Origin of the sequence: Biostraticola tofi, assembly GCF_004343195.1 — a bacterium.
In the GTDB taxonomy this organism is placed as follows: Bacteria; Pseudomonadota; Gammaproteobacteria; order Enterobacterales; family Enterobacteriaceae; genus Biostraticola; species Biostraticola tofi.
The window spans coordinates 1-89,090 of record NZ_SMCR01000012.1; the positions used below are offsets into that span (position 1 = coordinate 1).

At 53.7% G+C, this 89,090-nt stretch carries 71 protein-coding genes, 1 tRNA gene and 1 riboswitch; of the genes, 34 read left to right on the forward strand and 38 right to left on the reverse strand.

What is annotated here, in order from left to right; all coding sequences use genetic code 11:
• Positions 1 to 778: 778 nt before the first annotated feature.
• Together EDC52_RS17480 and nei are read right to left on the reverse strand one after the other, a co-directional pair.
• Positions 779 to 863 (reverse strand) — tRNA-Leu (locus EDC52_RS17480).
• Between the two features lie 108 nt (positions 864 to 971).
• Positions 972 to 1,766 (reverse strand): endonuclease VIII, encoded by a 795-nt coding sequence (nei, locus tag EDC52_RS17485; RefSeq protein WP_131867255.1) that lies wholly within the window; start codon positions 1,764 to 1,766, stop codon positions 972 to 974.
• 237 nt (positions 1,767 to 2,003) lie between these two features.
• Here nei and EDC52_RS17490 point away from each other — a divergent pair, with 237 nt between their 5' ends.
• From EDC52_RS17490 to EDC52_RS17500, 3 genes are all read left to right on the forward strand, one after another.
• Entirely contained in the window at positions 2,004 to 2,399 is a 396-nt protein-coding gene (locus tag EDC52_RS17490) for a bleomycin resistance protein (protein WP_196237778.1), read from the forward strand.
• A gap of 208 nt (positions 2,400 to 2,607) precedes the next feature.
• Positions 2,608 to 3,126: a DUF2501 domain-containing protein gene (locus tag EDC52_RS17495; RefSeq protein WP_131867259.1), complete on the forward strand. Its 519-nt coding sequence runs from the start codon at positions 2,608 to 2,610 to the stop codon at positions 3,124 to 3,126.
• 705 nt (positions 3,127 to 3,831) lie between these two features.
• Complete coding sequence (locus EDC52_RS17500) at positions 3,832 to 4,731, forward strand: LysR family transcriptional regulator (protein WP_131867261.1); 900 nt, start codon at positions 3,832 to 3,834, stop codon at positions 4,729 to 4,731.
• A 110-nt stretch (positions 4,732 to 4,841) separates the two neighbouring features.
• On the opposite strand, the gene lptG is transcribed toward EDC52_RS17500, so the two are convergent.
• Together lptG and lptF are read right to left on the reverse strand one after the other, a co-directional pair.
• On the reverse strand, positions 4,842 to 5,912 hold the full coding sequence (lptG, locus tag EDC52_RS17505) for an LPS export ABC transporter permease LptG (protein ID WP_131867263.1): 1,071 nt from the start codon (positions 5,910 to 5,912) through the stop codon (positions 4,842 to 4,844).
• On the reverse strand, positions 5,912 to 7,012 hold the full coding sequence (gene lptF / locus EDC52_RS17510) for an LPS export ABC transporter permease LptF (protein ID WP_131867265.1): 1,101 nt from the start codon (positions 7,010 to 7,012) through the stop codon (positions 5,912 to 5,914). The genes lptG and lptF overlap by 1 nt, the downstream gene beginning before the upstream one ends.
• Before the next feature lie 281 nt (positions 7,013 to 7,293).
• On the opposite strand from lptF, the gene pepA reads away from it, so the two are divergent.
• The 4 genes from pepA (at position 7,294) to EDC52_RS17530 (ending at position 12,780) form a co-directional block, all read left to right on the forward strand.
• Complete coding sequence (gene pepA, locus EDC52_RS17515) at positions 7,294 to 8,805, forward strand: leucyl aminopeptidase (RefSeq protein WP_131867267.1); 1,512 nt, start codon at positions 7,294 to 7,296, stop codon at positions 8,803 to 8,805.
• Between the two features lie 33 nt (positions 8,806 to 8,838).
• Positions 8,839 to 9,288, forward strand: a complete 450-nt coding sequence (locus tag EDC52_RS17520) for a DNA polymerase III subunit chi (RefSeq protein ID WP_131867269.1) — start codon at positions 8,839 to 8,841, stop codon at positions 9,286 to 9,288.
• Positions 9,289 to 9,301: 13 nt separating this feature from the next.
• Complete coding sequence (locus tag EDC52_RS17525; RefSeq protein WP_131867271.1) at positions 9,302 to 12,157, forward strand: valine--tRNA ligase; 2,856 nt, start codon at positions 9,302 to 9,304, stop codon at positions 12,155 to 12,157.
• 119 nt (positions 12,158 to 12,276) lie between these two features.
• Positions 12,277 to 12,780 carry a GNAT family N-acetyltransferase gene (locus EDC52_RS17530; protein WP_131867273.1) on the forward strand — a complete coding sequence of 168 codons (504 nt, stop codon included), beginning with the start codon at positions 12,277 to 12,279 and terminating at the stop codon, positions 12,778 to 12,780.
• Between the two features lie 156 nt (positions 12,781 to 12,936).
• On the opposite strand, the gene rraB is transcribed toward EDC52_RS17530, so the two are convergent.
• Complete coding sequence (gene rraB / locus EDC52_RS17535) at positions 12,937 to 13,368, reverse strand: ribonuclease E inhibitor RraB (RefSeq protein ID WP_131867275.1); 432 nt, start codon at positions 13,366 to 13,368, stop codon at positions 12,937 to 12,939.
• Between the two features lie 173 nt (positions 13,369 to 13,541).
• Between rraB and argF the strand changes: the two genes are divergently transcribed.
• The gene (gene argF, locus EDC52_RS17540) at positions 13,542 to 14,552 is read left to right on the forward strand and encodes an ornithine carbamoyltransferase (protein WP_131867277.1); all 1,011 of its coding nucleotides are present in this window, start codon (positions 13,542 to 13,544) and stop codon (positions 14,550 to 14,552) included.
• 135 nt (positions 14,553 to 14,687) lie between these two features.
• Here argF and EDC52_RS17545 read toward each other — a convergent pair whose 3' ends face one another.
• Entirely contained in the window at positions 14,688 to 15,155 is a 468-nt protein-coding gene (locus tag EDC52_RS17545) for a YhcH/YjgK/YiaL family protein (protein ID WP_131867279.1), read from the reverse strand.
• A gap of 382 nt (positions 15,156 to 15,537) precedes the next feature.
• On the opposite strand from EDC52_RS17545, the gene pyrB reads away from it, so the two are divergent.
• From pyrB to EDC52_RS17585, 9 genes are all read left to right on the forward strand, one after another.
• Complete coding sequence (pyrB, locus tag EDC52_RS17550) at positions 15,538 to 16,473, forward strand: aspartate carbamoyltransferase (RefSeq protein ID WP_131867281.1); 936 nt, start codon at positions 15,538 to 15,540, stop codon at positions 16,471 to 16,473.
• 10 nt (positions 16,474 to 16,483) lie between these two features.
• Positions 16,484 to 16,948, forward strand: a complete 465-nt coding sequence (pyrI, locus tag EDC52_RS17555; protein WP_131867283.1) for an aspartate carbamoyltransferase regulatory subunit — start codon at positions 16,484 to 16,486, stop codon at positions 16,946 to 16,948.
• Between the two features lie 76 nt (positions 16,949 to 17,024).
• Positions 17,025 to 17,411 (forward strand): 2-iminobutanoate/2-iminopropanoate deaminase, encoded by a 387-nt coding sequence (gene ridA, locus EDC52_RS17560; RefSeq protein ID WP_131867285.1) that lies wholly within the window; start codon positions 17,025 to 17,027, stop codon positions 17,409 to 17,411.
• 235 nt (positions 17,412 to 17,646) lie between these two features.
• On the forward strand, positions 17,647 to 19,083 hold the full coding sequence (locus EDC52_RS17565) for a circularly permuted type 2 ATP-grasp protein (protein ID WP_131867386.1): 1,437 nt from the start codon (positions 17,647 to 17,649) through the stop codon (positions 19,081 to 19,083).
• On the forward strand, positions 19,077 to 20,006 hold the full coding sequence (locus EDC52_RS17570) for an alpha-E domain-containing protein (RefSeq protein WP_131867287.1): 930 nt from the start codon (positions 19,077 to 19,079) through the stop codon (positions 20,004 to 20,006). The genes EDC52_RS17565 and EDC52_RS17570 overlap by 7 nt, the downstream gene beginning before the upstream one ends.
• Positions 20,003 to 20,821, forward strand: a complete 819-nt coding sequence (locus EDC52_RS17575) for a transglutaminase family protein (protein ID WP_131867289.1) — start codon at positions 20,003 to 20,005, stop codon at positions 20,819 to 20,821. Before EDC52_RS17570 ends, EDC52_RS17575 begins: the two co-directional genes overlap by 4 nt.
• A 23-nt stretch (positions 20,822 to 20,844) precedes the next feature.
• Positions 20,845 to 21,585: a proteasome-type protease gene (locus EDC52_RS17580; protein WP_131867291.1), complete on the forward strand. Its 741-nt coding sequence runs from the start codon at positions 20,845 to 20,847 to the stop codon at positions 21,583 to 21,585.
• Positions 21,586 to 21,726: 141 nt separating this feature from the next.
• Positions 21,727 to 21,861: a hypothetical protein gene (locus tag EDC52_RS20295; RefSeq protein ID WP_268990504.1), complete on the forward strand. Its 135-nt coding sequence runs from the start codon at positions 21,727 to 21,729 to the stop codon at positions 21,859 to 21,861.
• Positions 21,862 to 21,901: 40 nt separating this feature from the next.
• A complete protein-coding gene (locus EDC52_RS17585) occupies positions 21,902 to 23,578 on the forward strand; it encodes an alpha,alpha-phosphotrehalase (RefSeq protein WP_131867293.1) in 1,677 nt (558 codons plus the stop codon).
• Positions 23,579 to 23,581: 3 nt separating this feature from the next.
• Here EDC52_RS17585 and EDC52_RS17590 read toward each other — a convergent pair whose 3' ends face one another.
• Positions 23,582 to 24,298, reverse strand: a complete 717-nt coding sequence (locus EDC52_RS17590; protein WP_131867295.1) for an oligogalacturonate-specific porin KdgM family protein — start codon at positions 24,296 to 24,298, stop codon at positions 23,582 to 23,584.
• A gap of 516 nt (positions 24,299 to 24,814) precedes the next feature.
• Here EDC52_RS17590 and nrdD point away from each other — a divergent pair.
• Both nrdD and nrdG read left to right on the forward strand, forming a co-directional pair.
• Positions 24,815 to 26,953, forward strand: coding sequence for an anaerobic ribonucleoside-triphosphate reductase (gene nrdD / locus EDC52_RS17595; protein ID WP_131867297.1), 2,139 nt, complete (start codon positions 24,815 to 24,817; stop codon positions 26,951 to 26,953).
• A gap of 5 nt (positions 26,954 to 26,958) precedes the next feature.
• Positions 26,959 to 27,444: an anaerobic ribonucleoside-triphosphate reductase-activating protein gene (nrdG, locus tag EDC52_RS17600; RefSeq protein ID WP_131867299.1), complete on the forward strand. Its 486-nt coding sequence runs from the start codon at positions 26,959 to 26,961 to the stop codon at positions 27,442 to 27,444.
• A 36-nt stretch (positions 27,445 to 27,480) separates the two neighbouring features.
• Here the strand turns inward: nrdG and gltP are convergent, their stop codons facing one another.
• Positions 27,481 to 28,800, reverse strand: coding sequence for a glutamate/aspartate:proton symporter GltP (gene gltP, locus EDC52_RS17605; protein WP_131867301.1), 1,320 nt, complete (start codon positions 28,798 to 28,800; stop codon positions 27,481 to 27,483).
• 532 nt (positions 28,801 to 29,332) lie between these two features.
• Between gltP and acs the strand changes: the two genes are divergently transcribed.
• The 3 genes from acs to actP all read left to right on the forward strand — a co-directional run bounded on the left by acs (position 29,333) and on the right by actP (position 33,327).
• Positions 29,333 to 31,291, forward strand: a complete 1,959-nt coding sequence (gene acs, locus EDC52_RS17610) for an acetate--CoA ligase (protein WP_131867303.1) — start codon at positions 29,333 to 29,335, stop codon at positions 31,289 to 31,291.
• Between the two features lie 67 nt (positions 31,292 to 31,358).
• Positions 31,359 to 31,676: a DUF485 domain-containing protein gene (locus tag EDC52_RS17615; RefSeq protein ID WP_131867305.1), complete on the forward strand. Its 318-nt coding sequence runs from the start codon at positions 31,359 to 31,361 to the stop codon at positions 31,674 to 31,676.
• Positions 31,669 to 33,327 carry a cation/acetate symporter ActP gene (gene actP / locus EDC52_RS17620; RefSeq protein ID WP_131867307.1) on the forward strand — a complete coding sequence of 553 codons (1,659 nt, stop codon included), beginning with the start codon at positions 31,669 to 31,671 and terminating at the stop codon, positions 33,325 to 33,327. The genes EDC52_RS17615 and actP overlap by 8 nt, the downstream gene beginning before the upstream one ends.
• Positions 33,328 to 33,376: 49 nt before the next feature.
• Here actP and EDC52_RS17625 read toward each other — a convergent pair whose 3' ends face one another.
• From EDC52_RS17625 to EDC52_RS17635, 3 genes are all read right to left on the reverse strand, one after another.
• Positions 33,377 to 35,023: a Na+/H+ antiporter gene (locus EDC52_RS17625; RefSeq protein WP_131867309.1), complete on the reverse strand. Its 1,647-nt coding sequence runs from the start codon at positions 35,021 to 35,023 to the stop codon at positions 33,377 to 33,379.
• A 301-nt stretch (positions 35,024 to 35,324) separates the two neighbouring features.
• Positions 35,325 to 36,692, reverse strand: a complete 1,368-nt coding sequence (locus EDC52_RS17630) for an NCS2 family permease (RefSeq protein ID WP_131867311.1) — start codon at positions 36,690 to 36,692, stop codon at positions 35,325 to 35,327.
• Between the two features lie 247 nt (positions 36,693 to 36,939).
• A complete protein-coding gene (locus EDC52_RS17635) occupies positions 36,940 to 37,596 on the reverse strand; it encodes a glutathione S-transferase (RefSeq protein WP_131867313.1) in 657 nt (218 codons plus the stop codon).
• Between the two features lie 317 nt (positions 37,597 to 37,913).
• On the opposite strand from EDC52_RS17635, the gene crcB reads away from it, so the two are divergent.
• A complete protein-coding gene (crcB, locus tag EDC52_RS17640; protein WP_131867315.1) occupies positions 37,914 to 38,291 on the forward strand; it encodes a fluoride efflux transporter CrcB in 378 nt (125 codons plus the stop codon).
• A gap of 38 nt (positions 38,292 to 38,329) precedes the next feature.
• Here crcB and EDC52_RS17645 read toward each other — a convergent pair whose 3' ends face one another.
• The 3 genes from EDC52_RS17645 to EDC52_RS17655 all read right to left on the reverse strand — a co-directional run bounded on the left by EDC52_RS17645 (position 38,330) and on the right by EDC52_RS17655 (position 44,895).
• Positions 38,330 to 40,036, reverse strand: coding sequence for a carbamoyltransferase family protein (locus EDC52_RS17645; protein ID WP_131867317.1), 1,707 nt, complete (start codon positions 40,034 to 40,036; stop codon positions 38,330 to 38,332).
• Between the two features lie 682 nt (positions 40,037 to 40,718).
• Positions 40,719 to 44,003 (reverse strand): autotransporter domain-containing protein, encoded by a 3,285-nt coding sequence (locus EDC52_RS17650; RefSeq protein ID WP_131867319.1) that lies wholly within the window; start codon positions 44,001 to 44,003, stop codon positions 40,719 to 40,721.
• A gap of 325 nt (positions 44,004 to 44,328) precedes the next feature.
• Complete coding sequence (locus EDC52_RS17655) at positions 44,329 to 44,895, reverse strand: single-stranded DNA-binding protein (protein ID WP_131867321.1); 567 nt, start codon at positions 44,893 to 44,895, stop codon at positions 44,329 to 44,331.
• Between the two features lie 246 nt (positions 44,896 to 45,141).
• Here EDC52_RS17655 and uvrA point away from each other — a divergent pair, with 246 nt between their 5' ends.
• On the forward strand, positions 45,142 to 47,988 hold the full coding sequence (gene uvrA, locus EDC52_RS17660; RefSeq protein ID WP_131867323.1) for an excinuclease ABC subunit UvrA: 2,847 nt from the start codon (positions 45,142 to 45,144) through the stop codon (positions 47,986 to 47,988).
• A gap of 77 nt (positions 47,989 to 48,065) precedes the next feature.
• Here the strand turns inward: uvrA and EDC52_RS17665 are convergent, their stop codons facing one another.
• The 4 genes from EDC52_RS17665 to dnaB form a co-directional block, all read right to left on the reverse strand.
• Positions 48,066 to 48,419: an MmcQ/YjbR family DNA-binding protein gene (locus EDC52_RS17665; RefSeq protein ID WP_131867325.1), complete on the reverse strand. Its 354-nt coding sequence runs from the start codon at positions 48,417 to 48,419 to the stop codon at positions 48,066 to 48,068.
• A gap of 3 nt (positions 48,420 to 48,422) precedes the next feature.
• The gene (locus EDC52_RS17670; RefSeq protein WP_131867327.1) at positions 48,423 to 48,842 is read right to left on the reverse strand and encodes a secondary thiamine-phosphate synthase enzyme YjbQ; all 420 of its coding nucleotides are present in this window, start codon (positions 48,840 to 48,842) and stop codon (positions 48,423 to 48,425) included.
• Between the two features lie 214 nt (positions 48,843 to 49,056).
• Positions 49,057 to 50,256, reverse strand: coding sequence for an amino acid aminotransferase (locus EDC52_RS17675; RefSeq protein ID WP_131867329.1), 1,200 nt, complete (start codon positions 50,254 to 50,256; stop codon positions 49,057 to 49,059).
• Positions 50,257 to 50,341: 85 nt separating this feature from the next.
• Positions 50,342 to 51,748 carry a replicative DNA helicase gene (dnaB, locus tag EDC52_RS17680; protein WP_131867331.1) on the reverse strand — a complete coding sequence of 469 codons (1,407 nt, stop codon included), beginning with the start codon at positions 51,746 to 51,748 and terminating at the stop codon, positions 50,342 to 50,344.
• A gap of 139 nt (positions 51,749 to 51,887) precedes the next feature.
• Between dnaB and EDC52_RS17685 the strand changes: the two genes are divergently transcribed.
• Positions 51,888 to 52,871: a quinone oxidoreductase gene (locus tag EDC52_RS17685; RefSeq protein ID WP_131867333.1), complete on the forward strand. Its 984-nt coding sequence runs from the start codon at positions 51,888 to 51,890 to the stop codon at positions 52,869 to 52,871.
• 298 nt (positions 52,872 to 53,169) lie between these two features.
• On the opposite strand, the gene pspG is transcribed toward EDC52_RS17685, so the two are convergent.
• The gene (pspG, locus tag EDC52_RS17690) at positions 53,170 to 53,388 is read right to left on the reverse strand and encodes an envelope stress response protein PspG (protein WP_131867335.1); all 219 of its coding nucleotides are present in this window, start codon (positions 53,386 to 53,388) and stop codon (positions 53,170 to 53,172) included.
• Positions 53,389 to 53,557: 169 nt separating this feature from the next.
• Entirely contained in the window at positions 53,558 to 54,610 is a 1,053-nt protein-coding gene (gene dusA / locus EDC52_RS17695) for a tRNA dihydrouridine(20/20a) synthase DusA (RefSeq protein ID WP_131867337.1), read from the reverse strand.
• Between the two features lie 476 nt (positions 54,611 to 55,086).
• Here dusA and EDC52_RS19985 point away from each other — a divergent pair, with 476 nt between their 5' ends.
• The 3 genes from EDC52_RS19985 to zur all read left to right on the forward strand — a co-directional run bounded on the left by EDC52_RS19985 (position 55,087) and on the right by zur (position 58,708).
• Positions 55,087 to 57,072, forward strand: a complete 1,986-nt coding sequence (locus EDC52_RS19985) for a leucine-rich repeat domain-containing protein (protein ID WP_196237776.1) — start codon at positions 55,087 to 55,089, stop codon at positions 57,070 to 57,072.
• 349 nt (positions 57,073 to 57,421) lie between these two features.
• Positions 57,422 to 58,060: a transcriptional regulator RcsA gene (rcsA, locus tag EDC52_RS17705; protein WP_131867339.1), complete on the forward strand. Its 639-nt coding sequence runs from the start codon at positions 57,422 to 57,424 to the stop codon at positions 58,058 to 58,060.
• Positions 58,061 to 58,198: 138 nt separating this feature from the next.
• On the forward strand, positions 58,199 to 58,708 hold the full coding sequence (gene zur / locus EDC52_RS17710) for a zinc uptake transcriptional repressor Zur (RefSeq protein ID WP_131867341.1): 510 nt from the start codon (positions 58,199 to 58,201) through the stop codon (positions 58,706 to 58,708).
• Between the two features lie 516 nt (positions 58,709 to 59,224).
• Here the strand turns inward: zur and EDC52_RS17715 are convergent.
• The 3 genes from EDC52_RS17715 to EDC52_RS17725 all read right to left on the reverse strand — a co-directional run bounded on the left by EDC52_RS17715 (position 59,225) and on the right by EDC52_RS17725 (position 61,014).
• Positions 59,225 to 59,434, reverse strand: a complete 210-nt coding sequence (locus tag EDC52_RS17715; protein ID WP_131867343.1) for a CsbD family protein — start codon at positions 59,432 to 59,434, stop codon at positions 59,225 to 59,227.
• 485 nt (positions 59,435 to 59,919) lie between these two features.
• A complete protein-coding gene (gene lexA / locus EDC52_RS17720) occupies positions 59,920 to 60,528 on the reverse strand; it encodes a transcriptional repressor LexA (protein WP_131867345.1) in 609 nt (202 codons plus the stop codon).
• Positions 60,529 to 60,633: 105 nt separating this feature from the next.
• Entirely contained in the window at positions 60,634 to 61,014 is a 381-nt protein-coding gene (locus tag EDC52_RS17725) for a diacylglycerol kinase (RefSeq protein WP_131867347.1), read from the reverse strand.
• 126 nt (positions 61,015 to 61,140) lie between these two features.
• Here EDC52_RS17725 and plsB point away from each other — a divergent pair, with 126 nt between their 5' ends.
• Complete coding sequence (plsB, locus tag EDC52_RS17730) at positions 61,141 to 63,600, forward strand: glycerol-3-phosphate 1-O-acyltransferase PlsB (RefSeq protein ID WP_131867349.1); 2,460 nt, start codon at positions 61,141 to 61,143, stop codon at positions 63,598 to 63,600.
• 46 nt (positions 63,601 to 63,646) lie between these two features.
• Here plsB and ubiA read toward each other — a convergent pair whose 3' ends face one another.
• The 7 genes from ubiA to pgi form a co-directional block, all read right to left on the reverse strand.
• Complete coding sequence (gene ubiA / locus EDC52_RS17735; RefSeq protein ID WP_131867351.1) at positions 63,647 to 64,555, reverse strand: 4-hydroxybenzoate octaprenyltransferase; 909 nt, start codon at positions 64,553 to 64,555, stop codon at positions 63,647 to 63,649.
• On the reverse strand, positions 64,555 to 65,070 hold the full coding sequence (gene ubiC / locus EDC52_RS17740) for a chorismate lyase (protein WP_131867388.1): 516 nt from the start codon (positions 65,068 to 65,070) through the stop codon (positions 64,555 to 64,557). The genes ubiA and ubiC overlap by 1 nt, the downstream gene beginning before the upstream one ends.
• A gap of 199 nt (positions 65,071 to 65,269) precedes the next feature.
• Positions 65,270 to 67,357 carry a YjbH domain-containing protein gene (locus tag EDC52_RS17745; protein WP_131867353.1) on the reverse strand — a complete coding sequence of 696 codons (2,088 nt, stop codon included), beginning with the start codon at positions 67,355 to 67,357 and terminating at the stop codon, positions 65,270 to 65,272.
• The gene (locus tag EDC52_RS17750) at positions 67,357 to 68,112 is read right to left on the reverse strand and encodes a capsule biosynthesis GfcC family protein (RefSeq protein ID WP_131867355.1); all 756 of its coding nucleotides are present in this window, start codon (positions 68,110 to 68,112) and stop codon (positions 67,357 to 67,359) included. Before EDC52_RS17750 ends, EDC52_RS17745 begins: the two co-directional genes overlap by 1 nt.
• Positions 68,109 to 68,765: a YjbF family lipoprotein gene (locus EDC52_RS17755; RefSeq protein ID WP_230468090.1), complete on the reverse strand. Its 657-nt coding sequence runs from the start codon at positions 68,763 to 68,765 to the stop codon at positions 68,109 to 68,111. Before EDC52_RS17755 ends, EDC52_RS17750 begins: the two co-directional genes overlap by 4 nt.
• 60 nt (positions 68,766 to 68,825) lie before the next feature.
• A complete protein-coding gene (yjbE, locus tag EDC52_RS17760; RefSeq protein ID WP_165911749.1) occupies positions 68,826 to 69,074 on the reverse strand; it encodes an exopolysaccharide production protein YjbE in 249 nt (82 codons plus the stop codon).
• A 538-nt stretch (positions 69,075 to 69,612) separates the two neighbouring features.
• On the reverse strand, positions 69,613 to 71,262 hold the full coding sequence (gene pgi / locus EDC52_RS17765; protein ID WP_131867359.1) for a glucose-6-phosphate isomerase: 1,650 nt from the start codon (positions 71,260 to 71,262) through the stop codon (positions 69,613 to 69,615).
• Positions 71,263 to 71,504: 242 nt separating this feature from the next.
• Positions 71,505 to 71,702: riboswitch (Lysine riboswitch) on the forward strand.
• A gap of 109 nt (positions 71,703 to 71,811) precedes the next feature.
• On the opposite strand from pgi, the gene lysC reads away from it, so the two are divergent.
• A complete protein-coding gene (lysC, locus tag EDC52_RS17770; protein ID WP_131867361.1) occupies positions 71,812 to 73,176 on the forward strand; it encodes a lysine-sensitive aspartokinase 3 in 1,365 nt (454 codons plus the stop codon).
• Positions 73,177 to 73,246: 70 nt separating this feature from the next.
• Here the strand turns inward: lysC and EDC52_RS17775 are convergent, their stop codons facing one another.
• From EDC52_RS17775 to EDC52_RS17800, 6 genes are read right to left on the reverse strand one after another with little or no spacing between them, the layout of a single operon-like run.
• Complete coding sequence (locus EDC52_RS17775) at positions 73,247 to 74,911, reverse strand: Na/Pi cotransporter family protein (RefSeq protein ID WP_131867363.1); 1,665 nt, start codon at positions 74,909 to 74,911, stop codon at positions 73,247 to 73,249.
• A gap of 54 nt (positions 74,912 to 74,965) precedes the next feature.
• On the reverse strand, positions 74,966 to 75,958 hold the full coding sequence (locus EDC52_RS17780) for an ABC transporter ATP-binding protein (RefSeq protein ID WP_131867365.1): 993 nt from the start codon (positions 75,956 to 75,958) through the stop codon (positions 74,966 to 74,968).
• Positions 75,958 to 76,746 carry an ABC transporter permease gene (locus tag EDC52_RS17785; RefSeq protein ID WP_131867367.1) on the reverse strand — a complete coding sequence of 263 codons (789 nt, stop codon included), beginning with the start codon at positions 76,744 to 76,746 and terminating at the stop codon, positions 75,958 to 75,960. Before EDC52_RS17785 ends, EDC52_RS17780 begins: the two co-directional genes overlap by 1 nt.
• Positions 76,747 to 76,776: 30 nt before the next feature.
• Positions 76,777 to 77,616 carry an ABC transporter permease gene (locus EDC52_RS17790; protein ID WP_131867369.1) on the reverse strand — a complete coding sequence of 280 codons (840 nt, stop codon included), beginning with the start codon at positions 77,614 to 77,616 and terminating at the stop codon, positions 76,777 to 76,779.
• Positions 77,613 to 78,410: an alkaline phosphatase family protein gene (locus EDC52_RS17795; RefSeq protein WP_131867371.1), complete on the reverse strand. Its 798-nt coding sequence runs from the start codon at positions 78,408 to 78,410 to the stop codon at positions 77,613 to 77,615. Before EDC52_RS17795 ends, EDC52_RS17790 begins: the two co-directional genes overlap by 4 nt.
• 11 nt (positions 78,411 to 78,421) lie before the next feature.
• Entirely contained in the window at positions 78,422 to 79,483 is a 1,062-nt protein-coding gene (locus EDC52_RS17800) for an ABC transporter substrate-binding protein (RefSeq protein WP_131867373.1), read from the reverse strand.
• Between the two features lie 122 nt (positions 79,484 to 79,605).
• On the opposite strand from EDC52_RS17800, the gene EDC52_RS20135 reads away from it, so the two are divergent.
• Positions 79,606 to 79,773: a GntR family transcriptional regulator gene (locus EDC52_RS20135; RefSeq protein ID WP_407924232.1), complete on the forward strand. Its 168-nt coding sequence runs from the start codon at positions 79,606 to 79,608 to the stop codon at positions 79,771 to 79,773.
• Positions 79,774 to 79,788: 15 nt separating this feature from the next.
• Here the strand turns inward: EDC52_RS20135 and metH are convergent, their stop codons facing one another.
• On the reverse strand, positions 79,789 to 83,472 hold the full coding sequence (gene metH / locus EDC52_RS17810) for a methionine synthase (RefSeq protein WP_131867377.1): 3,684 nt from the start codon (positions 83,470 to 83,472) through the stop codon (positions 79,789 to 79,791).
• 289 nt (positions 83,473 to 83,761) lie between these two features.
• On the opposite strand from metH, the gene gntK reads away from it, so the two are divergent.
• The gene (gene gntK / locus EDC52_RS17815; RefSeq protein WP_196237777.1) at positions 83,762 to 84,298 is read left to right on the forward strand and encodes a gluconokinase; all 537 of its coding nucleotides are present in this window, start codon (positions 83,762 to 83,764) and stop codon (positions 84,296 to 84,298) included.
• Positions 84,299 to 84,636: 338 nt separating this feature from the next.
• The gene (gene edd / locus EDC52_RS17820) at positions 84,637 to 86,448 is read left to right on the forward strand and encodes a phosphogluconate dehydratase (RefSeq protein ID WP_131867381.1); all 1,812 of its coding nucleotides are present in this window, start codon (positions 84,637 to 84,639) and stop codon (positions 86,446 to 86,448) included.
• 283 nt (positions 86,449 to 86,731) lie between these two features.
• On the opposite strand, the gene metA is transcribed toward edd, so the two are convergent.
• Entirely contained in the window at positions 86,732 to 87,661 is a 930-nt protein-coding gene (gene metA, locus EDC52_RS17825) for a homoserine O-acetyltransferase MetA (protein ID WP_131867383.1), read from the reverse strand.
• Between the two features lie 366 nt (positions 87,662 to 88,027).
• On the opposite strand from metA, the gene EDC52_RS17830 reads away from it, so the two are divergent.
• A complete protein-coding gene (locus EDC52_RS17830; protein WP_131867385.1) occupies positions 88,028 to 88,966 on the forward strand; it encodes an Rpn family recombination-promoting nuclease/putative transposase in 939 nt (312 codons plus the stop codon).
• The last annotated feature ends 124 nt before the right edge of the window (positions 88,967 to 89,090 follow it).

Consider the following 89,090-nt stretch of genomic DNA (forward strand, 5'->3'; position numbering starts at 1 on the left):
CCACTGTTCGCTGTTTTTGTCTGCACCCGGCACCGGTTTCCCCTCTGCTTTAGCCTGACTACGCCAATTATACAAAGTAGCTTCCGATATCCCTTACATTTGTGCAACTGCGCTGACCGTCATGTTATACGGAGGAAGGAGTTTAGCCAGTGTGGCCGCCTTTCGCTCCGGAGAAATGCGCTTCATAAAATGTCCCCATCGCCCCATTAGGATTTATGATGGGGGGGACAAGTATCCTGACACTAGGGGGTATCAGGAAACTCAGGGTCCCTTATGTCGTGATAGCGACGCTGGATACGCCGGGGGTCGCGCTACCCATCTATGAGGAGGTCCGCACGGCATTGCAGATTGCGGCGCGGCAGAACGCGTGATTCTTGTAACACCGTCAGAATGTAGCCGGTATCACAAACTGGCCCAAGGGTCGGGGATAAGCTGTGCGCAAAGTTACAATGGTTTCTTTGCGTCACCTCCCGGCATGAAAACTTTGGGTCTGAACTGTTCACTTAAAAGTGTAATTCTCAGGATATGTGTGACTATATCTGGCGCGTACCTGACGCCTCCACCTTCCAGGCTCTAACCTCTTTTAACGACTCACATTACTCTAAACCGTATACTGCTTTAAATCGAACTTCCGATATACGGATCAGTATCCCGCATCATGCGATATACCAACAGATACCATCAGACATTAAGAGAACAAAAAAAGAACAGATACTAAGATATCCAGTTGATTTAAGGCAAAAAAAAAGCCACCTTCAGGTGACTTAGTTTTTGCATATGGTGCCGAAGGCCGGACTCGAACCGGCACACCCGAAGGCGGTTGATTTTGAATCAACTGCGTCTACCGATTTCGCCACTTCGGCACTGAAGTTTATCTACGGAAAACGAGGTGCATTATACCGTTAACGCAGTCCGGCGCAATACTAATACGCGTAACACCCTGCTGAGTGGTGAAAAAACGCGCTCAACCCTCACCGCTGGCACCCCGGGCACCAGTAGAACGGCCTGCCCGACATCACCGTTTTCTCAATCACTCCCCCACACCGTTCACACGCCTTCCCCGCCCGATGAAACACCCTGAACCTGAACATCGCCCCATGATGTTTCCCGGTCACCCCCTTCTGCCCTCGTGTCGCATAAGACAACCGCGGCACCGCCAGTATCGCCTCGGACAGCCGCGCTAATTGCCCCTCGGGAAAGTCCTTCGCCCGATGGGTCGCCGCCAGTTGCGCCTGCCACAGAATCTCTACCCGCAGGTAATTGCCCAGGCCGGCAATAAACGACTGGTCCAGCAGCAGGGCCGCCAGTTGCCGGCCGCGGAAACGGGCCGACGTCAGCCGGGCCAGCACTTCCTCGACGGTCAGCGCCGGGTCCAGCGCATCCGGGCCGATACGCAGCAAAAATGGATGCTCAGCCAGTTCATCGGCCGTCAGGATGTTGATATCAGAAGCGCTATACAGCAGGATAGCGACGTTGGCATTCTCTAACCTGACCCGCAGGTCGCGTTTGGTGGTCGGCACCTCCCCCGCGTTGACCACTTTCCAGACGCCATACAGTTGGTTATGGCTGTAGAGCACCCGTCCATTGGAGAACCAGGTCAGCAGCGCTTTGCCGCGGGCCTCGATTTTAACGATACGCTGGCCGATAAGGCCTGCCTCAAACGGCTTAAGATGTGGAAAGGCAAACCAGGCATGCGTTATCTGCTGGTTGGTAAAAGCGGTCATCAGGGTATCGGCCACCCGGCGAATCTCCGGCCCCTCAGGCATCTCAATCTCCATTCAACAGAGTAGCAACATTAACAAGTCTTATAACCTTAGCAGCCCCAAGCTAAGTCAAGTAGGTCGCCCTGGCCGTGCTTTCTGGTGAAGATAGAAACATCATGGGGCCAGGGCTGAGAATATCGGTAGACGCAACAATGCCTGATACACTCTCATGATCCCATAACCAAAACTCAAACAGGAGAAACCTCGGTGACTGACTCAGCAAAACCCTATTGGAACCGCATGGTGCCGGAATTGACCGTCACTGATTTCTCAGCCTCGCTTCATTTTTACGTTGAGGTGTTGGGCTTTGCGTTAATGATAAGGCGCCATGAACCTGAATTTGCCTATATCAATCTGGGAGAAGCCCAGCTAATGCTTGAGGAATATCATAATCAAGGCTGGAACACTGCAGAACTTATCAGGCCATTAGGCCGCGGAATCAATTTTCAGATAGAAGTCGATGATGTGATGCCGATCATTAATCGCCTGCGGCAGAATAAGATTACGTTATATCGTCCCCTACGCGATAACCACTACCAGACCGGTAATAACGAATCCTGCCAGAGAGAATTTCTGGTACAGGACCCGGACGGTTATCTTTTGCGGTTCAGCCAGTATATTGAAACCGCTGCCTGATCGATCCGCCATCGATGAATATCACTTGCTCCTGCCAGACTATTCTTAATTCCCCCCACATCGGCGGTAATTCGTCCTATTCCGGCTGGCCGCCGCCGCTACATTTGTCATACTGGGCCGCATTGCGATTTCGATGGCCCGTCCAGGCAGGAGTAAACCGCCAGGCAGGTGATCGAGCTGATATCCCCAGACCCAGGAGTAGCAAGCCATGACCCAATCCACCTCCTCTTTACTGCTGGCCCTGTCGGTCGGTGCCCTTATGGGGACTGGCGCGGCGCAGGCGTCCGGCTGGATGGATGCCGCCAATAGCGTCGCCTCGGAGCTGAATAAGTCAAATACCGCCAATAATAGCGCGTCGAGCACCGCCACCAACGGCACCACCTCACTGGGTGCGCTGGCAGGATTGCTGAACGGCGGCGACCAGGCGCTGAGCGCCAATACCATGACCAATGCCGCCGGGGTGATGCAGTATTGCGTTAAGCACAATTTGCTGTCGGCCAGCGGCACATCGACCCTTAAAAACCAGCTATTAAGCAAATTGGGGATCAGTAGTACCGCTAATGCAAAAAGCCAGGACTATCAGGAAGGACTGGGCGGGCTGCTTAATACCGGGCAGGGCAATCAATTGAATCTGAACAGCCTGGGAACGTCCCAACTTACTGAAAGAGTTAAAACCAAAGCCTGTGATTTGGTGCTCAAGCAGGGCAAGTCTTTTATTACTGGTTAATCTACGCTGGTTTTTATTCTTTTCTCCTCCCGCACCCCGGCGGGAGGAAAAGTCTCTTTTCCATCAATCCTTAATGGCGCCTCTCAGCAAGTGATAACGCCTTGCCAGTCAATACAATTAAATATCTCGCTGCACGGCGGTCTTGTCCCACTCGGTAATATCTACTCATGCCTTTAACTGGTTCGGATTGCTACACTGCTTGACGATGCCTTTATTGTCTTCGTGGCAATATGTTTCAGCGCATCATAGTCGATAAAAAGATACCAGGGAGAAATATCCTTCTGCCATATCTATGGCGGCCTCCTGTTATAGGCGGATTTGGAGGGTTAATGAGTTAATGGCCTGAGTTTTGGGCCAGGTGATGGCAATGGCTCAGTCGCTGTCAATAAATCCGTTGCGAGCTATTTACAATAGGTTAATGACATAGTGCTAGTCTGAGGTAAACAGGTTGAATACCTCCGCAGATACTTGATGGCGCTGGCTTTATAGCAAATTCAGGCGAAGCGCGTAAGCGAGTCAGCTTTTTTTGAAGTTGCCATTATTAAAAAATCAAAGATAGAATCATTAATCAATGAAAGCTGTTAATTAAAGAGTTTTGATCTATTAATTAACTGTGGCAGTAAAAGCCAGCAAGCACCTTGGCTTACCAAATATTCGTTCCCTAACGAATATCCCTCCCACTCTGTATTAGACTATGCCGATTATATGAATAACTTTGATTTCAATTTACTCGTTGTACTCAATGCGCTGCTTGAAGATTGTAGTGTTAATCTGGCCGCCAGGAAGTTGAATGTCACCGCCCCGGCCATTAGTAAATCACTTAATAAAATCCGCGGATTATTTAATGATCCAATCCTCGTCCGCAGCGGCACCAAATTAATCCCGACGCCCAAGGCCGTGTCCCTCAAGGAAGATGTAAGGCAGCTAGTGAACCGGATTGAGTCTATGCTCAATACCAACATGGCGTTTGAACCTCATACCACCAATGTGTCTTTTACCATTGCCGCTAATGCGACAATTGTATTTTCCCTTAATGCCACGCTGTTCTGCGAAATACAGAAGAGTGCGCCGAATGTATTTATCAATCTGGTTCACGACTCCGATTACGACGATGATTTTCTGCGGTCCAATGATATTGATCTGTATATCGGCGAGATGAGAGACCTGAACCCCGAAATTACCATCCGTACCATCCACTCCGCCAAGTGCTATTTCATGTGTCGCTGTGGTCACCCGATCATCGCCCGTGATAAGAGCATGGATAACCTGTTGTCGTATCAGTTTGTGCAGACCAAGGAGAAATATCCCACCGGCACCGACGAGGCAATGAAGTATTTCTGGTCAGCCAGGCATGTCATGGGCGCCACTCCCGGCTATATGGCGACGATGAATGCCATTACTCACTCCGATGCCCTGGCTATCGTGCCGGACTTCGTGGTGAAGACCCTGCGCAAGCTGAATATCGCGGTGGAATACTTCAGTGCCGATTTTGATTTGGGAAAACGCAGCATCATCCAGGCCTGGCATTCCAAGCACAATCATTCCCCCTGCCATAAGTGGCTCAGGGATATGACTAAAGTGATGTTTACTGAAAGCGTGAAATAACTGGGGAACAGAACTGGCAGCGGGCAAAGTAAGGCCGGATTAATGAGATACACACCTATCTGACTGGCGCTAACCGGCGATTCCGATTAGCGCCCTTCTTATCGATAAAATCAGCGTCGTTTCAGCAGCAGACCGATGCTGATAAGCAGGAATGCCATACTGGGCAGCAACGCGCCAAACAGCGGCGGCATGTTATAGACCAGGCTCAATGGCCCGAAAATCTGATCCAGCACGTAGAACAGGAAGCCGAAACTGATACCGGTTACCATCCTGACGCCCATCGGCACGCTGCGCAGCGGGCCGAAAATAAACGACAGCGCCATCAGCATCATCACCGCGACCGAGAACGGGGAAAATATCTTGCTCCACATATTAAGCTGATAGCGGCTGGCTTCCTGCCCGCTCTGCTTGAGGTAGTTGACATAGTTATACAGCCCGGAGATCGACAGCGCATCGGGGCTGAGCGATACCACCCCCAGCTTGTCCGGCGTCAGGTTGGTTTTCCACTCACCGGTCAGGGTCTGTTTGCCGCTGATTTGCTGGCTGCTGGTCAGGTCCGATTCATCCACCTGCTCCAAGCGCCACAGGCCATTGTCATAGGTGGCATTGGCCGCGTAGCGCAGCGTCTGCAGCCGGTCATGCTGGTCGAAGTGATAGATATTCACCCCGGCCAGTTCATTGTCGCTCACCACCCGTTCGATAAAGATAAAGTCCTTACCGTCTTTGGCCCAGACGCCGTTCTGGGTTGACAACAGGGAGCCGCCATACAGCATCTGCGCCCGGTAGTTACGGGCCATCTGTTCGCCCTGCGGCGCTACCCACTCGCCGATGGCCATGGTCAGCAGCACCAGTGGAATAGCGGTCTTCATGACCGAGGCGGCCACCTGCAGCCGGCTGAAGCCGGACGCCTGCATGACCACCAGTTCACTGCGGGTCGCCAGCGAGCCCAGCCCGAGTAGCGCGCCGAGCAGGGCGGCCATCGGGAAGAAGATTTCGATATCCTTCGGCACGCTGAGCAGGGTATAGAGCCCGGCGCTGACCGCCGAATACTCGCCCTGGCCGACTTTGCGCAGCTGGTCGACAAACTTGATGATGCCGGAAAGAGAAACCAGCATGAACAGCGTCATCATGATGGTGTTGAATATCGTTTTGCCGATATAGCGGTCCAGTACGCCGAACATCAGTCCGCTCCTCTGAAACGTAGCTGCGCGCGCATCCGTCTGACCGGTACGCTCTCCCACAGGTTAAGCATGATGGCGATGGCGAAATAGACCAGGTTGGTCAGCCACATCCACAGCGTCGGATCAAGCTTGCCCTTGGCGCCGTTGGAGCGCAGCGAGCTTTGCAGCAGGAAGAAGATCAAGTACAGCAGCATCGCCGGCAGCATGCTCAGCACCCGGCCCTGGCGCGGGTTAACCGCGCTGAGCGGCACCACCATGACCGCCATGATAAGCACCGACACCACCAGCGTCAGCCGCCAGTGCAGCTCGGCGCGCGCTTCATCGTCATCGGAACGCCACAGGTCGCCGATACTCATCTGCTCGGCATTGCTGCTGTCGACCGCCACTTCCTGATGGCCGATAATCGCCTGGTACTGGGTAAAGTCGGTGATGCGGAAATCGCGCAGCAGGGCGGTGCCTTCGTAACGGGTGCCTTTATCCAGCGTCACCACCTGGGTGCCGTCGCCGCGCTGGTTCATGTGGCCGCGATCGGCTACCACTACCGATGGGCGGGCGTTACCGCTCGGCCGCAGCTGGGCCAGGAACACATTCCTGAATTCCTGTCCTTTCACGCTGCCGACAAACAGCACCGAGTTGCCGTTCTGCGCCGACTGGAACTGGCCTTCCACCAGCGCCGCCATGCTCGGGTTAGCCTTGGCTTCGGCGGTCAGCACATCCTGCTGCTTGGAGGACCAGGGGGTCAGCCAGATAACATTGATGGCGGCGCAGACGGCCGTCACCAGGCTCAGCACCAGGGCCGCTTTGATAAGCACGCCCTTGCCCAGGCCGCAGGCATGCATCACCGTGATTTCGCTTTCGGTGTACAGCCGGCTGAGGGTCATCAGCAGCCCGAGGAACAGGCTGAGCGGAAGTATTAACTGAGCCATATCAGGCACGCCCAGCCCCAGAAGGGACAGGACTAAATTTGTCGGGATGTCGCCATCTACGGCCGCACCGAGGATCCGCACCAGTTTTTGACAAAAAAAGATCAAAAGCAGGATAAACAGTATGGCGAGCTGGCTTTTAAACGTTTCCCGAACCAGATATCTAATGATAATCACGCTAATTTCGCCTGTGAAAACTTGTATTTTTGCAGGAAAATCGATAATTTCTGAGCTAATCCACTATTAATACGTATCAATTAGCCACCTTTACCGTCAGATAGAGTATAACAACATTAAGCGTTCGGCTGTGCTATGAGAACGCACTGATTATTGTCAGAATAGCGTCCTTTGCGTCGTTCAGATTAACACAATGAGTTAATGCAAAGGCGGGATAGACGAATGGGAAATGCTATTTTAGCCCCGTTCTCCCCTTTTGTCTTTAAGATTCAGGAGAGTGCATGGAGTTCAGTGTAAAAAGCGGTAGCCCGGAAAAACAACGTAGTGCCTGTATCGTCGTCGGCGTGTTTGAACCACGCCGTTTGTCGCCGATTGCCGAGCAACTCGACAAGATAAGCGATGGCTACATCAGTGCCCTGCTGCGCCGTGGCGAACTGGAAGGAAAGGTGGGCCAGACCCTGTTGCTGCACCATGTCCCGAATGTGCTCTCTGAACGCATCCTGCTTATCGGTTGCGGTAAAGAGCGCGAACTGGATGAGCGCCAGTATAAGCAGGTGATCCAGAAAACCATCAATACGCTGAATGATACCGGCTCGATGGAAGCAGTCTGCTTTCTGACCGAGCTGCATGTCAAAGGTCGTAACACCTATTGGAAAGTGCGCCAGGCGGTAGAAACGGCAAAAGAGACGCTTTATACCTTCGATCAGCTTAAAAGCAACAAAACCGAGCCTCGCCGGCCGCTGCGCAAGATGGTGTTCAATGTGCCGACCCGTCGCGAGCTGACCAGCGGCGAGCGGGCGATTTCCCATGGCCTGGCGATAGCCGCCGGTATCAAGGCGGCCAAAGACCTGGGCAATATGCCGCCGAATATCTGTAATCCGGCTTACCTGGCGTCACAAGCGCGCCAGCTGGCCGATGGCTACGGTAAAACCACCACTACCCGCGTTATCGGCGAGCAGCAGATGAAAGAGCTGGGCATGAACGCCTATCTGGCGGTCGGCCAGGGCTCGCAGAATGAATCGCTGATGTCGGTGATTGAATACAAAGGCAGCCCGGATGCCGAGGCCCGGCCGATCGTGCTGGTTGGCAAAGGCCTGACATTTGATGCCGGTGGTATCTCCATCAAGCCGGCGGACAGCATGGATGAAATGAAATACGACATGTGCGGCGCCGCCACGGTGTATGGCGTGATGCGCATGGCGATGGAGCTTAATCTGCCGCTGAATATCGTCGGCGTGCTGGCCGGCTGTGAAAATATGGTCGACGGCCGTTCATTCCGTCCCGGCGATGTGCTGACCACCCTTTCCGGACAGACGGTAGAAGTGCTCAATACCGATGCCGAAGGCCGTCTGGTGCTGTGTGACGCCCTGACCTACGTCGAGCGTTTCGATCCGGATGTGGTTATCGATGTGGCGACCCTGACCGGCGCCTGCGTCATCGCGCTCGGCCATCACCTGACCGGGCTTATGTCCAACCACAATCCACTGGCCCATGAGCTTATTGGCGCGGCCGAGCAGGCTGGCGACCGCGCCTGGCGTCTGCCGTTGGGCGACGAGTACCAGGAACAGCTGGAGTCCAATTTCGCCGATATGGCCAATATCGGCGGTCGTCCGGGTGGGGCGATAACCGCCGGCTGCTTCCTGTCGCGTTTTGCCCGCAAGTACAACTGGGCTCATCTGGATATCGCCGGCACCGCCTGGCGTTCCGGTCGCGCCAAGGGGGCAACCGGTCGTCCGGTGGCAATGCTGGCGCAGTTCCTGCTTAATCGCTCAGGCCTGAGCGGTGACGAATAATACGGCGAAACTCAGGTTTAAAGAACAAGGCTCATGAAAAACGCAACCTTTTACCTCCTCGAACATCATGATATCCAGGATGGATTGACCGCCGTTGAAGCGCTGGCCTGCGCGCTGGCGGCTTGCCGATGGCGGGCGGGTAAACGGGTGCTTATTGCCTGTGTGGATGACGCCCAGGCATTGACACTGGATGAGGCCTTGTGGCAACGGGAGCCGGCATCGTTTGTGCCGCATAACCTGGCCGGTGAAGGCCCGCGTTATGGCGCGCCAGTCGAAATCTGCTGGCCGGGTCGTCGCGGCAATGCGCCGCGCGACTTGCTGATAAGCCTGCTGCCGCAGTGCGCGGATTTTGCCTCCGCTTTCCATGAAGTGATAGACTTCGTCCCGCACGAAGAAGAATTAAAGCAGCTGGCGCGCGATCGCTACAAAGGCTATCGCAGCGTCGGCTTCCAATTGACCACGGCCACGCCGCCAACGCAGTGAAATATGACGCATAATGGAAAAAACATATAACCCGCACGATATAGAGCAGCCGCTTTACGAGCATTGGGAAAAACAGGGCTATTTCAAGCCGAATAACGATGCGAGCAAAGAAAGCTTCTGCATCATGATCCCGCCGCCGAACGTAACCGGTAGCCTGCATATGGGCCATGCTTTCCAGCAGACCATTATGGACATCATCATTCGCTATCAGCGTATGCAGGGTAAAAACACCCTGTGGCAGGTGGGCACCGACCACGCCGGCATCGCCACCCAGATGGTGGTCGAGCGCAAGATAGCCGCCGAAGAAAACAAAACCCGTCACGACTACGGCCGCGATGCGTTTATTGAGAAAATCTGGCAGTGGAAGGCCGAGTCCGGCGGTACCATTACCCGCCAGATGCGCCGCCTGGGCAATTCGGTCGATTGGGAGCGGGAACGCTTTACCATGGACGAAGGCCTGTCCAATGCCGTTAAGGAAGTGTTCGTCCAGCTGTTTAAACAGGACTTGATTTATCGGGGCAAACGCTTGGTGAACTGGGATCCCAAGCTGCGCACCGCCATTTCCGATCTGGAAGTGGAAAACCGTGAATCCCAGGGGTCGATGTGGCATCTGCGCTATCCGCTGGCGGATGGCGCGACCACCGCCGACGGCAAACATTACCTGGTGGTCGCCACCACCCGGCCGGAAACCGTGCTGGGCGATACCGGCGTAGCGGTTAATCCGGCAGATCCGCGCTATAAAGACCTGATTGGCCAATCGCTGATTCTGCCGCTGGTCGGACGCCGTATCCCAATAGTCGGCGACGAACACGCCGATATGACCAAAGGCACCGGCTGCGTGAAAATCACCCCGGCCCATGATTTTAATGACTATGAAGTCGGCAAGCGCCATCAGTTGCCGATGGTCAATATCCTGACGCTGGACGGCAATATCCGCGAAGAGGCTGAAGTATTCGATACCCTTGGTGAAGCCAGTGACCTTTGCAGCGGCGCTATTCCGGCCGAATTCCAGCATCTGGAGCGCTTTGCCGCCCGTAAAGCGGTGGTTGCCGCCTTTGATGCCCTGGGCCTGCTGGAAGAGATCAAACCCCATGCGCTGACCGTGCCTTATGGCGACCGCGGCGGCGTGGTCATTGAGCCGATGCTGACCGACCAGTGGTATGTGCGTACCGCTCCGCTGGCCAAGGTCGCGATTGAAGCGGTCGAAAACGACCAAATCAAGTTTGTGCCCAAGCAGTATGAAAACATGTACTTCAGCTGGATGCGCGATATCCAGGACTGGTGTATCTCCCGCCAGCTGTGGTGGGGCCATCGGATCCCGGCCTGGTATGACAACAGCGGCCAGGTCTATGTCGGCCGCGACGAAGCGGAAGTGCGCCGGGAATATCACCTGGCGGCCGATGTTGCCCTGCGCCAGGACGAAGACGTGCTGGACACCTGGTTCTCCTCCGGTCTGTGGACCTTCTCCACCCTGGGATGGCCCGAGCAGACCGACGCCCTGAAAACCTTCCACCCGACCAGCGTGGTGGTCAGCGGCTTTGATATCATCTTCTTCTGGATTGCGCGCATGATCATGATGACCATGCACTTCGTCAAAGACGAAAACGGCAAACCCCAGGTGCCGTTTAATACCGTCTATATGACCGGTCTTATCCGTGACGATGAAGGCCAGAAGATGTCCAAGTCCAAGGGCAATGTGATAGATCCGCTGGATATGGTGGACGGTATTTCCCTGGCCGATCTGGTTGAAAAGCGTACCGGCAATATGATGCAGCCCCAGCTGGCTGAGAAAATCCGCAAGCGTACCGAAAAGCAGTTCCCGGACGGCATTGAGCCCCACGGTACCGATGCTTTGCGCTTTACGCTGGCGGCGCTTGCCTCTACCGGCCGCGATATCAACTGGGATATGAAACGCCTGGAAGGCTATCGTAACTTCTGTAACAAGCTGTGGAACGCCAGCCGTTTCGTGCTGATGAATACCGAAGACCAGGATTGCGGCCTGAACGGCGGCGACATGGAATACTCGCTGGCGGACCGCTGGATCCTGGCTGAATTCAACCGTACCGTGAAGGTCTATCGCGACGCGCTGGATAACTACCGTTTCGATCTGGCCGCCAACCTGCTGTACGATTTCACCTGGAACCAGTTCTGCGACTGGTATCTGGAGCTGACCAAGCCGGTGATGACTGACGGTAGCGATGCCCAGTTGCGCGCCACCCGCCATACGCTGGTCGCGGTGCTGGAAGGCCTGCTGCGCCTGGCTCATCCGGTAATGCCGTTTATTACCGAAACCATTTGGCAGCGGGTCAAGGTCCTCAAAGGCATCGATGCCGATACCCTGATGCTGCAGCCGTTCCCGATCCATGACCCGGCGGGGGATGACACCGACGCCGTGGCCGACGTGGAGTGGATTAAGCAACTGATTATCGCCATCCGTAACACCCGTTCAGAAATGAACATCTCGCCGGGCAAACCGCTGGACGTGCTGCTACGCGGCGCCAGCGGTAAGACCCGTCAGCGTGTAGATCAGAACCGCAGCTTTATCCGTTCGCTGGCGCGCCTCGACAGCCTGGACCTGCTGGCTGAGGGCGATAAAGGGCCGGTGTCGGTCACCAAGCTGCTGGAAGGCGGCGAGCTGATGATCCCGATGGCCGGCTTTATCGATAAAGCGGCTGAACTGGACCGGCTGGCCAAAGAAGTGGCGCGGGTCGAGGGTGAAATCGGCCGCATCGAAAGCAAGCTGGGCAATGAGGGTTTTGTCGCCCGGGCGCCGGAAGCGGTAGTCGCCAAAGAGCGTGAAAAGCTGCAGGGCTTTATCGACGCCAAGGCCAAACTGCTGGAACAGCAGGCGACTATTGCCGGGCTTTAGTCCGGACAGCAACTGCAAGTAGCTAGTGCCGGTTTTTAGGCCGTGCCGGAACAGGTACTGTTCGCCCGCAGCGCTGCGGGCGGGCGTCCCTTACCGTTTATATGATGAGTTTATTGACCATGCCAGTGAACAGTTCCACCGATATCCTGATAAGGGAAATACGGCCTGAGGATAACGCCGCCATAGCGGAGGTAATACGCGCTGTCTCGGCCGAATTCGGTCTGACCGCCGATAAAGGCTATACCGTGTCCGATCCTAACCTGGACAGCCTGTACCAGCTGTATGACGAGCCACGCAGCGCCTATTGGGTGATAGAACAGGATGGACGCATTGCCGGCGGCGGCGGCATCGCACCGCTTTGCGGCGCCGCTGCATCGGTCTGCGAACTGCAGAAGATGTATTTTATGAAGTCGCTGCGCGGCCAGGGCGTGGCCTATTCCCTGGCGTTACAGGCGCTGACAGTAGCTCGCAGCCGCGGCTTTACCCATTGTTACCTGGAGACCACCGCCTCGCTGACCAGGGCCGTTTCACTGTATGAGCGGCTGGGATTCGAACATATCGGCGGTCCGATGGGCAGCACTGGGCATGTGGACTGTGAAGTCACCATGCTGAAAACGCTATGAGCGTGCAGCTCGTCAGGCCAGCGTGTATTTGGAAAGCCTCTTAGCAGAAAGCCTGGTGGGAATGCCAGCGAGTAAAGGCGGGTTCGAAAACCGGCCTTTACCTGTTACGGTAATAAGGGATAGCGTCACGGTAGTACCGGATAGCCTGGTGCAGAATTAATGACGGGTGCCGTTATCGTCCTGATCGCGCTCAGATTCATCATCCTCGCCGTCTTCATCGTCACCCTCTTCGCCGTCCGGATCTTCGAAATAGGTGCCCCAGCCGTCATAATTGACGCCTAGACGCTCGGCCAGCGCAAACAGCTGCTCGACCTGCGCATCGATGAGATCGGCATTAAGCGCCACTTCACTGACCGCATCGCAGCACATCAGCACTGAACCGTCTTCGACTTCCAGTTCTTCAGCGTCAGTCATCTCATAACCCAGTTTGAAAGCTTCGACCGCCGCTTTCTCCAGGGTTTCGAAGTTATCAGCCGAAAAATGATGCTCAATGGTGTAAAGCGCTGCCGGATCGCTGCCATCTTCCAGCAGCTCTTCAATAATCAAACGGGTCTCGTCGCGCTGCTCTTCCAGAAATTGATGTGCCATGCCCCTGTCCTCAATGAGTCGGCCTGTAAGACCGCTATTTTCACACAGTGACCGCTACGGCTCCAGTGTAAACATCAAAGTTTTGATCTCAACACTTGAATTTGAATATTCATACAGCTAAAGTGAATTTTAATTCATAAAAAGCCGTATGCTTTTGCTGGGGACCCCGTGTTATGAGTCAATTCAATCAACGTCACTTTTTACGGTTAATGGATTTCACGCCTGAAGAAATCCATCAATTGCTTTCGCTTGCCGCCACCCTTAAGCAGGAAAAGCGCGCCGGTACGGAGCAGCCGCGTTTGGCGGGTAAAAACATTGCGCTCATCTTCGAAAAAGATTCGACCCGCACTCGCTGCTCTTTCGAAGTTGCCGCCTATGATCAGGGCGCCCGGGTGACCTATCTGGGCCCGAGCGGCAGTCAGATTGGCCATAAGGAATCGATCAAAGATACCGCCCGGGTGCTGGGGCGGATGTACCACGGCATCCAGTACCGCGGCTATGGCCAGGAGCTGGTTGAAACCCTGGCCCACTATGCCGGGGTGCCGGTGTGGAATGGCCTGACCACTGAGTTCCACCCTACCCAGCTGCTGGCCGACCTGCTTACCCTGCAGGAACACCTGCCCGATCGCCCGCTCAGCGGCATCAAGCTGGCCTACCTGGGCGATGCGCGCAACAACATGGGCAATACATTACTGGAAGCCGCTGCCCTCACCGGTCTGGACTTGCGCCTGGTGGCCCCCAGCGCCTGCTGGCCGGATAAAGCCTTGGTGACCCTTTGCCGGCAGCAGGCGGAGACCCAGGGCGGCAGCATTACCCTTACTGAAGAAATTGCCGAAGGCGTTAAGGGCGTCGATTTTATTTATACCGATGTCTGGGTGTCGATGGGTGAGCCGAAAGAGACCTGGCAGCAGCGCATCACCTTGCTTCGCGACTATCAGGTAAACAGGGCGATGCTGGACTTGACGGGCAACCCCCAGGTGAAGTTCCTGCATTGCCTGCCGGCATTTCATGATGACCAGACGGTGGTAGGAAAACAAATGGCCGCTCAATACGGACTAGCGGACGGGATGGAAGTCACCGATGAGGTATTTGAATCGTCCCACAGTATTGTGTTCGATCAGGCTGAGAACCGCCTGCATACCATCAAAGCGGTTATGGTGGCGACCCTGGCGCCATCATACTGAGGGGCAAGGCCGTGGCGAGGATGACTTCCCTGCGTGGATGCAGCTGAGGATGACTTTCCTGCGTGGGTGCAGTTAATAAGCTCGTCGCAGGAGCGCGCATCACGGGTGCGCGTAAGGCACCCGTTGCAGCCAATCTTAACGCGCCAGGGCGGCGTCAATCTTCACTACCGCTTTACGTACGGCGGCAGGTTGGCCGGCGGCACATAAGGGTTTGTGCACTTCGCCTGGGAAATAGACGATGAAATCGCCTTTATTCAGCACCAGTGACTTCTCCTGCTCGCCCGCCGCCAGGAAAGCGATATCTTTTTCCGCCAGCCAGTCGGTGTCCGGCTTACCGGCCGGCAGGCTGCTGAACAGCTGTACTTCCTGACCTTCCAGGATGATCTGGATATCCAGGTACTTGGCGTGGTATTCGGCCCTGCGGTCTTCACGAGGCTCTGTGGTGTCGTTAGATACCAGCACAAATACGCTGTTGCCTTCGATATCATGCTTACCGGCCGGGGTTTCGGCAGTGATATGGCTTTTGACATAGTCAATGGCGTCACGCAGTTTAGCCGGCAGGTAAGGCGTCAGTTCTAGATGATTAATATTTCCGGTGATCATAATGGTTCCCTGAAATGAAATGGGGTTTCATATTAAATCAGATAACGGCTGGAAAGTGAGATTTATTTAACATTTATACGCCTCGTCCAGGCAATCGTTTGCTGCGTCGCCTGAATGTTGAGTTATAGCCCTTGAAGTGTTTGATGAGCCGCGTATAATGCCGGGCAATTTGTCGGGAGGACGCCATGCACAGCCTAAGTCTAAACTCTGCCCCCAGTGGCGCCGCACGGTCGGTCGGCGGCGTATTGCCGCAATTGCTCCCGTTAGACTATCATTTGAAAGGCCCCTCATTGAGGGGCTTTTTTTTGCCCGCCCTTCAGCACGCTGTTCTACCATCGCGTCAGGCTCTGGCGTTTCCGGCACCCGTAAGGAGGAATAAAACATGACCAATCCCCTTTATCAAAAGCACATCATTTCAATAAATGACCTGAGTCGAGAGGAGCTGGAACTGGTGCTCAACACCGCAGCCAGCCTTAAATCCCAGCCTCGCCCGGAGCTGCTGAGGCCGAAAGTCATCGCCAGTTGTTTTTTTGAAGCATCGACCCGGACTCGGCTGTCGTTTGAAACCGCCATCCATCGCCTGGGCGCTTCGGTCGTCGGCTTCTCCGATGCCGGCAACACCTCGCTTGGCAAGAAAGGGGAAACCCTGGCCGATACCATTTCGGTCATCAGCACCTATGTGGATGCCATCGTCATGCGCCATCCGCAGGAAGGGGCCGCCCGTTTGGCGACCGAATTCTCCGGTGGCGTGCCGATTCTTAATGCCGGCGATGGCGCCAACCAGCATCCGACCCAGACTCTGCTGGACTTGTTCACCATCCAGGAAACCCAGGGACGGCTCTCCAACCTGCAGATCGCCATGGTCGGCGACCTTAAATATGGCCGCACCGTTCACTCCCTGACCCAGGCGCTGGCGAAATTCGACGGTAACCGGTTTTACTTTATCGCCCCTCAAGCGCTGGCGATGCCGGCCTACATCCTCAGAATGCTTGACGAAAAAGGCATCCCGTTCAGCGTGCACGACACCATCGAAGAGGTGGTGCCTGAACTGGACATCCTCTACATGACCCGCGTACAGAAAGAGCGGCTGGATCCTTCCGAATACGCCAACGTCAAAGCCCAGTTTGTGCTGCGGGCCGAGGATTTGGCCAGCGCCCGTGACAATCTGAAGGTGCTTCATCCCCTGCCCAGGGTAGATGAAATAGCCCATGATGTGGATGCCACGCCTTACGCTTATTACTTTCAGCAGGCGGGCAACGGTATTTTCGCGCGTCAGGCTTTACTGGCGCTGGTACTGAATCAATCACTGGCCGGCTAACGGGGGAATCATGACACAGGATAATAAATTACAGGTTGAAGCCATTAACCGCGGCACGGTGATAGACCACATCCCGGCCCAGGTCGGTTTTAAACTGCTGACGCTGTTTAAGCTGACTGCCACCAGCGAGCGGATTACCATTGGTCTGAACCTGCCATCCAATCAACTCGGCAAGAAAGACCTGATTAAAATCGAGAACGTCTTCCTGACCGAGCAGCAGGCCAACCAGCTGGCGATTTACGCCCCGCAGGCGACGGTTAACCGTATCGACAACTATGAAGTCGTACGTAAACTGACGCTTTCCCTGCCGGATCGCATCGATGGCGTACTGACCTGTCCTAATGGCAACTGCATCAGCCGCAGCGAACCGGTAGCTTCCGGTTTTACCGTGATTACCCGCGAGCAGCAGGTGCAGCTGAAATGCAAATACTGCGAGAAAGAATTTGAGCATCAGGCAGTTATCCAGAACGCCTGAGCTGGGCATTTGCCGGTTATCTCATTATAATGACCGGCGAATGTCTTAATTATCCTCAAAAAACTCTGGAGAAGCCATGTCCCGCACGATTAATACTGATAACGCACCGGCAGCTATCGGCCCTTATGTTCAGGCGGTTGATCTGGGCAACATGATCATCACCTCCGGTCAGATCCCGGTATGTCCGAAAACGGGCCAGGTAGCTGACGATATCGCCTCCCAGACGCGCCAATCGCTGGAAAACGTGCGGGCCATCGTCGAAGCCGCCGGCCTGAAAGTGGCGGATATCGTTAAGACCACGGTATTTGTGAAAGACCTGAACGATTTCATCACCGTTAACGCAACCTATGAAGCCTTTTTCAATGAGCACAGCGCCCCGTTCCCGGCACGTTCCTGTGTGGAAGTAGCGCGACTGCCCAAAGACGTGAAGATCGAAATCGAAGCCATCGCCGTACGCCGCTAAGCGCCCCTAGCGGGCTGCCGCTATTGCCGCCCGCCGCTTTGCTGCCCCCTATCAGGTCGTAAATTCCCCTCCGGCCGTGAATTGCACCTATTGAGTGCAGACCGGCCGATTTTCCAGGCAATATCTCTTATCGCATCACCCTGTGAGCTGGCGCGCTTTATGCATGGCTCTACTCTGTCAGTCATGGCACCGGGGTTCTAGCCCAGGCGTGTAGTCAGCCAGTGAAGGGGTGATGATGATTAATATGAATCTTTCCGGATCACCGTTTTTTGATGAGATGCTGCAATCCGACGGCAGTCACCGCGGCCACTATCAGGCCTACTGGCAATGGCTGCAGCAGGCCGACAGGCAGGCTATCGAGCAAAAGAAACAAGAAGCTGAACTGCTGTTCCACCGGGTGGGCATCACCTTTAATGTCTATGGCGAAGAAGGAGGCACCGAACGACTGATTCCTTTTGACAGCGTACCCAGGATAATCCCTGCCGGTGAATGGGCCTGGATGGATAAGGGCATCCGCCAGCGGGTGCAGGCGCTGAACGCTTTTTTACACGACATCTACCACGAGCAGCATATTCTTACCGCTGGCATCATTCCCGCCGAGCAAGTTCTGGCCAACCAGCAATACCAGCCCTGTATGCAGGGCATCGACTTGCACAACCGCACTTACGCCCATATCGTCGGCATCGATATGGTCCGCAACAGCGATGGCCACTATTACGTCCTGGAAGACAATCTCCGTACGCCCTCCGGGGTGTCCTATATGCTGGAAAACCGCAAAATGATGATGCGGCTGTTTCCGGACCTGTTTGCCAGCCAGCATATCGCCCCCATAGAACGCTACCCGTCCTATCTGCTGCAGACCTTGCGCGAGAGTTCGCCCCGGGAAGATCCGACGGTGGTGGTGATGACGCCGGGCCGTTTCAACAGCGCCTACTTCGAGCACAGTTTTCTGGCCCAACAGATGGGGGTTGAACTGGTTGAGGCAGCCGATTTATTCGTCAAACAGAATGCGGTGTATATGCGCACTACCGAAGGCCCCTGCAGGGTCGATGTTATCTATCGGCGTATTGATGACGCCTATATCGATCCGCTGGCCTTCAAGTCTGACTCGTCCCTGGGGGTGCCGGGCTTGCTGTCGGTCTATCGCGCCGGCGGCATAGTGCTGGCCAATGCGCTGGGCACCGGGGTGGCCGACGATAAGTCCATCTATCCGTATGTGCCGGAGATGATCCGCTTTTATCTGTCTGAGGAGCCGATCCTGGGCAATATCCCGACCTGGCAGTGCCGGGATCCCGCCGACCTGTCTTTTGTACTGGCCAATCTGGAACAGTTGGTGGTCAAGGAAGTCCACGGCGCCGGCGGCTACGGCATGCTGGTCGGCCCCAAAGCCTCGCGGAATGAGCTGGCAGAGTTTCGCCAGCGTCTGCTGTCGAATCCGAGCAACTATATCGCCCAGGAGACGCTGGCCCTGTCGACCTGTCCGACCTTTGTCGAACAAGGCCTGGCCCCGAGGCATATCGACCTTCGCCCCTTTGCCCTGACCGGGGCTGAAATCAGGCTGGTGCCCGGCGGGCTGACGCGAGTGGCGTTGACCGCCGGCTCGCTGGTGGTCAATTCATCCCAGGGCGGCGGTACCAAGGACACCTGGATCATGGAGGATGATGAATGCTGAGCAGAACCGCCAGTGAACTTTATTGGATGGCCCGTTACCTGGAACGGGCAGAAAGCATCGTCCGGGTGCTGGATGTGACCTATAAGCTGTCGCTGATGCCAATACGCAGCCAGCAGAATCAGGACTTGAATCTGCCGCTGAGCCTGACCGGCACCCATGCGCTGTTTGAGGAGCACTATACCCGCCTGACCATCACCAATCTGCTCAATTTCTTTGTGCTGGACCACCGTAATCCCAGCAGTATCTATAACTGTTTCCAGGCGGCCTGGAATAACGCCCACTCGGTGCGGGGCAGCCTTTCAGCCGAGGTCTGGGAGAGTATCAACGCCACCTGGATTGAAATGAAACTGATGCGCAGCAAAGGGGTGGCCAAAGTCGGTACCGACACCTTCTTTGACTGGGCCAAAGAGCGCGCTCACCTGTTTCGCGGCGCCATGTTCGGCACCCTGCTGCGTAACGATGCCCTGTGTTTTATCCGGCTGGGTACGCTTATCGAACGGGCTTATGCCACCGCCCAGCTGCTGGGGGTGAAAGATCAGCAATTGGACGTCGACCCGGATCCGGTACGTGAATACTATCGCCTGGATACGTTGCTGCGCGCGGTCAGTGCCAGGGAAGCCTATCATAGCCTGTATAAGCATCCGGTCAGTCGGGAAACGGTCGCCGAGCTGCTGGTACTGCGCAACGATATGCCTCGTTCACTTCGCGCCTGTGTAGGGGATATGGTACTGCAACTAGAGCGCATCGGCGGACAACGTGCCAATATCCCGCGCCGCCTGGCCCATACCCTGCATGTGGAGCTGCGCTTCAGTACTCTCGATGAGGTGTTAGCGCACGGTCTGCAGGCTTATATGGTGCATTTTCAGGGCAAGATAAATGGACTGGCTGACAGCATCCATCATACTTATCTGGAGGCGTTATGAAGTTGACCATCAACCATCTGACCCACTACCGATACGATCATGAGGTGAAATTCAGCACCCAGTATCTCAGGCTGACGCCGCAGAATACCCCGCGTCAGCAGATCCTGGAGTGGTCGCTGACCCTGCCTGAGCAGGCGACGCTCAGCACCGATGGTTTTGGCAATCTGCTGCATGTGCTGACGCTGGACCGCCCTCATGAGATGATCGCCATCCATGCCCGAGGGGTGGTGGCTATCGCGGACCAGCCCGCGGCGCTAGCGGAACAGTGTGGTCCGCTGTCGCCGCTGGTGTTCTTGCGTTCCAGCCCGCTGACCGAGGCGGATGAGGCGATACGGGCCTTTGCCGCCCGCTATTACCGTGACACAAACCCCGAAGCCAGCCTCAGGGAGTTAATGGCCGAGCTCAGGCTGCGCATGCCCTACACGCCGGGGGCCACCCAGGTCTGGGACAGCGCCGCCCAGGTGTTTGCCGCCGGCCACGGCGTCTGCCAGGACCATGCCCATGTTTTTCTGGCCTGTTGCCGCAGCCTGGCTATTCCCGCCCGCTATGTTAGCGGTTATATTTACACCGAAGACACAAAACACGTGGCGATGCATGCCTGGGTCGAAGTCTGGCTTGGCGCCAGCTGGCAAAGTTTCGATATCACCAATAATACCTGTAACCCTAACCAGCATCTGAAGCTGGCGGTCGGCTTTGACTATCTTGATGCCTGCCCGATCCGGGGCTCCCGCGTTGGTGGCGGCTATGAAGAGATGTTTTCCCAAGCTACGGTCGAACAGACCGAGGACGCGCAGGCCGGTGCCCAGCAACAATAAACAGCCCGAAAGGACCCGACTCCATGACCTATTGTGTGGCAATGCGCCTGGCCGACGGGGTGGTATTCGCCTCAGACTCCCGCACCAACGCCGGGGTGGACCATATTTCCACCTTCAGGAAACTGCACGTGCTCAATCAGCCCGGCGAGCGGACGCTGGTGCTGCAAAGCGCGGGCAATCTGGCCACTACCCAAAGCATCATCAATTTGCTGCGTAACCGCGCCCGGGAGGCTGAAAAACCGAACCTGATGAATGTGCCTTCACTGTTCGAAGCGGCCAATCTTATCGGCGAGACGGTACGTGAAGTGATCTTTCGCGACAGCCAGGCCCAGCAGGCTGGCTCCAGCACTGATTTCAGCTGCAGCATCCTGCTGGGCGGGCAAATAGCCGGCGAAGAGCCCAGGCTGTTTCATATCTACCCTGAAGGCAATTTCATTGAGGCCACCAGGGATACGCCCTATTTCCAGATAGGGGAAAGCAAGTACGGTAAGCCGATTATCGATCGGGTACTGACCTATGATACGCCGCTGGAACAGGCGCTGAGTTGTGCCCTGATTTCCATTGATTCCACCCTGCGCAGCAATTTGTCGGTGGGCCTGCCGCTGGACGCTATGATTTACCGAAAAGATAGCCTGGCTGCCGACGAGCAGTACCGCATCACTGAACAGAACCCCTATTTCGCCCAAATCCGCAAAGCCTGGGCCGAAGGATTGCTCAATACGTTCCTGCAGTTGCCGCCGCTGGACCTGACCCCCAACCCGTAGCCCGCTGCTATCAGAGGATAAAGCGATGCTAGCCGAGCGGCAATGGGCAGGTGGCCAATGCCAGGCGGCAATGAGCAGATGGCGAATGCCACGCGGCAATGAGCAGGTGGCCAATGCCAGGCGACAATGAGCAGGTGGCCAATGCCAAGCGACAATGAGCAGGTGGCCAATGCCAAGCGGCATGGGCAGGTGCCGAATGCGAGGCAGCAGGATATCAGCCTCAAAAGTGCCGGCCAGCGCGCGCTGCTGGCGGCAAAAAATACCTATACTGGATGACACGCGGCACCCGACGGGCCCCAGGTTAGGATATCCAGGTATGAACACCCCAGCGCCATGGTGGCAGAACGCTGTCATTTACCAAATTTATCCGAAGAGTTTTCAAGACAGCACCGGTAACGGAACCGGCGATCTGCCCGGCATTACCCAGCGGCTTGATTACCTGCAGCGGCTAGGGGTCGATGCCCTGTGGATGACGCCGGTGTTCGTCTCGCCGCAGATTGATAACGGCTACGACGTGGCCGATTACTGCGCTATCGATCCGGCCTACGGTACCCTGGAGGACTTCGACCGACTGGTAGCAGCAGCGCACCAGCGCGGCATCAGGGTAATTATCGATATGGTGTTTAATCATACCTCGACCCGGCATCCCTGGTTCCACGCCTCGCTGGATCCTGACAGCCATTGGCGGCAATGGTATATCTGGCGCAATGGCCGCGCCGGCGGGCCACCTAATAACTGGCTTTCCAAGTTCGGCGGCAGCGCCTGGAGCCAGGCGGGTATCGGCGGACACTATTATCTGCATCTTTTTGCCGCTGAACAGGCCGATCTCAACTGGGAACACCCGCCGGTACGGCAGGCCCTGGGGCGGATTTGTCATTTCTGGGCCGATCGCGGCATTGATGGCATGCGCCTCGATGTGCTGAACCTGGTGTCAAAGCCGTCGGATCTGCCTGATGCCCCGCAAGGGGATGGCCGCTGCTTTTATACCGACGGTCCACGGGTCAATGAATATATCCGGCAGATGAACCGGGAAGTGTTCCAACCCCGGGGCCTGATGACCATCGGCGAGATGTCCTCCACCACCATGGAAAAAAGCCTGGCTAACGCCAGTCTGGGGGGAGGCACCCTGTCGATGATCGCCCACTTCCATCACCTTAAAATCGACTATCCGGCCGGTGACAAATGGTCTTTGGGGAAACCGGACTTTATCAAGCTCAAGCAGATATTTGCCGGCTGGCAACAGGGGTTTCACGGCCGGGCCTGGCAGGCGCTGTTCTGGTGTAATCACGATCAGCCGCGCATCCTGTCCCGCTTCGGCGACCCGGGAACCTATCGGGTAGCGTCAGCCAAAATGCTGGCAATGGCGCTCCATGGCATGCAGGGAACGCCCATTATTTACCAGGGCGAGGAGCTGGGCATGACCGACCCCGGCTTTACCGATCTTGACCAGTACCGGGACGTTGAGAGCCTGAATATGTTTGGCGCTTTTCACGCGCATGGCGTTGACCCCGCGCAACTGCTGACGATACTGGCGCGCCGGTCGAGAGATAATGGCCGCACGCCAATGCAATGGGATGACAGCCCCCAGGCAGGCTTTACAACCGGCATCCCCTGGATTGGGCTTTGCGGCAACCACCAACGCATTAATGCCGCCGGCGCCATCGCCGATAAGGATTCCGTGTTTCACTGCTATCGTCAACTTATCCAGCTGCGCAAGACCCTGCCGGTGCTGGTAGATGGCGATTATCAGGATCTCTGCCCGGCCCATCCCTGGATCTGGTGCTACCAGCGTAGCTGGCGGGGTGAACGACTGCTGGTAGTGGTCAACCTGGGCAGTGAGACTCAATCATGGCATCCGACAGCGGCCGATAATGGTCGGTGGCGACGCGTCATCAGCAACTATGACGACGCGCCTGCTACGCCCGCCCCGCTGGTCCTGCGCCCATGGGAAGCCATCTGGTGGCACCTGGGGCAGACCGCCGCAGGATCCTGAGGGTCAGAAAAAATACCTGACGCCTAATTTTATCTTGACCTGCTCCTGCTGGTTAAGGGTGTGGCGGTCCAGCCAGCCGAGCTCAACGAACGGCATCCAGTTTTCGTCTATCCGGTATCGGGCGGCCGCGTTAACCTCCCAATGATATTTGCTGTTATTAGCGGCACGGAATTGGTTTAGATGGATAAAATAATTAGGCTCCAGCACCAAGGCTAATTTTTCCGACGCCTGCAGATTGAAATAGACAATAAACTGATGGCTGTCATTATAATTATATTCATCAACCGTATTAATGGTGCGTGAATTTCGATGGTTATAACGATAACGCGTTGATACATTAAATGTCGGGCTGAACATCATATTCATATTTATATAGCCTGCCAAACCGGACCCCAAATCATTGGCATTAATAAGCGCACCGGGCATAAAGCTCAAAAAACCCGTTGTCGAAGGCAAGGGGTACCAGCCTTCCAATTCATTATACCCTTGATGTATATTATCTCCCTTGCCAATATTATAGGCATTGGTCAACATGACGCCGGCACCATTAGTGAAACCGTAGCCGCCGACCATTTTTACATCGTGCTGATTAACGGCCGAATACCAGCTATCACTGGCTTCGATAAAAGCCCCATTATTAGCATAGGACCCGGCATTAACCTGAGTACAATTTAATGTAGCAGCACTTAATAGGCCAAATAACAATGCATGTTTTTTCATTGGATCACCTAATCATTCCTTTCCATGGAGACAGCTGAAATAGCGCCATTCGGACTATTACAGCGAGAGCGATACCAGCACCGGGGGTCATACGCGCAGCAGGCATCAGTGCCTCATCTGCACGGCGGTGTATGCAATGGGTTTACTATTTATCGGATGCAGTATTCGCACTGGATGCATTTACATTACGGTAAAATATTGGCCTGGGAAGTTCAATCGGTAACGCCCCCGTATTGACCCACCGTTCTGATTCAGTTTCCTTTTACGGCCTGACCGGCGATACGCTGACCGTCAGCAGGGAGAAAAACTGTACTGGTCACCTCTTCACCCACTCTGGATTTTTATTGCGCCGCATCAAGTTTTAGTGCGATAGCCCGCTCTATAGCCCACATCTTGTGCCATCATAACCACCACAAACCCACATATAGTAGTTATCCGCAGCCGCTCCCCCGGCTGCAGGCCTGCCACCGAGGCCGGATAACCGACAGAACGCGCCACGCGTACAGGAGTCGCAACGTGAAACCGGTAGTCATCAAACGAGACGGTTGTCAGGTACATTTTGACCATAGCAGGATTTATCAGGCCGTGCTTCACGCAGCCGAGGCCGCCGGTGTAGACGACGATGCCTATTGCATGGCCGTGGCGGTACAGGTGTCCGGGCAAGTGACGCAGCGATCCCATGTGGATATCCGCGATATTCAGGACGCAGTTGAGAATCAGCTGATGGCCGGACCGCATAAAAAAATGGCCCGTCTCTATATTGAATATCGCCACGACCGTGATGTGGCGCGTGAACAGCGCGGTCGGCTGAATCAGGAAATTCGCGGCCTGGTTGAGCAGAGCAACATGGCATTGCTTAATGAGAACGCCAATAAAGACAGCAAAGTGATACCGACCCAGCGCGATCTGCTGGCCGGCATTGTCGCCAAGCATTACGCCCGCCAGCATATTTTGCCGCGCGACGTGGTGCTGGCCCATGAGCGTGGCGAGCTGCATTACCACGATCTGGACTATGCCCCGTTCTTCCCGATGTTCAACTGCATGCTGATAGACCTTGGAGGCATGCTGACCCAGGGTTTTAAAATGGGTAACGCTGAAATAGAACCGCCGCGTTCCATTTCAACCGCCACCGCCGTCACCGCACAGATTATCGCCCAGGTCGCCAGCCATATCTATGGCGGCACCACCATCAACCGCATTGATGAAATCCTCGCCCCCTATGTGGCGGCAAGTTTTGATAAGCATCATACCGTCGCCATTGAGTGGAATATCCCGGATGCGGAAAACTATGCCCTCTCGCGCACCGAGAAAGAGTGCTATGACGCCTTTCAGTCGCTGGAGTATGAGGTCAATACCCTGCACACCGCCAATGGCCAGACGCCGTTTGTTACCTTCGGCTTCGGACTGGGTACCAGTCGCGAATCGCGGATGATACAGCAGTCAATCCTGCGTAACCGGATTGCCGGTCTGGGTAAAAACCGTAAAACGGCGGTATTTCCCAAGCTGGTGTTTGCCATTCGTGATGGACTGAACCTCAAGTTCAGCGATCCCAATTACGATATCAAGCAGTTAGCGCTGGAATGCGCCAGCAAGCGGATGTATCCGGATATTCTCAATTACGATCAGGTAGTCAACGTCACCGGCTCGTTTAAAACCCCGATGGGCTGCCGCAGTTTCCTCGGGGTGTATGAAGAAAATGGCCGCCAGATCCATGATGGTCGCAACAATCTGGGGGTGATAAGCCTTAACCTGCCGCGCATCGCTCTGGAGTCGGGCCACGATGAGAACCGTTTCTGGCAGTTGCTGGATGAACGTCTGATGCTGGCCAAGAAAGCGCTAATGACGCGCATAGCCCGACTTGAAGGGGTCAAAGCGCGCGTGGCGCCGATCCTTTATATGGAAGGGGCGTGCGGCGTGCGGCTCAAAGCAGATGATGATATCGCGCCGATATTCAAAAATGGCCGAGCGTCGATTTCCCTAGGCTATATTGGCCTGCATGAGACCATTAATGCACTGTATGGCGCTGAAACCCATGTGTTTGATAATGCCGCCCTGCGCGAAAAGGCGGTGGCGATCGTCGCCCGCCTGAAAGCAGCGACCGAGGCCTGGAAAGCGGAAACCGGCTATGGTTTCAGCCTCTACAGCACCCCCAGCGAAAATCTGTGCGACCGTTTCTGCCGGCTTGATACCGCTGAATTTGGTGTGGTGAATGGCGTTACCGATAAAGGCTACTACACCAACAGCTTCCACCTGGACGTGGAGAAAAAGGTCGATCCTTACGCCAAGCTGGATTTTGAAGCGCCCTATCCGCCCTTGGCTAACGGTGGCTTTATTTGCTACGGCGAGTATCCCAACCTGCAGCACAATCTGCGGGCGCTGGAAGATGTCTGGGACTACAGCTATAAAGTCGTCCCCTATTACGGCACCAATACGCCGATAGACGAATGCTATGAATGCGGCTATACCGGCGAATTCTCCTGTACCAGCAAAGGCTTCACTTGCCCAAAATGCGGTAACCATGAACCCTCGAAGGTGTCGGTCACCCGCCGGGTATGCGGTTATCTCGGTAGCCCGGATGCCAGGCCGTTCAATGCCGGCAAGCAGGAAGAGGTCAAACGGCGCATCAAGCACCTGTCGAGCGGCCAGTTGGGCTAAAGCAGATGAACTTCCACCAATATTATCCGATTGATGTAGTCAACGGCCCCGGTACCCGCTGCACGCTGTTTGTCGCCGGCTGCGTGCACCAGTGCCCGGGTTGCTATAACAAAAGCACCTGGCGAATTGATTCGGGTAAGCCTTTTACCGTTCTGCAGGAGGACCAGATCATTGCCGATCTGCAGGACACGCGCATCCGTCGTCAGGGGCTGTCGCTTTCCGGCGGCGATCCCCTGCATCCCCAAAACCTGGGCGCCATCGAGCAGTTGCTGGGCCGGGTGCGGGCAGAATGCGCCGGAAAAGACGTGTGGATCTGGACCGGTTACCAGCTTGCTGAGCTGTCTGGCGCCCAACAGCGGGTCATCGCATTGGCCGATGTGCTGGTCGACGGCAAGTTCGTGCAGGATCTGCGCGATCCGGCGCTTATCTGGCGCGGCAGTAGCAATCAAGTGATACATTACCTGCGCAGTCCAGTGGCGCAGCAGGCATAATCAGTCGATTTACCCACTGCCTGATACCGTGTCGCGTTAGCCGATATTCTGCACCGGGGTGTTTTTCGGCGACAGGGTACTGCGTTCATATTCAGCGGCTTTGACCGTGTCGAACTGGTTTTCCCATTTGGCAATCACCAGCACCGCCAGGGCATTCCCTACCACGTTAAGGGCGGTACGCGCCATATCGAGGATGCGGTCGACACCGGCGATAAACGCCAGCCCTTCAAGCGGGATCCCTACGCTGCCAAGGGTGGCCAGCAGCACCACGAAGGAAACCCCCGGGACGCCGGCGATACCTTTGGAGGTCACCATCAGCGTCAGTACCAGGATGATTTCCTGACTGATTGATAATTCGATACCGTACAGTTGGGCGATGAAAATCGCCGCGATACTCTGATACAGCGTGGAACCGTCCAGGTTAAAGGAATATCCGGTCGGCACGACAAAACCGGTGATGGCCTTCGGCGCGCCATAAGCTTCCATTTTTTCGATAATGCGCGGCAGGACACTCTCGGAGCTGGCGGTAGAATAGGCCAGGATAAGCTCTTCTTTCAGGATACGGATAAGCATCATGATACGCAGGTTACAAATACGGGCGACCAGACCCAGTACTACCAGGGCAAACACCACGATGGCGAAATAGACCAGCAGTACCAGCTTACCAAGTGGAATAAGCGACGCAAAGCCGAAGTTGGCGACGGTAACCGCAATCAGGGCAAATACCCCTACCGGTGCATAACGCATGATCATATGCGTTACTTTGAACATGGTATCAGCCACTGCTCGGAACACATTCAACAACGGTTCTCTGGTCTGGGCGGGTAAAGACGCCAGCCCCAGGCCGAAAAGTGCCGAGAAGAAAATAATCGGCAGCATGTCCCCTTTTACCATAGAGGCGAAAATATTGGACGGTATCAGTGAAAGTACGGTTCCTGCCAGGCTGTGTCCCTGGCTCTGGACGGCTTCGGTCGTTTTCTCATATTGAGATATATCCACTGCGCTAAGCTGAGACATATCGATGCCGCTGCCTGGCTGAAACACATTTGCCAGGGTGATGCCCAGCACAATAGCGACTGTCGTGATAATCTCGAAATAGAGAATGGTTTTAAAGCCTATCGAGCCCAGCTTTTTCGCATCACCAATACCCGCAATGCCTACGATCAATGTCGAGATAACGATGGGTACGACGATCATCTTGATCAGTCGAATAAATATATCCCCGGCCGGGGAAAGGATATTGCTGATTAGCCAATCCCGGGTTTCCACCTGATTATGCAGAATAGCCCCTACACCAATGCCAAGTATAAGCGCGATCAGGATTTGCCACGCGAGGCTAATTTTTAACGTTTTCATAACAATATTCCTTTCCTGGTTGGCCCCGCTTAAATACTCACCTCATTTCAGGCGCGTATTGTTCGCTAAATCACACGATAGTATTCATGGAGTACGGGGTCTCTTTTTTTCAAATATCATAAACCAAGTTCGTAATTCAATGCCCTTACGGTAATCACTGTAACAAAGCTTAATTTATACGCGGTTCGCTTATATTAACTGCTCACTCCTGTTATTTATAAATTGTTACAGGCTAATTCCCTGTTATTTACACAGTTTTTAAATCGTTTAATAACATCAAGCATTGCCCCTTTTTGCGGCAGCCTCTTTATATAAGTTTTTATAGGGGCAGATCAAGGGGGAAAAACAGTGTTGGTAGCATGAATGCAGCGCTTAATGACTAAATCGTTCTGCTTATTGGCGCAATTTTAAGCAAGTTTCTAAAACCCCCTGCAAGATGCGTGATCTATCGCGCAAAAAAGAAACAATTCTCCAGTCAATAGGTTTAATTAACTATCTAGTGACATATTATTAACAAAAAAGGAGGAACCCCATGAGTTATCCCCACATCTACCCTGTTCCCGCTTCTATCGCCGAGCGTACGCTGTTGTCGGCAGAGCATTATCGTCAGTTGTACAAGCAATCTGTCACCGAACCCGATTCTTTCTGGGGCGAGCATGGCAAGATCATTGACTGGATCGCGCCCTACAGATCCATCAAGAATACCTCCTTTGACCCGGGCCATGTTGATATCCGCTGGTTTGAAGATGGCACGCTCAACGTCTCTGCCAACTGTCTCGACCGGCATCTGGTTGAGCGAGGCAATCAGACCGCCATCATCTGGGAAGGTGATGACGGTCGCGAGAGCAAGACCGTCACCTACCGCGAACTGCACCAGGCGGTTTGCCGCTTTGCCAATGTGCTCAAGACACACGGCATCGGTAAAGGCGATGTGGTAGCGATTTATATGCCCATGGTGCCGGAAGCGGCAGTCGCCATGCTTGCCTGCGCCCGTATCGGCGCCATTCATTCGGTTATTTTCGGCGGTTTTTCTCCGGAGGCCATTGCCGGTCGCATTATCGATTCCAGCGCCAAACTGGTGGTTACCGCCGATGAAGGCGTGCGCGCCGGCCGCAAAATCCCACTGAAGAAAAACATTGACGATGCGCTGAAGAACCCGGGCGTCAGCACTATCACCGGCGTGATTGTTTTCAAGCGCACCGGCAAGGATATCGACTGGACCCCCGACCGCGATACCTGGTGGCATGATGCCATCGTGGGCGTGAGCGATAGCTGTCCGCCGGAGGAAATGCAGGCCGAGGACCCGCTGTTTATCCTCTACACCTCCGGTTCAACCGGCAAACCCAAGGGAGTACTGCATACCAGCGGCGGCTACCTGGTGTATGCCGCCTTAACCTTTAAATATGTGTTTGACTACCATCCCGGCGATATCTACTGGTGTACCGCCGATGTCGGCTGGGTAACCGGCCATAGCTACCTGCTATACGGACCGCTGGCCTGCGGCGCTATCACACTGATGTTCGAAGGGGTACCCAACTGGCCGGATGCACGCCGCATGGCCCAGGTAGTGGACAAGCATCAGGTCAATATTCTCTACACCGCCCCTACCGCCATTCGCGCCCTGATGGCCGAAGGCGACAAAGCCATTGAAGGTACCCACCGCCAGTCGCTGCGGATCCTGGGGTCGGTCGGCGAGCCAATCAACCCGGAAGCCTGGGAATGGTACTACCATAAAATCGGCAATTCAAACTGCCCGGTGATGGATACCTGGTGGCAAACCGAGACCGGCGGATTCATGATTACCCCGCTCCCCGGCGCGGTAGATCTTAAACCCGGCTCGGCCTCGTTGCCCTTCTTCGGCGTACAGCCGGCGCTGGTAGACAATACCGGCACGGTGCTGGAAGGTGCTACCGAAGGCAATCTGGTGATTACCGATTCATGGCCCGGTCAGGCACGTACCCTGTATGGCGATCATGAGCGCTTTGAGCAGACCTATTTTTCAACCTTCAAAGGGATGTATTTCAGTGGTGACGGTGCCCGACGGGATGAAGATGACTATTACTGGATAACGGGCCGGGTTGATGATGTGCTTAATGTGTCCGGCCACCGCCTGGGAACAGCTGAAATAGAATCAGCCCTGGTTTCTCATCCCAAAATCGCTGAGGCGGCGGTCGTCGGTATTCCACATAATATCAAAGGCCAGGCGATCTACGCCTATATCACCCTTAACCACGGAGAGATGCCAACCCCTGAGCTTTACAGCGAAGTACGCAGTTGGGTACGGAAGGAAATAGGCTCGATTGCCACGCCGGACATCCTGCACTGGACCGATTCCTTACCCAAGACACGCTCCGGCAAGATCATGCGGCGCATCCTGCGAAAAATCGCCGCTGGCGATACCAGTAACTTTGGCGATACTTCTACGCTGGCCGATCCCGGTGTGGTGGAAAAGCTACTGGAAGAGAAACAATCAATGAACGTACCCTCATAACAATAATCCCGCCACCTTCGGGTGGCGCATTCCAATCATTACCTCTCACCCTACTGGAGAATCCCTGATGAATGATCTCATTTATCAAAGGATAGCGAACAATCCTCTGTTCCATGAACTGGTGCGCAAGCGCCAGCGCTTCGCTCTGTTCCTATCGATGATTATGCTGGTGCTGTATTACGGATTCATTCTGCTTATCGCCTTCGCCCCCGGCTGGCTGGGTACGCCGATCCACGAGGGCACCAGCGTGACGCGCGGTATTCCCCTGGGTATTGGTTTGATAGTGGTGTCGTTTGTTCTGACCGGCGTTTATGTCATACGCGCCAACGGTGAATATGACCGCCTGACACAACAGCTCCTGCGCGAGGTGCAGCATAATGATTAAACGTCACGCTTTCGTTTCAGTTCCGCTGCTGGCGGCTCCTTTCATGGTGCAGGCCCAGGCGGTAAGCGGCGCAGTTGAACGCCAGCCGCTGAACGTCCAGGCCATCATTCTGTTTGTGCTGTTCGTGGCCGGCACTCTCTATATTACCTACTGGGCATCCAAGCGTACCCGTTCGCGCAGCGACTACTACACCGCCGGCGGCAACATTACCGGTTTTCAAAATGGACTGGCGATATCAGGCGATTTTATGTCGGCGGCCTCTTTCCTCGGCATCTCGGCGCTGGTCTATACCTCCGGTTATGACGGGCTGATTTATTCGTTGGGCTTTCTGGTCGGCTGGCCGATTATCCTGTTCCTTATCGCAGAACGGTTGCGGAACCTGGGCCGCTATACTTTTGCCGATGTCGCCTCCTATCGGCTCAAGCAAAAACCAATCCGCACCCTGTCGGCCTGCGGCTCGCTGGTCGTGGTAGCACTGTATCTGATTGCCCAGATGGTGGGGGCCGGCAAGCTGATCCAGCTGCTGTTCGGTTTGAATTATCATGTGGCGGTTATCCTGGTCGGCATACTGATGGTGCTGTATGTGCTGTTCGGCGGCATGCTGGCCACTACCTGGGTACAGATTATCAAGGCGGTGCTGCTGCTGGCGGGGGCGTCGTTCATGGCGCTGATGGTGATGAAAACCGTCAACTTCAGCTTCGACACCCTGTTTACTCAGGCGATGGCGGTGCACAGCAAGGGTCAGGCAATCATGCGCCCCGGAGGATTGGTATCAGACCCGATATCGGCCCTGTCGCTCGGTCTGGCACTGATGTTCGGCACCGCCGGCCTGCCGCACATCCTGATGCGTTTCTTTACCGTCAGCGATGCCAAGGAAGCGCGTAAAAGCGTGCTGTATGCTACCGGATTCATGGGTTATTTCTATTTCCTGACCTTTATCATCGGTTTTGGCGCCATTCTGCTGGTGGGGGCTAATCCGGCATTCAAAGACAGCGCTGGCGCACTGCTGGGCGGCAACAATATGGCGGCGGTACACCTGGCTAACGCCGTCGGCGGCAACTTCTTCCTAGGGTTTATCTCAGCGGTAGCTTTTGCCACTATCCTGGCGGTCGTTGCCGGCCTGACGCTGGCCGGCGCGTCCGCGGTATCCCATGACCTGTACGCCAGCGTTATCAAGGAAGGCAAAGCCACTGAGCGCGATGAACTCAAAGTATCGAAGATTACCGTGGTGATATTGGGATTTGTTGCTATCGGCCTGGGCATCCTGTTCGAGAAGCAGAATATCGCCTTTATGGTGGGGCTCGCCTTCTCCATCGCCGCCAGCTGTAATTTCCCGATAATTCTGCTGTCGATGTACTGGTCGAAGCTGACCACCCGCGGGGCGATGATCGGCGGCTGGCTGGGTCTGGTGACCGCCGTGTCGCTGATGATCCTGGGGCCGACTATCTGGGTCCAGGTGCTGGGACATGCCGCACCGATTTATCCGTATGAATATCCGGCCCTGTTCTCAATGCTGGTCGCCTTCATCGGCACCTGGTTATTCTCGATTACCGACCACTCGGTGCAGGGACAAGAAGAGCGGAAACTGTTCTTCAATCAGTTTATTCGTTCACAGACTGGGGTAGGCATTTCCAAAAGCGTCAATCACTGACCTCTGACAACCTTCAGCGGCGCCAAGGCGCCGCTGAAGCCCGGCCGATTTATTCGTGTTCGACCAATATCGCTTCCAGCAAGTCCAAATCCCGCAACAGCTTAACCAGCGTTTCATTGCTGATTTTCTGTTGGGCGCGCAGATGATAGTACTCACCTCTTTCGGCACGCAGCGCGTTCAGACGCATCCGCCGTTCCAGATCCTCGATAAGCCGCGCATTGCCCTGTTCATTGTTGCCGTCCGCCCGCCGTCGCAACGTGCCGATGACCCGGGAGCTGACTTCACTGAGCAGTTGGGTATCCAGGTTTTCATCTGCACTGCTGGCCAGTCGCTCTTCCATCTTCTGCAGACTGACGATGGCCACTTCGGCAGCAGCGGCCCGCGCCATGCGTTCCTCTTGGCGATGGTGAGCCTTGTCTGACACCTCAACGCCGCGCAGCAGCATCGGCAGGGCAATCACGCCGCAAATCAGCGAGAACAGTATGACGCCGGCGGCAATAAACACCAGCTGGTAGCGGGCCGGAAAAGCAGTGCCATTGCTGAGCAATAGCGGTATGGATAACACACCGGCCAAGGTGATAGCACCGCGGACGCCGGCAAACGACGCAATCAGAATTTCACGGGTCGAGTAATTGCCGAATACCAGCGGCCGTTTTTTCATAAAGCGCTGGCTGAATTTCTTCATCAGCCATAGCCAGCCAAAGCGCAGGATCATCAGCGCTGCGTAAATCACCACCACATCGGCAAACAGCATCCAGGTTTCGATGGTGGGATCCAGCTCCGCCTGGGTGATGGAGGTCTCCAGGATGTCCGGGAACTGCAGCCCCAGCATGATAAACACCATGCCGTTAAACACGAACTCCAGCATCGCCCAGACGCTGTTGGCACGCAGCCGCATTGCCAGCGGCGCATTGCGGATAATGCCCGACTGGCCGATGGTCATACCAGAGGCTACCGCCGCCAGGATGCCAGAAACGCCAAGATGTTCGGCAATCAGATAGGCGGCAAACGGCAGCAGCAACAACAACATGGTCTGGGTTGCCGGGTCATCGCCGCTCCAGCGACTGATAAGACGTAGCGATTTACTGTAGGTCCAGGTAACGGCGATCCCTGCCAACAGGCCGCCTACCGCAACCTTGATAAACTCGATAGATGCACCGCCGACGGTAAACACCATGGTGCCCATCGCCACCGCAATAGCGAATTTCAGCGACACCAGGCCGGAGGCATCATTCATCAACGCCTCGCCCTGCAGGATGTCCATCAGCTTTTTAGGTATCCGCCCTTCGCCGACGATACCGGAGAGCGCAACCGCATCGGTTGGCGACAGCACTGCCGCCAGCGCCAGGGCCGCAACCAGCGGAATGCCCGGCACCATCCAGTAAATCAGATAGCCGACGCCTACCACGGTAATCAATACCAGCACCAACGCCAGGGCCACAATCTCGCCGCCATTACGCAGGAACTCCCGCGCCGGCGTTTTCCAGCCATCGGCAAACAGCAGCGGCGGGATAAACAGCACCAGGAACAGCTCGGGGTTAAAATCCACATGCAGCCCGAATTGCGGCCAGGCCAGCAACGCCCCCAGGGCAATCTGCATTAATGGAAGAGGGATCTGAAACGGAAGAAGGCGCGTAACCACCCCTGACAAGGACACCATCAGAGTGAGGATAAGAATCGTAAAAAATATTTCCATGCTTTCCTTAGTCTCTATCTTTACTTGAGTCATGATAGTAGAACATTCATCCACGCAGTGAAACCGCTTATCGCTGGGGTGAAAGCGATCGCCGGACCCGGCGGTAAGGTACCAGGCCTCATGGACGGAATTTCAAGTACGCACAGGAAATGACTGAAAAAGAAGGGAAATAAAACTATCGAGTCGCTGACATAGATGTCGCATAAGTTGCCAAGACGGGGAGCATCACCGGTTCATTTGAGAACATTCCGCCCCACGCCTAACTGCGCATGGGGCCATAGGGCATAAAGCGGGGCCGAGATCAGAGCGCCCAGCCGCCAGCATAGAACACCACCAACGCAACGGCGATAATGACGGTACCCAGATTCAATTTACGCCATTCCCCAGCACATATCCGGCCGATGACCAGGGTGCCGAAGCCCAGCATGATACCGGTGACAATGTTGCAGGTCAGTACGATAAACGTGGCGCAGACCAGCCCCGACATGGCATCGACAAAGTCGCTGAAATCGAGCTTGGAAACATTGCTGAGCATCAGCAGGCCAACATACATCAGCGCCGGGGCGGTGGCGTAGCCCGGCACCAGGTAAGACAGCGGAGACAGAAATAGCATCAGTAGGAACAAAATGCCGACCACGGTAGCGGTCAGTCCGGTTTTACCACCTGCAGCGGTGCCGGCCGCGGACTCAATATACACCGCCGCAGGCGCAGCACCCACCAACGATGAAAATATACTGCTCAGCGAGTCAGCGGTGAGCGCCTTACCGCCATTGATGATCTGACCGTCTTTATCCAGCAGGTCGGCCTGGCCGGCAACGGCGCGAATGGTGCCAGTGGCATCAAAAACCGCCGTCATCACCAGGGCCAAAACGCTAGGCAAGACCATCGGCTGCAGCGCACCCATAATATCCAGATCGAACATCAGTGAATGGCCGTCGGCGTTGGTCAGTGACGGCATCGCAAACAGGCCGTGCCAGGCAACGGCAGGATCAAAAGCCAAGCCCACCAGGGAAATAACAATAATGACCAGCAGGATGCCGCCGGGAACCCGTCTTTTCTCCAGACCAAATATCGCCGCCAGGCCGACCAACGACATCATCACCCCAAAAGAGGTAAAATCACCCAGTGCAACCGGTAAGCCGTCCGCCGGATTCTTCACCACCAACCCAATACCGTTGGCCGCGACGATCAGCAGAAATAGCCCAATACCGATGCCGGCACCGTGAGCCACGCCCAGCGGCAGGTTGCGCAGGATCCAGGATCGTATTCCGGTGGCGGATATCAGGGTAAACAGCACCCCCATCAGAAATACCGCCCCCAAGGCCACCGGCACGCTTATCTGCTGGCCAATCACCAGGCTGAACGCGGTAAACGCGGTCAATGAGATAGCACAGCCGATTGCCAACGGCAGGTTGGCCCACAGCCCCATCAGCAGTGAACCGAAGGCAGCGACCAGGCAGGTGGCGACAAAAACGGTATCGGCAGGAAAACCGGCCTTGCCCAGCATCGAGGGCACCACGATGACTGAGTACACCATCGCCAGGAAGGTCGTCAGGCCAGCCAAGATTTCCTGGCGAACGCTGCTGCCGCGGGCGGAAATAGTGAAGAAAGCATCAAGCGAACCCGATTTCCTTACCGGCGGGTTAGATTGATGGGTGGAGCTAGACATAATAAATCCCCTGCAGATAACTTATAAATATTATCGGCGGCGCATCCCTGGCTCCGATGAAAAGTGGCAATCGTAGATGATTTTTAAAGCAGAAAGGCAGTCCCGCAACGCTGCATAAAAAGGCAAGCGATTATCGGGCCAACCGCCGTAGCAGTTCAACTGTTAAAAACATCGATTGTTTGATTTAGGCCGTCATAGAGGCAATTAAGAGGTTACAGCGGCCAGATTGACCGGCCGGGAACGAAAATCACTGCTGTTCACGCAGCCTGGCCCGCTGGTAGGCCGGCCGTTGCTGGATACGATGGATGAAGTCACCGATCGCCGGAAATCCCTCAATGCCGACCCGCGACGCCAGTGCTTCCAGCGGAAAGCTCATCTGGATATCAGCTGCGGTGAACTGGCCATCGGCAAACCAGTTATGCTGGCTTAAATGGTCTTCAATAAATTGCCTGTGCGTTTCCAATTGCTTATCCAGATACTCTTTCTGCACACCTTTACCGATGGCCGCGCCAATCGGACGCACCAGCAGCGGCACCGGTGGCTTGCCCAGCATACTGAATATCAGTTTCATCACCAGCGGCGGCATCAGTGATCCCTCGGCGTAATGCAACCAATAGCGGTAGACGACCCAATTTGGGCACTGGCTGTTTTCCGGACATAATAAATGTCCGACATCATAACGTTCTTCAAGGTAATCAATAATTGCCCCCGACTCCGCCAGTACCATATCGTTATCGCTGATAATCGGCGATTTTCCCAAAGGATGGACGCGCTTGAGCGATTCCGGCGCCAGCATCGATTTTTCCCGCTGGTAATACTTGACTTGGTAAGGCAATGAAAGCTCTTCCAATAGCCACAATATACGGTGTGAACGCGATTTATTAAGGTGATGGACGGTAATCATCGGCGGTTCCTTTTAATGAAGTCACTGTCCTTACTGTAGTCCAGGCAACGATACTTAGGAGCAATGTCTCACTGAAAGGCCGGCATTAGCTTAAGCGCTGTTACGACTCGCGATGAAAAACCGGTGAGCGCCATGGTGCTCGGCTGGTTAACTGATATCATCTCCGATAACGGCTGATAAAGTGGCTATCGTGGCGCGACTTATCCCGGTTGCCCGAGATTTTGCATTTAATCCGGGACATGATCGGGGCTGCAGCTTTTTCTTCAGCGCAGTTATCAAGGGGCAAATCGTCATAAGACCCATAGGCAGAGGAAATCATGACAAAATCATTATTGGCAGTCATTATTGGCGGCGCTGCAGGATGCGTAATCCGTTGGCTGCTGTCGATGCGGTTAAATGGATTATTTCCGAACTTGCCGCCGGGGACCCTGCTGGTCAATCTGCTGGGTGGCTTCATTATCGGCATGGCCATGGCCTTTTTTGTCCGTCAGCCTCAGTTGGACCCGGCGCTGAAGCTGCTGATTACTACCGGTTTGTGTGGCGGGATGACCACCTTTTCCACATTCTCAGCCGAAGTGGTGACGCTGCTGCAGGCGGGCAATTACCTCTGGGCCATCCTCTCGGTGATGGTGCACGTGGTCGGTTCACTGCTGATGACTATGGCGGGTTTCTTCGTCATGACGCTGCTGTTTTAGCCCCCCATTTTCGGCCCGTTACGCTATGACATCCGACATTAGCGCGTGACCAGTAAATCATTGATGACCAGGAAATCAAGATTGCTCTTTTCAAAGCAATACAGCGCATCCTGCGGTGACATGACTATCGGCTCCTGATATTTGTTGAATGAGGTATTCAGAATGATGGGGATACCGGTAAGCCTGTAAAATGAAAGGATCAAATCATGAAACAACCCGTCTTTGGCGGTTACCGTCTGCAGGCGGCAGCTGCCGTCAATATGGCAAATTGCGGGTATCTGGCCGACTTTGTCCTCGCGCAGGGTGAATACCATATTCATATACGGGTATGAATCGTTTTTCTCGACCGTGGTCCAGTCGGCCAGATACTCCTGCAATATCGAACCGGCAAAGGGCCGAAATAGCTCCCTGAGCTTAAGGGAGGAATTGATTTTGTCCCTGACATCAATATATCGCGGTGAGGCGATAATGCTTCTTGCTCCCAGCGCTCGCGGGCCAAATTCCATTCTGCCGTCAAACACTCCGCCAATCTGGCCCCGTTCCAGCAACATCGCCACTGCCTGCCCCAGATGATGAGGCTTGTGCCAACTGTAGCCGCGTGCCGTCAGCCGGGGAATGATGCCGGTGGTAGTGAACGCCGGACCCAAGCGGGCTGAACGGTTTTGTTCCAGATTACGCTGGCACTGGCGGTGGATGAACGGACTCAGTGCGGCACCGATCGCTGAGCCCTGATTACCCGGCGCAACCGGGATATAGATACTTTTACACGATCCCGAGACCAGCAGTTTTCCATTAAACACCGAATTCATGGCCCCGCCGCCGGTTAATATCACCGGCAATTGGGGAAAGTAGCTCCTGAAATGATCGATGATGCTTTTGAGACTTTTTTCGTAGCAATCCTGAAGGGCGTAGGCAATATTTTTATGTTTAGGCTCAAGGGGATCATTGTGTCGCCGCGCCATTCCCAAATATTGTAATGATTTATCGCTAAGCCAGGGTGAGTCAGTTGACTCACCGTTATGAAAATTGAAAAAACGGGTATCAAGTTTGAGCCTGCCCCGGTTCACTTTTACTCGCCGGCGGAAATACTCATCCAGTATCGGATCATGTTGCCCAAAGGGGGCAAGCCCCATAACGCGATGCTCATCAAATATCGGCTTGAATCCCAAATGCTGAGTGACTGCGCCATAAAGATAATTGAGCGAATCCGGCATATGGGACCGGTTGAGCTTTATGAAACTGCCGTGTTGATAAAGATAAACCGAAAGAGAGGAGGATTCGCCTCTGCCATCAACCACAAAAACCACCGCTTCATCGTAGCCACTGGTTTTTGCCGCGTACTGTGCATGAGATAAATGGTGGTCGATAAACCTAATGACCGGCGCCGGATATCCCTGCCATAACCGGGTAATGACCCTGGTCACTTTATCATTAGACCGGGCGGCCATGCAGCGCCTGAGGATACGGTGAGATGTCGCGATATTCGGGCGGAAACAATTTTTCATTTCACTGAAAATGCCCTCCCACAGGCCGCCCACATCATCCCAGTAATATATAATTTCATCGATATCTGATTTATCAATATTACAATACTTAAGTGAGTAATTAACTGAGCTTGTCGGGAATACCCGTTGCCCCTTAACTCTTGTCAACCGTTCATGCTCAAGGGCGAAAAGTACTTCACCATCCTTAACCAAGGCAACGGCCGAGTCATGGCTGAATCCTGAAATACCCAGACAGATCATTCTTTTTTACTCTATAGAAGGTTATGAATTGAAATATTGGCTGCGGTCGTCATATTGACCCGTCGCTAAGGCGGGTGGCGTTATGCCCTATAAGCAATTTATTTTATTATCATATATTCAATATAGTTTCAGGCTGACACATTCATAAACAACAGCTCGTTAATAATATTTTCAACCATGTTATGGTCTTATCTAATAGTGCCCGTAATTCTTACCATCGATTCTTAACGAGCACAATTCATATTTTAACAACCCTTATACACAACAACTATTTCTATTAACCCGATCTGTGCCTGTGGGTTTAATTTTAAGGGTTATGGATCAGCAGCGGAAATAAACTGCAGAATGTTTTCCAAAAGCTTTGCTAAAAATACTAACACCCTGAATATAAATAAAGTGAACAAAATGTATAAAAGGCTAGAAATGGTGTCTCATCGGGAGAATGCCAACCAGGCCTCTCCAGATAAAGCCGACAGCCTAGGTAGCGAAAATGGGGGCGTTGATCGACACAACGCTGCTGGAAACTGTCCGATATTGAGCCGTAGATCGGCGGTATCGGGGTTGATATCTACCAACATAGAATAAATCCAGGGCATTATTTTGCAAAAAGGGGGCGCCATGCCCCCTGGTAAATCACTGACTTTGAGCGCGACGTCAGGCCAGCATCGTGTCTCGCTGTGAACTAAAACGACCAGCTCAGTTCTGCGCCTGCGCTATTACTCTGCCGGGCACCTGACAACTGGCCGCCATAGTTGAGCGATATCAATAGATCCTCATTCGACTGAACGCCGATAGCCGCCTTCACCACGGCGCTATCGCGCGCGCTAGAGGGGCTGGCGATGGTGAAAGCATTACCGGCATTGAAACGCAGATTCATTTCGCGTTCGGTTGGGCTGATATGGTGCTGCCAGCCTGCGGCCACCCGCAGAATGACCGACAACTGTTTGTTCAGCTGCCATCCGGTTTCACCACGTAAGCCGGTTTCGGACGTGACGGCATGCATTTCATCCTGTGCGGAATTGAGCGCGGCCAAACCGCCTTTTTCACTGAAACCTTCGCGTGTCAACGTGGTGTAGTTCAACCCTGCATAAGGTTCAAGCTGGGTAAGTCCGCGATTGAAAAGCGTCCAGCCGGCTTCAGCAAAAAGTTGAGCTGAACGGGCGTTATAGCTGGCAGTAGCGGAATCCTGCTGCAGGTTGTAAGCTATGCGCCTGTTGGTATTAATATGGTGCCAATTGATTGCCGCACCGCCTCGTAAGGCTAATGCTCCTGCAGACCAACTGCCGTAACCGGCAAAATGGAAATTATCAGCATCGGCATTGCCGCTGCGGTTGCTATCTAGGGAGGTATGCGTGTAACCCCCCGCCAGTCCGACCCGAACACCGTACAGGCCTTCGGTGTCAGAACCAAAAAGCACGCCATAAGCTGAATCATCAAAACCTGACATGCCGTTGCCAGCTTCGGTCCGTCCCCAGTTGCCGATCATCCGTGCCCAGGTGCCGTCTGTGTCTGCACGGATATCCGCGGGGTTATATCGCCCGTCCGCCTGATAAAGCCGATCATAAAGCGTGTCACGTATCTGCCCGCTTTCACTGGTCAGCGCACTGACTACGTCCGCATGCACCTGCCCGGTCAGCGCGTTGAATGCTGCACGAGCCTGATTCGGCGAAGTAGACAATAAAATCGATTCCCGTACGGGTTGCCCGTCCGGCAGCGAATCAATGGCGGCGGCAACGGCTCGCTCGTTAGCCGTCATGGCAACCGAGGCAAATGGCCGGCTATTGCGCCCGGTAGTGAGCGTCACGCCGGATGCGTCATAAGTGAGTCCGGTACCAAGGAACAGATAATCCGGTACTACGCTTTCAAAGGTCCCGCTGATGCCCTGGGCGGCGTCAAGGATGCGAAAACGCTTACCATTGAAGCTTGCCACTTCATCCTGCGTCAGCAGGTTAGTGGTGTTCTCTGCCAGGACTGCGACGTTACCGCCATCAATCGTAATTTTACCGGCTGCCTGCAGCAGGTCACTGCGTCCGTCCGCTGAAACTTCTACCTGGTAGAGTGAGCCACCGGCCAGGTTGGCATCGCCCGACACTCTGAGCGTACCAATCGAGTTGCCTGGCGCTAAAATACCGCCGGATGCAATGGTCAGGGAGCCGGTGGTTCCATTTCCTCCGATGCTTGCACCATCAAACACAGTGGTATTGCCAGAGTGTATTGTGGAACCATTGACGCTTAACCTGCCGGAACGTACCAGTGTATCCCCGGTATAGGTATTATCAGCGAGCAGATCAAGCGTTCCAGTACCGCTTTTGGTCAGACTGCCTGGACCGGAAATCGCTCGCTCAACCGCCAGTATATTATCGCGGTCAGCGACATCAAGTGTGCCGCCTCCTGTTTCCAACTGCACCCGCCGGTCCAGCGTATTCATCTCGGTACCCACTACCCGCAGGGTGCCGCCGCTAAGTCTCAGCGTGGCTGCCGCCGAGCCAAGCGCGGCATCTTCATCTACGATGACGGTGCCCTTGTCCTTGATCAGGGTCTCACCGATAAAGCTGTGATCGTCGATACAGTAATCAATGATGGCCTGGCGCAGACGGGCATCAGTACTTTTGCAATTAAGTAAGGTCTTCTTTTCACTGTCGGTCAGATCAGTGAATATGGGAACCCCATCGGCGTCAGAGATCTGGCCGAGATAGACATCCGTACGCATATTATTGCGAGTGAGATAAAACTCACCGCCCCCGCTGGCAAAGGTGTTTGCTTTGTTATCCCAGACAAGTCGGCTTTTTTCGGTGCTGGCACCGCCATTCGTGGAGGAAATGAAGGTTTCCAGCCGCGGACCAATCCACCTGAATTGGTGGGCGACCGGATCATGGTCAGACAGAGGCGTCCTGGTGCCGTCATCCCGGTTGACATAGACATCGCTGATAACGCCCAGATTAGGATCATTGGGGTCATCGTCAATCACCAACCATTTGCCGAAAGGGCGAGCAGCGAGGAAATGATCGATCTTCACCCGATGCCAACTGCCCCAGGTATTAGTATCGTCTTCGCCTGCTGATGGCCAGGTAACACTGCCGTCGTTAAGCTGATGCGGGGAAAAACCTTCACGCTCCCCCGCATTCTGCAGCAAAATAAACTGCTTTTTTAAAATATTCATGGTTTGCGGGGTATTGCCGGATACCGGATAGGTTTCATCTGCAAACAAATCTGAAGGAATGGGAGCAGCATCGATATCATTGGCGGGCTGGCCTTTCCATTTGCTGATAAATTGGTCCAGCGCGGTCTGGTCTTTTGCGTATTGTTTAAGCAGGCTGTAGTAAAAATCATTTGGGCTGCGGGTATAGATTCGCAGCAGTAGCTCCTGCTGGCTTTTAGAATGCAGGCCTCGTTCCGAGACATCGCCAGCATTAAGGTCTCCCGCCAGAATGAATGGCTTAGCCTGTTGTTTCGTCCATTGGTTAATCGCTTTGGCCTCAGCAATACGCCCAGCGGCACTATCCTGATAATCCATATGCACCGTGCCGACCATTATTGCCGGTCGCCCGGCATCTGCATTAACCGACTGATAGTTGATGTAGCGACCTTGCGTATTGATGCCAGGGGCCGTGTAAGTATGCTGGCTGCCGGGCAAGCGGGAGAGGAGCCCAACATCGCCAATCAGTTGGCCGCTATAGTTACCCCGCCCCGCATTTTTCAGCATGTCTGGAATATCCGACACATATCTACTGTCATTGGCTTCTTGAAACAGCAGAATATCCCAGTCTCCACCGGTCATGAAACTTTCGGTCGCTTGTGGCGTTTGTTTGAATTTATTCCAGATATTTAATGAGAGAATACGGAACGAACTGTCGTCAGCCTGTGCCAGACTACTGGCAGACAGTACCAGAATGGCTCCCCAGCATAGCTTACTCGTCAGGCTTGTTCTTGTCGTACGCTTGCCTGCAACAGCATGATTGAAATACATGTAAAATCCCCATGAAGAACACGATAAATCATCAGCAGGCCGCCAAAATGAGTAACCAAGCGATCTGCCCGGCAAGCAAATTTACATATTTATAAGACAAAATAATGACATAGCCGTTTTTTGGCGATTGTGGCGTCTTGCAAAGGTGGTAACTCGATGAGCAATATCAAACGTGCTTACCTGAACCACCATGCAGGATGGAGCTGACTCGTCAGCGGGTGAAAAGCGGGGAAGAGTGCCGTGGCAAGGACTGCCGGATAAAAAAAGCCCCGCCGAGGCAGGGCTTTAAAGCATCATAGCTAACGATTCAGCGAAACGCGCTCACTTAAAACGGAATGTCGTCGTCAAAATCCATCGGCGGCTCATTGCCGGCGGCCGGCGCATTGTTAGTCTGCGCGGCGGGACGACTGGCAGGGGCATTGCTATTGCTGCCGCTGCCCGCATTACCACTGAACTGGGCATTGTTGCCCTGCGGTTGCTGAGGCTGACCCCATCCGCCGCCCTGGCCTGGCTGCGCGCCACCGGCGTTGGCACCGCCGCCCTGACGGCCACCGAGCATCTGCATGGTGCCGCCAACGTTAACCACTACTTCAGTGGTGTAGCGTTCCTGGCCACCCTGATCCTGCCATTTGCGCGTCTGCAGGGCGCCTTCGATATAAACCTGGGAGCCTTTACGCAGGTATTCACCCGCCACTTCGGCAAGTTTGCCGAACAGCACCACGCGGTGCCATTCGGTTTTTTCTTTGGTCTCGCCGGTTTGCTTGTCGCGCCAGCTCTCGGAAGTGGCCAGGGTGATGTTTGCCACCGCACCACCGTTCGGCATGTAGCGGACTTCCGGATCCTGGCCCAAGTTTCCGACAAGGATCACTTTGTTAACGCCTCTGCTGGCCATGTCGACTCTCCTGATAAAATAGGTTACTTAAGTATAATCGACCAAGTTTATCACGCTACCTGCGAAAACTCACAGGCAAAGATAACTGCGATATGTATTCCTTTGTGGGTAATGCAGATCTCAACGTTGCAAACAATACTGGATATTCATTCAGCTTTTTTTGTGTCATAATTGTCCGTTTCGCGCCGATGCAGTTGCTCCAGCAGAGTCGGCGACAATTATTCATCCGGTGTCGGGATAAGTTGAATGGATAAGATTGAAGTTCGTGGTGCTCGTACCCATAACCTGAAAAATATTAATCTGGTTATTCCCCGCGATAAGTTAATTGTCATTACCGGCCTGTCTGGCTCCGGCAAGTCTTCACTGGCCTTTGATACCCTTTATGCAGAGGGCCAACGCCGCTATGTCGAATCACTTTCCGCTTATGCCCGCCAGTTTCTGTCACTGATGGAAAAACCGGACGTTGACCACATCGAAGGTCTTTCGCCGGCCATCTCCATTGAACAGAAATCGACCTCGCACAATCCACGATCCACGGTTGGCACCATCACCGAGATCCATGACTACCTGCGTCTGCTGTTTGCCCGGGTGGGCGAACCGCGTTGCCCTGATCATGACGTACCGCTGGCTGCCCAGACCGTTAGTCAGATGGTGGATAATGTCCTGCTGCAGCCTGAAGGCAAGCGCCTGATGCTGCTGGCACCGATTGTGAAAGAGCGTAAAGGCGAGCACAGCAAGACGCTGGAAGGCCTGGCGGCCCAGGGATATATTCGCGCCCGCATTGATGGCGAAGTCTGCGACCTATCCGATCCGCCAAAGCTGGAGCTGCAGAAAAAACATACCATCGAAGTGGTCATCGACCGTTTTAAAGTGCGTGCAGACCTGGCTCAGCGTCTGGCCGAATCCTTCGAGACCGCCCTTGGCCTCTCTGGCGGCAGTGCGGTAGTGGCTGATATGGACGATGCCAATGCTGAGGAAATGTTGTTTTCCGCCAACTTTGCCTGCCCGATCTGCGGGTACAGCATGCCGGATTTGGAACCGCGGCTTTTCTCCTTCAACAATCCCGCCGGTGCCTGCCCGACCTGCGATGGCTTGGGCGTACAGCAGTATTTTGACCCGGAGCGGGTATTACAAAACCAGGAAATTTCCCTTGCCGGCGGCGCGATACGCGGCTGGGATCGCCGTAATTTCTACTACTTCCAGATGCTGCGCTCCCTGGCTGAGCATTATGACTTTGATGTTGAAGTGCCCTTTAATCAGCTCAGCCACACCATTCAGCAGAAGATCCTGTTAGGTTCCGGCAAGGAAAGCATTGAGTTCAAATATATCAACGACCGCGGCGATACCTCTATCAGGCGCCACCCGTTTGAAGGCGTGCTGCCCAATATGGAGCGCCGTTATAAAGAAACAGAATCTTCGGCAGTCCGTGAAGAGCTGGCCAAATACATCAGCAATCGTCCCTGCAACAGCTGTGGCGGCACCCGTTTGCGCCGCGAAGCCCGGCATGTGTTTGTCGAGAACACGACCCTGTCGACTATTTCAGATATGGGCATCGGCCATGCACTGGATTTTTTCACCGACATGAAACTCAGCGGTCAGCGGGCCAAGATCGCGGAAAAAGTGCTGAAAGAAATCCGTGACCGGCTTAAGTTCCTGGTCAATGTCGGCCTGAATTACCTGTCGCTGTCCCGTTCAGCTGAAACGCTGTCAGGAGGAGAAGCCCAGCGTATCCGCCTGGCCAGCCAGATTGGCGCCGGCCTGGTGGGCGTGATGTATGTGCTGGATGAGCCTTCTATCGGCCTGCATCAGCGCGATAACGAAAGATTGCTGGAGACGCTGGTGCATCTGCGTGATTTGGGTAATACGGTTATCGTCGTCGAGCATGATGAAGACGCTATTATGGCGGCGGATCATATTATTGATATCGGACCGGGTGCCGGGGTGCATGGCGGTGAAGTGGTTGCGGAAGGGACAGCCGAAGAAATCATGGCCAATCCGGCCTCGTTGACCGGCCAGTTCCTGAGCGGCAAGCAGGAAATCGCTATCCCCACGCAACGGGTGCCGGCGGATCCGACCAAGGTATTGAAACTTATTGGTGCCCGGGGCAATAACCTGAAGGATGTTACCCTGACTTTACCGGTAGGGCTGTTTACCTGTATTACCGGTGTGTCCGGCTCAGGGAAATCCACCCTGATAAACGATACCCTGTTCCCGGTGGCCCAGCGCCAGCTTAACGGCGCTACCACCACCGAAGTCGCCCCGCACCGGGATGTCCAGGGGCTGGAGCATTTCGATAAAGTCATCGACATCGACCAGAGCCCTATTGGCCGTACCCCCCGTTCAAACCCGGCAACCTACACCGGCGTTTTCACTCCGGTGCGCGAGCTTTTTGCCGGCGTGCCTGAGTCCCGTGCCAGAGGTTATAATCCGGGGCGGTTCAGCTTCAATGTGAAAGGCGGACGCTGCGAAGCCTGCCAGGGGGACGGGGTGATCAAGGTGGAAATGCACTTTCTGCCGGACATCTATGTGCCCTGCGATCAGTGCAAAGGCCAGCGCTACAACCGTGAAACCCTTGAAGTTAAATACAAGGGCAAGAATATTCATGAAGTGCTGGATATGACGATTGAAGATGCCCGCGCTTTCTTCGACGCCGTGCCGGCGCTAGCGCGTAAGCTGCAGACGCTGATTGATGTCGGCCTGTCTTATATCCGTCTTGGCCAGTCCGCTACTACGCTCTCTGGCGGTGAAGCTCAGCGAGTCAAACTGGCTCGCGAACTCTCCAAGCGCGGCACCGGGCAGACGTTATACATTCTGGACGAGCCCACCACCGGCCTGCATTTTGCCGATATCCAACAACTGTTGGCGGTACTGCATCAGCTTCGCGATCAGGGCAATACCATCGTGGTCATCGAGCACAACCTGGATGTGATTAAAACCGCAGACTGGATTGTAGATCTGGGCCCGGAAGGCGGCAACGGCGGCGGAGAGATCCTGGTATCGGGCACGCCCGAAACCGTGGCGGCCTGCGAGGCGTCACATACCGCCCGATTCCTGAAGCCGATACTGGAAAAGAAACGCGCCAAAGCTTCCTGATATCGAAAGGCTGCCTTGCGGCCAGGCGCAATACCCGCACTGCCGGCATGCTGTGGTGGTTGTGCGGCGGTACGGCTTCAGATGTCCAGTTCCTGCCTGACCGCGTCTGGCAGGGACTCCACCGCCAGCCGCCAGGCTGCATCAGCCAGATGATAAAACTGCGAGTCCGGGATATCCCCCGCCAAAAACAGCGTCGTCCAGTGGGTCTTGTTCAGTAAGCCGCAGGGAGCCGCCGACCGGTATTCATTCCTCAGCGCCACGGCCATTTCAGCACTGCTTTTCAATGTAAACGCCGGCTTACCCTCCACCTCGTGGGCCATGGCGAACATCACCTCGCCTACCGTAACCTGATTGGCTTGCCATTCCTGGTGAAGACGCTGGTCAGTGCCGGGTTTTTCCATGCAATAGGCCAGAAGTGTTGACTGATCCATCGGTTATTCCCCCTGTAGGGTAGCGATGATATGGCGATTTCCACCATGGATGCGATGCTCGCCCAACCAGATACCCTGCCAGGTACCCAGCATCAGTCTACCTTGGCTAATGGGCAACAATAGCGACGTACCCAGCAAAGATGACTTTATATGCGCAGGCATATCGTCCTTCCCTTCGTAGTCGTGCCGATAGGCGGCATCCTCCGGCACATGCTGCATAAAGTGTGTTTCCATATCCTGCCTGACCGTCGGATCGCAGTTTTCATTGAGTGTCAACGATGCCGAGGTGTGCTGGAGCAGCAGATGCAGCAGCCCGGTATCCAGGTCAGACAGCCTGTCCAGCTGGCCAATTATTTCGTCAGTTATCAGATGAAAGCCCCTTGGGCGGGCTTTAAGCGTCAGGGTTTGTTGAAACCACGGCATATGAGTCTCCTTACGTTAACCAATAAGTATAGCGATGCCTGGCGGAGCGTGTTGCGTATTGGACACTGACGAAAAAAGGAGCCAGAGGCTCCTTCATGATAACGATACAGAGTGACATCGTCCCCGGCCTGATACCGAGGTTTACGCTAGCGCCGATAAAACCCCGCAGGACGCTTGGTGATGTAACAAGCTCACCAGGTCCGGCCCCTGCGCTTTACTGAATAGCGGCAATAGCCTGGGCGACCCGGCTTAGGTTGGAGGCATTCAGACCGGCCAGGCACATGCGGCCACTGCTGATAAGATATACGCCGTGCTTGTCTCTGAGTGCGTCGACCTGGGCCGGACTTAAGCCGGTATAGCTGAACATCCCGCGCTGCTGCAGGAAGTAGTCGAAGTTGTGCGAAGGGAGCGCAATTTTAAGTTCATCCACCAGCCGTTGACGCATCTGCCGGATGCGCTGGCGCATGGCCGCGACTTCCTGACGCCAGAGCGCATTGAGCGCCGGATCGTTGAGCACGGTCGACACCAGCAGAGCGCCGTGGTGCGGCGGGCTGGAATAGTTGCGGCGCACGGTGGCTTTGAGCTGTCCCAATACCCGCTCGGCTTCGTCGGCGCTTTCACAGACAATAGACAACTCGCCGACCCGCTCACTGTAAAGAGAGAAGATCTTGGAAAAGGAGTGGCTCACCAGGCAGGGCAAGCCAAGACGCGCCATCTCGCGCACCGCGTACGCATCTTCTTCCAGCCCGTCACCAAACCCCTGATAGGCAATATCCATGAACGGAATCAGATTACGGCTGGCAATAAGGCTTATCACTCTATCCCACTCGGCATTGGTCAAGTCGGAGCCGGTCGGGTTATGACAGCATGGATGCAATAGTACGATACTTTGTTCCGGCAGTTGCTCCAGACAGCTGAGCATGCCGTCGATATCGACGCCCAGTTTATGGTCATCGAAGTAGGGATAACGATTCACCTCGAAGCCGGCACCAGCAAAAATCGCCACATGGTTTTCCCACGTCGGGTTACTGACCCATACTTGCGAGTTTGGAAAATAGTGTTTCAGAAAGTCGGCACCCACCTTGAGGGCCCCTGAACCGCCCACCGTTTGGATAGTTGCGATACGCTGGGCTCCCAGCATAGGGTGATTTTCACCAAACAGCAGTGCCTGCACCGCCTCACGATATGACCGCAGGCCTTCCATCGGCAGGTAGGAAATGGACGTGCCGTCGCCAGGCCTGGCATTGAGGTAATCCAGCGCCTGGGCCACTGACTGCAATTGGGGAATGATGGCCTGTTCGTTGTAGTAAAGACCGATGCTCAAGTTTACCTTTTCAGGCCGCGAGTCTTGTTTAAACGTTTCCATCAGCGAAAGGATCGGATCTCCCGCATAAGCATCTACATTCTGAAACACGTGCCATTCTCCTGGTCAAAGCGGCAAAGCGCTAAATTTCATTATTATGTTCTACCTAACTAATCACATGATGTAAATCTGCTACTCATTCATCGTCGTATTGTGGACCGGCGTAATTATCAAAACGCGACCATTGGCCATTGAACGTCAGCCTGACACTGCCGATAGGCCCGTTCCGCTGTTTACCCAGGATGATTTCAGCAATGCCTTTCAGATCGCTGTTTTCGTGATAAACCTCATCCCGGTAGATGAACATAATCAGGTCGGCGTCCTGTTCGATAGAACCGGATTCACGCAAGTCGGAGTTGATCGGGCGCTTATCAGCTCGCTGCTCCAGTCCGCGGTTAAGCTGGGACAGCGCAACCACGGGTACCTGCAGTTCTTTGGCCAGCGCTTTGAGCGAGCGTGAAATTTCAGCGATTTCCAGGGTACGGTTATCGGAAAGCGTCGGCACGCGCATCAATTGCAGATAGTCGATCATGATAAGGCTCAGGCCATCATGCTCGCGAAACACTCGCCTGGCCCGGGAGCGGACCTCGGTGGGCGTCAGGCCAGAGGAGTCATCGATATACATATTCCGTTTTTCCAGGAGGATCCCCATGGTGCTGGAAATACGCGCCCAGTCTTCATCGTCCAACTGCCCGGTACGGATACGCGTCTGGTCGACCCGTGACAGCGAAGCCAGCATACGCATCATGATTTGCTCTCCGGGCATTTCCAGGCTGAAAATCAGCACCGGCTTATCCTCGGTCATCGCGGCATTTTCACACAAATTCATGGCGAAAGTGGTTTTTCCCATTGAGGGACGAGCGGCGATGATGATCAAATCGGATTTCTGCAGGCCAGCAGTCTTCTTGTCCAGATCCTGATAGCCGCTGGAAACGCCTGTCACGCCATCGTGGGGTTTCTGATAGAGCTGTTCGATTCTGGCGACGGTATCTTCCAGGATACGATCTACGCTCTTCGGACCTTCATCTTTACTGGCGCGATTTTCAGCGATCTGAAACACCCGCGACTCCGCCAGGTCGAGTAGCTCTTCACTGCTGCGGCCCTGAGGATCGTAGCCGGCATCAGCGATTTCATGGGCAACCGCAATCATATCCCGCACCACGGCCCGCTCACGAACGATATCCGCATAGGCGGAAATGTTAGCCGCGCTGGGGGTATTCTTCGATAATTCGGCCAGATAGGCAAAACCGCCGACCTGATCCAGCTCGCCTTTCTGCTCCAGGGATTCCGAAAGGGTGATCAAATCGATGGGCTTGTTCAGCTCCAGCAACCGCTGCATTTCGGAAAAAATGGTCCGGTGAGGCCGGTTAAAGAAATCTTTGGGACTGACGCGCTCAGCCACGTTATCCCAGCGTTCATTATCCAGCATCAAACCGCCCAATACCGATTGTTCCGCTTCCAGCGAATGGGGAGGCAGTTTCAAACCTTCGACCTGGCGGTCACGAGCGAAGGACGTTTTGTTGGCGGTTTTTTTCTCTGACATGAAGTGAGTGCTTTGCCTGATAGTGGTTCATCGGATAATGGCGCATTGTAGCGTTGTTTGAAGCTTAATCCTATGCAGCTTTGCAATCGGCGGCCAACGGCTTATGGTTAATAGAGCACATCCAACCAGAGGCGTTATCATGGCAAAACGTATACAATTTTCTGCTCACGGAGGACCCGAAGTCCTCCAGTACCAGGACTTTACGCCGCAAGATCCGGCTGATGGCGAAGTTCAGGTAGAAAACCAGGCCATTGGCATCAATTTCATTGATACCTATGTGCGCAGCGGTTTATATGCGCCGCCCTCCCTACCATCAGGACTCGGTACCGAGGCTGCTGGCATTATTGTTAAAACGGGTTCCGGCGTCAAAGGCCTCAAAATGGGGGATCGGGTGGTCTATGCCCAATCCGCACTGGGTGCCTACAGCCAGATTCACAATGTATTACAGGACAAGGTCGCGCTACTGCCGGATGCCATTTCTTTTGAACAGGCCGCGGCATCCTTTCTTAAAGGCCTGACAGTTTATTATCTTCTGCGTCAGACCTATGAAATCAGGCCCAATGAGATTTTTTTGTTTCATGCCGCAGCGGGCGGCGTTGGCAGGATTGCCTGTCAATGGGCCAAGGCGCTGGGCGCCAAAATGATAGGGACGGTCGGCACCGCAGAGAAAGCTGAACTTGCCCGACAGGCCGGGGCCTGGGAAACCATTAATTACCGCGAGGAAAACGTCCCTGAGCGGGTCGCCGCTCTGACGGGGGGCAAAAAAGTCAGCGTGGTGTACGACTCCGTGGGCAAAAGCACGTGGGAAGCGTCCCTGGACAGTCTTCATCGCCGTGGACTGATGGTCAGCTTTGGCAACTCTTCCGGGCCGGTGACAGGGGTGAATCTGGGGATCCTTAACCTCAAAGGGTCACTGTTTGTCACCCGCCCGGCCTTGAATGGTTATGTGACCAATCGCGAAGAACTTGCACTTGCCAGTAATGAACTGTTCTCGATGATTGCCAGTGGTGCGATTAAAATCGATGTGCCCGCGTCGCAAAAATTCCCGCTGGCAGAAGCGACCCGCGCACATCAGGCGCTGGAAAGCCGTCAGACCCAGGGTTCCCTGCTGCTTATTCCCTGATATGCCTGCCGACATGAAAACGGGCTTCCTGTGAGGGAAGCCCGTAGATTGCTCTTGCTGCTTGCTGCACACTGTAATTGTAGGGACAGTGGTATAACTCACCGAAGGTGCGGCTGCCTGCCGCTATTATTTTCGGCGATGACGAAAAGGATCATCTGCTAACTGACAGTTAATCCTAGCAGCAGCCATAAGCAAAGCATATCTTAAAACCCCGTGACTACGCCTAAAAAATCATAGCCTGTGATCACCAACACATTTTGTTTGACGCGGGTATGGAAACGTCAACACCGGGCGGCACTCAGTATCGGGGCAACTGCGGGCGTTTGATATTACGCCAGAGCCATACCGCCGCGACAGCCAGCAATAACCAGGGCAACAGTTTGATTGCCATGACAAACAGGCCGGCAAACATCATGATAAGCGTGCCGACAACCAAAGCCGCCAGGACACCGAATACAGAAATTCCGGTCAGCAGCAACATGACAAAAAAGCCGATAACGAAGAAAATTTCCAGCATGACCAACTCCTGAGAAGGGATAGATACCATCGTTACCTGTAACGACTAGACTACTATGTCATTCAAGAATCGTGCCAACTTAATGAAATTATAACCTATTGAAACTGCAGGAGTTACCTAATAGCTTTTTTATTGCCTGGTCAGATTAACCAGATATTGGTATTTTCAACTACAATGCTGGATCGGTCCGGTCAGCGGCAACTTTTTTTAACGCCTGCCTGAGCACTTCGCTACCGGCGCCAGGTCGATGGGCATGCTCACTCAGATATCTCCGCCATTGCCGGGCTCCGGGGATCCCCTGGAACAAACCCAGCATATGACGAGTAATATGGCCCAGCGCTGCGCCCTGTTTCAGTTCATGCTCAATGTAGGGCAGCATTGCCTCAACCACTGACGCCATATCAGTCATCGGGTCAGGCTGGCCGAACAGCGTACTGTCCACTCGGGCCAGCATGCCTGGATTCTGATAAGCCTCCCGGCCCACCATGACACCATCCAGGTAAACAAGATGCGCCGCAGCCTCGTCCAGCGTCTTGATGCCGCCATTAATAGTGATCGTCAACTCAGGGTAATCACGTTTCAGTTGATACACCCGGGCATAATCCAGCGGGGGAATTTCGCGGTTCTCCTTGGGGCTCAAACCAGAAAGCCACGCCTTGCGGGCGTGAATGATAAAGGTATCGCAACCGCCGTCATTGGAAACCCGGTCAATGAATTCACATAGAAATTCATAGTTATCCTGCTCATCAATGCCAATGCGGGTCTTGACCGTCACCGGAACGGAGACCTCCGCCCGCATCGCGGCGATACACTCAGCCACCCTAAGCGGTTGCGCCATCAGGCAGGCGCCGAACAATCCGTTCTGCACCCGATCCGAGGGACAACCGACGTTCAGGTTTATCTCATCATAGCCACGCTGCTCGGCCATGCGTGCGCACGCCGCCAGCGCTTGGGGATCACTGCCGCCCAGCTGCAGCGCCAAAGGATGCTCGGCCTCGTTATAGGCCAGATAATCTCCTTTGCCATGCAGCAGAGCTCCGGTAGTCACCATTTCGGTATAAAGCAGGGTATGGCGCGTCAACAGGCGCAGCAGATAGCGACAGTGCCGGTCGGTCCAGTCCAGCATCGGGGCGATTGAAAAACGCTGTGATGACAGAGCGGCTGATGTGATCGGCAGCACCGGGGTACTCGCCGGCAGGTGGGGAAGCTTATTTTCGTGCATGTAAGACCACTATGAGCGTAATTTTTGAATCAGCATCCAAACCGGGCATCGGGATGTGGATAAAGTAGAAGGCGAATTTTGCCGCTATTATAACATAAATGCGACCCTGTAATATCCGTTGCCGTTAACCCTTCACAAGTGACTCTCCGCTAAGCGTAAAACCCTTGTCGGCAGGCCTGCGGTCAGTATTGCCTTGGAGGCCTTGGCCAGTTTATGAATCTGACGACGGGTAAGTGCTGGCGGCACAGAAAATTCAAGTGGAATGCTCATTATCTCTTTCACCATAATGACTTACCAGATCCCTTAATCTACACCTATGCTAGGTGTGTCCCGCGCAGCCCTGCGCCGGATACAGATCAACCGCATCGGTTATTGAGGCGGTAATCTCTTCGATTCGCTGCAGACCAGCCGCTGATTAACCACGACTTGCGAATTCTTGAGTATCGTTTGATAGACACATCCAAGTGAGGAAACATATGGATATTCCTGTAATCTCTTCTGCTGGCCTTTCAGCAGGTGCAGTAAATGGATTTAACCAGAGCGGTACGCCTTTTAACGCCCTGTTTGCTGAATGGGATGAATGGGGCAGTCAAGCACCCAGCGGCGGTTCCGAGCAACGCAGTAAAGCGGTGGCCTTATTGAAGGATTGCCTGGAGCGCGGCGCAACCTATCTGAATCTTTCCTGCCTCAACCTGACCAGTCTGCCGGCAACACTGCCGCCCGGGTTGCTCCAACTGAAAGCCAGCAACAACAATTTTTCTTCCTTGACGGGGAACCTGCCGTGGGGTCTGCAAGAACTGCATCTGGACAACACCCCAGTCAGCAGTTTGCCCAAACTTCCGCCGGATTTGAAAATCCTTTATCTCGCTAATACCCAACTGGCCGGTCTGCCAGATAATCTCCCACCGGGGTTGACGACTCTCCACATGGATAACTCTCCTTTGAAGAGTCTGCCGAATGACCTGCCGGCACAGTTGCAGAGGTTATTTGCCAGCGGCACCAAACTCACCAGTCTGCCGGCCACGTTGCCTGCCGGTTTACATTCGCTCTTCGTTGCCAATACGCCGCTGACAGAACTGCCCAATGCGCTGCCAGCGGGGTTAAACACCCTCAATCTGAGCAATTCCCCCTTAAACAGCTTACCGGCAAACCTACCCACCGAATTAACATCACTGATGATTTCCGGTACTAACGTCACCTCTTTGCCTGATAATTTACCTGCAGGATTACGCCTACTGAATATGGCTAATTCGCCGGTGAATAGCCTGCCAGCCAATTTACCAGCCGGCTTAAAAGAGCTATTTATCAACAGCACTAAAATAACCGCTTTGCCAGACAATCTTCCGGCGAGGATGCAGAAGCTGTATCTGGGTGATACAGAGATAAACTCTCTTCCTTCCAATCTGCCTGACGGATTATTAAGCCTGTTGGCTGAAGGGTCCAAAATTTCCAGCCTGCAGCATACTCTGCCGTCTGGACTGCAAGCCCTCAATCTGAGCAATACTCCCTTAGGGAGTCTGCCCGACACACTGCCATCGGCTCTTCAGACGCTGAATGTCAGTGATACCCCTCTGACGAGTCTTCCGGCAACGTTACCGGCAGGCCTTCAAGGGATTACCGCCAGCAATACAGCATTGACCCAACTGCCCGACAATCTGCCTGCCGGCTTACAAACCCTGAATCTGGATAATACACCGCTCAATGCACTGCCTGCTAATCTGCCCCAAACGCTGATGTCACTGTTTATCAGCGGCACCAAGATTGTCAGTCTGCCGGCAACGCTCCCCTCTGCCCTCAAAGGCTTATACATTAATAATACGGGAATTCAGAAGCTTCCAACCAATTTACCGGCTGGATTAAGCCTGTTACAGGCCAACAATAGCCAGTTGGCTGGCTTACCCTCAACATTGCCGGATACCATTAAACTGTTTATCTCCAATACCCCGCTGGCATCTCTTATCAATTTACTGTTGCCCGGAGCCTTACTGCCAGGAGGATTGTTGACGGGGGCATTATTGACTAAAGTGTTGCAACTGCTAGCTGGATTAGGTGGTGGCATCGGTGGCGGCATCGGTGGTGGCATCGTCGGAGGCATCGGTGATGGCATCGTCGGAGGCATCGGTGGAGCTATTGGTGGAGCTACTGGTGGGGCTATTGGTGGGGCTACTGGTGGGGCTATCGCCGTGGCTGCCGCGGGACAGCAGGAAGAATCTCTCCCCCAGCTGACCGACGGCGAGCTTACCCCTAAAGATACCGATCAGGCATTACAGAGCCTATCGCGCTCGGCATCGACTGACAGCATACCGGGACTGCTTGATGTGAATGATATTCCCCGTAGCCGGTTACTGAGTATCGAACAGGTCAGATCATTGGTGGTTGATGAATTGGATGCGCTGGACAAGGTCGTCGACGCTGCCCAAACAGATGAATCAGCTGCACCTGGCTATCACAATGTAGAGTAAAAACCAACCTGCCACAGCCAGAAGCCTGTGCTTCTGGCTCCTCATTTCTTCATCATTTTATCCCAGATAACATTCATTCCGTCCCAAAATCAAGCAGATGATTTACAAAACCATAATTTTGTTTTATCACAGAAGATAATATGCAGTGGTTAAATAATCAAAACAGGTAGGCTAATGAATTACTTTAATAAACCTTTATTATCGGCAACGGTATTTTTTTCACTGCGTTGAGAAAAACGATCAGTTTCATAACCATACGTTATAGCTGAATATAATCAACGGCCGTTAATTTATCCGATTTTTACCCACATCGCCTACTTTTATCACTCTTTTATAGACAGACTGCATAATGACCATGACAGCATACATCCTTGACTTGTGTAATTATACACGCTATGCGATAAAAGAATTACTTGATAACAATGTAGGGATTAAGCTGAAATCAATCAACTCGGAGTCTATTACCGAACTTTGTCACAGGAGTGCATTAACGCCTCCAACGCTCGTTTTCATTAATCAGTCCAGCTTTTGCCCTTCCGCAGGCGAAAATAAAGGCAATGAACTTATTAAAACCCTGATAAATAAGCACCCAAGAACGCTATTTTTTATCTTCATAGCGAATGACAATATAAATTTTCACGAATTCGTACCCATCAAAAACAATGTAATTATTGCATCTAAGCTCATTGAGATAAGTAAAATAGAAACTATTATCCGCTATTTTATTGAGGTTAGAAAATGGCGTGTAGATAATACATTATTTGGTTTTTCCCCTATCCGTTTCAGTAAAACCGAGGCCGAAATTATCAGCATGTGGATGTCGGGTGATGAAACTAATGATATATGCCGGGCACTGCGAATCAAGGAAAAAACCGTCTCGTCACACAAAATCAATATTAAGCGTAAAACCCGTGCCACCAACAAGCAGGCTATCTACCATTTGATAACTATCGCTGACAGCTTGAAAGCGGATATTTATGCCAACTGATACCCGCAAGCCGACTATAAGACTGACGATCAATCACACTTTTCCATCGCCTCAGACCACATCTCCATATGACTCAACTCGGTGTTTTTTTTGCTTCATGGTAAGATGGGGGCTTAAGCACTATTTCAGGGGGTCCAGATGAATACCGTCAGTCAACAACAACTGCTCGCCGAAGCAGAGCAGTTGTGCGAGCAACGTAACGTGCGTCTTACGCCGCAACGGCTCGAAGTATTGCGTCTGATGTCACAGCAAAGCGGTGCTATCAGCGCCTATGACCTACTGGATCTCTTAAAGCAGTCAGAGCCGCAGGCTAAGCCGCCGACGATATATCGAGCCCTAGATTTCCTGCTGGAGCATGGCTTTATCCACCGCGTTGAGTCCACAAACAGCTTTGTGATGTGTCACCATTTTGCCGAACCGGGTCATACATCGGCCTTTTTTATCTGTGATCGCTGTGGACAGGTGACAGAGCAACCCATGCAGGGTATAGAGGACATACTACGGACGCTGGCGGATAAGGCTGGCTTCCGCATGGTCACCAACATGGTGGAAGTTCATGGATTCTGTACTGATTGTGCACCGGTGGCGGATTGCCAGCAATCTGAAGACTGCGGTCATGATCACAGTATTGCCATTAAAAAAAGATAATAAAGCAAGGTTATGCAGCTGACAGGTGAGAAAACAGCGTTCGCCGAACTCGCTGTATTAGCGGAAAAGTAATTATTGGGATTTCGTGGTAAAGTCGATGGACGAGGTGGGTAAACTGCTGATACCGTTAATCAGATAATGTAACAAGAAAGACGTTAAAGACTTAACATTAAGTCTTTATGTAGCTTTAGATTGAATATGTAGCTTTAGATTGAAGATGTAGCTTTATATTAAATAGGGTCATAAGCAGCTTTAGGTTGAAAACTAATACAACCGTGACATTAACGCTGAAAGAAGCACTCACGCGCGACCGTACTCGGCCACCCTTTTTGCAACCAAATGCAGCACTATCAGCCGATCACTGCCGCCTAACCGCTTTTACAGCAACGCTGCCGAGGAGGTAGGACAGGGTGGTACTTCCTTGTACCTTTGGGTAGGAACTTTTAGCTAACCTGAACCTAATCCATTGATTATAAAGACTTTATGCCCGCTTGCCGGTCAAAGGCACTCTGCCGGTCACCAGTTGTATTTATTGCGGGACTCCCAGTCTTTGACTTCAGTTTCCGCGGCTTCTTTACCGTAGCCATAGCGTTCCTGAATTTTACCGACCAGTTGATCTCTTTTACCTTCGACAACAGTCAAATCATCGTCAGTCAATTTGCCCCATTGTTCTTTAACTTTGCCTTTAAACTGTTTCCAGTTACCGCTAGCTTCATCTTTATTCATCGTATTGATCCTTCTTTATCCATTATTCGCAAGAATTGTTCGGATTGTAAAATGAACATCGAAATATTCAGGAGTTCTTATTACTGAACCCAGGCAGCTATAAGCTAACCCTATGCTATTAACTATAGCAGCAGGTAGCAGGAAAGGCGTATTTTCTAGAATTAATCACCAAACTATTGCCACTGAATGGCGGGAATTATCTAAAATATCAACGAAAACAGCGTCTAACCGCGAGCAAATTCTCTAAGCCATGAATGTAACTAAATATTTCCACATAAAGAGTGTTTGTAAAAGGAGGGTAACTGTAAAAAGCCTGCAGAAATAAAGCGGGAGGGAAAAGTATTGAAAATCAATAAAATCAGGGACCAAAAAAGTGAACAGCCGTTTAATAAAAAGAGGACTGCATTCATAGACGACTGGTCACCAGGACAGACTGGTGTTTCTCTGAAGGCGGCAGAAGTTCCGCCCGCCAGAGATTAAGGTATTTAAATCCAGTTGCCGTTACGGATTACGCCAACAGCCAAACCCTCGATGGACAGTTCCTGCTCACGCAAGTCGACCACTATCGGCGAAAACTCGCTGTTTTCGGGCAGCAACTCGACGATATTACCGTGCCGTTTCAACCTTTTTACCGTTACCTCGTCGTCAATTCTGGCTACCACCACCTGCCCATTATGGGCATCAGTGGTTTTGTGTACCGCCAGTAAATCGCCATCCATGATGCCGATGTCTTTCATTGACATGCCGCTGACGCGAAGCAGAAAGTCCGCATGAGGCTTGAACAAGGCCGGATCAACCTGGTAATGGCTTTCTATATGCTGTTGTGCAAGCAGTGGCTCCCCTGCAGCCACTCGCCCTATAAGGGGAAGGCCGGTCTCCTCCTCCACCAGTAAGCGAATGCCGCGTGAAGCGCCAGAAATAATTTCGATGGCACCTTTACGTGCCAGAGCCTTGAGATGCTCCTCAGCCGCGTTAGGTGAACGGAACCCCAGACGTTGGGCGATTTCAGCGCGCGTAGGTGGCATACCGGTTTGCGATATATGATCGCGAATGAGGTCAAAAACCTCTTGTTGTCTGGTGGTTAACGCTTTCATTCCGTCCCCTGTTTGTTTATACAGTCATCATGTGAGTATATACAGGTCAAGGTCAATTTGAAACCTTAAGCCGTCCAAAATGTGATAAAAGCGCCGTCTACCACCTCAGGGTATAAAAATACCATACTGCCGCCACAATAGGGTTATCCAGACGAACGCCGCCAGAGCAATGGAAAGCATCACCGCCGCGGAACCAAGATCTTTTGCCCTACCGGATAACTCATGCCATTCTGGACCTATCCGATCAATGATCGCTTCAATCGCACTGTTAATGATTTCGACAATCAGTACCAGGATAACCGATCCAATTAACAAGATACGCGAAAAAGCATCGATTTCGAGATAACATGTGATGATGATTGCCACAATGGCGATAATCATTTCCTGGCGAAAGGCGGCCTCATGGCGCCAGGCGGCAGAAAACCCTTTTAATGAATATCCCATGGCCTTATATATACGCCTTAGGCCAGTGGTTTTATTTGTCATAATTGTCTAGGGATGATGGGTCATTGAACCCATAGTACAGATTCTTTGCTCCTTCATCACCACAGATCTGACGCGCGGTTTCTGTTATTCTTGCATCGTTTTGCTAACAAGAGGCTTCACAAAGATATGTCAGGTTGGCGTAAAATTTACTACACGTTGTTGGAGTTACCACTAAAGCTGCTGGTAAGAAGTAAAGTCATCCCCGCCAGTCCTCGTGATGAGGCAGGCCTGGATCCCCAACGGCCGATAATGTATGTATTGCCTTATAATTCCAAGGCGGACCTACTGACTTTGCGGGCGCAGTGCCTGCGGCAACAGTTACCCGATCCTCTTACGCCCCTGGAGATCGATGGCGTGGTATTGCCTCGCTATGTGTATATCCACGATGGCCCACGCGTGTTCCCTTATTTCACTGAAAAATCCGAATCGGTGAAACTGTTCCACGCTTATCTGGATTTGCATCGCAACAATCCCGATCTTGATGTGCTTATGGTGCCGGTTTCTGTTATGTTCGGCCGCTCACCCGGACGGGAATCCCAGCAGAATCAGCCAGCCCCGCAGTTGCGACTGCTGAATGGCTTTCAAAAATTCATCGCGGTATTATGGCTGGGCCGCGACAGCTTTGTCCGCTTCTCAAATCCGCTGTCACTGCGCTATATGGCCACGGTACACGGCACCGACAAAACGATTGCCCAGAAACTGGCGCGGGTAGCGCGGATTCACTTTGCCCGTCAGCGTCTGGTGGCGGTGGGTCCTCGCTTACCGGTACGACAGGATCTGTTCAATAAACTGCTGGCCTCCAGAGCAATAGAGAAGGCGGTCGAGGATGAGGCGCGCAGCAAAAAAATATCCATTGAACAGGCGCAGCAGAATGCCATCGCCCTGATGGAAGAAATCGCCGCTGATTTCTCATATGAAGCCGTGCGGCTGTCGGATCGCGTACTGAGCTGGACCTGGAATCGTCTGTATCAGGGTCTCCATGTCCGTAATGCCGAACGGGTTCGTCAGTTGGCGGAGGAAGGCCATGAAATCGTCTATGTCCCTTGCCACCGCAGCCACATGGACTACCTGCTGCTGTCTTACGTGCTTTATCATCAGGGTCTGGTTCCGCCGCATATCGCCGCCGGCATAAACCTGAATTTCTGGCCGGCCGGCCCGATTTTTCGTCGTCTGGGCGCATTCTTCATTCGTCGCACTTTTAAAGGTAATAAACTGTATTCAACCATCTTCCGGGAATACCTGGGCGAACTCTTTACCCGTGGCTATTCGGTCGAATATTTTATGGAAGGCGGGCGTTCACGCACCGGCAGACTACTTGAACCTAAAACCGGCACCTTGACCATGACCATACAAGCCATGCTCAGAGGAGGAAACCGCCCTATCACGCTAGTGCCGATTTACGTCGGCTATGAGCATGTGATGGAAGTGGCCACTTACGCCAAAGAATTGCGTGGCGCCACCAAAGAGAAAGAAGGGTTTATGCAAATGGTGCGCGGCCTGCGAAAGTTGCGCAACCTGGGACAGGGTTATGTCAATTTTGGCGATCCCCTGCCGTTGAGCACCTACCTGAATCAAAAGGTGCCCCACTGGCGCGATTCGATCGATCCCATTGAAGCTCAGCGCCCGGCCTGGCTGGCTCCTGCGGTCAATGATATCGCCGGCAAAATCATGGTGCGTATCAATAATGCCGCTGCGGTGAACGCCATCAACCTGTGTTCTACCGTACTGCTGGCCTCTCGTCAGCGCTCACTAACCCGTGAACAGTTGATACAGCAGCTTTCCTGCTATCTGGAACTGATGCAGAACGTGCCCTATGCCCAGGACGTGACTCTGCCTGACGCCACGGCTGAACAGCTGCTTGAGCATGCGCTGGCGATGAATAAGTTCAGCGTCGAAAAAGATACCATTGGCGATATAATCTTTTTATCGCGAGAGCAGGCCATCCTGATGACCTATTATCGCAATAATATCCAGCACCTGTTTATCCTGCCGTCAATGGTTGCCAGCATCATCGCCGGCCATCCGGGAATAAGCCGTGATGACCTGCTGCACCGGATTACCCTGCTCTATCCGCTGGCCCGGGCCGAACTGTTTATGCAGTACGAGATACCGCAGCTGGCCTCAATGGTTGATGCGTTGATAGACGAACTGGCCCGCCAGCAATTAATCATCGCCCGGGGGGAATTAATTGTCCTGGTACCGGCTCATGCGCATAAATTGCAGCTGCTGGCGGCCGGCGTACGCGAGACCCTGCTGCGCTACGCGATTACCTTCTCTCTGCTGCGCATCAATCCCCAGATCAATCGGGGAACGCTGGAAAAAGAGAGCCGGACCATGGCGCAGAGACTGTCTGTGCTGCATGGCATCAATGCACCTGAATTTTTTGATAAAGCGGTATTTTCGACCCTGGTCGCTACGCTGCGTGATGAAGGCTATATCAGCGATACCGGTGACGCTATCGAAGAAAAAGTTATCGAAGTGTATGGGGTATTGGCAGAGCTTATTACTCCTGACGTATTGCTGACGATTGAGAACGCCGGCCTGGGTAACACACCCACGGCGGTTGAGCCTTTGCCGGTGGTGTAAAAACACTAGGGGCCAGCGGAGATAATCCTCTGCTGGCCCAGGCCGGTCAGATTATTCTTTCGCTGATAAGACTGGCGGCGATGCCGACAAAAATAACCATCCCAACATAATTATTGTGCAGAAAAGCGCGGAAACACTGATCGCGATCCCGCCCGGCAATCAGTTTCTGCTGATAAACAAACAGTCCGGCAGCAATGACCACACTGCTGTAAAACGGGAAAGATAACCCCATCCGCCAGCCGACAGCCACGAGCAAAATAAGCGTTACCGCCTGCAGCAAGCCAATAATCATCTTATCATAGCGGCCGAACAGAATTGCCGTTGACTTCACCCCTATACGCAAATCATCATCTCGATCAACCATGGCATATTGAGTATCATAAGCGACCGTCCAGATGATATTAGCGATAAACAGCAGCCAACATGTTAACGGTAAGGACTCACTCACTGCTGTATAGCCCATCGGTATCGACCAGCCAAAGGCCGCTCCCAGAATAAACTGCGGCAGATGCGTCCAGCGTTTCATGAAAGGATAAATCGATGCCAGCCCAAGGCCCGCTACCGACAACATGATGGTCATGGCGTTAAGCGTCAGCACCAGGCCGAAAGAGGCCATGACCAGCAGCACAAAAAGCAGTTTGGCTTCATTTTCGCTGACCGCACCGCTGGGCAATGGCCGGGAAGCCGTGCGCTTAACATGTCCGTCAATCTTGCGATCGGCAAAATCGTTAATAACGCAGCCGGCGGCGCGCATGAAAAAGACACCGAAGATAAACACCACCAGAATACCGAAATCAGGGATACCCCGACCGGCAAGCCATAATGCCCACAATGTCGGCCACAACAGCAACAGCGAACCAATTGGTTTATCTATACGCATTAACCGGCACCAGGCCTGCCATTTGCCTGGGGTAGCACTATGTTCCAACTGATATCTCCTTTTCTTGGCAGGCATTATCTGCCGTGTTGGTAGAGAGGGGCATCGGGCAAAAACAATTCGGTCAGCAGTAACGGTTTGCCACCTGGCCGCAGGCGCGAGCGGCGAGCCCACAGCTGATCCAGACGACCAATGTGGATATAATCCCTCAGCAGGGGCTCCTCAGTGAACAGCCGCCGTCCAATGGGCTCATCACCCGCATCGGCAAGCGCCCCCTGCTCTCCGGTCAGGCTGGTTTCGGGTATGATGGTACGCGCTGCGACCCATGGCCTGTTATCACCGTATATCACCACTTGACGAAGCCAGCAGCGCTCACAGGCCGGCAGTTCTTTCCTTTCGCCTGCGTCTATCGAAGCAGCGGTTACAAATCCTTCCCCTATTCTGTGAATGATTATTTTACCGCAAAACTGCTCCAGCCGTCTGGTCATTGACCCTTTTTCCATTAGCCAATCGCTGATCATCGGACCAGGGGCAGGGTCTCGCTGCTGTAGCCAGACGATTGAAGACAATGATGAGATGTAGGGATGTTCCATCTCCCGGTTCATGGTATCTGGTTTGTATTCCAAAATCGTATTCCAGCTCCGAAATAAAGCACCGCTAACAATCAGGCATTGTAGCTAATCCAAACGGGATTGCGTTCAAAATTTGACTGCGGCCCGCGGCGGCAAACCATAAAAAAACGGCCTCCCGGAGGAGGCCGCTTATGGCGTTACGCATAATCCGTCACCGGTATTATTCTACCGCAGGCGCACGCTCGTCAGTCAGGTCGTAAAGATAGTATTTGCGTCCGACCATTTGCCCGCCATCACGCGTCAGCGGTATCCAGTTCAGCTGAGCCCGGGAGCGGTTAGGCGTAACGGTCAACAGATCGAGCGGTATCGATATGTAGAAGCCTTTGGTAAACGATCCTTCACCGTAGTCCTCTTTCGAAACATCGGTAAAGGTGGCAAAAGCCCCGGCGGTTACGCCGCTGTCAAAGCGCTTGGAGACATCGAAAGTCACGCCCTTGTCTTTCGCCAGATAGCGGCCTACGCTTGCCTTGACCAACAGACCATCCATAAATTCAGGTCTCCAGTAGCCGGTCAGGTTACCGGTGGCGACCTTGTAGTCAGCGAACTGCATCATATTATCCCAGTCACGCTGCTTAACGTAGTTGCCATCGACGCCAATTGCCCAGTTCTTGTCCAGCGGCCGATAAAGGACTTCACCGCCCACGCCGCCGTACATCATTTCCAGGTAGCCGCCGTAGAGCTGACCATACCAGCCCTCGCCCAGCCGATCGATATAGGTGGTCTGCAGGTTACTGATGTAAACATCATTCTCCACATACTCACGAATTCGAGTCCGCACTCGGGGCAGGTTGGAATCGGCAGGTGGCGCAGTGTAGTTAAATTTATCGTAGTTATTGACGATATTGCCAAATACGGTACCGGACACTGCCCAGTGGTTGGTCAGCCAGTAATTGGCCGAACCCTGGACGCCAATCTGGTACATATAGAAGTCTTCAGGTCCACCGAATGATTGGTTGAGAACCGGCGACCAGCCCAGCTCCAGGCGGCTCTTGTCGATATAGTAGCCTTGCTCGGCACTGGCCGGCACATCCGGTTCGGTGCGGCGCTGGATAAGCGGCCTCTCCTGGCCCAGGGGATAACCACTGAGGGAATCGCGCAAGCTCTTCACGTCGGTCTCGGTGGTCACCATTGGCATACGGGTACGGGTATCGGTCACCTTGATGGTATCAATATTTTCCGGCAGGTTATTGACCAGTATGCGGTTGGCCCGATCAACCCCTTCCTGGTTATCCCGATATTTATACTGTTCGCCGGTCATATACAGCGTACGATCCTTGACCTGGATATGCGGCGAAGTATAGCCGGCGTTATCCTGGATATCGGTCAACTGCTGGGCGACCACTTGATGCTGCAGCATTTCCGGTTGGTCACGCGGCGCGTAATCCGGTTTTTTGTTGTCCAGGTGCTGTTGCTTCAAATCATTGAAATTGGTGCGCAGCGTCACGCCGAACATCACGGTATTGCCGCGTTCATAGCTTAGGTTGACATCGGCCCAGTCGGCGACGCGATAAATCGCGCCCACGTTCACCGGCGAGTCCTGCTTCAGCCGGCCGGCAAAATCGCCTTCGTAGTTGTTGCCCTCATATTCCGCTTTCAGGCGCAACGGCTGCCAAGGGGTTTGGTACTCAACGCCGCCGAAGACGGACGCCGGGCCATGGAAGAAGTCTCCACCGTTAAAAGAGCCTGCCGTACGGTGGGTGTTATTGCGCTGGCAGAAGCTGTCTTTAGCTTCGCAGAACGGGTTAGAGATGTTGCCGCTATTACCCAGGTAGCCCCAACCAACACCCAGAGTGAAGTCCAAAGGCCCCCAGGCCTTGCTGGCAGCGATAAACTCACTGTCGAACAGCCCAGTACCGCCAAAGTCTTTAATCCCTACCGATACTTCAGGCAACCAGTAACTCTCTTGCCACAAACGCAGCTTGAAATCGATACCTTTGTCTTTGTAGGTCTGATCGCCACTAAAATCCTCGTACGGACTGTACTTACGGGTACGCACATCGGTATAGCGGATGGTACTTTCAAGCCAGGGGAACAGCTGCAGGTTTACCGAATAGAAGCGATATTGATCGTTATCGCGATAGTTCATACTGAACTCACCTTCGCGCGCCATACGGGCGGTAGGCGTCTGCAGCAGGCCAACGCCGCCCTGATCCATCTGCGAGGGACCCAGGGGGGCGGTATATGAAGCCGCCTGGCAGGCACTGGCCACTGACAATGCGATGATGCTCAGAAGGTATTGTTTTTTCATCAGTCAGGAATCCGGTGAGTCAGCAAAGAAACAATCTGTTCATTCAGGTCTTTATAGGCCCTGGGCAACGCCCAGCGGGAAAAACCAACGTAAACCACGCTGCCGGGGGCCAGTTCGTTGTGGCGACGGTTCCAGTAGGCAACAGGCACCTGCTGCGAAGCACCCTCAGGCAGTATCGCCCACGCCTCGCTTTTATCGGCACCATGCAAATACTGATGCGTCTGCAGATAGTCAGATACATCGCGGCTGACCTGAAAGGGCTGCGACCCGCCGGGAGTGACCGCGCCGAACACACGGATGCTGGTAGGCCGATTCAGCGTATATACGCTGTATTCGCCCCGCAGGCTGTGATTCGCACCGTCTATCAATCGGATCTGATCTTGATCGAGAGAGACAAATTGCCGCCCGGTGACCCTGATGGCCGCAAGCTGACGACTGATGGTTTCTACCGTTGCGGCCAATTCGGCATCGTTATCCTGGCGAAGCTCGCCGGCCAGCGCGCTCAGGCGGGCCAGCAATTGCCGCTGCTGCCCCACGGCTGCAGCCGTCGCACCGCGCTCGGCGATAACGGTACCGGGCCACCAGGTGCGGCCGGCCAGTTCAGGACGTGCGGTCAGCTGCTGCAGATTCTGCAGGCCACTTATCAGCGTTGTTTGGGACTGGCCTGGATAATAAACGGTAACACGGCTATCAGCGACGGCGGAGGCGATAAAACCAGCACACAAACCCACAGCGATTAAGAGTTGTTTTTTCATGGTTTATAGGCATTTAAAGTGGTGGTTTCAATCGGGAATACATCCGGGCCGAGGTATTGTTCGGTTTTAAGTACGGCGCCGGAGAGCGGATCGATCCAGAAGCGATTGCGATACTCAGTGTTCAGTTCTGCCACCGATACCTGTTCTTCGATAACGCGCCAGGCATGGGGAGCATTAAGCACCGTCACGGTTTCCGTGCCGACGATATGAAAACGAGAGGTAAAGGTCGCCGAACGAAGCTGCTGTTGTTCGGTCCAGGATTGAGTGCGGGTCCATACAGCACCGTCAGTGATCCGGTTGGCGTGAAGCAGTGGGTCTGAGGACAGGTTGGTGACCTCGAGCAGATTATCCGGCAGGCCCAGGGTTTTGATCAGCCGGCCATTGCGGGTGACCAGCATCGCCTGGTCGCGGGTGACCCATTTCAGATTGCCGTTTTCGGCATAAGCCAGTACGACGAAAATTTGCGCGCCGTCATTCACCTTGGCATACATACTGGCATAAGGAATGGCGCGAACCTGGTCCGGAGTCAGCTCCACATCAGGGGTACCAAAGATTGCCACTGCAAACGTGTCGCCAATACCCTTTTGAGATTGACTACAAGCGGCCAGCAGGCAGCAAACCACCATCAGAAAGAAATAGCGCACGTCGTTCATCCCAAACGAAAGTCATACAAAAAATAACCACACTTGCGTGTGGTTATGGGTTATTTTTATTTATCGAGCAGTTGACGTCGTGGTGCTGGTGCCCGGAGTAGAGCTGCTGCCATCATTGTTGGAGGCAATCAGCGCAGCGCCGGCGATGACGGCGATCGCGCCTACACCGATGGCCGTTGCCGCACCTGCGCTCAGACCAGCTGCACCAGTACCTGCGCCGCTGTTGCTAGTAGTAGCCGGAGCAGCTAAAGCATAAGAGCCGCTGGCCATCATTACTGCTGCTATTACAACACTAAAAATTTTATTCATATTCATTACCTTAATCACTCATGAGGATGATGACTATAAAGCACGTTAATGGTTATATGCCTTATATAATCATCATAAAGCAATATAATGCAATAAAATATATATTGCATTCATCACTAATGCTTATAGAGCGAAATGATCTTTATTTCGGACCTTGAAATCATTAACAGCGGTTCGCATCCGCTGAACACGACAAAACGAGAACAAATGACTGGTGTAACCGGTTAACGCTTGAAAAACAGCCTATTACCACGCGCCTCTTTCCATATTCAGACCTTTTACCTGGTATGACTGTCGTTAGCCATGCGAGAACCCGCACCGGTCAATGCAAAGTAACCCACTGAATTCGATGCACTTAACAAAAAAGCCTTTAATGTTGTGCGAAAATAAACAAAAGTGAAAAGTCCCCTTTTTTTTAGGAAAAACCTTACGAGGATGTTAATAAACAGGGGGCGAGGTTAACGCGGGGTAAAGGGTAGCGATCAAAAGCGTCTGCAGCGGCCACTGGGCGTGGCCGCCTTTGTAGCGGGATTACTTATCAGTTGCGCCAATTTTTATAACGGTTTATCAGTCCATTGGTAGAGCTATCGTGGGCTGATACCCTTTCATCCGCTGCCAGCTCAGGCAAAATTCGGTTGGCCAGCTGCTTGCCGAGCTCCACGCCCCATTGATCGAACGTATAAATATTCAGAATTACCCCTTGAGTAAAGATCTTATGCTCATAGAGGGCAATCAGCGCGCCCAGGCTAAAAGGCGTAATTTCTTTCAGCAAAATCGAGTTGGTCGGCCGGTTGCCTTCAAACACTTTGAACGGCGCCACATGCTTGACCTGATCTGGGGTTTTACCGGCGGCGGCATACTCCTCCTCTACCGCCGCCCTGGATTTGCCAAACGCCAGAGCTTCGGTCTGGGCAAAGAAATTCGACAGCAGTTTGGCATGATGATCGCTCAGTGGGTTATGGCTGCGGGCTGGAGCGATAAAGTCACAGGGGACCATTTTGGTACCCTGATGAATCAGCTGGTAGAAAGCATGCTGGCCATTGGTGCCAGGCTCACCCCAGATAATCGGGCCGGTTTGGTAGCTGACCGGTTCGCCATCACGATCGACATATTTTCCGTTTGATTCCATATTCCCCTGCTGGAAATAGGCGGCAAAGCGATGCATATATTGATCGTAAGGCAGAATAGCTTCGGTCTCGGTGCCATAGAAATTGTTGTACCAGATACCTATAAGCGCCAACAGCACCGGCAGGTTCTGTTCGGCCGGCGTATTGGCGAAGTGCTGGTCCATGGCATGAGCGCCGCTCAGCAGCTTTTCAAAGTTGTCGAAGCCGAGGGACAGCGCGATGGACAGGCCAATAGCGGACCAGAGGGAGTAACGTCCGCCAACCCAATCCCAGAACTCAAACATATTATCAGTATCGATACCGAATTCACTGACGGCGGCAGCGTTAGTGGATAGCGCGGCAAAATGCCTGGCTACATGCTTGTCATCGCCGGCGGTGTCGAGGAACCAATCGCGCGCGCTGTGGGCATTGGTCATGGTTTCCTGAGTGGTGAAAGTCTTGGAGGCGACCAGGAACAATGTGGTTTCCGGATTGAGGGGCTGCACCGTCTCGGCGATATGCGTTCCGTCTACGTTGGACACAAAGTGCATGGATAGATGGTTCTTGTAAGGTCTCAACGCCTCGGTAACCATATAAGGGCCCAGATCGGAACCGCCGATACCGATATTCACCACATCGGTAATTGGTTTACCGGTATAACCTTTCCAATCGCCATTGATAACCCGGTCGCAGAACTGTTTCATCTTGGCCAGTACAGCATTGACCTCTGGCATAACATCTTTGCCGTCGACCAATATTGGCGTATTGCTGCGATTACGCAGGGCGACATGCAGCACCGCCCGATCTTCGGTGCGGTTTATTTTCTCACCGGAAAACATCGATTTGATCGCACCCGAAAGATCGCTTTCAACCGCCAGCGCCTGGAGTTTGTCCAGTGTTTCATCGGTAATCAGATTTTTGGAAAAATCCACCAGCATCTCTTCGTTGAACGTTGCCGAAAACCGGGTAAATCGGGAGGGGTCGCTGGCAAACAGAGCACTGATCCGCACCTCTTTCATGGTGGCGAAATGTTGTTGCAGCGCTTTCCAGGCCGCAGTATGGCTAGGGTTAATATTTTTCATAACAACACTCTTTTTGGCTTAAATGAGAGATGACATGAAATGATTGTATCTCTTAACGCTTCACATGCGATCCCTTTTCTTGCATAGGGATGCTCAGTGGTGATGGTAGCGGGTGTCTAATTGCTGAACAGAATCCGCCGGGCCGCCGGCAGCTAAATAAAATGCGCCGTCCCGGCGCTCTGCACGTTGACATGGACGCGTTTACCCGTTATTTCTAAAAGCCTAGTTACGCATCTGATGCGTGAACCAGAAGAGGCGCGTCGACCAGGTAAGGCATTGCAGGAGCCGTTTTCCGTAAAGCAAGCCCGAGGGGGAGCGACGCCGAGGAAAGGGCCGGTAAACGGCCTGGCCCCTTTCCGACCGCACAGGCTGAATCCTGTGGGTTGTCACCAGCATGTTTGTCCGCCGGACAAACGGCACGGTGGGGCGCTTCTGGGTGTATCGTAGCCTTATCTACGCCTGCTCCCTGTTTCCCGCTCTTCTTATGTGCCAATTAAATGAATAACTGCTGTCATCACGGATGGCACCCTGACTCGAGGCATTAATGGCATGTCAACTGCGCCCCTGAACTCACTGCTGGTTGCTAAATTCGGCGGCACCAGCGTGGCCAATTTCGATGCGATGATCCGCAGTGCGGACATTGTTCTGTCTAATCCGGCGGTGAGGCTGGTGGTATTATCCGCCTCCGCCGGCGTTACCAATCTGCTTATCGCCTTGGCTGAAGGGAAAGATCCCGATCGGCGCGCCTACCATCTGGACGAAATTCGCCGGATCCAGTACGCCATTGTCGACAGGCTGGATAACGGACAGGTAATACGCGAAGAAATAGATCGTATGCTGGACAATATCGCCATGCTTTCCGAAGCTGCCGGTCTAGCGACCTCCAATGCCCTGACTGACGAACTGGTGAGCCATGGCGAATTAATGTCTACCCTGCTATTCGTTGAAGTTATGCGCCAGCGCCAGGCGCCGGCCCAATGGTTTGATATCCGCAAAATCATGCGCACTGATGACCGTTTCGGCCGGGCCGAACCGGACGGCGCCGCCTTGAAAGAGCTGGCGCGGACGTCGCTGCTGCCCAGGCTCGCTGAGTCGCTCATCATTACCCAGGGTTTTATCGGCAGTGAGCCCAAGGGCCGTACCACGACCCTTGGCCGTGGCGGCAGCGACTATACCGCCGCCCTGCTGGGTGAAGCGCTGCAGGCCTCCCGCATTGATATCTGGACCGATGTGCCCGGCATCTATACCACCGATCCGCGCGTGGTTCCCGAGGCACGCCGAATTGATGAGATAAGTTTCGAAGAAGCGGCGGAAATGGCGACCTTCGGCGCTAAAATTCTCCATCCGGCTACCCTGCTGCCCGCGGTGCGTAGCGATATCCCCGTCTTCGTCGGTTCAAGCAAAGATCCCCACGCCGGCGGTACGCTAGTCTGCAACAAAACGGCTCATCCGCCGCTGTTCCGGGCGTTGGCCCTGCGCCGCCGCCAGACTCTGCTGACGCTGCACAGTCTGAATATGCTGCAGGCGCGGGGATTCCTGGCCGAAGTATTCAATATCCTGGCACGTCATTTTATTTCAGTGGACTTGATCACCACGTCAGAGGTTAGCGTCGCGCTGACCATGGACACCACCGGCTCCAATACCATTGGGGACAGTCTGCTGACAACGGCCTTGCTGACTGAACTGTCATCCCTTTGCCGCGTCGAAGTGGAAGAAAACCTGGCGCTGATTGCGTTGATTGGCAATAACCTTTCTCAGGCCTGTGGTGTGGGAAAAGATGTCTTCGGGGTGCTGGATCCGTTTAATATCCGGCTGATTTGCTATGGTGCCAGCAGCCATAATCTGTGCTTCCTGGTGCCGGGAGCTGACGCCGAGCAGGTGGTAAAAACCCTGCATAGTAATTTGTTTGAGTAAGCAGCCCGCCGGGATAGGTAACCTGCCAGACTATATCCCGCCGCATGGCGGGATAGCTATTTTCGGCCCCTCAGTTGGAAACGCTCTCTTTTTTGCGTGGATCATCGCGCTCTTCCATATTGTCAGCATCCTCGTCGAGTTGCAGCGCATTATAAGCCACTGAACAAAATAGCGAATTGACGCGTTTCATATCCCCCAACAACCCCAGATGCAGCGAGCTGGTTTCCAGGCTCTGCACGTTCTGCTGATGCAGACGATCGACATGGGCGTGGGCATAGCGTCTGTCGGTAATCCGGAAACGGTGTTTGGCGCGACGCAGACGACGGGCGCTGGTGATATCGCCAGACAGGAACACCGACAGGCTGAGCCGCAGATTGGATACCAACTGTTCATGCAGGATATCGAGCTCTTTCATGCCTTCTGGGGAAAATGCCCGGCGGGCGGTTAATGATTTTGCAGCAATATCCCCGGTCATGCGCTCGATAATATCGCCGGCCTGTTCAAGATTGAGCGCCATTTCAATAATCTCACCCCAGCGGCGTGAGTCGGCCTCGTCCAGGTCTTCCTTGGGCATCTGTGCCAAATAAAGTTTGATCGCGGTATAGAGCACATCCACATCATCATCCAGCCGGCGTACTTCGCGATCTTTGTTCAGTTCGCCGTGCAGCACCTCGGCATGCAGTACCAGCATGCTCTCGACCACATCGCCCATACGCAGGGTTTCCCGGGCTGCATTGACCAGCGCCAGCGCAGGCGTATCCAGAGCGCTGGTATCCAGGTGACGCGGGCGAACCACCAGATCACTGGCCGGTGTATCGCTTATCCATTGGGAGCAGAGCCGGGCCATTGGGCTGGCGAACGGCACCATGATGAGGCAGCGGATAAGGTTATAAAACACATGGAAATAGATTACCAGCTCGGCATCGCTGACCGGCAAACGGTCCAGATAGCTCGCCAGAAGGGAAATGGCGGGCAGCACCACCAGGCAACCGATCAATTTGAACAGCAGACTGCCCAGGGCGACGCGTTTACCGCCGGCATTCTGGCCACTGGCATTGATCATTGCCAGCAGTCCACTGCCCAGATTGGCGCCGATCACCAGACACAACGCCACCTTAAACGAGATGACGCCGGTGGAGGTCAATGTAGCGGTAAGCAATACCGCCGCCAGGCTGGAATAGCTGACGATGGCAAAAATAGCCCCGGCGATGGCATCCAGCACCACATCCCCGGTCAGGGAGGAGAACAGGACTTTGACTTCATTGGCCTGAGTAATTGGCGTAGCGGCAGTGACAATAAGTTCCAGCGCCAGCAGAATCAGGCCAAGGCCGATAAACACCCGGCCTATCTGGCCAACGCGGGATTGCTTGCGGCCCAGAAACAGCGTGACGCCGCCAAAAATCAGCAACGGCGAGAGCCAGGAAAGATCAAAGGTAAGCACTCTGGCCATCAGGGCGGTGCCCACATCAGCCCCGAGAATGATCACCAGAGCGGGAGCGAGAGCCACCAGGCCCTGGGAAACAAAAGAAGTCACTAACATGGCGGTGGCGTTACTGCTCTGGACCAGCGCCGTGACGCCGATTCCAGCCATGAAGGCCATGGGTTTTTTTTCTACGCTACGACTCAGCACCTGCCTCAGGCGGGCGCCATAGACACGCATGATGCCGGTGCGCACGATATGAGTTCCCCATACCAGTAACGCCACCGCAGACAGCAGATGTAACAGGGTTAACACTCGAGTTGATGCTCCATGATGTCCGGAAAATAACGCGGTTCAACGGCTTATGCATCATGCTACCTCACATAAGGTCGTTGTATCTAACTGTAGACTAATACGCGTCTCATTTGGGTAGAGATCGGCCACAGATCGATTCAAAACATCAACCATCAGCTCGATCCCCCGGCTTTGTACTCGATAACGGATCACATTGCCGAGTAAACTATGACTGATAATCACGCCGGGAATTCCCTGCCCGTCGGGTAATAAGCGAATCGATTCCGGCCGGATGACCACCCGTCCCTGATGGCGGTCTCCGGTCAGCGAACTGGCGTCTGAGGCACAGAGTAAATTCGTATTACCGATAAAGCCGGCGGCGAAGGCATCCACCGGGCGGGTGTAAAGCGTTTCGGCGCTGCCGTTCTGCACAATCCTGCCTTTATTCATCAGCACGATACGGTCAGAAAGCGTCAGGGCTTCCTCCTGGTCGTGGGTGACGAAAATCGCCGTCAGTCCCAGTTCCTGCTGGATGCGGCGTATCTGGTCACGCAAATGCCGGCGGATCCGGGCATCCAGCGCCGACAGGGGTTCATCAAGCAGCAGCAGCCGGGGACGAGTCACCAGAGACCTGGCCAGCGCCACGCGCTGACATTGACCTCCGGAAAGCTGATGAGGATAGCGATGGACAAAATCTTGCAATTCCACCAGCGCCAACACTTCATTTACCCGACGATCTATGTGTACCGGGCTGGCTTTTTGCATCTTCAGGCCGAAAGCGACGTTGCCGGCAACCGTCATATTGGGAAACAGGGCATAGCTCTGGAAAACCATACCGATTCCCCTTTGCTGGGGAGGCAGCGGCACCAGATCCTCGCCTTGCAGTAATATTTGCCCGCTGTCCACCGCCGTCAGACCGGCCAGGCAACGCAGCAACGTCGATTTGCCGCAGCCGCTGGGGCCCAGCAGGGTGACGAATTCCCCTTGAGCCGCGCTAAAATCTATATTCTCGAACACCTGGGTTGGGCCGTAATGCTTGTTGAGCTGTTTCACCGACAGATAGGACATTATCCCTCCTTACCTTTGTTAACGGTATTCGCCACCCAGGTCAGCAGCAATACCACCATAAAATATGAGATAACCATCGCACTGGTAAAATGGCCGCTGCCGTTACGCATGTTGAACAGATAAACCTGCAGCGTCTCGTAGCGATTACCGACCAGCATATTGGCCAAGACAAACTCCCCTATCAGAAATGAAAAGGACAGCAGTAAGGCAATCAGGCAGCCTTTACGCAGATTAGGCAGTACTACCAGCAGCGCCGCCTGCCAGGTGCCGGCACCGAGCAGATGTGCCGCATCCATCAGATCCCGCAAGTGTATCGCCTGCATATTGTTGGTAATAGCGCGGTAAATAAATGGCAGGGTGATGGTGAAATAACAGCCTATCAAGATCCATGGCGTTCCGGTCATCGCCAGCGGGCCAGCGGAATAGAGTTGCAGCAGTCCTACCGATGAAACCACCGGCGGTACGGCAAAAGGCAGCAGAATCAGCACATTCATTATGCCGTCCAGTGCAGGGAAATAATAAGCAATGACGAACATCAGCGGCAGCACCAGCACCACCGACAACAGCAGGGCGCTGAAACAGATAACCAACGAGTGGCCGAGCGCCGCCAGGAAACGAGGATCCTGCCACAGCTGTAGCAGCCATTTAAGGGTAAAGCCCTGGGGCAGAATGGTCGCTCCCCATTGGCTGGACAAGGCATAAACCAGCGTCGCCGCCAGTGGCAGCAATAATATCAGCAGTAACAGGGTCACCACGCTGCGGTGATAAATCCGTTCAACACGCAACACGATAACGCTCTCCCTTTCTCAGGCTGAATATCACGAGTTGACCTGGGTGTAACTGCGCCGCATCATCCACTTATGTATCAAGGTGATAAAGGCCATAACCAGTACCAGAAAGATCCCCAGCGCGCTGGCCATATTCGGGTCCAGATAAAGATCCCCTGCCACCAGCGACGAGATACGAATCGGAATGACATTAAAGTTACCGTTGGTCAGCGCATAGAGGGTCGCATAAGCGCCCAATGCATTGGCCAACAGAATGACAAAGGTGCCCAACAGAGCCGGAGCCAGGACGGGTAAACCGATAAAACGCCAGTAATGCAGCGTACCGGCGCCCAACAGGGCGGCTGATTCCCGCCAGTCCGGTTTCAGCGCATCAAACGCCGGGTAAATCAGCAGCACGCCTAATGGAATCTGGAAATAGGTATACAGCAGCATCAGACCATATTTGGAGTACAGGCTAAAATCTTCCAATAGGCCCAAATGGCGCAGCATCAGCGTTACACAGCCATTGGCGCCGAGCAGGATCACAAACGCGAAAGCCAGCGGCACGCCGGTGAAATTACTGGTCATATTGGTAAATGACATCACTAGGGTGCGCAATCGTGACTCGCCCAACTGGCGCAGGGAATAGCTACCGATAAGCGCAATCAGCAGTCCGTACAGGCTGGAAAAAAACGTAATATAGAAAGAAAAGCGGATTGCCTGCAGGTAAAAAGGCGATGTCATGATGTCGCGATAGTTGGCCAGTCCCCAGCCTTCGCTCTGGCTATCGAAACTGTTAATGACCATCCAGACCAGGGGCGCCAGTTGGAACACGGCGAAAAACAAAATGAAGGGCATCATTACCAGAGCGCCAAGCCATTTGCCCTTCATTTGAGCAAGCCCCAGGCAACCGGCTTGTCATGGGCTACGCCAAGCAATTCACAAAGAGTGCCGCACAGTTCTATTTGCTGTGGTTCAGCATTCGCCAGACTGAAAGCACTGCCGAAGACAAACAGCGGCACCTGACGCTCTTCGGGCAATGCGCCGCCATGGCTGCGGTCATCATTCATGCCGTGATCGGCGGTCACCATGACCTGGTAATCCTCCGCCAGCCAGGCCGGCAGATAGTGCGACAACAGGCCATCGGCGGTTCTGGCCGCATTCCGGTACTGCGGGGATGACAGGCCGCAACGATGGCCGGCATCATCGATATTCATGGGATGAAACAGTAAAAAATCCGGCCGATAACGCTGGCGCAGGCTTTCGCCGTCTTCGAACAGATGAGAGTCAGGGTAATGGTCAGCATGGTAGAAATGCCCATACTGAATCGGCAACGTTTCATCCGCGGTATGCCGGTCTCTCACCGCCTTGAAGGGAGCCTGGTTATAGAGTTCGCTGACCCAATGATAGGCTGCTGCCGCGGTAGTTAACCCGGCGGCGCGGGCACAGTGAAATACGCTGCGGTGATGGGAGAGACGGCAGACGCCGTTGTGCACCACGCCGCTTTGCACCGGTCTGACGCCGGTCAGAATACATTCATAAAGCGGTCGTGACAGGGAGGGTAACTCGCACTCCAGCTTATAGAGACGCCCTTTGCCCACCGCGCATTCTGCCTGCAGATAGCCCAGAGCATCGGAAGCTACCTGGTAATTCAATCCATCTAGCACCACCAGCAGCGTTTTCATCGGCCTTGTCCTTACTGTTGCATTGCCATCATCACTGTTTCCTGCCACTTACGGGGCAGTGTCTTAGCGCTCTTCTCCCAGGCGGCCGGGTCGGCTATAGGATGGGCATTTTTGTATTGGCCAATCGGCAGCAGTTTGGCTTTTACCTGTTCCGGCAATTTCAGATTTTCTACCCGGATGGGACGAGCATAGCCTTGGGCCAGGTTCAACTGACCGGCATCGGAGAAAATATATTCCCGGGCGAATTTAGCGGCATTCGGGTTTTTAGCATATTTATTAATGATGGTGGTATAACCGGATGTAATCGAACCATCGGCAGGGATCAATACTTCAAAGCGGGTTTTATCAACGCTGTCACGGTAGTTGAGACCATTAAAGTCCCAGACGATACCGACATCTATTTCACCTTTTTCCAGATTGGCGATGCTCGGATCATTCAGCCCCAGACGGCCCGCCTTAGCAAGTTTGGTAAAAAAATCCAGACCAGGCTGAAGGTTCTGCTCATTACCGCCCATGGCATAGGCCGCTGCCAATACCCCATTGACCGCCTGGGCAGCAGTGCCGACGTCCCCCACTGTTACCTTATAATCGCCCTTCAGCAAATCGGCCCAGCTATGCGGAATCTGCTTCACCGTTTGTTTATTGACGATAAACGCTATGGTCCCGGTATAGGCCAACGCCCAATGTCCGTCTTGGTCCTTGGCCCAGGCCGGAATTTGATCCCAGGTGCTGGGTTTATAAGGCTGCGTGACGCCCTTCTCGACCGCCACCGGACCGAAGGAAGCGCCGACGTCGCCAATATCCGCGCTGGCATTGTTCTTTTCCGCCAGGAACTTGGCGATTTCCTGGGCTGAACTCATATCGGTATCATTGTGTTTCAAGTCATATTTACCGGCTAAGTCTTCCCAGGTCTGCTTCCAGTTAGCCCAGGAGTCGGGCATGCCGACACTGTTAACCTGCCCTTCTTTACGGGCTGCCTGCTCAAGCGCCGTCAAATCTGCCGATGCCGCCAGGGCCGGTTGACCGACGGCCAGCAGAGATGCGATTAACACAGCAGCGAACAATGGTTTCATAGGTGGTGCTCCGGGTAAGAAGGGAGAAAAAGCCGCGTTACTGGTCTAGTCCAATAACGTCAGGCCAATCTACCTGCCCAAGATGACTGTTTAATGTCATCGCCGAATGGAATAACCGCTGCGTGCGCAATCACAATGATCGATTACCGGCGGAAGGGGCCATGAGCGAGCGTTTTCATACCACTCGCATCACTCTGCGCGAAGCGCTGGGACAAGGAGAGACCGGTGGAGTTATCTCCCGTGAAGGAAGACGTGGATGCTGCCGCTGGCAATCCCCAAAGACGGTCTAAGAGTAATAACCCGGTTTAATCGGCATCGTAACCCAGATTGGGTGCCAGCCAGCGTTCGACTTCGGCAACCGACCTCTTTTTGCGTCGGGCATAGTCTTCAACTTGATCACGCTGAACCTGCGCTACCGCAAAGTATTTACTGTCCGGATGGCTGAAATACCAGCCTGAAACCGACGCCCCGGGCCACATGGCATAAGATTCGGTTAATCGCATGCCGGTATGGGCTGCCACATCAAGCAACGACCAGATTTGCGCTTTTTCAGTATGATCGGGACAAGCCGGATAGCCGGGGGCGGGTCTGATACCCTGGTAGTTTTCTCGGATCAGTTCATCATTACTCAGATTTTCATTGGCGGCATAGCCCCAGTAAACTTTACGTACCCGCTCATGGAGATACTCGGCAAAGGCTTCCGCCAGCCGGTCTGATAACGCTTTTATCATGATCTTGTTGTAATCATCATGCTGTTCATCATATCTCTGCGCCAGGCTGTCCTCTTCCGTCCCGCCGGTAACGGCAAAAGCGCCGATGTAGTCGGCCTTACCGCTGGATTTAGGGGCGATAAAGTCGGCCATGCAGTAATTGGCGAAGTCCGTTTTTTCTGTCTGCTGCCGCAAATGATGACTTATCGCCACAACGTCACGCCGGCTTTCATCCCGATAGATTTCGATATCGTCGCCCACCCGATTAGCCGGGAACAGGCCGACAACGCCACGCGGGTTCAGCGCTTTGCTGCGGGACAGCTCATCAAGCATGGCGTTGGCATCATCAAACAGACGGCGCGCCTCCTCACCGACCACTTCATCTTCAAGGATGCGCGGATATTTCCCCGCCAGCGACCAGGTCATGAAAAAGGGTGTCCAGTCGATATAATTCCTCAGTGCCTCAATCGACGCGCTGACGACCCGTATGCCAAGTCGATGGGCTACCGGCGGGGTATAGCTTTGCCAATCCAGGGCGAGATCGTTTTCACGGGCGGTGGCGATATTGACCGGTGGGGTACGTGGTTTTTTACGCCCGTGCTGGATGCGGACGGTTTCATACTCTTTTCGAGTACGCAGCACAAAGTCCTGCCGCTGGGCATCAGACAGCAGGGCGGCAACCACGCCGACAGAACGGGAGGCGTTCTGCACGTAGACCGTCGGACCACTGTAGTTTTGCTCTATTTTCACTGCGGTATGTGCTTTGGAAGTGGTGGCCCCGCCAATCAGCAGCGGCAGCGTAAAACCCTGACGCTCCATTTCCTTGGCAACATTGACCATCTCATCCAGAGAAGGGGTAATCAGTCCGGACAAACCGATGATGTCCACCTGTTTTTCCCGGGCGGTTTTGAGGATCTTATCCATCGGCACCATCACGCCCAAATCGATAATTTCATAATTATTACACTGCAAAACTACGCCGACGATGTTTTTACCGATATCGTGCACATCTCCCTTGACCGTTGCCAGGAGGATTTTGCCGGCAGCGGTGACCTGTTGCTTACCGGCCTGGATATAGGGCTCCAGATAGGCAACCGCCTGTTTCATCACCCTGGCCGACTTCACCACCTGCGGAAGAAACATTTTGCCAGCGCCAAACAGGTCGCCCACCACATTCATGCCCGCCATCAGCGGGCCTTCGATCACCTCAATCGGCCGCTCCGCCTGCTGGCGGGCCTCTTCAGTATCCTCATCGATAAACTCGGTGATGCCTTTGATAAGCGCATATTCAAGACGCTTGTTGACCGACCAGCCCCGCCACTCCGCCTGCTGCGCCTGCCCGGCATCGTCCGCTTTGCTGCCTCGGTATTTCTCGGCCAGGTCCAGCAAACGCTCGGTACCGTCATCCCGGCGATTGAGCACCACATCCTCCACCGCCTGGCGCAGTTCCCCAGACAAATCATCATAGATGGCCAACTGACCGGCATTGACAATGCCCATGTCCATGCCATTGCGGATGGCATAGTAAAGAAACACCGCATGTATTGCTTCCCTTACCGGTTCATTACCGCGAAAGGAAAATGACACGTTGGACACACCGCCGGATATCAGCGCATGACGCAGCTCTTTTTTGATATCCGCACAGGCGCCGATGAAATCCTGAGCGTAGTTATTATGCTCTTCGATGCCGGTGGCAATGGCGAAAATATTCGGGTCAAAGATAATATCTTCCGGCGGGAAGCCCACCGTTTCAGTGAGGATGCGGTAAGCCCGGCGGCAGATGTCAATTTTCCTGGCTCGGGTATCGGCCTGGCCGGTTTCATCAAACGCCATCACTACGACCGCCGCGCCATAGCGCCGCACTAACCGGGCATGGTGGATAAACGCCGCTTCACCTTCTTTCATCGAGATAGAATTGACGATCCCCTTCCCCTGGATACATTTGAGCCCTTCCTCGATCACCGCCCATTTGGATGAGTCGATCATGATCGGTACCCGGGCGATATCCGGCTCACCGGCAATCAGATTCAAAAATCTCACCATGGCGGCTTCAGCATCCAGCATGCCTTCGTCCATATTGATGTCGATTATCTGAGCGCCGCTTTCTACCTGCTGACGCGCTACCGCCAGGGCGTCATTGTATTTTTCTTCTTTGATAAGTCGTTTAAAACGGGCTGAACCGGTGACGTTGGTACGCTCGCCGACGTTCACAAACAAGCTGTCTTCGCCGATATTGAGCGGTTCAAGTCCGGCCAGGCGGCACGCTACCGGTTGTTCAGGCCGTTGCCGGGGAGTCAACCCTGCAACGGCCTTGGCCATTGCCGCAATATGCTGCGGCGTGGTACCGCAACAGCCGCCAACGATGTTGAGAAAGCCCGCTCGAGCCCATTCGCCGATCTGCGCCGCCATATCCTGCGCGCCCAAATCATATTCGCCGAAAGCATTAGGCAAGCCGGCGTTTGGATGTACGCTGACATAGCATTCGGCCAAACGGGACAGTTCAGCCACATACTGACGAAGCTCGTCCGGGCCCAGGGCACAGTTCAGCCCAAACGAAAGCGGCCTGGCGTGGCGCAGGGAATTGTAAAAGGCTTCAGTGGTCTGTCCTGATAATGTACGCCCCGAGGCGTCGGTAATGGTGCCTGATATCATCACCGGCAGGCTGATGCCCAAAGCTTCAAATTCGCTGTCGATGGCGAAGATCGCCGCTTTGGCATTGAGGGTGTCAAAAATGGTTTCCACTAGAATCAGATCAACACCGCCCTCGACAAGCGCTCGGATTGACTCACGATAGGCACTGACCAGGCCATCAAAGCTGACATTGCGGTAGGCCGGATCATTTACATCCGGAGAAATAGAGGCGGTACGGTTGGTGGGCCCCAGAACTCCGGCGACATAACGCGGCTTATCGGGCGTACGTTGCGTCCACTCATCGGCGCACACACGTGCCAGACGAGCCGCTTCGACATTAATCTCGCCGACCAGGGATTCCATCTGATAATCGGCCATGGCGATAGAGGTCGAGTTGAAGGTATTGGTCTCGAGAATATCGGCCCCTGCCGCCAGGTACGCATTGTGTATCGCGCTGATAACTGCCGGACGGGTCAATACCAGCAAATCATTATTGCCTTTTAAATCACTTGGCCAACTGCTGAAGCGCTCACCTCGGTAATCGTCTTCCTCCAGGCGATAGCTTTGGATCATGGTGCCCATGCCACCATCCAATATCATGATTCGCCGAGCCAACTGCTGGTGAAGCTCTTCAGTCCTGTTACTCACAAGCGACTCCGTTAAATGACCTGCTATGATTTTTTCTGAGTGGGGACATTTTGACACAGTTAGCCCTGGGTCCATGCAGCCTTATCATGAGACTTTTTCAGTATTAAACTTTACAGCCTAGCGAAGGGTAGTTTGGAGTGACCGCCATTGATTAAATCAACTTAATTATTTGAACTTGATCACAGTTGGTAACTAATTATTCAATGTCGGGGTTGAAACGGATAAAAAATAGAGCACAATGTTACCGGTAACATCATTGCTCATCATTAGCAGGCTTTGGAGCCCAATCATGACAAAATCACAAAATCACATCTTCGTTCTTATGGGCGTATCAGGCAGCGGTAAATCCGTGGTGGCAAACGCTATCGCCCACGAATTATCAGCAGCGTTTCTGGATGGCGATTTTCTCCATCCGCGCGCCAATATAGACAAAATGTCCGCTGGCAAGCCGCTGAATGATGATGATCGTGCTCCATGGCTTGCTGCCATTAATGATGCCGCATTTGCGATGCAGCGTACCAATTCTGTTTCCATCATTGTCTGTTCGGCACTGAAGAAAAGCTATCGGGATCGTCTGCGGGCAGGCAACGATAACCTTCACTTTGTCTACCTGAAAGGTGATTTCGAGGTTATCGAGGCTCGAATGAAAGCCCGCAAGGGCCATTTTTTCAAGAGCCAGATGCTGGTCACTCAGTTCGATACCCTGCAAGAACCCGGCGACGATGAAAAAGGCATTCTGACCATAAATATCGATCAGCCAGTCGAGCGTGTTATCGCCGATACCCTGAAAGCGATTCGCAGCGTCACCGAATCCCAACACGTCTGATTACAGCCCGGCCAAGGCGTGGGGCCTTGATGAACCCCCTCAAGGGAAAGTATACATTGGCTATTTGCCCTATCAGCTGAGAATTCATGGTTCCCTGAAGCAGGGCCAGCCGACGGCGCCTTAGAGGCTGAAACGATTCAATGAGCAGAATCGTTTCATTGCACACGTCAATCAGAAGATGTTATTTCACTGTCGCTCGATGAGAACGCCCACAAAACAGCATTTTTAAAACAGCAGGGCGACAGCACTACGCCCGCCACGGGCAACTGTTTCGTTATCCGGCCAGACCTTTTCAGTTCAAGCCGCTGCCGGTTGACACAATCTTAAGTGAGGAATGTATGAATCCTACCCTAGCCCAAGTGACAGAGCGTATTATTGCCCGCTCTGCTAAAACCCGTGCAGCCTACCTGGCCCGGATTGAATCCGCCCGCAGCAAAACCGTCCATCGAGCTCAACTGGCCTGCGGCAATCTGGCTCACGGCTTTGCCGCCTGCGATGCCGGCGATAAATCTACGCTGAAAAGCATGACACATAATGATATCGCCATTATCAATGCCTACAACGATATGCTCTCGGCTCATCAGCCGTATGAGCATTATCCGGCTGAGCTCAAACAGGCACTGAAAAGCGTCGGGGCGATAGGCCAGGTCGCCGCAGGCGTGCCAGCCATGTGCGACGGCGTGACCCAAGGGCAGGATGGAATGGAATTATCGCTAATGAGTCGTGAAATCATTGCTATGTCTGCGGCAATTGGCTTGTCGCATAACATGTTCGATGGCGCGCTTTATTTAGGCATCTGTGACAAAATTGTCCCGGGATTGGTCATGGCCGCCTTATCGTTTGGCCACTTGCCATCGGTATTCGTCCCTGCCGGCCCGATGCCCAGCGGTTTACCTAATAAAGAGAAGGTCAGGGTTCGTCAGCTTTATGCAGAGGGAAAAGTCGACCGTCAGACCATGCTGGAAGCCGAAGCTGCGTCTTATCACAGCGCCGGTACCTGTACATTTTATGGCACGGCAAATTCTAATCAGGTGGTTATGGAAATGATGGGTCTGCATTTGCCCGGCTCATCATTTATCCAACCCGGCACCCCGCTACGCGCTGCGCTCAATCACGCCGCCGCCATCCAGGTGACACGTCTGACCGAGAACAGCGGCAATTATCTGCCCATCGGCAAACTGGTTGATGAGAAAGTGATTGTGAACGGCATTGTGGCGCTGCTGACAACCGGCGGTTCAACCAATCACACCATGCACCTGGTGGCGATGGCAAGAGCCGCAGGCATCATCATTAACTGGGATGACTTCTCCGAACTGTCCGATGTCGTGCCTTTACTGGCACGAATCTATCCAAACGGTCCGGCGGATATCAATCACTTCCATGCAGCTGGCGGCGTCCAGCTAATCATCCGGGAACTGTTAAAAGGCGGCCTGCTCCATGACCAGGTCAATACTATCGCCGGTTATGGCTTGACCCACTATCTGATGGAGCCTTGGCTGGATGAGGGCCGACTGGCCTGGCGTGCAAGCACCGAAGCCACTCTGGATGCGGATGTCATTGCCAGCGTAGAGGCACCTTTCGCCCATCACGGCGGCACTAAAGTGCTTGATGGCAATCTGGGAAGAGCGGTAATGAAAACATCAGCCGTCCCGGTGGCTAATCAAGTTATTGAGGCGCCGGCTATTGTATTCGAGAGCCAGCACGACGTGGGCCCGGCATTTGATGCTGGCCTGCTGAACCGGGATTGCGTAGTGGTCGTGCGCTACCAGGGACCGAGGGCCAACGGCATGCCTGAGTTGCATAAACTGATGCCACCATTGGGCGTACTGCTGGATAAGGGCTATAAAGTCGCGCTGGTAACCGACGGACGGTTATCCGGTGCATCGGGTAAGGTGCCCTCCGCTATTCATGTAACTCCTGAGGCCTATAATGGCGGGCTGCTGTCCAAGATCCAAAGCGGGGATAGGGTAAGGGTCAATGGTGTTACCGGGGAGCTGGTACTGCTGGTTGATGAGGCGGAACTTGCCAAGCGAGAACGCTTCATTCCTGATTTAAGCGCCGAACATATCGGCTGCGGGCGGGAACTGTTTAGCGCTTTGCGTAATCAGCTTTCAGGGGCTGAAGAGGGCGCCAGCTGCATTGCTTTTTAATCAGCGGTAATGACAAAAAGCAGGGGTTCGCTTTAGTCCGCAGTAATGACAAAAAGCAGGGGTTCGCTCCCTGCATCTCACCCTGTCCGCTTCCTGCGCTATCTATCGACTGCTGCGCCATTTCACAAATGACGCTGCAGTCATCTTACTCCGCCGCTACATAAAGCGCTGTTGCCCTGCGACGGTAGCGATATGGCACGATGCCATGGTGCCACTACTTGACTTTTTGGCTTTGAAATTTTATAGCCCTTGTCCGACTCCGGACGTTCACCCGCTACCAGGCTTAGTCTAATGTGGGGTTCATTTTACGCAAATCGAACGGCGTGATTTGGTATACGTAGTAATTAAGCCAGTTAGCGAATAATAGATGCCCATGACTCCGCCAACTGGCCTTAGGGATCATATCCGGATTATTTTCTGGGAAGTAATTCACCGGAATCCCCGGTGTGATGCCATTAGCCAAATCCCGATGATATTCACTGGCAAGGGTAAGGGCGTCATATTCCGGATGTCCGGTGACAAACGCCAGCCGCTTGTCCGGACTGGCGAACAGGTAAGCCCCCGCCTCGGATGATTCGGCCAGGATCTCAAGGTCAGTATGCTGCCGTATGATATCCGTAGGAAAATCCGCATAGCGGGAATGGGGCGCCAAGAAAGTTTCGTCAAAGCCGCGGGTCAGCAACGCATAAGGCTTTAGGGTTTGATGCGCATATACCCCCGCCAGCTTGTCTTTTCGCGTCAGCTTGGGGATACCATACAGGATATTTAACGCCGCCTGCACTGCCCAGCATACAAACAGGGTAGAGGTGACATGATCTTTAGCCCACTGCAGTATCCGGTCAATTTGCGGCCAGAAAATTACGTCACGAAAATCGACCAGGCCCAGTGGTGCGCCGGTAACCACCAGTCCATCGAAGTTATCATCCTGGATATCTTCAAAATCACAATAAAAGTTGTTTAGATGAGCCGCCGGGGTGTTCTTCGACTCACGACTGTCAATTCTTAGCAATTGGATATCAATCTGCAGGGGTGAATTGGATAACAGGCGCAGAAACTGATTTTCAGTTTCTATTTTCTTAGGCATCAGATTGAGAATAAGTACCTTTAGCGGACGTATTTCCTGGGTGCTGGCGCGGCTTGACGTCATGACAAACACGTTCTCATTCCGCAAGAAGTTTACCGCCGGCAATTCATCAAGCACCCTTATTGGCATAACCTTATTTCCTCAAAGCATACGTTTATACGTGTAGACATCCAGATGCCTGAAGATACCGATTTTAGTGACTGATGTCGAGCGCTCAACCGTTAGTTGAAAATGTTTCATCTATATCTATTTGATATCTTATTAAAGCGACAATTTATTAATTCAACCGGCATCCCTGGGTTATTAACAGGGCAATGTTATCGGGGGATATTACGCATTTTTCAGGCAGACAATAATTATTTTTCTGGCGATTAATTATCTCTATCCTCTCGGCATGAAAGCTGATTTTTTATTTTTCTGTGCAGCGGTTAATCTGCAGGAAAGATATTTCTGCTTACGGTGTTTACCCTTTTCCGCACTACGGACGGTGCCCCAATGTCTCAGCCCAGCATTTCCCATCACGATGCCTTATTCAAAACCTTCCTTGCCGATATCGATATTGCCAGAGATTTCCTCCAGGCCCATCTGCCTCGGTCCCTGCGAATCACATGCGATTTTGCCACGCTCACGATGACCTCAGGTTCATTTATAGAGGATAATCTACGCTCATACTGCAGTGATATGCTGTATTCTCTCCACACCTCTTCTGGTACCGGCTACGTCTATTGCCTGATTGAGCATCAGTCACGTCCGGAAAAGCTGATGGCTTTTCGCCTGATGCGCTACAGCATCGCCGCCATGCATCGTCATCTGGAGCAAGGGAATGACACATTACCGGTGGTCATCCCTTTACTGTTTTATCACGGCAAGACCACGCCTTATCCCTTCAGCACCCTGTGGCTCGACTGTTTTGCCGATCCTGAGATGGCGCAATCGATCTATTCCCAGGCATTCCCGCTGGTCGATATTACCGCTTTATCCGACGAGGAGATTCTGACGCACAGGCGCGTTGCATTGATGGAGCTGGTGCAAAAGCATATTCGCTCCCGTGACCTGCTGGAAATGAGCCCGGCATTGACCCATTTGCTCAACACCTGGCCGCTTAAGCCGGCACTTTTCCGCGCACTGATGTATTATATGCTTGAATATGGCAATACCTCGGCGCCGGAACAGTTTATTGCAGCTATTGCTGGCCAGCTACCGGGACATCAGGAGGATATTATGACCATTGCACAACAGCTGAGGAGCCAGGCTTTTCAAGCGGGTAAACAGGAAGGCAAACAAGAGGGCGAAAAACAAGGACGCCAACAAGGACGTCAGCAAGAAAGGTTGGATTTGGCTCGGCAATTTCTGGCCCACGGTGTCGAGCGCAGCATCGTTAAAACCTCTACCGGCCTGTCCGACACCGAGTTGAACACCCTGGTCGCCCAGTAACGGGCCATCCAGGCCCTTCTTTCGGGGCAGCTTTTTCGCAGGCAAAGAAAAAGCCCTCTGCTTTCGCAGAGGGCTTCGTCAATTGGATGCCTGGCAGTTCCCTACTCTCGCATGGGGAGACCCC

Bases quoted from the DNA above. Each gene is read 5' to 3' on its own strand.
- pepA (WP_131867267.1), top strand. From the start codon at position 7,294: ATGGAGTTCAGTGTAAAAAGCGGTAGCCCGGAAAAACAACGTAGTGCC.
- EDC52_RS17635 (WP_131867313.1), bottom strand. From the start codon at position 37,596: ATGATTACCGTCCATCACCTTAATAAATCGCGTTCACACCGTATATTG.
- EDC52_RS17495 (WP_131867259.1), top strand. From the start codon at position 2,608: ATGACCCAATCCACCTCCTCTTTACTGCTGGCCCTGTCGGTCGGTGCC.
- lexA (WP_131867345.1), bottom strand. From the start codon at position 60,528: ATGAAAGCGTTAACCACCAGACAACAAGAGGTTTTTGACCTCATTCGC.
- EDC52_RS17585 (WP_131867293.1), top strand. From the start codon at position 21,902: ATGAACACCCCAGCGCCATGGTGGCAGAACGCTGTCATTTACCAAATT.
- EDC52_RS17520 (WP_131867269.1), top strand. From the start codon at position 8,839: ATGAAAAACGCAACCTTTTACCTCCTCGAACATCATGATATCCAGGAT.
- EDC52_RS17745 (WP_131867353.1), bottom strand. From the start codon at position 67,357: ATGAAAAAACAATACCTTCTGAGCATCATCGCATTGTCAGTGGCCAGT.
- pspG (WP_131867335.1), bottom strand. From the start codon at position 53,388: ATGCTGGAAATTTTCTTCGTTATCGGCTTTTTTGTCATGTTGCTGCTG.
- EDC52_RS17715 (WP_131867343.1), bottom strand. From the start codon at position 59,434: ATGAATAAAGATGAAGCTAGCGGTAACTGGAAACAGTTTAAAGGCAAA.
- nei (WP_131867255.1), bottom strand. From the start codon at position 1,766: ATGCCTGAGGGGCCGGAGATTCGCCGGGTGGCCGATACCCTGATGACC.
- EDC52_RS17590 (WP_131867295.1), bottom strand. From the start codon at position 24,298: ATGAAAAAACATGCATTGTTATTTGGCCTATTAAGTGCTGCTACATTA.
- metA (WP_131867383.1), bottom strand. From the start codon at position 87,661: ATGCCAATAAGGGTGCTTGATGAATTGCCGGCGGTAAACTTCTTGCGG.
- EDC52_RS17545 (WP_131867279.1), bottom strand. From the start codon at position 15,155: ATGATCACCGGAAATATTAATCATCTAGAACTGACGCCTTACCTGCCG.
- EDC52_RS17755 (WP_230468090.1), bottom strand. From the start codon at position 68,765: ATGAACGACGTGCGCTATTTCTTTCTGATGGTGGTTTGCTGCCTGCTG.
- EDC52_RS17670 (WP_131867327.1), bottom strand. From the start codon at position 48,842: ATGCCGTGGTTTCAACAAACCCTGACGCTTAAAGCCCGCCCAAGGGGC.
- EDC52_RS19985 (WP_196237776.1), top strand. From the start codon at position 55,087: ATGGATATTCCTGTAATCTCTTCTGCTGGCCTTTCAGCAGGTGCAGTA.
- ridA (WP_131867285.1), top strand. From the start codon at position 17,025: ATGTCCCGCACGATTAATACTGATAACGCACCGGCAGCTATCGGCCCT.
- EDC52_RS17615 (WP_131867305.1), top strand. From the start codon at position 31,359: ATGAATGATCTCATTTATCAAAGGATAGCGAACAATCCTCTGTTCCAT.
- EDC52_RS17580 (WP_131867291.1), top strand. From the start codon at position 20,845: ATGACCTATTGTGTGGCAATGCGCCTGGCCGACGGGGTGGTATTCGCC.
- EDC52_RS17575 (WP_131867289.1), top strand. From the start codon at position 20,003: ATGAAGTTGACCATCAACCATCTGACCCACTACCGATACGATCATGAG.
- EDC52_RS17500 (WP_131867261.1), top strand. From the start codon at position 3,832: ATGAATAACTTTGATTTCAATTTACTCGTTGTACTCAATGCGCTGCTT.
- dusA (WP_131867337.1), bottom strand. From the start codon at position 54,610: ATGCACGAAAATAAGCTTCCCCACCTGCCGGCGAGTACCCCGGTGCTG.
- pyrB (WP_131867281.1), top strand. From the start codon at position 15,538: ATGACCAATCCCCTTTATCAAAAGCACATCATTTCAATAAATGACCTG.
- EDC52_RS17750 (WP_131867355.1), bottom strand. From the start codon at position 68,112: ATGAAAAAACAACTCTTAATCGCTGTGGGTTTGTGTGCTGGTTTTATC.
- rcsA (WP_131867339.1), top strand. From the start codon at position 57,422: ATGACCATGACAGCATACATCCTTGACTTGTGTAATTATACACGCTAT.
- EDC52_RS20295 (WP_268990504.1), top strand. From the start codon at position 21,727: ATGCCAAGCGACAATGAGCAGGTGGCCAATGCCAAGCGGCATGGGCAG.
- acs (WP_131867303.1), top strand. From the start codon at position 29,333: ATGAGTTATCCCCACATCTACCCTGTTCCCGCTTCTATCGCCGAGCGT.
- EDC52_RS17725 (WP_131867347.1), bottom strand. From the start codon at position 61,014: ATGACAAATAAAACCACTGGCCTAAGGCGTATATATAAGGCCATGGGA.
- EDC52_RS17570 (WP_131867287.1), top strand. From the start codon at position 19,077: ATGCTGAGCAGAACCGCCAGTGAACTTTATTGGATGGCCCGTTACCTG.
- EDC52_RS17650 (WP_131867319.1), bottom strand. From the start codon at position 44,003: ATGTATTTCAATCATGCTGTTGCAGGCAAGCGTACGACAAGAACAAGC.
- EDC52_RS17830 (WP_131867385.1), top strand. From the start codon at position 88,028: ATGTCTCAGCCCAGCATTTCCCATCACGATGCCTTATTCAAAACCTTC.
- EDC52_RS17490 (WP_196237778.1), top strand. From the start codon at position 2,004: ATGGTGCCGGAATTGACCGTCACTGATTTCTCAGCCTCGCTTCATTTT.
- EDC52_RS17795 (WP_131867371.1), bottom strand. From the start codon at position 78,410: ATGAAAACGCTGCTGGTGGTGCTAGATGGATTGAATTACCAGGTAGCT.
- EDC52_RS17630 (WP_131867311.1), bottom strand. From the start codon at position 36,692: ATGTCTAGCTCCACCCATCAATCTAACCCGCCGGTAAGGAAATCGGGT.
- EDC52_RS17645 (WP_131867317.1), bottom strand. From the start codon at position 40,036: ATGATCTGTCTGGGTATTTCAGGATTCAGCCATGACTCGGCCGTTGCC.
- EDC52_RS17685 (WP_131867333.1), top strand. From the start codon at position 51,888: ATGGCAAAACGTATACAATTTTCTGCTCACGGAGGACCCGAAGTCCTC.
- nrdG (WP_131867299.1), top strand. From the start codon at position 26,959: ATGAACTTCCACCAATATTATCCGATTGATGTAGTCAACGGCCCCGGT.
- EDC52_RS17530 (WP_131867273.1), top strand. From the start codon at position 12,277: ATGCCAGTGAACAGTTCCACCGATATCCTGATAAGGGAAATACGGCCT.
- pgi (WP_131867359.1), bottom strand. From the start codon at position 71,262: ATGAAAAATATTAACCCTAGCCATACTGCGGCCTGGAAAGCGCTGCAA.
- EDC52_RS17655 (WP_131867321.1), bottom strand. From the start codon at position 44,895: ATGGCCAGCAGAGGCGTTAACAAAGTGATCCTTGTCGGAAACTTGGGC.
- edd (WP_131867381.1), top strand. From the start codon at position 84,637: ATGAATCCTACCCTAGCCCAAGTGACAGAGCGTATTATTGCCCGCTCT.
- lptG (WP_131867263.1), bottom strand. From the start codon at position 5,912: ATGTTCGGCGTACTGGACCGCTATATCGGCAAAACGATATTCAACACC.
- EDC52_RS17790 (WP_131867369.1), bottom strand. From the start codon at position 77,616: ATGAAGGGCAAATGGCTTGGCGCTCTGGTAATGATGCCCTTCATTTTG.
- zur (WP_131867341.1), top strand. From the start codon at position 58,199: ATGAATACCGTCAGTCAACAACAACTGCTCGCCGAAGCAGAGCAGTTG.
- gltP (WP_131867301.1), bottom strand. From the start codon at position 28,800: ATGAAAACGTTAAAAATTAGCCTCGCGTGGCAAATCCTGATCGCGCTT.
- rraB (WP_131867275.1), bottom strand. From the start codon at position 13,368: ATGGCACATCAATTTCTGGAAGAGCAGCGCGACGAGACCCGTTTGATT.
- dnaB (WP_131867331.1), bottom strand. From the start codon at position 51,748: ATGTCAGAGAAAAAAACCGCCAACAAAACGTCCTTCGCTCGTGACCGC.
- plsB (WP_131867349.1), top strand. From the start codon at position 61,141: ATGTCAGGTTGGCGTAAAATTTACTACACGTTGTTGGAGTTACCACTA.
- pyrI (WP_131867283.1), top strand. From the start codon at position 16,484: ATGACACAGGATAATAAATTACAGGTTGAAGCCATTAACCGCGGCACG.
- argF (WP_131867277.1), top strand. From the start codon at position 13,542: ATGAGTCAATTCAATCAACGTCACTTTTTACGGTTAATGGATTTCACG.
- crcB (WP_131867315.1), top strand. From the start codon at position 37,914: ATGACAAAATCATTATTGGCAGTCATTATTGGCGGCGCTGCAGGATGC.
- EDC52_RS17780 (WP_131867365.1), bottom strand. From the start codon at position 75,958: ATGTCCTATCTGTCGGTGAAACAGCTCAACAAGCATTACGGCCCAACC.
- EDC52_RS17800 (WP_131867373.1), bottom strand. From the start codon at position 79,483: ATGAAACCATTGTTCGCTGCTGTGTTAATCGCATCTCTGCTGGCCGTC.
- EDC52_RS17525 (WP_131867271.1), top strand. From the start codon at position 9,302: ATGGAAAAAACATATAACCCGCACGATATAGAGCAGCCGCTTTACGAG.
- yjbE (WP_165911749.1), bottom strand. From the start codon at position 69,074: ATGAATAAAATTTTTAGTGTTGTAATAGCAGCAGTAATGATGGCCAGC.
- EDC52_RS17625 (WP_131867309.1), bottom strand. From the start codon at position 35,023: ATGGAAATATTTTTTACGATTCTTATCCTCACTCTGATGGTGTCCTTG.
- EDC52_RS17565 (WP_131867386.1), top strand. From the start codon at position 17,647: ATGATTAATATGAATCTTTCCGGATCACCGTTTTTTGATGAGATGCTG.
- ubiC (WP_131867388.1), bottom strand. From the start codon at position 65,070: ATGGAACATCCCTACATCTCATCATTGTCTTCAATCGTCTGGCTACAG.
- EDC52_RS17665 (WP_131867325.1), bottom strand. From the start codon at position 48,419: ATGGATCAGTCAACACTTCTGGCCTATTGCATGGAAAAACCCGGCACT.
- uvrA (WP_131867323.1), top strand. From the start codon at position 45,142: ATGGATAAGATTGAAGTTCGTGGTGCTCGTACCCATAACCTGAAAAAT.
- actP (WP_131867307.1), top strand. From the start codon at position 31,669: ATGATTAAACGTCACGCTTTCGTTTCAGTTCCGCTGCTGGCGGCTCCT.
- lysC (WP_131867361.1), top strand. From the start codon at position 71,812: ATGTCAACTGCGCCCCTGAACTCACTGCTGGTTGCTAAATTCGGCGGC.
- ubiA (WP_131867351.1), bottom strand. From the start codon at position 64,555: ATGCCTGCCAAGAAAAGGAGATATCAGTTGGAACATAGTGCTACCCCA.
- gntK (WP_196237777.1), top strand. From the start codon at position 83,762: ATGACAAAATCACAAAATCACATCTTCGTTCTTATGGGCGTATCAGGC.